Below are 115,343 nucleotides of genomic sequence, written 5' to 3'. Positions count from 1 at the left end.
GCGTCGGCGAACGAGTCGCCCAGCGCCACGACGTTCAGCACGCGGCCGCCGGTCGCAACCAGGCCACCGTCGCGCTCGAGCGTCGCGGCGTGCGCGAGGTGCACGCCCTCGACCTGCTCGGCGGCATCCAGCCCCGTGATCGCGCGGCCCGTGAGCGGCGCCTCGGGGTAGCCCTCGCTGGCCAGCACGACCGTGATCGCGGCGTCGTCGGTGAACACCGGCGCCGGTTCGTCCTCGAGCGTGCCGGCCGCAGCCGACAGCAGCAGACGCGACAGCGGGGATGCCAGCCGTGCCAGCACGACCTGCGTCTCAGGGTCGCCGAAGCGGGCGTTGAACTCGATGACCTTCACGCCCGTGTCGGTGAGGATGAGCCCCGCGTACAGCAGGCCGATGAAGGGGGTGCCCTCGGCATCCAGCTGACGGATGACGGGTTCGGCGACCGTGCGGGTGACCTCGTCGACGAAGGCCTGCTCGCTGCCGAAGTCGTCGGCGAGCCAGGGCAGCGGCGAGTACGCGCCCATGCCACCGGTGTTCGGACCGGCGTCGCCATCGAGGGCGCGCTTGAAGTCCTGCGCGGGGCTGAGCGCCCGCACGGTGTCACCGTCGGAGACGAAGAACAGTGAGACCTCGGGTCCGGCGAGGAATTCCTCGACGAGGACCGGGCCGGTGCCGAGGTACGCGTCGGCGTGGGCGAGGGCGGCGGCGCGGTCGTCGGTGACGATGACGCCCTTGCCCGCCGCCAGGCCGTCGGCCTTCACGACATGCGGGGCGCCGTACTCGTCGAGCGCAGCCTCGACCTCGGTGCGGCTGTGGGCGCGCACCGCGCGACCGGTGGGCACGCCCGCGGCATCCATGATCCGCTTCGCGAACGCCTTCGAACCCTCGAGCTGGGCGGCCGCCTTGCCGGGGCCGAACACCGGGATGCCGCGGGTGCGCAGCGCGTCGGCGACACCGGCGACCAGCGGCGCCTCGGGCCCGATGACGACCAGATCGATGCGCTGCGTGCCGGCGTATTCGGTGACGGCGGCGGGGTCGTTCGCGTCGAGGCCGGCGACGATGGTCGCATCGGCGCCGATTCCGGCGTTGCCGGGGGCTGCGAACACCTCGTGACCGGCGTTCTCCGCCTGCAGTGCGAGGACGATGGCGTGCTCGCGCGCGCCCGAACCGAGGACCAGGATTCTCACGACGCAAGCCTACCGACGACCCCGAGCGGCCACCGCCCCGTGACGAACTCCGCCCGTGCCCGCCACATCCCGCGCCGAACTCCTGAGTTTTCGACGCGAAGGGGCCCGGGGACCGGTCTCTTCGGCTGCAGGCGACAGAAACTGAGGAGTTGCGCACGGCGCGGGCGGCGTAGCGTGGACGCATGGCGCGCAGGATCGAGACGGGTGACGGCCGAGCGGCGCTGGATGCCGTGGCCGCCGGCACGGCGGGCCGACCCGATACGGCGACCGCTGTGCGGTACCTGTTGCAGCTGCTCGTCGAGAAGTCGCCGGGCAATTCGGTCGAAGTGCGGGTGCCGCCGTTCGGTGCGGTGCAGGTCGTCGAGGGCCCCCGGCACACGCGTGGCACGCCGCCGAACGTGGTCGAGCTCGATGCCGCCACGTGGATCGCCGTCGCCACCGGCGCCGAGTCATGGAACGATGCCGTCGCGGCCGGTCGCATCGCGGCATCCGGGGTGCGGGCCGACGTCTCGCACCTGCTGCCGCTGCGGCCGTGACACCCCACGCACGGTGAGAGAATGGATGCCATGAGCTCGCCCGACCAGCACGACGTGCCCCCGGCGCCGATCGAAGACGCGCAGGTTCGGCGCGTGCCCCGCTACGGCGTGTTCCTGGCGCTCGGTGCGGGCCTGGGCGTCGTGCTCGCGCTCGTGCTGACGTTCGTGTTCGACGGGACGGGCGAGAAGAGTCCGTTCACGAACCTGCAGTATTCGCAGGGGCAGGTGTTCGGATTCCTGCTGCTGTTCTGCATCCCGATCGGCATCGCGATCGGCGGTGCCGTGGCGCTCATCCTCGACCGCACGGTCGGCCGTCGCCGCCGCAGCGTGCGCATCAGCCACGAGCGCATCCGCACGCCCGACGACGAGTAGGCCTACGCCAGTTCGGCGATGACGGGGCCGATGGCCGCGTCGAAGGCGACGACGTCCCCGCGCAGCCCGTCGGTGACGGCGATCGTGAGCGCACCGATCCACCACACGCCGCGCTGCGTCAGCGGCAGCACCTGCACGTTCAGTTCGAAGGAGTGGGCTCGGCGTCCGACGGCGCGCTCGTGCTGGGCGATGGCGCTCGCGTACGCGCGATACGACGTTCCCGATCCGACTGCCGCGTGCGCCGTGTAGCGCTTGTGCGCATCGCGGGCGTAGGCGACCGCTTCGGCGCCGAAGGGGAGGATCGCGGCCTTCAGCTCGTCGTAGCCCTCGACGGGCAGCGCGACGAGCGTCTCGAAGCCGTCGACGAGGTCGAGGGGCACGGCCGACGGGTGGGCTTGCGGTTCGACCGAGATATCCCACAGCCCCAGCCATTGGCGTTCGAGCTCGTCCTGCTCGGCGCTGTCGCGCATGGATGCCGGGGGCAACCCGCGCAGGTGCGGCAGCTCTTCGGGTGCGCGGATGCCCAGCACCTGGCGCAGGAACAGCGCGACGATGACCGGCAGCCCGGCATCCTCACGCACGACCCACTCGGGTCCCCCTGACGCGGCCATGCCGCCATCCTAGGACGACACGCGCAGAAGGGGATCGGGTGGCAGGTGCTCGGCAGCCGTCATGGGGGCATCCGGGGGCGCGGCGGGCCGGTACGCTGGGGGTGTGGATTCGGACCCCCGCAACCCGTACACCGAAGCCGGCGTCGACACCGCAGCAGGCGACCTCGCTGTGGAGCTCATGAAGTCGGCCGTCCGCCGCACCCAGGGCCCTGAGGTCCTCGGCGGCGTCGGCGGCTTCGCCGGACTCTTCGACGCGAGCGCCCTGCTCGGCTACACCAAGCCGTTGCTGGCGACCTCGACCGACGGCGTCGGCACGAAGGTCGCGATCGCGCAGACGATCGACAAGCACGACACGATCGGCCGTGACCTGGTCGGCATGGTCGTCGACGACATCGTCGTGGTGGGCGCGAAGCCCCTGTTCATGACCGACTACATCGCGTGCGGCAAGGTTGTGCCCGAGCGCATCGCCGACATCGTCCGCGGCATCGCCGACGGCTGCGCCGAGACGGGCACCGCGCTCGTCGGCGGCGAGACGGCGGAGCACCCTGGCCTGCTGGGCGTCGACGACTACGACGTCGCGGGCGCTGCAACCGGCATCGTCGAAGCGGATGCCGTCCTCGGCGCCGACCGCGTCAGGCCCGGCGACGTCGTGCTGGCCCTGGCCTCCAGCGGTCCGCACTCGAACGGCTACTCGCTCATCCGTCACATCATCACCGGCGCGGGCATCGGCTACGGCGACCGGGCCGCCGACCTCGGCACGACGTGGGGCGAGGCGCTGCTCGAACCCACCCGCCTCTACACGCTGCCGCTGCTGCGCCTCGTCGAGGCTCTCGGCGACGGCGTGCACTCGCTCAGCCACGTCACCGGCGGTGGCATCGCGGCGAACCTCGCACGCGTGCTGCCGCAGGGCACCTGGGTCGACGTCGACCGCTCGACGTGGTCTCCTGCGCCCGTGTTCCGCACCCTCGCCGACATCGGCGGGCTGCAGCTCGAACAGACCGAGGGCACCTGGAACCTCGGCATCGGCTTCCTCGCCGTCGTCGCCGCCGACAAGGCGGCAGAAGCGGCATCCACCCTCACCGCAGAGGGCATCGCGACCTGGCAGGTCGGCGTCGTCGGAGACGGGGCACTGCCCGCCGGCGACTACGAGCAGGGCGCCAAGGGCGTCGACGGAGGCGCCGTGCGCCTGGTCGGCACCTATGCGGACTAGCACCACCCCCACCGGATAGGAACCCCCAGCAACCCATGTGCGGAATCGTCGGCGTCGTCGGCCAGGGCCCCGTCAACCAGGACGTCTATGACGCGCTCCTCCTGCTGCAGCACCGCGGGCAGGATTCCACCGGCATTGCCACAGCCGAAGCCAGCGGCACCTTCCACATCCACAAGGCCAAGGGGCAGGTGCGCGAAGCGTTCCGCACCCGCGACATGCGCGCCCTCATGGGCGAGATCGGCCTCGGGCACGTGCGCTACGCCACCCGGGGCGCCGCGTCGAGCGAAGAAGAGGCGCAGCCGTTCTACGTGAACGCGCCGTACGGCATCGTGCTCGTCCACAACGGCAACCTCACCAACACGCGCGAGCTCACCGAAGAGCTCTTCCGCAAGGATCGCCGTCATCTCAACACGACCTCCGACACCGAGCTGCTCGTCAACGTGCTCGCCAACGAACTGCAGGGCACGATCAACGGCGTCGACCTGAACCCCGACCAGGTGTTCCAGGCCGTCACCCGCGTGCACGAGCGCGTCGAGGGGTCATATGCCGCGATCGCGCTCATCGCCGGCTACGGGCTGCTCGCCTTCCGCGACCCGTTCGGTATCCGCCCGCTCATCCTCGGCACCCGCAAGGCGGAGAACGGCCGCTACGAGTGGACGGTGGCATCCGAGTCGCTCGTGCTCGAGAACGGCGGCTTCGAGGTCGTGCGCGACGTCGAACCCGGCGAGGCCGTGTACATCGACCTCAACGGCCACCTGCACACCAAGCAGTGCGCGACCAACCCGCAGCTCGTGCCGTGCTCGTTCGAATACGTGTACCTCGCGCGCCCCGACAGCGAGATGAACGGCATCTCGGTCTACGAGGCGCGCCTTCGCATGGGCGAGCGCCTCGCGGCGACGATCGCGAAGTACACGCCGAAGGGCTCGATCGACGTCGTCATGCCGATTCCCGACAGCTCGCGCCCCGCCGCGATGCAGGTGGCGCGCAAGCTCGGCATCGAATACCGCGAAGGCTTCTACAAGAACCGCTACGTCGGCCGCACGTTCATCATGCCGGGGCAGGCGGTGCGCAAGAAGAGCGTGCGCCAGAAGCTCAACGCCATGTCGAGCGAGTTCAAGGGCAAGAACGTGCTGCTGATCGACGACTCGATCGTGCGCGGCACGACGAGCAAAGAGATCATCCAGATGGCGCGGGATGCCGGTGCCACCAGCGTCACCTTCGCATCTGCTGCGCCGCCCGTGCGCTACCCGCACGTGTACGGCATCAACATGCCGTCGCGGCACGAACTCGTCGCCCACGGCCGCACGATCCCCGAGATCGCAGAAGAGCTCGGCGCCGACTACATGGTCTACCAAGAGATCGACGACCTGAAGGCGGCGATCCTCGAGGGCTCGCCCGACGTCGAAGACCTCGACATGAGCTGCTTCGACGGACGCTACATCACCGGCACGGTCTCGGAGGAGTACCTGGCCTGGCTCGAAGGCTCGCAGGAGTCGTGACCGGCGAGACGGGCGCTGCTGTCGCCCGTCCGTTGTGGCAGGGGCGGATGCTGGCGCTGCTCGTGGCGTTCTCGTTGCGGTCGGCCGTCGCCGCGCTGTCGCCGCTGCTCGCGCTGGGCGCCGTGCTGCTTATCGCGATCCCGGCAGGAGTCATCGTGGCGCGTCCGACGACGATCGAGGACGACTGGGAGCAGCGCCACGGTCGGTGGAGCTGAGCGTTACGCCTTCTCGAACGACGACGTGGAAGACGTCTCGTCTTCGTCGTCGTCGTACTCGTCGGCCCACTTGTCGACGTACTGTTCGTCGTCGGGGTGACCAAGTTCCTTTTCGAGCGCGCCGAAGTTCACGTTGTACGTGTCGTACTTGAGTTCGCGAGCAATCTTGGTGTGCTTGGCTTTCTGACGGCCACGCCCCATGCGAGACCCCCTCATTTCTGAGTCACGGGCCAATTTCGCTGAGCCCGGAGAATCCACATCCGGTTTGAGAACCGGGAAGAGTAGCATTCAGGATAACACGGTGCCCTCACCGTCAGCGCGGACCGGCGCCAGTCGCGGGGGCGAGAAGGGACTGACCGACATGGCCGATGACCCACTCACCAAGGCCGCTCCGGTTGAACCGGTGCCGCAGCAGGCAGTAATCGTGGGGGTGATCCCCGACCAGTCGCCGCGCGTGCTGAAAGAAGCGGCGCGGTACGCGAAGCTCTTCGGTGCGCCGCTCATCGTCGCGCACGTCGACGTCACCCGTTTCGTCACGTACGAAGACCCCGACGGGTACGTGCACTCGGCGCCCATCGATCTCGACATCGCGGCCGGCGAATCGCAGCTGGCCGAGGTGCGGGCCGCCGCCGAAGAGGTGCTGGGCGCCTCGGGGCTGGACTGGTCGGTGCGTCAGCTCGTGGGCGACCCGGCGATGGCCATGAAGCATCTTGCCGACAAGGCCGACGCCCGACTGATCGTCGTCGGCACCCGCAAGCGCGGGCTGGGGGAGTCGATCCGCGAGTTCTTCACGGGTTCGGTCGCCGCGCGCCTCGCGCACCGGCAGGCCCGGCCGCTGCTGGTCGTGCCGCTGGGCGAGCCCGCCGCCGACGACGAGGACCTCTGGCCCGAGGCCTGAGCGCCGTTTCGTCCGCGAGGCCGTGTCGACGCCGAACCCACACACATTGCGCGAGCCCTCACGCTTTGGTCGCACAAAACGTGGGGGCTCGCACAAATCGTGTGGGTTCGCGGAAGCCGTGAACGGCGTCAGCCGCGCAGCGCGCGGGTGACGGCGCGTTGGGCGGCGTCCAGCGCCGACGTCAGCTCGTCGATGACGGATGCCGACAGGCTTCCGCCCCGGGCGACGTGCGAGCGCAGGTCGGCGCGCACTTCACCGCGGAACGCCGTGAGGGCGGCATCCGCACGGCGCAGTTGCTCGCGGGACAGTCCGCGCGGGTCGTCGCCGTCTGACCCGTCGTCGCGCGCCGTCGTGCGTGGGGCGTCGCGCTCTGCCTGCGCGGCGGCGGCGAGGTCTGCCTGCAGACTGCGCATCGCTTCGCGCACGCTGCCGCGCACGCCGTCGGCGATGAGCCGAACGCTGTCGGCAAGGCCCGCTTCGATGCCCTCGAGGTCGCCGGATCGCGAGGCGACCTCGGCGCGGCCGGCGTCGGTGATCTCGTACACCGTCTTGCGACCGTCGGTCGTCTTGGTGACCAGGCCCTCTTCTTCGAGCTTCGCCAGGCGCGGGTAGATCGTGCCGGCGCTGGGGGTGTAGGTGCCGCCGGTGCGATCCGACAGCGCCTGCATGAGGTCGTACCCGTGGCGGGGCGACTCGTCGAGCAGGTTCAGCAGGTACAGGCGAAGGTCGCCGTGCGAGAAGACGGGTGCCATCCTCACCACTCCTCGGGGGCCGGGGCGTCGCCCTCGTCGCCGGCGGCCGGTGCCGCATCGGTGCGGCGCAGCACGGTGATGTCGCCCGAGACCGAATTGGCGCGCACGTCGACGAAGGTGCCGCTGAGCTCACCGCGAGAGCCCGTGTAGTTGGTGGTCGGTCCGGTGCCGCGACCCGAGTGCTTCTCGCCGTCGACGATCACGCGGCCCGAGACGCTGCGGACGACGTAGTTGGCGGGGAGTGTCTCGTCGATGCGCAGGGTCGCAGCGCCGCTGACGGTGTTGGTGCTGACCGATTGGATGCCGCCGGTCGAGTCGATCAGCACGGCACCCGACACGGTGTCGACCGAGGCCTTGCGCAGTGCACCGGTGGCTGCGATGTCGCCCGAGACCGAGTTGGCGCTGAGTGCGCCCTCGAGTGCGCGGATCTGCACGTCGCCGGAGACGGCGTTGACCGACAGGTCGCCGGTGAGTCCGTCGACGATGAGGTCGCCCGAGACCGTGCTCAGCTTGGCGCCGCGGGTCAGGCCCGACACCAGTGCACTGGCACTGACGACGCCGAGGTTCAGGTCGGTGCCGCGGGGCACCGCGACGCTGATCTCTGCCTGGGGTCCGCCGGCGCCGAAGTTGCGGAACACTTCGAGGAAGTTGTCCCACCGCAGTTGGGCGTGGTCGATTTCGATCTGGTCGCCGGTGGCTTCGATGCGCAGGTCTTTGACGCTGACGCTGTGGACTTCGATGCGGATGCCGGGTTCGTCGTGGGCGACGACGTCGATCTGGCCGCCGACGAGGCCGACCTTGAGCTTGCGGATGTCGTCGACGTCGATCACTCGGGTCTCGCCCGGGTGGATGAGCCACTTCTCGAGGGTCATGAGTTCTCCTGGGTGTGTGGGCGATCAAGATATATCGCGTTTGGTGAGGATAACACGATATATCTCGAGATTGTCAAGCACCCAGTCGTTGAGCGAGCGAAGCGAGACGAAACGCGCGCTTGACCTTGACGCAACGTCAACCTCTAGCGTGGTGGGCATGACACAGGAATGGTCCATTCAGCAGATCGCGAAGCTGGCCGGGACGACGAGCCGGACCCTCCGGCACTACGACGACCTCGGCCTGCTGCCGCCGTCGAGCATCGGTGCCAACGGCTACCGGTTCTACGACCAGGCGGCACTCGTGCGCCTGCAGCGCGTACTGCTGCTGCGCGAACTCGGGCTCGGCCTGCCGCAGATCGGCGAGATCCTCGACCGCGACACCGACGAGGTCCACGCGCTCACCGCGCACCTCGCGTGGCTGCGGGACGAGCAGGATCGCCTCGCGCGGCAGATCGCATCGGTGGAAACGACCATCACGGCTTTGAAAGGAGGTGAACGACTCATGGCAGCAGACATGTTCGACGGCTTCGACCACACCGCGTACAAAGACGAGGTGACCGAGCGCTGGGGCGCGAAGGCATACGCCGACAGCGACGCCTGGTGGCGCGGCATGAGCGCCGACGACAAGTCGGCGTGGCAGCAGCGCACGGCGCAGCTCGGTGCCGACTGGCAGGATGCCGCAGCCCGCGGCATCAGTCCCGATTCCGACGAGGCGCAGGCGCTCGCCGAGCGCCACGTCGCGTGGCTCACCGGCATCCCCGGTACCCCTGCGGCCGCGCCCGGCGGCGACGTGAAGGGCTACGTCACGGGACTCGGCGAGATGTATGTCGCAGACCCGCGCTTCGCGGCGAACTACGGCGGCATCGAGGGGGCGACCCTCGTGCGCGATGCCCTGCGCAGCTACGCCGACGCTCGTCTCTGATCGTGACGACGGCATGACGATGCCCCCGCCTCATCGGCGGGGGCATCGTTCGTTGTGACGGCGGAGGGCCTAGCGGCTGCCCCCGCGAACGACTCGCAGGAGGAAGGCGATCAACGCGATGACAGCGACGATCAGCGCCACCCACAGCAGCCAGTTCAGCGCGGTGTTGAGCCCGCCGACGATGGCGAGCACGATCGCGACGACGATGATGATGATGAGTGCAAGGTTCATGCGGCTCTCCGTTCTCGAACGTTCCATCCCGCGGGTCGCGGGAGGTCGTTGCATCGGCAGGCTAGCAAGATCCGACACTCCAACGGCAACCCCTTGACGCGGGTCTGCCGCAGATGCTAATTCGGATGCCAGAAGCGGCATATGCCACGAGGGCGGGCAGGGGAGGGTGCATGGTGGCGTTGAAACGGGTGCATCCGGGTGAAGACCTCGGGTTTCGTCGGTGGCGCGCCGGCAGCGGGTTCCGGTACGTCGACCCGGACGGCGCGAGCGTGCCAGACGAGGTCGCCGAACGCATCAGGGCGCTCGTGATCCCGCCTGCCTGGACAGACGTGTGGATCTGTGCCGACGAGAGCGGACACATCCAAGCGACCGGCGTCGACGAAGCCGGTCGCACGCAGTACCTCTACCACCCCGACTGGGCGCGACGCCGCGATCGCGGCAAGTTCGCCCGCGCGCTGCGACTGGCCGCGGCGCTGCCCGCAGCCCGCGCACGCGTGACGACCTCGCTGCGTCGCGACGGACTCGACCGTGAGCGGGTGCTCGCGGCGGCGTTCCGCATGCTCGACACCGTCGCACCCCGCGTCGGCTCGGAGCGCTACTTCGCGCGGCACGGCAGTCGGGGCCTGGCGACCCTGCTGCGAAGGGATGCCGCGGTCGACGGCAACACGGTGACCTTCCGCTTTCCCGGCAAGAGCGGCGCCGCGCAAGCGCTCAGCGTGGTCGATGTCGACCTGGCCGCGATCGTCGCCGAACTCGCCGTCGGTCGCGGACGCTCGCCCCTGTTGGCGTATCGCACGGGCAGACGGCGGGTGGCCCTCAGCACCCGCGAGATCAACGACTACGTCCGCTCGGTCACCGGCGGCCGGTTCACGGCCAAGGACTTCCGCACGTTGCGCGGCACGATCCTCGCTGCGGAGGCGCTCGCCCAGATCGGCCCGCAGGAGGATCCGGCCGATCGCACGCGGGCGATCGTCCTCGCCGTCAAGGCGACGGCTGCCGGGCTCGGCAACACGCCCACCGTCGCGCGCGGTTCGTACATCGACCCGCGCGTGCTGCGCCGCTACCGCGACGGCGAGGTGCTCGACACCTCGATCTCGGCGGAATCGGCGATCCGTGACCTGCTCGGCGCCTGATCGGGCCCTACCGTGAGCGTGTGGCATCCGCACGGTGGTTCACCCCGATCGGACTGCTGGCGGCGATGGCCGGCGGCGCGATCGGCGTCTCGGCGCGCGCCGCATTGACACTGCCGTTCTCCGCCGGTGCGCACCCCCTCGTGGTGCCGGCCATCACCCTCGTCGTCAACATCGTCGGATCGCTGCTGCTCGGGGTGGTCGTCGGGCTGCTCGGCGACCGGCATCCGGTGCTTCGAACGTTCGTCGGTACGGGCGTGCTCGGCGGATTCACGACCTACAGCGCGTTCGCGGTACACGTCGTGCAGACCTCGACCGCCGCGCCGCTGGTCGGGCTTGCCCTCATGGCCGTCTCGCTGTTCGGTGGGCTCGTCGCCGCAGGATTCGGACTCGCGCTCGGGCGGCGCGCCGCGGGGCGGCGGGCGCATCCCGGCCCCGCCGGGGTCGAACCGCTGGAGGCTGCCGAATGAACGGACTCGAACTGGTGGCGCTCATCGGCGGTGGGGCACTGGGCGCGGGTGCACGCTACGTGATCGACGGACTGCTGATGCGCGGCCGGCGCGAGGCCTTTCCCGTCGGCATCGTCGTCGTCAACGTGACCGGCTCGTTCCTGCTCGGACTGCTGACCGGCATGGGTGCGGTCGTGGGGGCGGTGTGGCTCGCGATCCTCGGCATCGGGCTGCTCGGCGGCTTCACGACGTTCAGCACCGTGTCGGTCGAGACGGTGCTGTTGGCACAGCGCGGCCGGCGCGACTGGGCGTGGGTCAACCTGCTCGGCACGCTCGCCGTCGCCGTCGTGGCCGCCGGTATCGGCATCATGCTCGGCGGTCTGCTGCCGCGCTGACCGGTCATCACGCCGTGCGAGAATGGCCCGGATACATCCGTGTATCGAGCCGTCCCGCACCGCATCGCAGTCCGCAGCAGCAAAGGTCTCCCGTGTCGAACCTCGCCGTTCTGAGCCTCAAGAACCGTGCCCTCATCGCCCTCGTCACGATCGTCGCCGCGATCTTCGGCGGGCTCGCGCTGAACAGCCTCAAGCAAGAGCTCATCCCCTCGATCGAGTTCCCGCAGCTGTCGGTGCTGACCACCTACCCCGGCGCCTCCCCTGACGTCGTCAACAACGACGTCTCGACACCGATCGAGACGGCGATCCAGGGCATCCCGGGCCTCGAATCCACGATCGCGACGAGCACCACGAACGCATCGATCATCCAGGTCTCGTTCACCTACGGCACTGACCTCGCGACGGCGGAGCAGAAGATCCTGCAGGCGATCAACCGCATTGAGTCTCAGCTGCCCGACAGCGTCGAGCCGAACGTCGTGTCGTTCTCGATCGACGACCTGCCCGTCATCGCCCTCGCCGTCACCGGCTACGACGACGAGCGCACGATCCAGTCGCAGCTCGAGGCGAGCGTGCTGCCCGACATCGAAGACCTCGACGGCGTCGCCGCGACCCAGATCATCGGCGGCCAGGGCGAACGCGTCACGATCGTGCCCGACCAGGCGGCGCTCGCCGCTGCCGGTTTCACCCAGACCGCGATCACCGACGCCCTCGACCAGAACGGCGTCCTGTTCCCCGGCGGCTCGGTCACCGAGGGCGACCAGACCCTCACCGTGCAGACCGGCGCGAAGCTCAGCTCGGCTGACGAGATCGCCGCGCTGCCGCTCGTGCCGGGCTCTGCCGAGCAGCTGACGGCAGACCTCGTGACGATCGGCGACGTGGCCGACGTCTCCATCGAGCAGGACCCCGTGGCATCCATCTCACGGGTCAACGGCGAGCCGGCACTGACGATCTCGATCACGAAGCTTCCCGCGGCGAACACCGTCGACGTGTCGCGCCTCGTGACCGCCGCGATCCCCGACCTGCAAGACGCCGTCGGCGACGACGTCGAGTTCACGGTCGTGTTTGACCAGGCCCCCTACATCGAGCAGTCCATCGAGGCGCTCGCGCAGGAGGGGCTGCTCGGCCTCGTCTTCGCCGTGCTCGTCATCCTCGTCTTCCTGCTGTCGGTGCGCTCGACGCTCGTCACCGCGATCTCCATCCCGACGAGCGTGCTCATCACCTTCGTCGGCATCCAGGCGTTCGGCTACTCCCTGAACATCCTCACCCTCGGCGCGCTCACGATCGCGATCGGCCGCGTCGTCGACGACTCGATCGTCGTGATCGAGAACATCAAGCGCCACTACGTCGGCGACGCCGACAAGGCGCAGTCGATCCTCCTCGCGGTGCGCGAAGTGGCCGCGGCGATCACGGCATCCACCATCACCACCGTCGCCGTCTTCTTGCCGATCGCGTTCGTCGGCGATGTGACCGGCGAGTTGTTCCGGCCCTTCGCGCTCACCGTCACGATCGCGATGACCGCCTCGCTGTTCGTGGCGCTCACGATCGTGCCGGTGCTCGCGTACTGGTTCTTGCGACCGGGCAAGCCGCTGCGGGGCGCCGACGGCAACGCGATCGACCCCGAGCACCCCGACGCCCCGCCGTCGCGCCTGCAGAAGGCGTACCTGCCGGTGCTGTCGTGGACCCTCAAACACTCCTGGATCACGCTCGGCCTGGCGGTGCTCGTGCTCGCCGGCACCGTCGCGCTCGCGCCTTTCATGAAGACGAACTTCCTCGGCGATTCGGGGCAGAACACCTTCACCGTGACGCAAGAAGTCGGGCAGGCCGCCAGCCTGGATGCCGAAGACGCGGCCGCCGCGATCGTGGAGGACGCGATCCTCGGCGTCGACGGCATCGAGACCGTGCAGACCTCGGTCGGCTCGAGCGGCTCGGCGATCGCCGACGCGTTCTCGGGCGGCGGCGCCGGCATCACCTACTCGATCACGACCGACTCCGACGCCGACCAGGTCGAGGTGCGCGAAGCCGTGCAGGAGGCGGTCGCCGACCTCGAAGACGTCGGCACGGTCACGGTCTCGGCGGGACAGGGCGGCTTCGGGTCGAGCGACATCGAGGTCGAGGTCTCAGCGCCCGACCGCGACACCCTGCAAGAGGCGACGGATGCCGTCGTCGCAGCCCTCGAAGACCCCGACGGCATCGGTCAGGTCACCAGCAACCTCGCCGCCTCACTGCCCTACGTCGCGGTGAGCGTCGACCGCGAGGCCGCCGCTGAACGCGGGCTGTCGGAGGTCGCCGTCGGCGGACTCGTCGCCAACACGATGCAGCCCCGCCAGGTCGGGTCGGTCGAGATCGACGGCACTGCGGTGACCGTCTACCTGCAGGCCGACGACATCCCGGCGACGATCGACGAGCTGCGCGACCTGCAGATCGCCTCTGCCGCCGGCCTCATCCGCCTCGACGAGGTCGCCGACGTCGAAGAGAGCCAGGGCCCCACCTCGATCACGACGCAGCGCGGACAGCGCACCGCGACTGTCACCGTGACACCGTCGACCGACGACCTCAACGCCGCATCGGCATCGGTCACCGAGGCCCTCGGCGACGTCGACCTGCCGACCGGTGCGGATGCCGAGATCGGCGGCGTGCTCTCGCAGCAGCAGGACGCGTTCGGGCAGCTCGGCCTCGCGATGCTCGCTGCGATCCTCATCGTCTACATCGTGATGGTCGCGACCTTCAAGTCGCTGCGCCAGCCCCTGCTGCTGCTCATCTCGGTGCCGTTCGCGGCGACCGGCGCCATCCTGCTGCAGATCGTCACCGGCGTTCCGCTGGGCGTCGCGTCGCTCATCGGCGTGCTCATGCTCATCGGCATCGTCGTCACCAACGCCATCGTGCTCGTCGACCTCGTCAACCAGTACCGCGAGAAGGGCCTGTCGGCGCACGATGCGACGATCGCCGGTGGCGCGAGACGTCTGCGGCCGATCCTCATGACGGCACTCGCGACGATCTTCGCGCTCACGCCGATGGCGCTCGGCATCACCGGCCACGGTGGGTTCATCTCGCAGCCGCTCGCGATCGTCGTGATCGGTGGACTCATCTCGTCGACCGTGCTGACGCTGCTCGTGCTGCCGACGCTCTACAACCTCGTCGAGGGCGCCAAGGAACGTCGCGTCGCCCGCCGCGGTGCACGCCCGGCATCCACCGCGCCCGTCGAGGCCGCCGACGACCACCCGCTCACCCGCCGCGAGCTGCGCGAGCACGCCGACTGACACGGCGACCCGTCACCGTCGCAGGAGAAATCACCGACGCAGGACGATCCCGGCCGGATCATCCTGCTTGCGGGAGTTCTCCTGCGCTCGTGCGGCCGCGGCGGCGGGCTGGATGCCGAGGCTCAGCGGTGCAGCCAGGGGCGCAGCAGGCGCGTGACCCACGGCAGCACGAGATAGACCATGAGCGGCGTGAAGATGGCCGTGCTGATCGCGACCCGCGCCACCAGCGGAAGCTCCGCGAACCCGGGGATCAGCCCGAGTCCCCACGTGCCGAGCGCGTTCGTCGGGAAGAAGCCCAGCCAGATCGCGACCGCCTGCTTCCAGCGCGGCGGGGCAGTCGGCGCCGTCGCGATGCTGCCGGTCGCCACCTGTGCCTGCACGAGCTCACCCAGCGGCGCGTCGAACCACCCCTCGATGCCGGTGCGTCGCTCGGTGCGCTCCTCGCGGGCGAACGCGCTGCCCGAGTCGAGCCACCACCGGCGCGGGCTCGACTGCTCCCACGCCTCGAGGGTGGAGATGTCGCGGAACCGGTACAGCATGTACCAGCGCTCGCTGTCTTCGCCGGCGCGCACCCACCCCGAGCCGAGGAAGCCCGGAAAGGTCGCTGCCAGATCGGTGCCCGCCTGCATCCAGCTTGTGGCCTCTGCGGTGCGGACCGGATCGATGCGTCGCTCGATCGCGACGGTGATGGGATCGGCCATCCCTCCATTGTGAGGCCGCCCGGCATGCTCTCAGCCGCGGACCGGTAGAGTGGTGCGGTCGGCTCTGGACACCGCGCCGTGCGCGGGTGGGTTTGTGAGTCCAAGGGGCCGATGGTGAGCGCCGATCGGCGCGCATGACCATCACTGTGAACGGCCCCGGCCGACGGATGTCCGGGTATGCCCGCGTGTGCGGGCGCTGTTGCTGTGCGAGAGAACCCAAAAGGACACACCCATGCCCAAGAACAAGAAGCCGGCCGGCGGCCGAGCCCAGAACTTCGAGCCGCGCTACGGCAAGAAGACCTCGTTCCAAGACGCCAAACGCCGCCCCGGCCAGTCGTCCGCCGGCAAGCCCGGCAGCAAGAGCCCCGGACACCGCGGCTTCAAGGCCGCCGATGCTGAGGCGCCCGCCCGCAAGCAGCGCTGGAGCGCGCAGGAGCGTGCCGGCCGCGACGAGGCCCGCGGCATCCGTTCGCACGCCCGCGGCGCCGACGTGCACCCCGACCGCAACGAGCGTGCCGTGCGCCGCTTCGAGCGCACCGACCGCGGTGACCGCCCCGCGCAGGGCGACCGGGGCTACGACCGTCCGCGTCGTGATGACCGTGACGAGCGTCGTTCGTTCGACCGCACCGACCGTGGCGAGCGCCGTTCGTTCGATCGTGACGACCGCCCGCGTCGTTCGTTCGACGACCGTCCGCGTCGCTTCGACCGCGACGACCGTGCGCCCCGTCGTGATGTCCGTGACGGCGCGCGCAACTCCGGAGATTTCCGTTCGGACCGGTCGGATCGGGGCGGTCAGCGCGATTCGGGTCGAAACTTCAGGAGTTACGACCGCGATGACCGCGCTCCGCGCCGCGCGTTTGAGGACCGTGCGCCGCGTCGTGATGACCGTGACGAGCGTCCGCGTCGTTCGTTTGAGGACCGTGCGCCGCGTCGTGATGACCGTGACGAGCGCCCCCGTCGTTCGTTTGAGGACCGTGCGCCGCGTCGTGATGACCGTGGCGACCGTCCGCGTCGTTCGTTCGACCGTGACGACCGCGGCCCCCGCCGTTCGTTCGACCGTGACGAGCGCCCCCGTCGTTCGTTCGACGACCGTCCCCGTCGCGACGAGCGCGCCAACCGAAGCGACTGGAACGCGGATGCCAAGGCCGCCGCGCACGAGGAGCACGTCGACGTCGTGCACGAGCGTCTGCAGGCGGATGCCGTCGACGCCGCGACCGTCGAGGCCGCTTCGTTCGCAGACCTGGGTCTCGGCGCCAACATCGTGAAGGCCCTCGCGGAGATGGGTGCGGCGTCGCCGTTCCCGATCCAGGCCGCCACCGTCCAGCCCATCCTCGAGGGCCGCGACGTGCTGGCCCGCGGTCGCACCGGCTCGGGCAAGACCATCGCGTTCGGCGCGCCCCTGGTCGAATCGATCCTCCGCTCGCAGGCCGGGCAGCGCCGCGAGTTCGGTCGCTCGCCGAAGGCGCTCATCCTCGCGCCGACGCGTGAGCTCGCCCTGCAGATCGACCGCACCGTGCAGGGCCTGGCCCGCAGCGTCGGCCTGTTCACCACCCAGGTGTACGGCGGCGTGCCGCAGGCCCGCCAGGTCGGCGCGCTCAAGAAGGGCGTCGACATCGTCATCGGCACTCCCGGCCGCATCGAAGACCTGCAGGAGCAGGGCAAGCTCGACCTCTCGCAGGTGCGCATCGTCGTGCTCGACGAGGCAGACCACATGAGCGAGCTCGGCTTCCTCGAGCCGATGCAGCGCATCCTCCGCCTCGTCGAAGAGGGCGCGCAGAAGCTGCTGTTCTCGGCCACGCTCGACCGTGAGGTCGCGGCGCTCGTCGACGAGTTCCTCGTCGACCCGGCCGTCTACGAAGTCGCCGGCGAGACGCAGGACACCGGCACCATCGACCACCGCGTGCTCGTCATCGACCACCGCGACAAGGCCGAGGTGCTCGCTTCGCTCGCCGACCGCGACGGCAAGACGCTCATCTTCACCCGCACCCGCGCGTTCGCCGAGATGGTCGCCGAAAACATGGAGGATGCCGGCATCCCCGCCGTCGCCCTCCACGGTGACCTGAACCAGGCCAAGCGCACCCGCAACCTGCAGCGCCTGACTGACGGCAAGGTGCGCGTTCTCGTCGCGACCGACGTCGCCGCCCGCGGCATCCACGTCGACGACATCGACCTGGTGATCCAGGCTGACCCCGCTGACGAGTACAAGACGTACCTGCATCGCTCCGGCCGCACCGGCCGTGCCGGTCGTGAGGGCACCGTCGTCACGCTGGTGACGCGTCAGCGCCGCCGCCGCATGACCGAGATGCTCCAGCGGGCCGAGATCGACGCACCGTTCGAAGACGTGCGCCCCGGCGACGACCTGCTCGAGGAGCTCTCGGGCCGCCAGCTCGCCGACGTCGACGCCTGATCCGCGCGGGTCGTCGAGCCCGCCGCATCACCTTGGACCGGCCCCTTCCGCATTGCGCGGGAAGGGGCCGGTTCGGCATTTCGGGGCGGGCGCGGCGCTACACTCGCGCCATGCGAGTTCCATGTGGTGGTCGCCGAACTCGATGACGCTGCCGCAACGTCGCTGCTGACTGCGCTGGCGCGCTGACAGTGCGCTGATCCCCGACACCGTCGCGCCGCCGGTTGAGTCAGAACAGCCGCTCGGGTTCGCGGGCAGCCGGCCTGGTCGTGAAGACCGGCGGCGTCCGCGAACCGCCGCGCCGTGGCATGTCGTCTTCTTCACGCCTGTCGAGCCGGTGCAGGCGCAGCAACGGCCGCACGCGTTTGCCCAGCCACGACCGGTACGCCTTCGGTGCCTGTACCGACGCTCCGGGGTAGAGGCCCCGGTATGACGACAGCAGTTCGGGGTGATGCTGCTCGAGCCACCCGAAGAACCACGGCTTGACGCCCGGGCGAAGGTGCATCGCGCCCCAGATCACCCGGTGTGCGCCGGCTTCGCGGATGCGGCGGAGCGCATCGTCGAGCACCTGCAGCGAGTCGGTCAGGTGCGGCACGATCGGCATGAGGAACACGGTCACTCTGAACCCGGCATCCGCCGCCGCGCGCACGGTGTCGAGCCGCGCCTGGAACGTCGGGGCTCCCGATTCGATCGCTGCGCGCAGCGGTTCGTCGGCGACGGCGATCGACATCGCGATCGACACGGGCACCTGTTCGGACGCCGACGCCAGCAGCGGCAGGTCTCGACGCAGGAGCGTGCCTTTCGTGAGCACCGAGAACGGGGTGCCGCTCCCCGCGAGGGCGTCGATGATGCCGGGCATGAGTCTGTAGCGACCCTCGGCGCGCTGGTACGGATCGGTGTTGGTGCCGAGTGCGACGGGCTCGCGCTGCCACGTCGACTTGGCCAACTCCCGTGCCAGCACCTCGGTGACGTTCACCTTGACGACGATCTGCGAATCGAAGTCACGGCCGGCATCGAGATCGAGATACGTGTGCGTGCCGCGTGCGAAGCAGTAGACGCATGCATGACTGCAGCCCCGATAGGGGTTGATGGTCCAGTCGAACGGCATCGCGGACGCCCCGGGTACGTGGTTGAGTGCCGACTTCGCGAGCACTTCGTGAAAGGTCATGCCCTGGAACTCGGGGGTCGTGACGGAGCGGATCAGTCCACCGGTTGCTTCGAGCCCGGGCAGGGCGGACGAGTCGATCGCACCCACCGTCTGCCCTTGCCACCGCATATCACTAGTAGAACAAAGAAACGAAGATGCGTCAAGACAAAGTCTCTCAAGTCAGAAGATAACGCCGAAGTCCGCCATCGATCACCGACCACGTGCGTCGCGCCTGGACCACCCGCACGGCAGAGGTTGCGACAATGGTGGGCATGCCCGACTCCCCGGTTCCGTCGACGCGCCGTGCGCGGCGGCAGGTGGAGCGCCGGCGCGCCGAGCGCGCGCGCCGCGTCGCCGCGTGGATCGTCGGGGGTGTGCTCGCGGTCGGCGGGTCGGTCGCCGTCAGCTCCGCGCTCGCCGGGGCGACGGTCGCGCCCGACGAGCGCATCGGCACGACGGATGCCGCAGAACCAGACGTCCAGGCAGCTGCCGAGCTGGGCATCACCGCGCTGCCGGCACCGGTCATGCAATCGGATGTCGCCGAGACCACGGCATCCGACGCGACGTGCGAACAGTCCGCCGTCACCGACGCGCTCGAGAGCGGGTCGGATGCCGACGTCATCGCAGCCTTCGGCGGCGCAGACGCGTTCCGCACCGCGGTGTCAGGCGGCGACGCGCCCTGCATCGACCTGGCCGAAGCCGGCCGCATCTGGGTCGTCGTCAACAAGCACCAGGCACTCGACCCGATCGACTACTGGCCCGTGCCGCAGGCGAGGGCGGACGGCGTGCAGCGCACGAGCGGCGGTCACATGCGCGCCGACGTCGCCGACGCGTTGGAGCAGCTGGCATCCGCCGCGGCGAACGAGGTGGGAGCGATCGGCGTGAACAGCGGGTTCCGTTCGTACGAGTTCCAGATCGGCACCTACAACGGCTACGTCGATTCGCTCGGCCGCGAATCCGCCGACCTCACGAGCGCGCGGCCCGGGCACAGCGAGCACCAGACCGGCCTCGCCGTCGACGTCATCGCATGCAGCAACGGATGCGGCGGCATCGAACGGTTCGGCTCCACCGCGCAGGCCGACTGGGTCGCCGAAAACGCCTGGCGGTTCGGTTTCATCGTGCGCTACGAGTCGGGGCAGACCGGCACCACCGGCTACGAGTGGGAACCGTGGCACCTGCGCTACATCGGCACCGACCTGGCCGCCGCCTACCACGACGGCGGATTCCACACCCTTGAGGACTTCTTCGGCCTCGACCCCGCCCCCGACTACCTCGACTGACGTGCCCGACGTCGTCTTCGTGAACGGGCTCGGGCAGCGGGCCGGGCTCGGGCAGCGGGCCGGGCCCGCCATGTCGGGAGGTTCCTGGCGCCCGGCGCTGCCGTCTGACGCGGTGTCGTTGGCGAGATGCCACAAACTGCGGCATCCGGTGCCGCACGTCGCGGCATCCGATCCCACAGACGCCTGTCGGCGGGGCGCGGTCCGCGCGTAGAGTCAAGCCGGATTCACCGAAACACACCGAGGAGGTCTGCGCATGGAGCGCGACATCTACGAAGAGGACCACGAAGCATTCCGCGACGTCGTCAAGGACTTCATGAAGCGCTACGTCAGCGAAGACAAGCGCAAGCAGTGGGAGGCCGACGGCCAGGTCGACCGTGCCACCATGCTCGCCGCGGGGGAGGCCGGCATCATCGGCCTGTCCGTTCCCGAAGAGTTCGGCGGCGCAGGCATGCTGCAGGACTACCGCTACCGCGCCATCGTGCTCGAAGAGGTCATCGGCGCCGGGCACGGCTCGCTCGCCGGCGCCCTCGGCATTCAGGACGACCTGGCCGTGCCCTACATCGCACACATGGGCACGCAGGAGCAGAAGGAGAAGTGGCTGCCGGGTATGGCGACCGGCGAGATCCTCGGCGCCCTCGCGATGACCGAGCCGGGTGCCGGCTCCGACCTGCGCGGCATCAAGACCACCGCCAAGAAGGTCGACGGTGGCTACATCGTCAACGGCGCGAAGACGTTCATCTCGTCGGGCAAGACCGCCGACATCGTCGTCACCTTCGTGAAGACCGGCGAGGGCAACCGTCCCGATGCGTTCAGCCTGCTGATCCTGGAAGACGGCATGGAGGGCTTCGACCACGGCAAGACCCTCGAGAAGATGGGCTTCCACGGTTGGGACACCGCCGAACTGTCGTTCACCGACGTGTTCGTGCCCGACGCGAACCTCATCGGCGGCAAGGAGGGCCTCGGCTTCATCCAGCTCATGATGAACCTGCCCCTCGAGCGCCTGTCGATCGGTGTCGCAGCGGCCGCCGCCGGAGAGGCCGCGTTCAACTGGACCCGCGACTACGTCATCAGCCGCGAGGCGTTCGGCGAGCGGATCGCCGACTTCCAGAACACCCGCTTCCAGCTGGCCGACATGGCCACCACCGTCGACGTCATGTGGGCCTACATCGACCGCGCGATGCTGCTCTACAAGGACGCGAAGCTGAGCGCCGAAGAGGCCGCGAAGGTGAAGTTCTGGGCCACCGACCGCGAGGCCGAACTGCTCGACGTGGGCGTGCAGCTGCACGGCGGCTACGGCTACATCACCGAGTACCCCATCGCCCGCGCCTACCTCGACGCCCGCGTGCACCGCATCTACGGCGGCACCAACGAGATCATGCGCGACCTCGTCGCGCGTCAGATCGTCGGCAAGCGCTGACCTGACACACCGGATGCCGGGACTCCGCCACAGGCGGGGCCCCGGCATCCGTCGTTTGTGGCGGAGGGTGTGCCCGTGGCCGCGGGTCTCTACCCGAGGCCGCGTGCACAACGTCGCCAATCCGTCCGGGTTGCGGGCCGTTGGGGCCGGTTCCGGGGTGCAGGGACGTGGATTGGCGACGTTGTGCACGGCTGGGCCGGAGCCCCTGCGATCAGGCGGGTTCGGCGACCGGTTCGACCTCGATGGCCGGGCGGCGGCGGGCGAGTTTCGCGACGCCGGCGCGGCGCAGGCGGTCGGCGATGAGGATGCCGAGGGCGACGGCGCCGAGGCCCGAGATGAACAGGCACGCGACGTAGAGCGCGAGCACCCAGGCGGGGAAGGCCTGCATGTCCGCGGCCATGACGGTCCACGCCGCGTACAGGACCGTCAGCACGGCGGCGCCGATGTAGTACAGCCAGCGCGACCAGCGACGGTACAGCGTCACGAGGAACGGCAGCTCGATGAACGCGGCGAACATGACGTTCGTGATAACGATCGCAGGCCCCGTGGTCGACAGCGGCGTGGCGACCAGGCCCGAGATGAGGCCGGTGAGCAGCGCGGCACCCGGGCGTTCGAGCAGTCGCATTGCGACGACGAAGCCGATGACCCAGGCGCCGGCGGCCAGGGCTGACAGCGGCGGCAGCGCCGCGTAGGTCAGGGTCGAGAACGCGGTCGCCGGAATGACGAGCAGGCCCGTGGCGACGCCGATCGCGGCGCAGGTGAGCAGGTAGACGGTCGAGACACGGCTCATGCGTGGGTTCCTTCGCGGGTCGTTGATACCTGGGGAAGCTGAGACTTGGGGGTCGGCGAGGCGGCGCCGGTGCGCCAGTAACCGACGAAGCTGATCGCGTCCTTCGACACACCCTGCGCGACGAGGTGGCGGCGGGCAGAGGTCGGCAGCGACTGCTCGCCGACGATGAACGCGTGGAACGGCTCGGTCGGCAGATCGAGCGCCGTCAGCGCGTCGAGGGCGAGGATGCCGGGCTTCTCATCGCCGCGCACGATCCAGCGCACTTCGACGCCGGCGGGGGCGTCGAAGGCGAGCGCGTCTTCCGCAGAGGGCGCTTCGATGATCGCGACACCGGATGCCGTGGCCGGCAGCGACGCGCAGATCGATGCGACCGCGGGGGCGCCGGTCTCGTCGGCGACCAGCACGACCCGGTCGACGCCGCGCTCGGGGTTGAAGCCGAGGCCCTCGTCGATGATGACGACGCTCTCGCCGGGGCGGCAGGACTGCGCCCACCGTGATGCGGGCCCGGCCGTCGGGCCGCTGCCGTGGATCACGAAGTCGACGTCGAGTTCGGCCCCACGGGCTTCAGTCGCGGGTCGGAACGCGCGCACCGAATAGTTGCGCATGACGGGACGCACGCCGTCGGGGATGCGCAGGTACTTCAGGTACCCGAAGATCTTGTTCGCCTTCGCCGGGATGCGCTCCAGCCCCTCATCTCCGCCGAGCGGCAAGAAGATGCGGAACCACTGGTCGAACCCGAGGGGCGTGAACTTCTCGATCTCGCCGCCGCCGAGGGTGATGCGCATCCAGTGGGGCGAGAGCTGCTGTGTCCGCAGCACCTCGAGGTGCAGCAGGTCTTGCGCGGGGGGCTTCACGAGCGCGCTTGCGCGAGCCATCGTGGGTCCTTTCGTCGGGCGGGCGGTCAGCCCAGGTCATCGACCCAGGTTGTCAACCCAGGGCATCAGTTCAGGGTCCAGGGGAAGCCGAGCCACATCACCACGACGGTGCCGATCCAGCAGACGCCGATGAACACGGCATCCACCGCGCCGAAGGTGACGATGTGCCGCTCGGTGCGGTCGGGGTGGGCGCCGAACGCGCGGGCATCCATCGCGAGGGCGACCCGTTCGGCGTGCCGGATCGCGCCCGCCAGCAGCGGCACGATGTAGCCCCACCACCGTGCGAGGGCCGCGAACGGACCACGCCCGCCGTGCGCACCGCGCACGCGGTGAGCCTGACGGATGACGTCGAGTTCGTGCGCGAAGCGCGGCACGAACCGGAAGGCCGCCAGCGCCGTGTAGCCGACGCGGTACGGCACCCGCAGCTGCTGCACCGTGGCCCGCACGATGTCGGGACCGCTGCTCGTGAGCCCGGCGACGAGCGCCAACGCGATGATCGCGCCGAGCCGCACACCGGTGGCGAGGCCCACCATGAGCGCGCCGCCGTACAGTCGCCACTCACCGATCTGCAGGAGCACGAAGGACTGGTCGACTCGCGACGCGTCGGCCCAGAGCGACATCCCGAGGGCGATCACGCCGATCGCTGCGGGGACGGCGAGCAGCAGCAGCGCCAGCATCCGCCACGACAGCCGTGCGCCGATGAGCAGCAGCGCATACGCGACCGCGATGAACACGAGCGGCGTCTGCAGGTCGCGCACGAACACGAGCGCGATCATCGCCGGGATCGGCGCGGCCATTTTCGCGAGCGGATTCAGGCGATACAGAAACCCCCGCGCGGGTCGGGTCGCGGCATACGGGTCGGGCGTCACCGTGTCCACGGTGGCGGTCACGGCGCTCATGCGTCTGCTCCCGTGGGCTCGACGCGCGGCGCGGGCAGGTCGGCGAGCCGGGTGCGCCCGGCCAGCAGCGGATGCGGCGCGTCGTGCAGTGCACGCGCGAGCGGCGGCAACCGCAGTCCCGCGCGCAGGATGAGCGCTTCCTCGGCGAACACCTCGTCGGTCGTGCCGTCGGCGACGATGCGGCCGTCACCCACGATCACCGTGCGGGTCGCGTACTCGGTCACGAGCTGCATGTCGTGGGTGACGACGACGATCGTCGTGCCGGCGGTGTTGAGCTCGCGCAGCAGGCCCAGCAGCTCGTCTGCGCGCGCACGGTCCTGCCCGAACGTCGGTTCGTCGAGCACGAGCACCGGCGCGCCGGCGACGAGCGCGGTGCCGACCGACAGGCGACGCTTCTGGCCGCCCGACAGCAGGAACGGATGCTGCTGCGCCTTCTGCTCGAGGCCGAACCGCGTCAGCAGGTCGGCCGTGCGCTCGGCCACCTCGGCATCCGGCAGCTTCTGCAGACGCAGGCCGTGCGCGATCTCGTCGGCGACGGTGTGCGCGATGAACTGGTGCTCGGGGTTCTGGAACACGAAGCCCACGCGGCGGGAGAGGGTGCGGCGGTCGGCGCGCGCGGCATCCACTCCGCCCACGCGCACGGTGCCCTTCGGCACCGGCACGACACCGGCGATCGCCTGCGCGAGGCTCGTCTTGCCCGCCCCGTTCGCGCCGACGACGGCGACGAACTCGCCCGCCGTGATCGTGAGGTCGACATCGCGGAGTACCGTCGCGCGGTGCCGTCCGCGTCCGCGCTGCAGCGTCAGTCCCCGCACCTCGACGACCGGTGCGCCGGTCACCGGATTCGGAGATTGCTCACGGATTCGGATGGAGGCGGCGGAATCATCCGAATCTGCGGCATCCGTCCGAATCTGCGACGCGGCGCCGGCGCCAGCACCAGGCGCGGATGCCGGGGCTGCGACCGCATCGCGCAGCTCGTCGGGCGTGAGCGGCAGGCGGTTGAAGCGCCACCCGGCACGCTGCAGGCGGAGGGCCGCGATGGTCGAGACCGGCAGCCACACGCCCATCTCGTGCAGTTCGGCGGCGCGGGCGCGCAGTACGTCGTCCACCGCGCCGTCGGCGACCGTCCGCCCCTGCGCGTCGAGCACGACGACACGGCGCGTGACGGTGATCGCGGCGTCGAGGTTGTGCTCGATCAGCAGCACGGCGCGGTTCGGGTCGGTGCGGACGAGCTCGTCGAGCGCCGCATAGACGTCTTCGATGCCGGCCGGATCAAGGTTGGCGGTCGGCTCGTCGAGTACCAGCAGCGGTGACCCCATCGCCAGCGCGCACGCGATCGCGAGTCGCTGGCGTCCGCCGCCCGACAGCCGGTCGGGATTCTCGGCGCGGCGCTCCCACAGGCCCACCCGCCGCAGCGCGGACTCGGCGCGGGCGAGCACCTCGTCCACGGGCATCCGCAGGTTCTCGGGGCCGAAGGCGACCTCGTCGAGCAGGGTGCCCGTCACGAGCTGTGCGTCGGGGTCTTGGAACACCATGCCGACGGTCGTGCTGAGCTGCGCGACGGTTTCGGTCGCGGCATCCCGCCCTGCGACCGTGACCGATCCGGCGAGGGTCGCGGGGATGGACTGCGGAATGAGGCCGTTCAGCGCCAGCGCGAGCGACGACTTGCCCGATCCGCTCGGGCCGAGCAGCAGCACGACTTCACCGGGGGCGATGTCGAAGGTCGCGGCCAGCGGTGTCGCGGTCGCTGCACCGTCGTGACGGATGCCGAGGTCCCGCACGCGCAGGAGCGGTGCGGGGGCGAATGCGGCGCGTGCGGCGGCCGCGTCGACGCCGGAGGCGGCGGTGGTCACGGGTGTGGTCCCAGCAGGAGAGGGGTGTCTTGCCTGCTTAGCCTAACCTAACTTCGGCTGCCGACCACAGGGCGGGCGACCCCGGCTTTGCGCAGCCCGCTGCCCAGTGCGAGGCCGATCGCCGTCCACGCGACGGGCGCCAGCACCGATAGCACGAGGTACGCGATCTGCGACCACAGGGGCAGCTTGCCGAGGTCGACGGCGAAGAAGACGACGACCGCGACGATCACCCCGACGATCGCTCCCGACAGCAGAAAGCGCCACGCGCCCCACGACCGGTAGCGGGTGAGGGCAGCGACGCCCTCCTGGATCGCGCCGAACAGCAGCGCCGTGCCGATGAACCGGGGTGCCCAGGCAGGGTTGAACGCGCTCGAGACGAGGGCCGCCAGCACGTGGGTCGTGAGCGCGACCAGCGGCAGTCGCAGCACCTCTTGCGCGATGATGCCCGGCAGCACGTGCGCGCCGAGCAACATGCCGTACGCGAACGGCGCGACGAGCAGTACGACGGGGGTCAGCAGGCCCGCGATGCCGCCGACGATGCCCGTTGCGACGCCGATCGCGGCGCACACGAGCAGCACGCGCGTCGACAACTGCGGGGTTCGGGCCACGCACTCAGCGTACCGGCGTGCGGTGAGGCGTCGGCCGTGAGAAATCGGTCAGATGCGGCGCCGTCTGCGGGTCAGGCGCACCCCCGGCATCGGCGGCGCGGGAATGCGTTCGTCGCCGTGCCCGACGACGTGCCCGAATCGGTCGGCATCCGCCTCCCACGCCTCGCGGGCTGCGACGATCTCGTCGTGGGAGCGGGCGACGAAGTTCCACCACATGACGATTTCGTCGTCGAACGGGGCGCCGCCGATGAGGAACAGCGTCGTGTCGCGCTCGGCCGTGATCTGGGCGGCGTCGCGGTGGATGCCGAGGTACAGCAGCGCCTGATCGGGCAGCGTCGTGTGTTCGACGAGCGGGTCACCGGCGACCGCGACGAGCGCGTGCTCCCAGTCCGGGTTCAGCGGCAGCGCGACTCGCGATCCGGCCGGCACGAACAGTTCGGCGCCCACGATCGGGGTGTGCATCGTCGCGGGAGAGGTCACGCCCGCGAACGAGCCGACGACGACGGTCGCGGTCGCGCCGTCGCCGAGATCGACGGTCGGCAGGTGCTCGTGGCGTTCGAAGTCGGGCGCGCCGTGGCGACGAGCTTCGGGCAGCGCCACCCACAGCTGCAGGGCGTCGAGGGGCACATCACCGTCGCCGAGCGAATACTCCGAGTGCGCGATGCCCGCGCCGCTGGTCATGAGGTTCAGTGCGCCGCGGCGCACGACGACGTCACTGCCGACGGTGTCGCGATGGCGCACCTCGCCTTCGAGCGGCCACGTGACCGTCTGCAGCCCGATGTGCGGATGCGGCTCGACGCGCATCGTCGTGGTCTGCGGGCCGAACCGGTCGAGAAAGCACCAGGCGCCGACCATCGGCAAGTCGCGCTGGGGAAGGCTGCGGTGCACCGCCATGCCGCGCACCCCGCCGAGGGGCACGTCTCGCGCCTCCAGCAGCAGCGCGCGCGGACCGTCGCAGTCGGCGGCGCCTTCGTGCTCGACCTCGCCCGCGTCGAGGCGGGTCATCAGTGTTCCGCGTCGTCGACGTCGTCGCTGCCCTGCTCGTCGGCGGTCGTACGCCAGTGCACGTCGAGCCCGGGCACCTCGTGCTCGCGCAGCCACTTCACGACATAGGGGCACACCGGCACGGCGGTCTCGCCGCGCGCGGCAACGTCGGCGAGCGCCTGCGCGACGAGCGTGCCGGCGAGGCCTCGGCCCGAGAACGCAGGGTCGATCTCGGTGTGCGGAAACACGACTCGGCCCTCTTCGTCGATGCGGATGAGGGTGAAGCCTGCCACGGTGCCGTCGTCGAGTTGGATCTCGTAGCGGCGCTTCTCGTCGTTGCGGGTCACGGTCGTCTCGGCTGCTTCGCTCATCGGCGACTCCTCTCGTGCCTGTGTCCTGGCTCCAACGTAGGCGGGCGGGGCGATGTTCCGCCATGGCCAGGGCGAGTCGCATTGGATCGAAGCACCGTTCGTCGCGGCATCCGCACCGCTCGTCGCACGCGTCGGCGCCGAGCGCGTCGGCCGTGCACCCGGCTCCCTAATCTGAACTGCGCGCAACGACGCCGCCCACACCAGGAGATCCGATGACTGCACCTTCGTCACGGTCCGAGTTCGTCGATGAACCGGACATCGCCACAGATCCGAACCTTCCTCCCGTCGCCCTCTCTGAGGAGGACGACGCGAAAGACCGCCGCTGGACCCCCCTGAAGATCGCGATCTGGGTCGCCATCGCCCTGCTCGGCGGCCTGGCCTGGGTCATGCTCGCCGTCGTGCGCGGCGAGACCGTCAACGCCATCTGGTTCGTCTTCGCCGCGGTCTGCACCTACCTGATCGGCTACCGCTTCTATTCGAAGGTCATCGAGCGCCACCTGCTGCGCCCGAACGACAAGCGCGCGACTCCCGCCGAAGTCCGGTCGGACGGCAAGGACTACGTGCCCACCGACCGCCGTGTGCTCTACGGGCACCACTTCGCCGCGATCGCCGGCGCCGGCCCCCTCGTCGGCCCGGTCCTCGCCGCACAGATGGGCTTCCTCCCCGGCACGATCTGGATCATCGTCGGCGTCGTGCTCGCCGGTGCCGTGCAGGACTACACCGTCCTGTTCTTCTCGATGCGCCGCGGCGGCCGCACGATCGGTCAGATGGCCCGGCAGGAACTCGGCCGCATCGGCGGCACCGCAGCCATCATCGCGTCGCTGCTGATCATGCTGATCATCGTCGCGATCCTCGCCCTCGTCGTCGTCAACGCGCTCGGCGAGAGCCCGTGGGGTGTCTTCTCGGTCGCGATGACCATTCCGATCGCCCTGTTCATGGGCGTCTACCTGCGCTTCCTGCGGCCCGGCAAGGTCACCGAGGTCTCGCTCATCGGCTTCGTGCTGCTCATGTTCGCGATCATCGGCGGCGGCTGGGTCGCCGGCACCGAGTGGGGCCAGGCGATCTTCCACCTCGACCGCACCGCGATCGCGATCGGCATCATCATCTACGGCTTCATCGCCGCCGTGCTGCCGGTGTGGCTGCTGCTCGCGCCCCGCGACTACCTGTCGACGTTCATGAAGATCGGCGTCATCGTCATGCTCGCCGGTGCCATCGTGCTGGTGCGCCCCGAGATCTCGGTGCCCGCCGTCACGATCTTCGGTGAGAACGGCCTCGGGCCGGTCTTCTCTGGTCCGCTGTTCCCGTTCCTGTTCGTCACGATCGCCTGCGGTGCGCTGTCGGGCTTCCACGCGCTCATCTCGTCGGGCACCACCCCCAAGCTCGTCGAGAAGGAGCGGCAGACCCGCTTCATCGGCTACGGCGGCATGCTCATGGAGTCGTTCGTCGCGATCATGGCGCTCGTCGCCGCGATCTCGATCGACCAGGGCATCTACTTCGCCATGAACGCCCCATCGGCGCTCACCGGCGGCACGGTCGAAGGTGCCGTCGCGTTCGTGAACTCGCTCGGATTGACGGGCGTGAACCTCACGCCCGAGATGCTCACCGGTACCGCGACCGACGTGGGCGAAGAGTCGATCGTCTCGCGCACCGGTGGGGCCCCGACGCTCGCGCTCGGCCTCGCGCACATCATGCAGCAGGCCCTCGGCGGTCAGGCGCTCATGTCGTTCTGGTACCACTTCGCGATCATGTTCGAGGCGCTGTTCATCCTCACCGCGGTGGATGCCGGTACCCGTGTGGCCCGCTTCATGCTGCAGGACTCGATCGGCGCCTGGTTCCCGAAGTTCCGCGACGTCTCGTGGCGCCCGGGCGTGTGGACCTGCACCGCGCTGATGGTCGCCGGCTGGGGAACGATCCTCATCCTCGGTGTCACCGACCCGCTGGGCGGCATCAACACCTTCTTCCCGCTGTTCGGCATCGCCAACCAGTTGCTCGCCGCGATCGCGCTCGCCGTCGTCATGGCGATCGTCGCCAAGCGGGGTCGCAGCTCGGTCAAGTGGCTGTGGATCGTCGCCGTGCCGCTCGCCTTCACCGCCGTCATCACGATCACCGCGTCGATGTACAAGATCTTCTCGCCGGTGCCCGCGATCGGATACTGGGCGAACCACTTCAAGTACCGCGCGGCGCTCGAATCGGGCGACGACAGCCTCGGCACCCCCGAGGTCATCGGCGCCGTTATGCGCAATACGGCGGTGCAGGGAACCCTGTCGATCATTTTCGTCGTGCTCGCGATCATCGTGATCATTGCGGCCGTCGTCTACACGATCCGTGCGATCGCTGCCGGTGGCGGCGAGAACACCGAAGACGAGGCCGTGCCGTCACGCCGCTACGCCCCGGCGGGGTTCATCCCGACCGCGTCGGAGCGCGCGCTCGAGAAGCAGTGGGAGCCGATCCTCGCCGACGAACGTCGCGAGACGGCACGCCGAGGACACTGACGTGATGACCACCACGGATGCCGCGGCTGCTCGCACCCGCCTGTCGACCCGCGCGGTCGCACAGGTGGTGCGGGTCGGCCGCGGCATCCGCTGGTACCTGACCTCGCTCATGGGCGACAACGCCTACGCGGTCTACGTCGCGCACCAGCGCCGCACCCACCCCGAGGCCGAGCCGCTGACCGAACGCCAGTTCTGGCGGCAGAAGATGGACGACCAGGACCGCAATCCCGGCGCCCGCTGCTGCTGAGCGGCGGTGTCTGCGACCGGCGCGTCACGGGATCGCGGCGTTGCCCAGATTGCCCGTCACGTAGAGCGCGATGAGTGCCACCCCGACGAGCCCGACGATCACGCACAGCACGATCGTCACGCGTCGGCTCATCGGATGCTCACTCTCGTCTCGGGATGCCGTGAGCGTATTGCCGGACGGGCACCACGGCAACGGCCACTCCCGCGATTTAGGCTGAGCGCATGACCGACGCGACCGTGCTGGCCGCCGTGCTCGGGGTGGCGGGCGGCGTCGCGCTGACGGTGCTGCTGCTGCTCGCGCGCCGGCTCGCGAAGGGTGCGTCCGACCTCGGCAGCGATGCCGAGCAGGCCGGATTCCGGGCGCTGCACGAGGCGAGCCTCGCCGCTCCCCACCTGCGCGGCGGGCTCGACGCCCCCGACGTCGAGCGGGCGGCCCGCCATCTGCGGTCACTGCTCGGCAGTGCGGCCGTGGCGATCGTCGGCTCGGACGGGGTCGTCGCCTTCGACGGGCACCCCGGTCAGGCGAGCCTCGACAGCGCCGCGTCGCGCATCGCGGCGCGCGTGCGGACGACGGGGCGGCGACAGGTGTTCCCCCGCGGCGAGGGCGGCGACGAGCTCGAGGCGGTCGGCGCGCCCATCGTCGTCGACGGCGACACGATCGGCGTCGTCGTCGCGTTCGCGGCGCCGGTGCGCGCGACGCTCGTGCGGGCAGCCGGTGAAGTCGCCGACTGGTGTGCGGCGCAGCTCGAACTCGGACAGCTGGATGCCTCGCGCACGGCGCTCGCCGAAGCCGAACTGCGCTCGCTGCGCGCCCAGATCTCGCCGCACTTCATCTACAACGCGCTGACCGCGATCGCCTCGTTCATCCACACCGATCCGCCACGTGCGCGTGAGCTCGTGCTCGAGTTCGCCGACTTCACCCGCTACTCGTTCCGCAGGCAGGGGGAGTTCACGACGCTCGCCGACGAACTGCGCAGCATCCACTCCTACCTCGAGCTCGAACGGGCCCGCTTCGGCGAGCGCCTGCAGGTGACGCTGACGGTCGCGCCCGAGACGCTCGCGACCGTCATCCCCTTCCTCTCGGTGCAGCCGATCGTCGAGAACGCCGTGCGCCACGGGCTCGAGCCGGGCGAGGGCGGCGGCACGATCCGCCTCGCCGCGCGCGACGACAACACCCACACCGAGATCACGGTCGAAGACGACGGGGTCGGCATGGACCCCGACGCACTGCGCACGCTGCTCACGACCGCCGCAGACGGTGCGCACGTCGGCATCCGCAACGTCGACACCAGGCTTCGACAGCTGTACGGCCCCGACGGGGGACTCATCGTCGAGACGGCGACCGGCGCCGGTACCCTGGTGAGGATGCGGATCCCCAAGTCGCAGCCCATGCATCACACCGATGCCGGCTGACGCGAGCGGCCTGAACGAACGCCGGAAAGGTGCCCCCGTGATCGACGTGCTCGTCGCCGACGACGAGCGCCCAGCGCTCGACGAACTGGTGCATCTGCTGCGCGCCGACGAGCGCATCGGCGAGATCCTCACCGCGACCTCCGGTGCCGACGCGCTGCGGCAGCTGTCGGAGCGGGCGGTCGCCGTCGCCTTCCTCGACATCCACATGCCCGGCCTCACCGGGCTCGAACTCGCCACCGCACTCGCCGGCCTCGCCACACCCCCGGCGGTCGTGTTCGTCACGGCGGACGATGCGCGCGCTGTCGACGCGTTCGATCTTCGGGCCGTGGATTACCTGCTGAAGCCGGTGCGCGCCGAGCGGCTGCGTCGCGCCGTCGACCGGGCGATCGACCTCGCCGCGACCGGCGGCGAACCGGCAGACCCCGACGACGTCGTGCCCGTGACGGTGGGCCAGACGGTGCGGTTCATCCGCCGCAGCGACGTGCGGTGGGTGCAGGCGCAGGGCGACTACTCCAGGCTGCACACCGATGGCGGGGATGCCGTCGGCCACCTCGTGCGCATCCCCATCTCCGAACTCGAACAGCGCTGGGAGGCGGTCGGGTTCGTGCGGGTGCACCGCTCCTACCTCGTGCACGCCGCGGCGGTCACCGAAGCCCGCCTCGGCGGCGGTGAGCCGACCGTGTCGGTCGGGGCGGTGTCGCTGCCGGTCAGCCGACGGCTGCTGCCCGCCGTGCGCGACGCCCTCGTCGGCGACCGAGGCAGCGACCGGGGCTCGGAGCGGGGCTCGGAGCGAGGCACCGGGCGATGACGGGTGAGGCGCCGAAGCGGGTGCGCGTCACCGGCGCCCCGGCACGCCCCGCGGGGTCGAGCAGGTCCGACCCGACGCGCGGCATCGCCCTCCCCGGCGCGCCCGCCGACGAAGCGGATGCCGTGTACAGCCGTGCATTGCGCCGAACCCAGCTGCGGCTGGCGCTCGGCACCGTCGCGGGGTTCGTCGTGGTGGTCGTCGCGATGACTGTTGCGCTGGTGTGGGTGCCTGAACTCGACGATGTCGCCATCGCCGGCATCCCACTGTCGTGGCTGCTCCACGCGTTCGCGTTCTATCCGGTCATCGCACTCTTCGCGCTGCTCTACGCGCGCGCCGCGACCCGCAACGAGCAGCGGTACCGCGCCCTGCAGGAGCGCCCGTGAACCCCGCGCTCGACCTCACCGCTGTCGCCGGCGTCGCACTCGTCACGGTGCTGATCGGCGTGTACGGCGTGCGGGTCTCACGCACGACGAGCGACTTCTTCGTCGCCTCGCGCACGGTGCGGCCGGTGTGGAACGCGTCGGCCATCAGCGGCGAATACCTCTCGGCCGGCACGTTCCTGGGGCTCTCGGGCGCCGTGCTCCTCGGCGGTGCGCAGGGCTTCTGGTTTCCGATCGGGTACGCTGCCGGCTACCTGTTGGTGCTCGTGTTCGTCGCGGCCCCGCTGCGCCGAAGCGGTGCCTACACGATCCCCGACTTCATCGAGGCGCGGCTGCAGTCACAGCTCGCGCGGCGGGTGACGAGCATCATGGTGCTCGTCATCGGATGGCTCTACATCGTGCCGCAGCTGCACGGCGCCGGCATCACGCTCGCCGTCGTCGCCGGCCTGCCCACCTGGGTCGGGGCCGTCCTCATCGCGGTGCTGGTCGCCGGGGCGGTCGCGGCGGGTGGGATGCGGGCGATCACGTTCGTGCAGGCGTTCCAGTACTGGCTGAAGCTCACCGCGCTGCTCGTGCCGGTCGTGTGCATCGCGTTCGTGTTCACCGGCGGCCCGCAGCCGGTCGACGTCGCCGAGCTGTTCCCGCCCGCGGCGGGGCCGGCCGGGCTCGACGCGTACGCCTCGGCATCCCTCATGCTGGCGCTGCTGCTGGGCACCATGGGCCTGCCGCACGTGCTGGTGCGGTTCTACACGAGCCCCGACGGCGTCGCCGCGCGCCGCACGACGGTGCTCGTGATCGTCATGGTGAGCGTCTTCTACGCCGTCTCGAGCGCTATGGGGCTGCTCGCCCGCGCGCTCGCCCCCGACCTCGCCGAACCGGGCATCGCCGACACGGTCGCCCTGCTGCTGCCGTCGCGCGTCTTTCCCGGGCTGCTGGGCGAACTGCTGACGGCGCTCGTCGTCGCCGGCGCCTTCGCCGCGTTCCTCGCGACCTCGGCCGGGCTCGTCGTGTCGCTGGCGGGTGTCGTCAGCCAGGACGTGTTCTCGGGGTCGGTCCGCTCGTTCCGCCTCGCTGCCGTCGTCTGCGCGCTCGTGCCGCTCGTCGTGGCGCTCGTCACTGCACCGGCCGGACTCGTCTCGAGCGTCGGCGCGGTGTTCGTGTTCGCGGCATCCACCCTCTCGCCCGTCCTGCTGCTCGGGGTGTGGTGGCGCGGACTCACCGCGCGCGGTGCCGTCGCCGGGATCGTCACCGGGGCCGTCGCCTGCACGCTCTCGCTCGTCGTGCACGCCGCCGTCGACGGCGTCGGCGTCGCGGCCCCGCTGCTCGCCCAACCCGCCGCCTGGACGATCCCGCTCGCCACCGCCGTCACCGTCGCCGTCTCACTGCTTGACCGACGCGACCCGCCGCCGCACACCGACCGGTATCTCGCCCGCCTGCACCGGCCCGAGCGGGCCTGACGCGCCGCGGCGCGCGAGCGTGGGGCAGACTCGTGTGGTGACCGATCCGACGCCGCTGATGGACCGCATCCCCGCCGGATCCGAACCCGACGACGTCTACGACGCGTTCGCGGGCTGGGCGGGCGACCGCGGCTTCGCGCTGTACCCGGCACAGGACGAAGCGATCATCGAACTCGTCTCGGGCGCGAACGTGGTGCTCGCGACGCCCACCGGCACCGGCAAGTCGCTCGTCGCCGTCGCAGCACACGCGGCGTGCCTGGCTCGCGGCGGCCGCACCTACTACACCGCGCCGATCAAGGCGCTTGTGAGCGAGAAGTTCTTCGCACTCGTCGAGATCTTCGGCGCCGAGCGGGTCGGCATGGTCACCGGCGATTCGTCGGTCAACCCCGACGCGCCGATCGTGTGCTGCACGGCAGAGATCCTCGCGAACCTCGCCCTCCGCCAAGGAGCGGATGCCGTCCCCACGCCCCCTCCAGGCGTCGCTACCGCGCCGCCCGGAGCCTCCGGGCGCGTGGGCCCAGTCGATCAGGTCGTGATGGACGAGTTCCACTACTACGGCGACCCCGAGCGCGGCTGGGCGTGGCAGGTACCGCTGCTCACCCTGCCCCGGGCACAGTTCCTGCTGATGTCGGCGACCCTCGGCGACGTCACCGACATCGCCGATGACCTCACCCGCCGCACCGGCCGCGCCACGGCGCTCGTCACCGGCGTCGAACGCCCTGTGCCGCTGCACTTTTCCTACGAACGCCGCCCGGTGCACGATGTCGTCGCATCGCTGCTCGAAGAGCACGAGACCCCCGTCTACATCGTCCACTTCTCGCAGGCCGCCGCCGTCGAGCGCGCCCAGGCACTCTCCAGCGTCAAGGTCGCCGACCGGGCCCAGCGCGATGCCATCGCCGAGGCGATCGGCGGATTCCGGTTCACCACGGCATTCGGCAAGACGCTGTCGCGGCTCGTGCGGGCGGGCATCGGCATCCACCACGCTGGCATGCTGCCCCGCTACCGGCGCCTCGTCGAAACCCTCGCCCAGCGTGGCCTGCTGCGGGTGATCTGCGGGACCGACACGCTCGGCGTCGGCATCAACGTACCCATCCGCACGGTGCTGATCACGGCGCTCAGCAAGTACGACGGCACCCGGATGCGGCAGCTCACCGCCCGTGAGTTCCACCAGATCGCGGGGCGTGCGGGCAGGGCCGGCTACGACACGTACGGCAACGTCGCCGTCATGGCGCCGGAGTGGGAGATCGAGAACGCCGTCGCGCTCGCGAAGGCCGGCGACGACCCCGCCAAACGCAAGAAGATCGTTCGGAAGAAGGCGCCCACCGGCATCGTCAACTGGGGCGAGGGGTCGTTCGAACGGCTCGTCGCCGCCCAGCCCGAACCGCTCGTGCCGCAGCTGCAGCTCACGGCCGCGATGCTCATCAACGTCATCGGCCGAGGCGGTGACGTGTTCGGCGCGGTCCGTTCGCTCGTGTTCGACAACCACGAGCCGCCCGCGCGCCGGTACGAGCTGGCCCGCCGCGCCCTCGCGATCTTCCGCACCCTGCGCGCCGCCGAGATCGTGGAGGTGGATGACGCCGGCATCCACCTCACCGTCGATCTGCAGCCGAACTTCGCCCTCAACCAGCCGCTGTCGCCGTTCGCGCTCGCCGCCCTCGACCTCCTCGATCCCGAGTCGGACACCCTCCCCGTGCCGAACTCCGGAGAATCCACGCCGGTGGGCCCGGGGGAGCCGGATTCGGCCGATCCCACGCCGAATCTCAGGAGTTCGGCACGTACCTCGACCGGCACCGGCCACTACGCGCTCGACGTCGTGAGCGTGATCGAGGCGACGCTCGACGACCCGCGCGCGATCCTGGGGCAGCAGGAGTACAAGGCGCGCGGCGAGGCGGTCGCGGCGATGAAGCGAGACGGCATCGAGTACGACGAGCGGATGGCGCTGCTCGAAGAGATCACCTACCCGAAGCCGCTCGATGAGCTGCTGGCGCAGTCCTTTGAGGTGTTCGCGTCGAGCCAGCCGTGGGTGCGCGACTTCGAACTGCACCCCAAGTCGGTCGTGCGCGACATGTTCGAACGGGCGATGTCGTTCGGCGAGTTCGTGTCGTTCTACCAACTCGGCCGCAGTGAGGGCCTGGTGCTGCGCTACCTCAGTGACGCGTACCGGGCGATCCGGCAGACCGTTCCGGCCGACGCTCGCACCGACGACCTGATGGATGTCATCGAGTGGCTGGGTGAACTCGTCCGCCAGGTCGATTCGAGCCTCATGGACGAGTGGGAGGCCCTCGCCAATCCCGCCGACGACCCGGATGCCCCCGTCGTGCCGCCCGCGCCCCCGTCGGTCATCGCGAACCGCCGCGCGTTCACGGTGCTCGTGCGCAACGAGCTGTTCCGCCGGGTGCAGCTCGCCGCGCTGCAGGACGACGACGCGCTCACCGAACTCGACCCCGACGTGGACTGGCCGGCGGCGCTCGATGACTACTACGACGAGCACGCCGAACTGCTCACCGGCGGCCCCGCCCGCTCGCCCCGGCTCGTGCAGATCGTCGAGGAGCCTGAGCGCTGGCTCGTGGAGCAGACGCTCGATGACCCCGAGGGGCATCACGACTGGCGCATCCGCGGCACCGTGGACCTCGCGGCATCCGTCGAGGCCGGCACTGCCGTGCTCACCGTGACCGAGGTCCTGCGACTCTGACACGGGCGACCCTGGCCGGGTGTCGCCGGCACGGGCCATGATGGGGCGATGGCCACGCACCTCGCGTTCCTGCGCGCGATCAACCTCGGGTCCAAGCGCATCTTCCCGAAGGCCGACATCCAGCGCGTCGTCACGGATGCCGGCTTCGAAGACGTCGCGACCCACCTCAATACCGGCAATGTGCGCTTCGACACCCGGATGCGGTCGACCGAGCGCATCGCCGAGCGGCTCGAGCAGGCGTTCGCCGCCGACCGCGGGTTCGATGTGCCGACGATCGTGTTCTCGGCGTCGGAGTTCGCCGATCTCGCCGCCGCATCCGACGCGCTCGACGAGGCGCACCCGGGGCTCGCACGGCACTATGTCTACCTCTTGAAGGCGCCGCTGCCGGCGGCCCGCGCGAAGCAGGTCGAAGCGACCTCCCGCACGGATGTCGGTCGGATGCTGGTGCGCGGACGCGCCGTGCACGCCCTGTTGCTGCCCGGCTATCAGGACGGTCAGGTCGATCCGCTCGGCGCCGCGAAGCTGCTCGACGAGGGCACGAACCGCAACGCGAATGTCGTCCGCACCCTCGCGTCGAAGTGGTGCTGAGCACACAATGGATGGCGGGGGATGAGCGCACCATGGATGAGAAGTCAGACCGCGTCACAGCGGAGGCCGAGAAACTCGGCGGCGCCAAGGATGCTGGGGCCACCGACGCGCGGGCGATGAGACTCCGCGCAACCATCACCGACGCCCAGGCTGCGTTCTCGGGCGTGGATCTGGGGGCCGCTGCCGAGGACCTCTTCGACCCCGCAACCGGCCTTCCGCGCTCGGCCTCCGAGTGAGCGCGTGGGGATGACCGGCACCGGGTGTCGGCGGCCCGGGCTATCGTTGGGCGGGTGAGTGGAGCAGGCGGCTGGAGCGATGACCCGTACGCCGACCTCGACTGGAATCCCGACGACCTCGTTCCGCCAGACGACCACGACGCCCCGCCACCGCCGGAGTATGACGGATACGCGGGTGCGCTGTCACGGGCGACACGCGACACCCCGGCATCCACCCCGCCGCGGCAGCCTGCGCAGCGGCCCGCATCAGCCCCGCGTCCGGCAGCGATCGCTCCTGCCGTGCTGCAGCTCGACGCGCGCGACCATGTCGGCGCCGACCCCGTCGCCGTGCTCAAAGAGGTCTTCGGGTACGACGCGTTCCGCGGCGACCAGGGCGAGATCGTCCGCCACGTCATCGACGGTGGGGATGCCGTCGTGCTCATGCCCACCGGCGGCGGCAAGTCGATCACCTACCAGGTGCCCGCACTCGTGCGACCCGGCACCGGGCTGGTCGTCTCGCCCCTGATCGCCCTCATGCACGATCAGGTCGATGCGCTCACCGCCAATGGTGTGCGCGCCGCCTACCTCAACTCGACGCAGAGCCCGGGGGAGCGTGCCGGCGTCGAGCAGGCATATCTCGCCGGTGACCTCGACCTGCTCTACGTCGCCCCCGAGCGTCTCAGCGTGCCCGCGACCACGGCGCTGCTGCAGCGGGGGGCGCTCAGTGTCATCGCGATCGACGAGGCGCACTGCGTGTCGCAATGGGGTCACGACTTCCGTCCCGACTACCTCGCGCTCGGTGACCTCGACGAGCGGTTCCCGGGTGTTCCGCGCATGGCTCTCACTGCCACCGCGACCCGCGCCACCCACAAGGAGCTCACCGAGCGCCTGCGGCTGCCGGACGCGAAGCACTTCGTCGCCAGCTTCGACCGGCCCAACATCCAGTACCGCATCGAGGCGAAGGCCGAGGTGCGCCGCCAACTGCTCGCGTTCATCCGCGGTTTCGATACACCGGGCCAGGGGCCCGGCACTCAACCACCGGGTTCACGCGCATCTGGCATCGTCTACGCGCTCAGCCGCAAGTCGGTCGAGCAGACGGCCGAGCACCTGCGCACGCAGGGCGTCGACGCGCTGCCGTACCACGCGGGCCTCCCGGCCGAGGTGCGCGCGGCGAACCAGGCCCGGTTCCTGCGCGACGAGGGTGTCGTCATGGTCGCGACGATCGCGTTCGGCATGGGCATCGACAAGCCCGACGTGCGCTTCGTCGCGCACATCGACCTGCCGAAATCGGTCGAGGGGTACTACCAAGAGACCGGTCGTGCCGGCCGCGACGGCGAACCGGCCGTCGCATGGATGGCGTACGGTCTCGCCGACGTCGTTCAGCAGCGGCGCCTCATCGACCAGAGTCCCGGCGACCGCACCTACAAGATGCGCATGGGGCAGCACCTCGACGCGATGCTCGCCCTGTGCGAGACGGTCTCGTGCCGCCGCGTGAACCTGCTCGGCTACTTCGGGCAATCCTCCGACCCGTGCGGCAACTGCGACACGTGCCTCACCGAACCCGACACGTGGGACGGCCTGGTCCCCGCACAGAAGCTGCTGTCGACAATCGTCCGGTTGCAGCGGGAGCGCAACCAGGCGTTCGGCGCCGGGCACCTCATCGACATCCTCCGCGGCGGCTCGACCGAACGCATCCGCCAGCAGGGCCACGACAAGCTCGCGACCTACGGCCTCGGCGCCGACCTGTCGGAGCAGGACTGGCGCTCGGTCGTGCGGCAGCTGCTGGCCCGCGGCATCCTCGTCGCCCGCGGCGAGTACGGCGTGCTCGCGCTCGGCGACCCGGCTGCCGCTGTGCTACGCGGTGATGAGCCGGTGCCGTTGCGTCGCGATGTGCTCGGTCGCACCGGCGGTGGGTCGCGGGCACGCAAGGCGTCGGCGGCGGATGCGGTGGCCGACGGAGACCGCGACCTGTTCGAGGCGCTGCGCACCTGGCGCGCCGGTGTCGCGAAGGAGCAGGGCGTGCCCGCCTACATCGTCTTCGGCGACGCGACGCTGCGCGCTCTCGCCGAGCATCGACCCCGCACGACCGCCGACCTCGAGGGCATCACCGGCATCGGCGCGAAGAAGCGCGAGGCGTACGGCGAAGCCGTGGTCGCTGTGATCGCCGCCGACTGACCGTAGGCTGACCGCGGACGACGAGGTCCGAGGAGGCACCCGCATGACCGCGAGCAGCATCGAAATCGCCCAGGCCGCTGAGCTGCGGCCCATCACCCGCATCGCCGAATCCCTCGGCATCCCCGAAGACGCGGTCGAGCAGTACGGGCGGTACAAGGCGAAGGTGTCGCTCGGCCACCTCGCCGGTCTCGCCGATCGCTCCGGACAGGCCCAGGGCAAGCTCGTGCTCGTCACCGCCGTCTCGCCGACGCCGGCAGGTGAGGGCAAGACCACGACGACCGTCGGGCTCGGCGACGCGCTGACCCGCATCGGCGAACGGGCGATGATCTGCCTGCGCGAGCCCGCGCTCGGCCCCGTCTTCGGCATGAAGGGTGGCGCGACCGGCGGCGGCTACGCGCAGATCGTGCCGATGGAAGACATCAACCTGCACTTCACGGGCGACTTCTCGGCGATCGGGGTCGCCACGAACCTGCTCGCCGCGCTCATCGACAACCACATCCACCAGGGCAATGCCCTCGGTATCGACCTTCGCCGCATCACGTGGCGGCGGGTGCTCGACGTGAACGACCGCGCCCTGCGCGACATCGTCGTCGGGCTCGGCGGGACCGGCAACGGGTACCCGCGCGAGGCCGGTTTTGACATCGTCGTCGCCTCCGAGGTGATGGCGATCTTCTGTCTCGCGACGAGCATCGCCGACCTCAAACAGCGTCTCGGCGAGATCGTCGTCGCCTACAGGCACGACCGCACGCCAGTGCGCGCCCGCGACCTCGACGCGCACGGTGCGATGACCGCGATCCTGCGCGACGCGCTCGCGCCGAACCTCGTGCAGACCCTCGAGCACACGCCCGCGTTCGTGCATGGGGGGCCGTTCGCGAACATCGCCCACGGGTGCAATTCGGTGCTCGCGACGCAGTCGGCGCTGAAGCTCGCCGACTACGTCGTGACCGAGGCCGGGTTCGGTGCGGACCTCGGGGCTGAGAAGTTCGTCGACATCCTCTGCCGCACGTCGGGGCTGCGCCCCGCAGCGGCCGTCATCGTCGCGACGGTCCGGGCGCTGAAATACCACGGCGGGGTGGAGGTCGCCGACCTCGCAACCGAAGACGTGGATGCCGTGCGCCGCGGCGCCGTGAACCTTCGCCGCCATCTGTCGACGGTGCGCGATGTGTTCGGACTGCCCGCCGTCGTCGCCATCAACCACCGCGCCGAAGACACCCCTGCAGAACTTGCCGCCGTCGAAGAGGCCGCCCGCGCCGAGGGCGTGGAGGCGGTCGTCGCGCGCCACTTCGCCGAGGGCGGTGCCGGCGCCGAAGCCCTCGCGCGGGTGGTCGTGGAGCTGTGCGCCGAACCGAGCACGCTGCGGTTCACCTACCCCGATGATGCGTCGCTGTGGGACAAGATGACCGCCATCGCGACCCGGATCTACGGCGCCGGCGAGATCACGGCATCCTCCGCGGTGCGCGCTCAGATCCGTCGACTGCAGGACGATGGCTACGGCACGCTGCCGGTGTGCGTCGCGAAGACGCAGTACTCGTTCTCGACCGACGCGAATCTGCGCGGGGCGCCGACGGGGCACAGCGTCGATATCCGCGAGGTGCGTCTGGCTGCCGGCGCCGGGTTCGTGATCATGGTGTGCGGCGGCATCATGACCATGCCGGGGTTGCCCGCGACGCCCGCGGCGGCCTCGATCGACGTGGATGCCGAGGGCCGCATCGTCGGGCTGTTCTGACGCTCGCGCGGCCGGGTGAGCGCCGCGATGTCGGGAGGTCACAACCGTCCGCGGCGTCGCCCCCGACGCGGATTGTGTAGACCACCCAACAAGGTTGATGCACAGTTGTGGAAGTCCTACGGTCAGAGTCGACTTCCCATGTATGCATCGGCACCGAAAGGTGAGGCCATGACCGACACAGTCGTCCGCCCCAACAAGCCCGCGACCAGCAAGCGCACGCCCGCCGGTGGCGCCCCCACCACCGCGCACTCCGCCGCCGAGGCGCATGAGCCGCGCATCGACGTCGCGGCCGTCACCGACCTGCTGTTCGGCACCTGGGCCGAGACGCGCCGCGAAGCGCGCGAAATGATCAAGGATTCCGCGTTCTGGCGCATCGAGGGCCAACCCATGCCCGAGCACCGCGAGCGCGTGCTCGGCCAGCTCAAGCTGCTCGTCGACCACGGTGCCTCGGGCCGCGCCTACCCCGTCGAGTACGGCGGCAAGGGCAGCAACGGGTCGAACCTCGCCGGTTTCGAAGAGCTCGTCTTGGCCGACCCGAGTCTGCAGATCAAGGGCGGTGTGCAGTGGGGGCTGTTCGGCTCCGCCATCCACCAGCTCGGCACGAAGCAGCACCACGACGCCTGGCTGCGTGACGTGATGAACATGGAGCTGCCCGGCGCGTTCGCGATGACCGAGACGGGACACGGTTCCGACGTCGCCGCGATCGGCACGACGGCGACCTATGACCCTGCCACCGAGGAGTTCGTGATCCACACGCCGTTCCGCGGCGCCTGGAAGGACTACCTCGGCAACGCAGCCCTGCACGGCAAGGCGGCGACGGTGTTCGCACAGCTGATCACGGGTGGCGTCAACTACGGCGTGCACTGCTTCTTCGTGCCGCTCCGCGACGACGAGGGCGCCTTCCTGCCCGGTGTCGGCGGTGAGGATGACGGGGTCAAGGGTGGCCTGAACGGCATCGACAACGGGCGTCTGCACTTCGACCAGGTGCGCATCCCCCGGTTCAACCTGCTCAACCGCTACGGCGAGGTCGCCGCCGACGGGTCGTACTCGAGCGAGATCCCGAGCCCCGGCCGTCGCTTCTTCACGATGCTCGGCGCGCTCGTGCAGGGACGTGTCTCGCTCGACGGCGCCGCGACCGTCGGTGCCGCGCTCGCTGAGTACATCGCCGTCACGTACGCGAACCAGCGCCGTCAGTTCGACTCGGGCGCCGGCACCGAAGAGGTGGTGCTGCTCGACTACGGCAAGCACCAGCGGCGCCTGCTGCCCCGCATCGCCCAGACGTACGCCCAGTACTTCTCCCACGACGAGCTGCTGCGCAAGTTCGACGGCGTCTTCGGCGGCACCGCCGACACCCCCGAAGAGCGCGAAGACCTCGAGACCCTCGCCGCAGCGCTGAAGCCGCTGTCGACGTGGAACGCGCTCGACACGATTCAGGACTGCCGCGAGGCGTGCGGCGGTTCGGGCTTCCTCGCCGAGAACCGCATGGTGGGCCTCCACCAGGACCTCGACGTGTACGTCACCTTCGAGGGCGACAACAACATCCTGCTGCAGCTGGTGGGCAAGCGTCTGCTGTCGGATTACGCGAAGCAGTTCAAGGGCGCCGACGCTGCGGCACTGGCGAAGTACGCGGTCGGCCAGACGGCTGGCAAGGTCTTCCACGGTGCCGGGCTGCGCCGGTTCGGTCAGGCCGTCGCCGACTTCGGTTCGACCGCGCGTTCGGTCGAGCTGGGGCTTCGCGCCGAGCAGCAGCATGAGCTGCTCACCGATCGTGTCGAGCAGATGATCTCCGACATCGCCACCCGCCTGCGCCCGGCGGCGAAGGCGTCGCAGGCCGAGGCGGCCGCGATGTTCAACGCAGTGCAGGCGGAGCTCATCGAGGCCGCTCGCGCGCACGGCGAGCTGCTGCAGTGGGAGGCGTTCACCGACGCTGTCAACAAGATCGAGGACGAGGGCACCCGCCAGGTGCTCACGTGGCTGCGCGACCTGTTCGGGCTGTCGATCATCGAGAAGCACCTCGCCTGGCACATCATCAACGGGCGCCTGTCGACCCAGCGTGCCGCGTCGGTCGGCCGCTACATCGACCGCCTCGCGCTGCGCCTGCGCCCGCACGCGCAGGACCTCGTCGACGCTTTCGGGTTCGAGCCCGAGCATGTGCGCGCACCGATCGCGTCGGGCGCCGAGCAGGCCCGCCAGGACGAGGCCCGCGCGTACTACGCCGACCTCGCCGCCTCGGGCAGCGCCCCTGTCTCGGAAAAGTCGCTCAAGAAGAAGTGACAGAGCACTCCGGGGCGCGTGGGGAAGCGCCCCGGGGTCCCGACCCGACGTTCGCGGGTCACACCCGGGCGGCGCGGGCGTGGCGCAGGTGCTGCACTGCGCTGATGACGACGATTGCGGCGAGCACGACGTAGAGGACGATCGTCAGCGGCGACGCGACGAGGATGCCGGGGTCCCCCTCCGACACGGCGAGCGCTCGGCGCAGCTGGGTCTCGGCGAGCGGACCGAGGATCGCGGCGATCAGCACCGGCGCGAGCGGAATGTCGAAGCGTCGCATCGCGAAGCCGACCACGCCGATGCCGAGCGCCATCCACAGGTCCACGGTGCGCGAGGCGAGCGCGTAGACGCCGAGCATGGCGAGCACCGTGATCGTCGCGTACAGGTAGTGGCGGGGGATCAGCAGGAGCTTGGCCCAGACCGCCGCGAACGGCAGATTGATGATCAGCAGGATGATCAGCCCCAAGAACAGGCTCGCCAGCAACGGCCATACGAGGTCGCCGCTGCGCTCGAACAGCAGGGGGCCGGGCTGCATGCCGTACTGCTGGAACGCGGCGATCATCATCGCGGCGGTCGCCGATGTCGGGATGCCGAGGCCCAACAGCGCGCCCATCGCCGAGCCTGCGGTGGCGTTGCCGGCTGCCTCCGGGGCGGCGACACCGCGCAGCGATCCGGTCGTGCCGAATTCGGTGTCGCTGCGGCGCCTGGCCAGCCGCTTCTCGGTGCCGTAGGCGAGGAAGGTGGGCACCTCCGAGCCGCCCACGGGGATCGCGCCGAACGGAAGGCCGAACGCGGTGCCGCGCAGGAACGGGAGACCGACGGTGCGCCACTCCCGCAGGCTCAGGAACGGCGAGCCCTTCGGGGCGATGAGCTTTCCGGCGCCGCCGTCGCGACGGATGTGGCCTGACACGTGCAGCACCTCACCGATCGCGAGCAGTCCCACGGTGATGACGATGATCGAGATGCCGTCGAACAGCACCGGGCTGCCCATCGTGAACCGTTCCGCGCCGCTCATGCCGTCGATGCCGACGAGCGCCAGCGCGAAGCCGAGCCCGAGGGCGACGAGGCCGCGAACGATCGATTCGGAGACGACGGCCGAGATCGCGACGAACGCGAAGACGGCGAGCGCGAAGTACTCGGCGGGGCCGAACACCTTCGCCAGTTCGACGATCGCGGGCGCGAAGAAGACGACGAGCACGCACGCGATGAACCCGCCGATGAAGGCCCCGATGGCGGCGGTGCCGAGGGCTTTGGCCGCCATGCCGTTCTTCGCGAGCCGGTGCCCTTCGAACGTGGTCGCGATCGCCGACGAGTTGCCGGGCGTGTTCAGCAGGATGCCGGCGGTCGAGTCGCCGAACAGGCCGCCGAAGTAGATCGAAGCGAACATGATGAACGCGCCGGTCGGGTCGAGGCTGAACGTCACCGGCAGCAGCAGAGCCACCGCCATCGCGGAGCCGAGTCCGGGGAGCACCCCGACGGCGGTGCCGAGGATGGCGCCGATGACGAGGAACAGCAGGTTCTGTAGGGTGAAGGCGACCTGGAAGCCCTCGGCCAGGTGGGTCAGCTGATCCACGGGAACGCTCCTTCGAGGATGCCGGCCGGCAGCGAGAGCCCGAGCCCCGCGCCGAACGCCAGCTGGATGATGGATGCCACGATCGCCGCGACCGCGATGTCGAACAGCGGCCGTTTGCTGCCGAAGTTCCAGGCGAGCACCCAGAACAGTGCGGCGGCGCTGATGAGCCACCCAAGGATCGGCAGCAGCACGATGAAGCCCGCAAGTGCCGCGACGGCGATGCCGAGCGTGCGCCAGTCGGTGCCGGCGGGCGTGGCCTCGACATCCGTCCCTGCATCCGCTCCGTCACCGCGTGCTGCGGCGATCTGCTCCGGGGTGAGCACCCGGATCTCGCTGGTCGCGTCGAGGTCGCCGAGGTCTTCGAGCATGTCGGTCGAGATCTCGGTCGGCTCGCCGGCGGCGTGGGCCCGGCGCGGCGACCGCACGACCGTGATGCCGTGCGCGATGCCGACGCCGTACAGCAGCACGGTGACGATGATCGGGAAGAACTGCGGACCGGGAAACGCGGTGCCCTCCGGCACGGCCATCGTGACGGTGCCGACGGTCAGCGCGATCGCGAGCGTCAACACGGCCGCCGTCACGACGAGCTCGCCGTATCCGGTGTACCAACGCGGCATCCGCTGCACCCGCAGCGTGCCGGTCGTCTGCGGCCCGGTCACAGTCCCAGCTCCGTCATGATCTGCGTGGTCCTCTCGGTCTCGGTGCCGATGAACGCATCGAGTTCGGCACCCGTCATGAAGCTGTCGACCCAGCTGTTGCGGGCGAGGGTCTCTTGCCAGTCGGAGGTCTCACGCATCTCGGTGACCATCGCGATCAGTTCGTCGCGCACCTCGTCGCTGATGCCGGGCGGGGCGACGTAGCCGCGCCAGTTCGCCATCGCGACGTCGTAGCCCTGCTCGACGAAGGTCGGCACGTCGATGCCGTCGACGGGTTCGGCGGCCGAGATCGCGAGGGCGCGCAGGTTGCCCGACTCGATCTGGTCGCGGAACTCGTTGTACCCCGACAGGCCCGCTTCGGCCGTGTGTGACAGCAGGGAGGTGACGACCTCGCCGCCGCCCGGATAGGCGAGGTAGTTCGCGTCGCTCGGGTCGACGCCGGCGGCCGAGGCGAGCATGCCCGACAGCAGGTGGTCGATGCCGCCCAGCGAGCCGCCCGCGATCGCGGTGCCGCCCGGGTTCTCGGCGACGGCCGCGACGAAGTCGTCGAGGGTCTCGTAGGGGGAGTCGGCCGGCACGACGAGCACGTTGAAGTCGTCGGCCAGTCGCGCGATCGGGGTGACGTCCTCGAGGGTCACGGCCGAGCCGTTGACGACGATGCCGCCGAGCATGACGCCGCCGGTCACCATCATCACGTCGTGGCGGTCGCCCATGCCGGCGAGCTGCCCGAGGCCGATCGTGCCCGAGGCGCCGGGGATGTTGACGACCTGGATGCCGCCGGCGATCGTGTTGTCGCGCATGACGCGCTGGCTCTCTCGCGCGAAGGTATCCCAGCCGCCGCCCGGTGAGGCGGGGGCGACGATGGTGAGTTTGGTTCGCGGGCTCGCTGCCGAACCGGCCGTGCTCGCACTGACGGCGGCGACGGCGAACAGGGCCGCTGCGGCGACACCGACGACGGTGGAGATGATCCTCTGGCGCACGGGCTCCTCCTCTGCACTGCGCTGTGCGTGTGGTCAGCGCCCCATCCGGGGATCGGACGCGCACCTAGACTGGACGATGCGGCGCCGACCCGGCACTCCACCGGGTGGTTGTGCTCATTGATGATCACGACGCGGAGGTGTGCCACGGAGAAGGTCGCGGACTCCCCGATGCGCGGCAGGATGCTGACGATCCTGCTGATGCAGTGCCTCGTCGTGCTCGTGTGCGTCGGCGCCACGACGGCGGTCGCCGTCGCCGTGCAGGAGCGGAGCCTGCGCGACGCGACCCGGGAGCGGGTGCTCGATGTGGCGACGAGTCTGGCCGCGCTCGAGCAGGTGCAGCAGGCGATGGGGCTCCCCGTCGAGGAGGCGGCCGCGTCGCTGCAGCCGCTGGCCGATCTCGTCCAGGAATCCGCGGGCGTCGACTATGTCGTGATCCACGATGACGACGGCATCCGCATCACCCACCCCACTCCCGCCGAACGCGGGAAGCGGGTCTCCACCGACCCGACAGCGACCCTCGCCGGTGAGACCTCCATCGGCTCGGAGGAGGGCACCGTGGGCATGACCCTTCGGGCGAAGGTGCCGATCGTCGTCGACGACGACGTGGTCGGGGGCGCCTCGGTCGGCATTCTGGAGAGCAGGCTCGCCGCCGACGTCGGCGACGCGATGTGGGGGCTGCTGCCCTGGGTCGTGGGATCGGCGATCGTGGGATGCCTGCTGAGCGGCGTGCTGACCTGGTTCATCCGGCGGCGGGTGCGTCGCCTCGAAGACGCGGCTCGTGAGTTGCAGGCGCAGCGCCGGGTCTCGGCGGCGCTGCGCGATCAGTCGCACGAGTTCCACACCCGGCTGCACGTCATCCGCGGCCTCATCGCCGAGGGATTCGACGACGACGCACTCGACTACATCGGCGGCATCGTGCCGGTGACCGGGGCGTCCGCCGGTCCCGACGTCGGCGGCATCGACGACCCCGTGGTCCGCACCGTGTTGGAGTCTGCAGCCGAGCCGCTGCACGCCCGAGGCGGGATGCTGGTGCTCGACCCGGCGTCGACGGTGGAGTCCGGTTCGTTCGACGACGACGCACTGCTCGTGCTCTCGAACCTCGCCCGCAACGCGGTCGAAGCGGCGCGCGACCGCGTGGAGGTTCGGGTCGTGGCGGCGGGAGACGGCATCCACCTGCGCGTCGACGACGACGGCGACGGGATCGCCGAATCCGATGTGCCGCGCGTGTTCGAACGCGGCTACTCGACGAAAACCGACGCCGAGGGACACGGTGTGGGCCTCGACCTGGTCCGCCGCACCGTCGTCCGTCGCGGCGGCACGATCGAGGTGGGTCGGGCAGATGGCGGCGGTGCGCGGTTCACGGTGGACCTGCCGTCGGCGCGCGTCGGAGACCTCGCATGAGCGGCGACATCCGCACCGTCATCGTCGACGACGACCCGGCCGTGCAGCGCCTGCACGCCGCGTACCTCGCCGATGCGCCCGGGTTCGTCCAGGTCGGTTCGGCACGAACCGGTGCGACCGCCGCCGACCTCGTCACGCGCGCCGATGTCGACTTCGTCCTGCTCGACATGAACCTGCCCGACTTCAGCGGCATCGAAGTGCTGCATCGGCTGCGCATCGTACGCGACTGGTCGGTCGACGTGCTCGTGATCAGCTCGGCCCGCGACACCACCACGGTGCGCCAAGCGCTGTCGGCGCAGGTCGTCGGCTACCTGACGAAGCCCTTCACGAAGGAGGCGTTCCTGCAGCGCCTCGCCGACTACCGGGCCCGCCGCGTCGACCCGGCCGGTGAAGCGCGGCTGCCACTCGGCCAGGGCGAGATCGACGCGCTCGCCGCCGGGCGCTCGACGCTCGCGGGCGAGACATCGGACGACCAGGCGCCACTGCCGAAAGGGCTGTCGCCCGCCACGATGCAGCTCATCGTCGACGCCCTCGACCCCGTCGTCGCGGCCAGTGCGCGCGAGGTCGCAGGCCGCACCGGCGCGGCGGTCGTGACGGTGCGCCGCTACCTCGACCACCTCTCACGGACTGGCGCGGTCACCGTCTCGCACCGGTTCGGCGCCCGCGGGCGCCCCGAAGTGCTCTACCGGCGCACCGTCGGCTGATCGGCGGTGTCGGAGGCGGGGTTTAGGCTGACGCCGTGACCGACACCCGAACCGGCCCGGACGGGCGGGAGCGCTGCGCCTGGGTGGGGGATGACGCCGAGTACCGCCGCTACCACGACGAGGAGTGGGGGCGCCCGCTGCACGGCGATCGGGCACTGCTCGAGAAGATGAGCCTCGAGGGGTTCCAGGCTGGCCTGTCGTGGATCACGATCCTGCGCAAGCGCCCGCGGTTCCGTGAGGTGTTCGCAGGCTTCGACCCCGACGTCGTCGCCGCGTTCGACGAGGCCGACGTCGAGCGGCTGATGACGGATGCCGGCATCGTCCGCAACCGCGCGAAGATTCTCGCGACGATCGGCAACGCCGCCCTCGTGCGCGACATGGCGCCGGGTGAACTCGACGCGCTCATGTGGTCGTTCGCCCCCGCGCCGAAGCCGAGGCCGCGCGACTTCAGCGAGGTGCCCGCGACGACCCCGGCATCCGATGCCATGAGCAAGACCCTGCGCAAGGCGGGGTTCCGGTTCGTCGGCTCCACCACGATGTACGCCCTCATGCAGTCCAGCGGCATGGTCGACGACCACGTCGTGGGATGCTGGCGGGCGGACGCCACCCGAGAGGACATCCCTTGACTGAGCACATCGCCGATTCGCACGAGGTCATCCGGGTGATCGGGGCGCGCGAGAACAACCTGAAAGACGTCTCGGTCGACATCCCCAAGCGTCGCCTCAGCGTCTTCACCGGGGTGAGCGGCTCGGGCAAGTCGTCGCTCGTGTTCGGCACGATCGCCAACGAGTCGCAGCGGCTCATCAACGAGACCTACCCCACGTTCGTGCAGCAGTTCATGGGCCAGCTCAGCCGACCCGAGGTCGACGGGCTCGAGAACGTGAGCCCCGCGATCATCGTCGACCAGGAGCGGATGGGCTCCAACGCGCGCTCCACCGTCGGTACCGCGACCGACGTGCACGCCATGCTGCGGCTGCTGTTCAGCCGCATCGGCGCCCCGCACGTCGGGTCGCCGCAGGCGTTCAGCTTCAACGTGCCGTCGGTCAAGGGCGCGGGCGCCGTCACGCTGCAGGTCGGCAAAGACAAGGGCAAGAAGGAGCGGCGCTCGTTCGAGATCACCGGCGGCATGTGCCCGAACTGCGAGGGGCTCGGCCAGGTCAGCGACATCGACCTCGACGAACTGCTCGACCGTTCGATCTCGCTCGCCGACGGCGCGATCAAGGTGCCCGGCTACACGGCCGACGGCTGGATGGTGAAGGGCTACACCGAATCGGGGTTCGTCGACCCGGCCAAGCCCATCGTCGACTACACCGAGCAAGAGCTGCACGACTTCCTCTACAAGGAGCAGACGAAGGTCAAGATCGCGGGCATCAACATGACCTACGAGGGTCTCGTGCCCAAGGTCACCAAGTCGATGCTGCAGAAGGACCGCGACGCGCTGCAGCCCCACATCCGCGCCTTCGTCGACCGGGCCGTCAAGTTCATGCCGTGTCCGGAATGCGACGGCACGCGCCTGAACGAGGGCGCCCGCTCGTCGAAGATCGGCGACGTGAACATCGCGGATGCCGCCGCGATGCAGATCACCGATCTCGCCGCCTGGCTCGCGACGATCGACGACCCGTCCGTCGCGCCGCTCATGGCGGGCCTGCGCCAGACCGTCGACTCGTTCCTGCGCATCGGACTGGGCTACCTGTCGCTCGATCGCTCGTCCGGCACCCTGTCGGGCGGCGAGGCGCAGCGCATCAAGATGATCCGGCACCTGGGGTCCGCCCTCACCGACATCACCTACGTGTTCGACGAGCCGACCGCGGGGCTGCACCCGCACGACATCCAGCGCATGAACGCGCTGCTGCAGCAGTTGCGCGACAAGGGCAACACAGTGCTCGTCGTCGAGCACAAGCCCGAAGTCATCGAAATCGCCGACAACATCGTCGACCTCGGTCCCGGCGCCGGCCGCGCCGGCGGACAGATCCAGTACATCGGCGACGTCGCGGGCCTGCGCGCCAGCGACACCCTGACCGGTCGCCACCTCGACCACCGCGCACAGCTGAAAGGCAGCGTGCGCACCCCCACCGGTGCGCTCGAGATCCGCGGGGCCACGCAGCACAATCTGCAGGGCGTCGATGTCGACATTCCCCTCGGCGTGCTGACGGTCGTCACGGGCGTCGCCGGGTCGGGCAAGTCGTCGCTCATCCACGGCAACGTGCCGGGCTTCGCTGATGTGGTCGTCGTCGACCAGGCGCCCATCAAGGGGTCGCGTAGGTCGAGCCCGGCCACCTACACCGGCATCCTCGACGCGATCCGCTCTGCGTTCGCGAAGGCCAACGGGGTCAAGCCCGGTCTGTTCAGTGCGAACTCCGAAGGCGCCTGCCCCGCGTGCAAGGGGCTCGGCGTGATCATCACGAACCTCGGCTACACGCAGTCGGTCGAGACCCTGTGCGAACTGTGCGAGGGCAGCGGCTTCGGCGACGCCGTGCTCGAATACGAACTCGACGGCAAGAACATCGCAGAAGTGCTGGCGATGTCGGCGGCCGAGGCGGCGGACTTCTTCACGAAGGGCCCGGCGGCAACGACGCTCGACCGCATGATCGACGTCGGCCTCGGCTACATCACGCTCGGCCAGGCCCTGAACACCCTCTCCGGCGGTGAGCGGCAGCGCCTCAAGCTCGCGATCTCGATGGCGAAGAAGGGCGCGATCTACGTGCTCGACGAGCCGACCACGGGGCTCCACCTCGCCGACGTCGACAACATGCTCGGCATGCTCGACCGACTCGTGGATGCCGGTAACAGCGTCATCGTGATCGAGCACCACCAGGCCGTCATGGCCCACGCCGACTGGATCATCGACCTCGGCCCCGGCGCCGGCCACGACGGCGGGCGGATCGTGTTCGAAGGCACGCCGACAGACCTGGCCGCGCAGCGCACGACCCTCACCGGCGAGCACCTCGCCGCCTACGTCGGCGCCTGAGTCCGGTACGTTTCGTCTCGGCCCTGCGGGCCTCGCTCAACGACCGGATACCTGCCCGCCCCGGTCGTTGAGCGAGCGCAGCGAGACGAAACGCGTCAGGCCCCCGACAGAGGCGGCAGTGCCGCCGCGACCCCACCCACCCCGCCAGCAGTGCCAGCAGGAACAAGAAGAACTCGTCGCCTCCGCAAGTGAGATCGCCACGGCGCCCGCCGCGCACGCGGCCGCCCACGCCAGAGGGCTGCGCAGCAGGCGCCACCCACCCGACCCCGATCTCCGACTTCTGGGGGATGCGCCCGCCGCGGGTGTCGGCGAGGCTGAAGGCATGACCACTGCAGCGCAGCCTCCCGCACCGAGCACCCGCGCCATCGCGCCCGACGTCGCCCGCGGCCTCATGCTGCTGATGATCGCGCTTGCAAACGCGCCATGGCTGGCGTTCGACGTGACCCGCGGGTTCACGCTCAGCCACGCGAAGGACGCCGAGGGACTCGACCTCGCCTGGCAGGTCATCTCGATCATCGCGATCGACGGGCGCAGCTATCCGCTGTTCGCGTTCCTGTTCGGCTACGGCATCTGGCAGCTCTACCGACGTCAATACCAGTCGGGCATCGACGAGCGATCGGCCCGCCGACTGCTGCAGCGCCGGCACCTGTGGATGCTGGCATTCGGGGCCCTGCATGCCCTGCTGCTCTGGTACGGCGACATCATCGGCGCATACGGGTTGACGGGTCTCATCATCGTCGCCGCGCTGCTCGGCCGCAGCGACAAGGCATTGAAGATCACGGCGTGGATCCTCGCCGGCCTCATCGCGATGGGCGCCGTGTTCAGCGTCGTCTCGGCGATCGTGCTGCAGTTCCTGCTCGATGGCGGCATCGTCGACAGAGCCATGTTCGAGACCGGCGGCTTCGACCCGTTCGCGCTGCTCGCCATCGACGATTACGGGCTGTCGATGGTCGTGCGGCTCGGTGTGTGGGTGGCCATGACGATCGGGCAGGTGCTGTTCATGACGGTGCCGCTCGCCGTGATCCTCGGCATCCTCGCCGCGCGCCGCGGACTGCTCGACAGCCCGGCCGACCACGTGCGGGCGCTCCGCCGGCTCGCGGTGGCGGGCATCGCGATCGGCTGGATCGGCGGCGCCCTCACCGCCCTGCAGTTCGTCGGTGTGCTGCCGCTCGACGACGTGCTCGACTGGGGGCTGCAGGGCGTGCACTCGCTGACCGGTGTCGCGTGCGGTGTCGGGTACGCCGCGGCGTTCGGACTGCTCGCGATCCGGATGCAGCGGCGCCCCGGCCCGGTCGGCTTCGCCTTGCAGGCGGTCGGCAAGCGGTCGATGACCAGCTACCTCCTGCAGTCCGTCGTCATGGCGCCGCTCCTGTCGCCGTGGGGATTCGGCGTGGGCGAGCGCATCACGCCGCTCGCCCTTGTCGCGGTCGCGGTCGGCACATGGTTGGCGACGGTCGCCGTGGCGGTGCTGCTCGAGCGGGCGGGGCGCCGCGGACCGGCCGAATGGTTGCTCCGTCGCCTCGCCTACGGCCACCGCGCCGTCGCCGCGCCGACCCCCGTGACAGCCAGCGACCACCGCCCCGCGGCCGCTACCGAAAGTCGCACATGATCTGCGAAAAGTGATCGCGACGGATGGGGAGTACTCCCCACCGGTCCGAATCGCGTGATCGCGGGCCCTCACGTAGGCTGTCAGGGTCGTCGCCCGGGGGGAGCAGTGCCGGAATGAGAGCCTTTGCGTGGCTACGTGCGCGTCCGCGCGCGGTCGCATCCGTCAGCGTCGTGAGTGCTGCCGTCGTCGCCATCGGCGCGATGGCCTTCGCCTACGAGGGCAAGCCGACGACCGAAGTCGACTTGCACGACGGCGGCGTCTGGGTCACGAAGCAGTCCTCGCTGCTGATCGGACACCTCAACAACGAGTCGGGCGTGCTCGACGGCGGTCTGCGCACCTCCTCGAACCAGTACGACGTGCAGCAGAACGGCGCGCGCGTCCTCGTCGTCGACCCCGTCGCCTCCACCGCCACCTCGATCGACCCGGCGCGCGTGCAGCTCAGCGAGAACGCCGAACTGCCCGCCGGGTCGCAGGTCACCCTCGGCGGCGGCACCGTCGCCGTGGCAGAGCCGAAGGGCCCCGTCTGGGCCGCTGAGTTCAGCGGACTGGCCGGCATTGCGCAGCAGGGCTCGGAGCCCATCGCCGACCTCGGCAAGAACACCGTCGCGACGGTCGGCACCGACGGCACCGTGTACGCCGCGTCGGGCGAGTCGGGAAAGATCGTGACGCTCGCACCGGTCGGCGGGGGCGTCATCGAGCAGAAGGCCGAACGCGAGGTGGAGGGGCTCAAGGAATCCTCTGAACTGACCATGACCTCCGTCGGGCAGACCGGCTATCTGCTCGACGCAGCGACCGACACCCTTCTCGGCTCCGACGGCACGACGATCGAGATGCCGTCCGACCTCGTGCTGCAGCGGCCGTCCGAAGCCTCCGACACGCTTGCCGCCGCCTCGTCGACCGCGCTGCTGCGCGTCAACGCCGACGGTGAGATCGACACCGTCGAGTCCGGTGGCGCCGAGGGCACGCCGGCAGCGCCGGTCTTCGTCGACGGCTGCACCTACGCGGCATGGTCGGGCAGTGCCCGGTTCATCCGCGACTGCCCCGGTGAAGCCGACGACGTCGTGCAGGAGATCGAGGGACTGCCCGCGACCGCGCAGCTGAAGTTCCGTGTCAACCGCGACGTCGTCGTCCTCAACGACATCTTCGGCGGCACCGCGTGGCTCGCGAGCGACGCCATGCAGCGCGTCGACAACTGGGACGACCTCACCCCGCCCGAGGGCGAGGGTGAGGAGGAGGAGGAGACCACCGAAGAGACGGTGGAGACGACCCTCCCCGAGCGCACCGAGAAGAACACCGACCCGATCGCCAACGACGACAAGTTCGGTGTGCGACCGGGCCGCACGACCGTGCTGCCCGTGCTCGAGAACGACACCGATGCCGACGGCGACGTGCTTGTCGCAACGCTCGAGAGCGATCCGGCCTTCGGCGAGATCGAACAGGTCCACAACGGGCAGGCGCTGCAGATCACCGTGCCAGAAGACGCGACCGGCACCATGACGTTCCGCTACAAGGCCGACGACGGCCGCACCGGCACCGACGAGGCGAAGGTCACCGTCAGCGTGCACGGGTGGGAGGTCAATGCGCCCCCGGTGCAGAAGCGCACCACGCCCGTCACGGTCGAAGCCGGTGGCACCGCCTCCTACAACGTGCTGCCCGACTGGATCGATCCTGACGGCGACGACATCTTCCTGCAGAGCGTCACGACCGAAGGCGGCGATGAGGCCGACTTCACCTCGGACGGGCAGATCACCTTCCGGGCGATCGGTGGCACGCAGGGTCGGATCGACGTGCCCGTCGTCGTCTCGGACGGCGACGAGGGCGGCAGCGGTGTCGCCCGCTACGAAGTGCGCCCGCTCGGCACGACGGTGCCGGTCACCAATGCCGACCACGTCGTCACCCGCGCCGGACGCAGCGTCACCGTCTCGCCCCTCGTCAACGACACGAGCACGGGTCGCGAACCACTCCGCCTCACCCGCGTCGAGCCGGTCGACGGTACCGAGATCGTGCCGGACTACGCGGACAAGACCTTCTCGTTCTCCGCCGACGCCGTCGGAACCTACTACGTCGAGTACCTCGTCTCGTCGGGCCCGAACTCGGTCGCGGGCATCGTTCGCGTCGATGTGCTCCCTGAATCCGAGAAGGACCTGCCGCCCATCGCCGTCCGCGACGTCGCGCTGCTGCCCTCGGGCGATGACGTGCTGGTCAACGTGTTGTCCAACGACACCGACCCGGGCGGCGGCATCCTCGTCGTGCAGTCGGTGACCGCCGAGCCGGGGTCGGGCGTCGCGGCGGCTGTGCTCGGCCACGAGACCATTCGCATCAGCGATCTCGGCAACCTGTCCGACCAGGTGCGTGTGGGCTACACCGTCTCGAACGGCACCCAATCGGCCGAAGGCGAGATCGTCGTCATCCCGGTGCCGGCGCCCGAGAGGCTGCGCCCGCCGGTCGCCAACGACGACGAGGCCGTCGTGCGTGCAGGCGATGTCGTGACCATTCCGGTGCTCGACAACGACTACCACCCGAACAACGACAAGATCACGGTCTCGAGCGAGCTCATCCCGCCGCTCGTCGAGCCTGAAGACGGTGAGGCGTTCGTCGCCGAAGACACCGTCCGGTTCCGCGCGAGCGACGAGCCGGGCACGTCTTACGTCACGTACGAGGTCGTCGACTCCACGGGTCAACGCGACGCAGGCTACGTCACGATCCAGGTGCTGCCCCGCGACGACGAGGGCAACGCTGCGCCCCGTCCGCGCGATCTGACGGCGCGCACGCTGAGCGGCTCGTCCGTGCCGATTCCGGTGCCGCTGGACGGCATCGACGAAGACGGCGACTCGGTCGAACTCATCGGGCTCGCGTCCTCGCCGAGCAAGGGACGTATCGAGGCCACGGACGACGACTCCTTCGAATACACGGCGTTCGACGACTCGGTCGGCGTCGACACCTTCACGTATCGCGTGCGCGACCGTCTCGGCAAAGAGGGAACGGCGACGATCCAGGTCGGCATCGCCCCCGCGGGCTCGGTCAACCAGGCACCGTACGCCGTGCGCGACTCGGTCGTCATGCGACCGGACCGCGAGGTGGCGCTGCCCGTCCTCGAGAACGACTCCGACCCCGACGGTGAGCTGTTCGGGTTCGCCGAGAACGCCGTCAAGGTGCCGGATGTCGCCGGCCTCGACGCCAAGGTGTCGGGCAAGCACCTGATCATCACGTCGCCCGGCGCCGCGATGCAGACCTCGGTGCAGTACACGATCGCCGACGCCAGGGGACTGACCTCCACGACGAGCGTGCAGATCACGGTCGACCCCGAGGTGCCGCTGCTCGACCCGATCGCGCGCGACGACCGCGTGCGACCCGAAGACGTCAGCGAAGAGGGCACGGCCGACATCGCCGTGCTCGAGAACGATGACGACCCCGACGGCACGCGTGAACAGCTGTCGGTGGAACTCGGCGAAGGCGGCGAGACCGCGCGGGTCGCCGCCGACGGCACGGTTCGCGTGACGCTCACCGACGAACGCCAACTCATCACCTACACGATCACCGATGCCGACGACCAGACCGCCACTGCGTTCTTGCACGTTCCCGCGGTCGATGACCTTCCGCCGAGCCTGATCGACGCAACGACGGCCGTCGAGGTCAAGAGCGGCGAGACGATCGAACTGCCCCTCGCCGACTACGTGCAGGCGGCTGGCGGCAAGGACGTCGTCGTCACCGAGGCGGCGAAGGTGACCGCCGCCCACAGCAACGGCGCCAGCCTCGTGCAGGATCAGCACACGCTCGTCTACACGTCCGCCGACCGCTACTTCGGTCAGGACGCGCTGACGTTCGAAGTGACCGACGGCACCGGGCCGGATGACCCGAAGGGCCGCAAGGCGACGCTGACGATCCCGATCACGGTGCTGCCGCCCGACAACGTCGCTCCCGAGATGGTCGGCGCGAGCATGAACGTCGCGCCCGGTGAAGACGCCTCGACGCTCAACCTCGCCGAACTCGCGAACGACCCCGACCCCGACGACACCTTGAGCTTCACGCTCGAAGGCGGCGTGCCGGACGGCACGAGCGCGTCGGTCGACGGCACGGTGCTCTCGGTCAGTGCCGACACGAACACGCCGAAGGGCACGACCGCATCGATCATGGTGAGCGTCACCGACGGCGAGGCGGCGGCCGTGCAGGCGCCGATCACCGTGACGGTGACCGCTTCCACACGTGAACTCGCCAGCGCCAACGACGACATCATCGAAGAGGCCGACCAGGGCGAGACGCTCAGCATCCCCGTGCTGCGCAACGACGTGAACCCGTTCCCCGACACCCCGCTGAAGGTCGTCGAGGTCGCGACCGAGACCGGTGACGCAGTTCCCGTGATCAACGGCGACAGCGTCGAGGTCACCAGCGGCGCCGACTTCGTCGGCACCGTCGTGGTCCGCTACCGCGTGCTCGACGCCACCGAAGACGTCGACCGCGCCGTCGACGGTCGCATCCGCATCACGGTGCAGGGTCGCCCCGACGCGCCCGGCAAGCCGACCGTCTCGAGCGTGCAGAGCCGCACCGTCGTGCTGTCGTGGACACCGCCGATCGACAACGGCACGCCGATCACGGGCTACACCGTGCGCTCGACGTCGGGCGCCGTCACGCAGGACTGCGCCTCGACGACCTGCACCATCACGGGCCTGACCAACAACGTGGAGTACAACTTCACGGTCACGGCGACCAACCGTGTCGGCGAGTCGGAGCCGTCGATCCCGTCGGAGACGGCGCGCCCCGATCAGCGCCCCGAGACCCCGGCACCGCCGACGCTCGCCTTCGCCGATCAGGCGCTGAAGGTCGCGTGGACGACGCCGCCGACCGAGGGCTCGCCCGTCGAGACCTTCACGCTCGAGATCTCGCCCGCGCCGGCATCCGGTGTGTCGCAGAAGACGGGCGTCCCCGGCAACACCATCACGTGGGACGGCCTGCAGAACGGCACGTCGTACAAGGTGCGCGTGCGTGCCCACAACCGCGCGCCCGAGCCGTCCGGCTGGAGCGCCTGGTCTGCCGGCGAGATCCCCGCACGTCAGCCCGACGCACCCGCGGCGCCGACCACCGAGCGCATCGACTCGGTCGGCACCCAGAACCAGATGCGGGTCACGTGGAACCAGCCTGCGAACAACGGTGACGCGATCGCCGGGTACCAGTTGAACGTGCTGCAGGGTGGGTCCGTCGTGCGTACCGTCGCCGTCGCGGCCGGCCAGACGAGCCAGGCCGTCACGGTCGACAACTCGACCACCAGCTACACCTTCCAGGTGCGGGCGCAGAACAAGGCCGGCTGGGGGCAGTGGAGCGCGCAGTCCGCGCCGCGACAGTCCTTCGGTCAGCCGGGCGCGCCGACGAACGTCTCGGCCCAGCCGGGAGACAACCGCGTCACCGTGTCGTGGACGCCCGGTTCCGCCAACGGCGCCGCGGCAGGCCAGATCAGCTACCAGTACTCCGTCAACGGCGGAGGCTGGCGCGGCGACTGGGTCTCGGGCGGCAACGGTCAGGGCGTGATCGGCAACGGGCTCGTCAACAACAACGGCGCCTACAGCGTTCGCATCCGCGCGATCGCGACCGTCGACGGCGCGTCCGAGCAGGGCCAGCCCTCGGCGGAGTCGAACCAGGTCCGCCCGTACGGCGCGATCGGCAACCCGACGGCGAAGGCCACCGCCAGCGGCACGAAGATCACGTTCTCGTGGTCGGCGCCGGCGCGCAATGGCCGCGATGTCACGACCGAGATCCGCACCGAGAACGGTCAGGGCTGGCGGGTCGTGGGCCGGAACGGCAGCGAGAGCGGTTCGGAGACGGTTGACGTCGGCTACAGCACGAGCAAGACGATCTACGTGCGCAGCACCGCCGCGGGCCAGACCACGACGGCGCAGGACTCCGCGCGCACCCAAGACGAACCGCCGCGGGCATCCGCGTCTGCGTCGAAGAGTTCGACTTCGGCGCAGGGCCAACCCGGATGCGGTAGCAGCCGGTGCCGGTACGTCGTGGTGAACACGAGCAACTTCCCCGCCGGCCGGTACCAGGTCGACTGCTACGTCGACGGTCGCCGATTCGACACGACGAACGACAGCTTCAACCTCCCCGCCAACGGCTCGACGCGCCTCGGCTGCTACTACGGCGGCTACGGCAACGTCTACGCGAAGATCATCGGCTGGGGCGACACCTCCGGCGTCAATTGGTGACCCCCGCATCCCTCCACCCCCACACGAAGGACACTCCGGCATGAGCATGACCCCCGAGCAGGCGGCCTGGTTCCGCGACACGTTCACCAAGCTCGTCGACAACGTCGACATCGCCCTCATGGGCAAGCGCGACGTCGTCGGCCTCGTGCTGTCGGCGATGCTTGCTGAAGGCCACGTGCTGCTGGAGGACGCACCCGGCACGGGCAAGACGAGCCTCGCGAAGGCGATCGCGGCCAGCGTGCAGGGCACGAGCACCCGCATCCAGTTCACGCCCGACCTGCTGCCCTCCGACGTGACCGGTGTCACGATCTACGACCAGCAGAACCACAAGTTCGAGTTCCACCGCGGCCCCGTCTTCGCCTCGATCGTGCTGGCCGACGAGATCAACCGTGCTTCGCCGAAGACGCAGTCGGCGCTGCTGGAGGTCATGGAAGAGTCCCGCGTCACGGTCGACGGTGTCGCGCACGAGGTGGGTCGCCCGTTCCTCGTGCTCGCGACCCAGAACCCGATCGAGCAGGCCGGTACCTATAAGCTGCCCGAGGCGCAGCTGGACCGCTTCATGATCAAGACGTCGATCGGCTACCCGTCGCTCGCCGTCGCCGAGCGCATCCTCGTCGGCACGGTCGACCGCAACCCGTCGGCCAAGCTCAGCCCGGTCATCACGACCGGTGCGGTCGCAGACATGGCGGACCTGGCCGCCACCGTGCACGTCGACCCCGCTGTCGCACGCTACGCCGCGCAGCTCGTCGAGGCCACGCGCGACGCCGAAGCCACCCGGCTGGGCGTCTCGGTGCGCGGTGCCATCTCGATGATCCGCATCGCCAAGGTGCACGCCGCCTCGCAGGGTCGTCACTACGTCGTGCCCGACGACATCAAGCTGCTGGCGGCGCCTGTGTGGACACACCGTCTCGTGCTCGACCCCGAGGCCGAGTTCTCGGGCATCTCGGCTGACACCGTCATCCAGCGCGCCCTCGCCGACGTCGAGGCGCCGCTGTCGCGGGCCACGGCCTGATGACCGCGACGCGCGACGCCGAGCAGTCCACGCGAGCTTCGCGTCGGGCTGCCGCTGCGCGCGCCGGCGAGGCCGAGGCGGCTGTCGTCGCGTCGGATGCCGAGGTGGACGAGTCCGCCGAGTCCGGAGCATCCGCGGAGCCGGCCACGTCGACCGATCACCGCTGGGATCGCGTGCGCGAGTGGGTCGAGGTGTGGGGCCCGAAGATCACGACGCGCATCCGCGACATCGCGGCGGTCATCCGCCCCGTCGCGTGGGTGGTGATCGCGGTCGCGGTCGTGCTGTGGGTCGTCACGTTCTGGCTCGGCTGGCAGGAGGCGATGATCGCCGCCGCGGTCATCACGGCCGTGCTGCTGCTGTGCCTCGTGTTCCTGTTCGGGCGTACCTCGTACGACGTCGACCTCGACCTCACGCGCAGCCACGTCGTCGTCGGCGAACGGGCCGTGGGGGCCCTGACCCTGACGAACGCCACCTCGCGGGCGATTCTGCCGTCCGAAGTGGTTCTGCCGGTCGGTGCCGGTCGCGGCATCTTCCAGATTCCACGACTGGCCGCTGGGGCGAGCCATGAAGAACTGTTCGCGATCCCGACCACGCACCGCGGCGTGCTCGCGGTCGGCCCGGTGAGCGTGCTGCGCGGTGACCCACTCGGACTCTTCGAGCGCACGCACGACCGGCGACAGGCCGTCGACCTGTATGTGCATCCACGCACGACGAATCTCGAGGGGCTCTCGCTCGGTCACCTGCGCGATCTCGAGGGGCTGCCGGTGCAGCAGCTCGAGCGAGACGACGTGTCGTTCCATGCGTTGCGTGAGTACCAGCCCGGCGACGACCTGCGCCACGTGCACTGGAAGTCGACGGCGCGCGTCGGCGACGTCATGGTGCGACAGTACGAACAGACGCGACGTTCGCATTTCGTCGTCGGCCTGTCGACCCACCCCGATGAGTACCGCACCGCCGACGAGTTCGAACTCGCCATCTCGGTCGCGGGCTCCGTGGGTCTGCGGGCGCTCCGCGACTCGCGGGTGCTCGATGCTCGCGTGCAGAAGGGTGCGCTGCGGGCGCAGTCGGGTCGCCGGTTCCTCGACGAACTGTCGGCGCTCGAGCATTCGCGTCCACGCGAAGGCGGCATCGTCGAACTCGCCGGCGCGCTGGCTGCCCACTCGCCGCAGGCTGCTGTCGTCGTGCTCGTCACCGGCAGCCGGGTCGACAGCGCGCGGTTGCGGCTCGCGTGCTCTCGGCTGCCCTATGGGGTGCGGGTGCTCGCGATCGTCGCCGACCGTATCGAGGCGCCCGAACTGCGCCGCATCGGTGATGCCGACGTGGTAGCCCTGGGTGCACTCGACCAGCTTCCCCGTGCGGTGCGGAAGGTGCTCTCGTGAACCGTCGCGTCACCCTCGATCTGGTCGCCGTCACCCTGCTGCTGATGGTCGGCGTCGTCGGCTTCGGGCCGACGTTCGACAGTCCGATGTACCTGGTCGCTGCGCTCGGTGGGCTCGCGCTGGGCTTGGGCATCGCATGGGTGGGGCTGTGGCGACGCTTCGGCGTGCTGATCCTCACCGGTCTCACCGCCGGCGCGTATTTCCTGTTCGGCGGTGCGCTGGCGCTGCCGCACACGGCGATCTTCGGTGTCATCCCGACGCTGGAGACGTGGCGGCAGCTGGCGGTCGGCACCGTGACGTCGTGGAAGCAGCTGCTGACGACCGTGCCCCCGGTGGCCGTGTACGACGGCCACCTCATCGTGCCGTTCCTGATGACGCTCGTCGCCGCGGTGCTCACCGGTTCGCTCGCGATGCGCGTCACTCCGGCGGCGTGGAGCCTCATTCCTGCGGCCGTCTACCTGGGTGTGCAGATCCTGTTCGGCGTCGCACAGCCGGCGGCGCCGCTCGTGCAGGGCGTCGTCTTCGGTGTCGTGTCGGTGGTGTGGCTGTCGCTGCGGCAGGCGTGGGACCCGGCGCGCGGCGCCGTCCGCGTCGAATCCGCCGACGCACCCTCCGGTGCCAAGCGTGCCGCCCGTTCGCGTCGGTTGATCGCCGGTGCCGCGGTGCTGGTCATCGCTGCCGGTGCCGGCATCGCCACCGCGGCGGTCGCAAGCCCGCCGACGCAACGGTACGTGCTGCGCGACTTCATCATTCCGCCGTTCGACGTCCACCAGTACGCGAGCCCGCTCCAGTCGTTCCGTGCCTACGTGCGCGACTTCAAGGAGGAGTCGCTGTTCACGGTGACGGGCCTGCCCGAAGACGAACGCATCCGGCTCGCGACGATGGATGCCTACAACGGTGTCGTCTACAACGTCGCCGACGACGGTGCCGGCTCATCGAGCGCCTTCACGGCGATCCGTTCGAACATGTCGCCCGAAGCGGTCGGTACCGAGGCGCAGCTGCAGTTCGAGATCGAAGCGCTCGAAGGCGTGTGGCTGCCCGACGCGGGCGCTGTGCGCGAGTTCGACTTCGCCGGCGCCCGTGCCGAAGAACTGCGACGCTCCGCGCACTACAACGACGCGACCGGCACCGCAGTGACCACAGCCGGCGTCGCGCGCGGCGACGCGTACACGATCGACACCGTCTTCAGTCGCGTCCCGAGTGATGAGACGCTCGCCGACGTGCGGTTCGCACCGTTGAAGATGCCCGCCCAGCGCGGCGTGCCCGAGGGCATCGTCGAAGATGCTTCGGCCGCCATCGAAGAGGCCGAGACCCCGATCGAGCGCGCACGGGCGCTGGAGGCGTGGTTCAACACCGACGGCTACTTCAGCCACGGGCTCGAAGGCGACGTGCTCTCGCCGTCCGGGCACGGCTCGGCGCGCATCAACCAGCTCTTCACGGGCGATCAGATGATCGGCGACGACGAGCAGTATGCAGTCGCGATGGCGCTCGTCGCGGGGCAACTCGGCATGCCGGCGCGCGTCGTGATGGGGTGGCACCCCGCAGAGGACGACGAAGTCACGGGCACCTTCACAGCGACCGGCGACAACCTGCACGCGTGGGTCGAGATCGCCTTCACCGGTCACGGCTGGGTGCCGTTCGACCCGACACCCGACGAGGACAACGAGCCGAGCGAGCAGAACACCAAGCCGCGCGCGAACCCGAAGCCGCAGGTGCTGCAGCCGCCGCCGCCCGCTCAGGAGCCGGCCGAGCTTCCGCCGACGATCGCCGAAGAGCGCGAGCAGGAAGAAGAGGAAGAGGCCAATCTCGATTGGCTCGGTCCCGTGCTGCTCGTGGGTGGACTCGGGCTCGGCATCATCGCCCTCATCATCACGCCCTTCCTGGTCGTCGGTGCGATCAAGGCGAGCCGCCGACTCAAGCGGCGCCGTGCGGAGCGCAGCGCCGACCGCATCTCGGGCGGCTGGGACGAGTTGGTCGACAACGCGATCGACTTCAGGACTCCCATCGTCGCGGGCGCCACACGTGCTGAGAGCGCGGCGGTCGTGGGCGAGAGCTTCGAAGGGCCTCGCGTGGTCGCCCTCGCGGGGCGTGCGGATGCCGATGTCTACGGCCCCGGCGAGCCCACGAGCGAAGACGTCGACGCATTCTGGCGTGAGGTGGACGATATCGTCGGGGGGATGAAGGGATCGGCGACGGTCTGGAAGCGCCTGCGCGCGCGCCTGAGCCTGCGGTCGTTCCGACGTGGAGGAGTGAAATGAGCGGCGCGAGAGTTCCCGCCGAACTGCTGCGGCGGGTCATCGCCTACGTCATCGACGGCGCCATCGGCGGTGCGCTCGTCGGTGCCATCGGCGGGATTCTGATCGGCATCGCCATCAGCACGCAGGGCGGCTTCCCGGTGATCGCAGCTGTGCTGATCACCAACTTGCTGGCACTGATGTGGTTCGGCGTGTACTCGGTCATGCAGGGCGGCGACGGGTCGATCGGCATGCGCATCATGAGCCTGCGGCTCGCTGTGCTCGCCGACGATCAGCCGCTTGGGTTCGGGCGCGCGCTCGGTCGCAACCTCATCTGGGGCTTCGGGTCCGCGATCATCGTCGGTGTCTTCTCGCCGCTGTTCGACCGATCGCCGTGGCACCGAGGCTGGCACGACTTGGCGACCGGGGCGGTCATGACCGACATCCGCGTGGGTCATGAGCCTGTGCCGTTCGCCACGGTCCCGCCGATCGCGTCCGCATCGCCGCCGCCCCCGCCCGTTCATGCCCTGCCCGAGGATCTCGAGCACACTGTCATCTCCGAGCAGGCCGCGCCGACCGCCGAGCACGCGCTTCCGAGCGACGTCGAGGCGACGATGCTCGGATCGGGTCACCCTGCACCGGCATCCTCGCCCGTGGCGCCCGCGCCGGTGCAGCCGCAGGTGGCGCCCACTCCCGCCGAAGGTGTCATCGCGTTCGTTCCCGGCATCACCGGTCCGCCGCCTCGCCGCCCCGCCGCGCCGACACCCGAGACGATGGGCCCCGACGCGGTGCCCGTCGACGAGGCCCGGCTGACGCAGGGCGGCCCGAAGGCGATCGCCGCCGTGGTGTGGGATGACGGCAGCCGCCAGGCGCTCTACGGCCGGACGATCTTCGGACGCAACCCCTCGTCGGAGGCGGGCGCGAACGTCGTGGCGGTCCGTGACGAGACGCTTTCGCTGTCGAAGACCCACTTCGAGATCGGGTCCGATGACGACGGATTGTTCGTCATCGACCGCCATTCGACGAACGGGGTGCTCCTGCGCCGCGGTGATGACCGACGCAAGGCGGCTCCCGGCGAGCGCACGAGCGTGCGGGCCGGTGACATCCTCGAGTTCGGCGACCGTCACGTGACGCTGGAGGTCGCTCGATGAAGCCCATCGACGTCGCCTGCGGCACCGCGACCCACGAGGGTCGGCGGCGCACCGTCAACGAGGACTCTCTGTTGGCCAGCGCGCCGCTGTTCCTCGTGGCCGACGGCATGGGCGGACACGATGCCGGCGATCGGGCCAGCGCGGCCGTCGTGGAGGAGTTCGCAGCACTCGTGGGCCGCGACAGCATCGGCATCGACGACATGCGCGCCGCTCTGCGCCGTGCCCGGGTCCGTGTCGGCGCGATCGCGAGCGGTGCACGTGCGGCCGGCACGACGCTGACCGGCGTCGCCGTCAGCGAGGTCGGCGGCGTCGGCTACTGGCTCACGATCAACGTCGGCGATTCGCGCACGTACCGATTCGCGCGCGGTGTGCTCGAACAGATCAGCGTCGACCACTCCGTCGTGCAGGAGCTCATCGACGCGGGCGCGCTCGACGGGGTCTCTGCTGCCGCTGATCGTCGCCGCAACGAGATCACGCGCGCCATCGGCGCCGGCAGCGACGGCGAAGCCGACTACTGGATGGTGCCGGCCGAGCGCGGCGACCGCATCCTCGTCTGCTCCGACGGGCTCTCGGGTGAGCTCGACGCAGCGCGGCTCGCCGAGATCCTCGCCGACGAGCACGATCCGCAGGGTGCGGCGACTCGTCTCGTGCACGAGGCGCTCGTGCGCGGCGGACGTGACAACATCACCGCGATCGTCCTCGACGCCATCGGCGTCGGCGGCGAGGAAGATGTCTTCGACACCGCTCCGGCAGGTGGTCGCAGAGCTGATCTCGACGAGGACACGCGTCCGCGGTCGGGAACAAGGGGGGAACGCTGATGGTCGAGGTCAGGTATGTGCCGTCGCCGGCGACCGATCGCTGGCGCGCGGTCGTCGCGGGCGACAGCGTCGCTGTGCTGTCGCCCGACGTGAGCCCGCTCACCGCTGAGGCGGTGTTCACCCGCCTCGGATCCGGTGGTCTGGGTGCGCTGCTCGATGCGCTCACCGGTGCGTTCGGCACATCGTTGACGGTGCTGCCGTCGTTCGCGCTCGTGTCGGTCGAGGGCGGCGGCATCCGCGTTGCAGTGCGCGGCCCGCTCGAGCTGGTCGTCGAGGGAACGGATGCCGCTGAAGCGGTCTCGGGCGAGGGCGTGTCGACCTGGACCGAACGGTTCCTGCCGGGTGCCGCGCGAGTGACGCTGGAACTCGACGGCGACCTCGATGCGGCTGCGACCCTGCCGCTGACGGCGGGTGTTGTCGTGGCATCTGCGCTGACGGTGACCGCGGGGGATGCGGGTGCGGTTTCGACGTCGGTCGCCGCCGCTCCCGTCGAGTTCGGGATGACGCACGTGCCCGCCGAGCCCGAGTCCGCGCCGGAACCGGAACCGGAACCCGAGTCTGAGCCGGAGCCCGCGCCCGAGCCGGTGCCGGATCTCGGAGCCGACGACGAAACCGACGTGGAAGTCGCGCCGACTGCGGAGCTCGAAGCGTCCGCAGCGGAGGTGCCCGCCGACACCTGGCTGACCGCGGCGCCGTCGGAGGACGACATCCTGTGGGGCGAGACGATCGCCCGCCCGGCGCCGCCCGTCCCGCCGCCGCCGGCGCCCGAATCACTTGGCGACCACGACGGAGAGACGATTGCGGTCGCCGACCTGCGCGCACTCAAGGCGCGGGAGGCCGACTACCACTCGACCGACAACGTGCCGCCCCGCCAACCCTCGAGAGGGCGCATCACACTGTCGACCGGTCGAGTCGTCGAACTGGAGCGCACCGTCGTCATCGGGCGCCGCCCCAAGTCGACACGTACGTCGGGCGCGGATTTGCCCGTGCTCGTGGCCGTCGACAGCCCGCAGCAGGACATCTCGCGCAGTCACGTCGAAATCCGCAGCGAGGGTGAACACGTGCTCGTGACCGACCTCAACACCACGAACGGCAGCGTGCTGCTGCGTGGTGGGCAGGAGCCCGTCCGGCTGCATCCGGGCGAGGCGACCATGGTCGTCAGCGGCGACGTGCTCGACATCGGCGACGGTGTCACGGTGACGTTCGAGGATCTTCCGTGAACAGTAAGCGTCAACCGGCGCCGCCGCCCCAACTTCCGGGCTTCACGTTCGTCGAGGTGCTGGGGTCCGGCGGCTTCGCCGATGTGTATCTGTACCAGCAGCAGATGCCGCGGCGACGCGTCGCGGTCAAGGTGCTCCTGCCCGACCGCATGGCAGGAGGCTCCGCCGAGCAATTCGCCGCCGAGGCGAACGTCATGGCACTGCTGTCGACGCATCCCGCGATCGTCACCATCTACCAGGCCGGTGTCTCGGGCGACGGCCGGCCGTACCTCGTCATGGAGTACTGCCCCCGCCCCAACCTGCAGGTGCGCTCTCGGGCCTCGGCGTTCTCGGTCGCCGAGGCGCTGCGGGTCGGCGTACAGGTGGCGGCTGCCGTCGAGACCGCGCACCGTGCCGGCATCCTGCACCGCGACATCAAGCCCGCCAACATCCTCGTCACCGAGTACAACCGTCCTGCCCTGACCGACTTCGGCATCGCCACCGAGACCGGTGCAGAAGCCGACTCGTCGGGCATGTCGATCCCGTGGTCGCCGCCCGAGTCGTTCGCCGACGTCCCCGAGTCGGGCGTGCGCTCCGACGTCTGGGCGCTCGGCGCCACGGTCTACACGCTGCTCGCGGGGCGGTCGCCGTTCGAGGTGCCCGGCGGGCGTAACGGCGGCGCGGAACTGATCGAGCGCATCGAGACGCAGCCGCTGCAGCGCATCGACCGCGCCGACGTGCCCGAGTCGTTGCAGGTCGTGCTCGATCGAGCCATGTCGAAGCGCCCGGGTGACCGCTACGACAGTGCAGTCGCCTTCGCGCGCGCCCTGCAGAAGGTGCAGATCGAACTCGCCCACTCGGTCACGCCCATTGACATCCTCGACGACGCACCGCCCGAAGAGCTCGAAGATGACGAAGACGACGAACTGACGCGCGTGCGCGGCATCGTCAGCATCGAACCGCAGACCAACCCCGCTGCCGGCAACACCCGCCAACGTCCGCAGTTCGAGCCCGTCGTCGAATCGGTGCCCGACCACACCGTCGTTCGCCATGCGACGCCGGTCGCGACGCCCGACCAGGACGACGCCACCGTGCTCCGCGGCCCCGCGACGATCCCCCCGAGTGCGCCGACCGCACAGCACGCGCCCGCAGCGCCCGCGCAGGGGCCCGTCGCGCCGACGGCGGAAGCGCCGGCCCCGGCGCCCGCAGCGCCGCGTTCGCGGCGCGGCCTGTGGATCGGGCTCGCGGTGGGCGGCGGCATCCTGCTCATCGTGATCGTCGTCGCGCTGTTCAGCGTGTTCGGGCCCACGCCCGAGCCGCAGCCGACCGACACCGGCACCCCCGAGCCGCAGGACCCGCTCGGCGGCTTCATCGCACCTCCGGGTGAGCTGACCGGCACGGTGTCATCGGGGCAGGCGACGTTCACCTGGACGAACCCCGACCCGCAGGACGGCGACGTCTACGTCTGGTATCCCTACACACTCGACACGCAGGGCGATTCGCAGACCACCGAAGAGGCGACCGTCACGGTGCCTGTCGATGCGGGTGGCGTGTGCATCGCGGTGCAGGTCGTGCGAGACGGGGGCCGTTACAGCGACCCGGCGAAGGAGTGCGTCACCCCATGAGCAGCGTCGAACCCGAGCAGACCGGCACGGTCACGATCGAGTACGCCGGCGAGTACTTCACGGTCTCGCCCGGGCAGCAATTCCTGATCGGCCGCGAGGGCGACCTCGAACTCGACGACAACCGGTTCCTCCACAGGCTGTTCCTGTCGGTCGAAGAGGCCGGCGGCATGTGGTGGCTCGTCAACATCGGCTCACGCCTGTCGGCGACCGTCACCGACACCGAAGGCCGCGTGCAGGCGCAACTGGCGCCCGGGGCGCGGCTGCCGATCGTGTTCGCGTCGACCACCGTCGTCTTCAGTGCCGGGCCCACGACGTACGAGCTGTCGATTACGACGGCGCAGCCCGCGTTCCGTGAGACCCTGCCCGAAGTCGACGCCGACGGCGATTCGACGATCGGGGCGGTGCCGCTGACGGTGAGCCAGAAGCTGCTCATCGTGGCACTCGCCGAGCCGGTGCTGCGTCGCGAGGGCACCGGCATGAGCGAACTGCCGAGCTCTGCGGGTGCTGCGGAGCGCCTGGGGTGGGCGCTCACACGGTTCAACCGCAAGCTCGACAACGTATGCGACAAGCTCGACCGACAGGGCGTGCCGGGGCTGCGCGGCGGGGTCACCTCATCGGCGACCAACCGTCGCGTGCGCCTCGTCGAGCACGCCGTCGCGTCGCGGCTCATCACCCGGGCCGACCTGGCGATGCTCGACGACCCCGAACTGCTCGAATCCGCGCGCTGACCGTCGTCCGCCCGTGCTCAGGCGCGGGCGTGCCCCAGCACCTTGACGATGACGCCACGGCGACCCAGCTCGGCGAGGGTGCGGGTCTCTTCGTCGACGTCGCGTCCGAGGGCGTGCTTGTCGGCGACGACGAGCACTTCACCGGCCGTGAGCCGACCGAACAGGCGCGTCAGGCGTTCCTGCCAGCTCTCGCCCGTCTCGGGGGCCGGGTGGCGAAAGCCGGCGATGGGCACGCCGAACGCCGCGAGCGCGTCGCGCTGGGCGAGGATGCTGGGCATGTCGTCGCGCGCCACGACGAGTCCGACCAGTCGCGAGCCCTGCGGGCGGGCTGCCCACCAGTCGGGGCCGGGCAGGATGGCGGCGACCTCGGCGGGCAGTTCGTCGTGGTCGACCGGCAGCGCGATCGATTCGGCGTAGTCGGCGGGCGCGCGGTGCTCGTCGGTCATGAGGCTCCTTCGTCGCCGACCATCATCCCAGACCCGATACGGATGGATCACGGTCGATGTGGCGGGCCGCATTTCACTGAGAAATGGCTGTACGGTGTGGCCATGACGTTCAACAGGGATGCCGACGTCAGCGGCAGCACCGCCCGCAAGCGCGGCCGCGGCGGCCTCATCGCCGGCGGCGCAGGGGTTGCGGGGCTCGGCGGCATCGCCATCCTGCTGCTGCAGATGTTCACCGGTGCCGACCTCAGCGGTCTCCTCGGCGGAGGCGGTCTCGGCGGTGGGCAGCAGGCAGAAGAGACCGTGATCGCGAACTGCGACACCGGTGCCGACGCCAACACGAACGACGAATGCCGTCTCGCGGCGGCGCAGCTCGTGCTCGACGACTTCTGGGGCACACAGCTCGACCGCTACCGTGCGCCCGAACTGATCATCGTCGACGGCGCGACCTCCAGCGCCTGTGGCACGGCATCCAATGCGACCGGCCCCTTCTACTGCCCGCCCGAGGAAGCCGTCTACATCGACCCCACCTTCTTCGAGGTGCTGCGTCAGCAGTTCGGTGACGAGGCGGGGCCGCTCGCCCAGCTGTACGTGCTCGCGCACGAGTGGGGGCACCACATCCAGCAGATCACCGGCATCATGGAGCGCTACCCCAACAACGGGTCGGGCCCGGAGAGCAACGGGGTGCGCATCGAGCTGCAGGCTGACTGCTTCGCGGGTGCGTGGGTCGCGGACGCCGCGAAATCGAAGGACGCGAGCGGCACAGCGTATTTGAAGGAGCCCACCGAGGCGCAGATCCGTGACGCGCTCGAGGCTGCCGCGACCGTCGGCGACGACAACATCCAGTCCCAGTCCGGCCAGGTGAACCCCGAGAGCTGGACGCACGGCTCGAGCGAGCAGCGGCAGCGCTGGTTCGCGACCGGGTACCAGAACGGTGTCGGCGCGTGCGACACGTTCGCCGGGACGCCGTGATGGGAACGGCGCACCTCGACGACATCCTCTATCCCCCCATCGAGCCGTACGAGACCGGCTTCCTGGTCGCGGGTGAGGGGCAGCGGGTCTACTGGGAGCAGTCCGGCAACCCCGAGGGCAAGCCGGTCGTGTTCCTGCACGGCGGCCCCGGCGGTGGCACGTCCGACTGGCATCGGCGGTTCTTCGACCCCGAGCGCTACCGCATCATCCTGCTCGACCAGCGTGGCTGCGGCCGGTCGACGCCCCACGTGAGCGAACCGGATGCCGACCTGCGCCACAACACGACGTGGCACCTGGTCGCCGACATCGACCTGCTGCGGCGCAACCTCGGCATCGAACGGTGGATGGTCTTCGGCGGTTCGTGGGGCAGTACCCTCGCGCTCGCTTACGCGCAGTGCCACCCCGACGCGGTCAGCGAGTTGGTGCTGCGCGGCATCTTCACGCTGCGCCGCCACGAATTGGAGTGGTTCTACGAGGGCGGCGCGTCGGCCCTGTTCCCCGACCTGTGGGAGCAGTACCTCGCGCCGATCCCGGTGCTCGAGCGGTCGCGGCTCATCGAGGCGTACCACCGCAGGCTCAGTGACCCAGACCCCGCCGTGCACGGCGCGGCGGCGCTCGCCTGGACACGGTGGGAGGCCTCGACCGTGACCCTTCGCCCCGACCCCGAACTCGTCGAGGCGATGACCGACCCGGTCGCAGCGCTCGCGTTCGCCCGCATCGAGAACCACTACTTCCTCAACGGCGGGTGGATGCGGGAGGGGCAGCTGATCGAGGACGTCGCCCGCATCCGGCACATCCCGGCGGTCATTGTGCAGGGACGCTACGACGTGTGCACCCCGATGATGACCGCATGGGACCTGCACCGGGCGTGGCCGGAGGCCGAGTTCGTCGTCGTCGACGACGCCGGGCACTCCGCCGCCGAATCCGGCATCGCTGCCGCCCTGCGCGACGCGACCGACCTGTTCGCTCTCGACTGATAGACTCAGTCGTTCGGTGCGCGATTCCGTGCGCCGAGGCGTCGTTCAACGCTTCCCTCGCCGCCAGGGCCCCGATCCTGAAGCCGGCTGACATTCTTCGTACGGCGAACCTGTGTGCGCATCCGCATGCAGGCCACCGACCGGGCACCGTCTGCGTGCCCAGAGACTTCTCCATGACTGACATCACCTTCGGCGCGCTCGGCGTGCCCGCCCCACTCGTGAACGCGCTCCGCGCCGACGGCAAGACCACTGCTTTCCCGATCCAGGTCGACACCCTGCCCGACACGCTCGCCGGCCGCGACGTGCTCGGCCGCGGCCGCACGGGCTCGGGCAAGACCCTCGCCTTCTCGATCCCGATGGCCGCGCGCCTCGGCGACGGCCGTAGCAGCCGCATCCGCGGGCTTGTCCTCGCCCCGACGCGTGAGCTCGCGACCCAGATCGACGCGACCCTCGCGCCGCTCGCTGCCGCGTACGGCCTGACGACCACGACGATCTTCGGCGGCATCAGCCAGAACCGTCAGGTGCAGGCGCTGCAGCGCGGCGTCGACATCGTCGTCGCGTGCCCCGGCCGTCTCGAAGACCTCATGGGCCAGGGCTTCGTCAAGCTGGATGCCGTCGAGATGACCGTCATCGACGAGGCCGACCACATGGCCGACCTCGGCTTCTTGCCGGTCGTCACCCGCATCCTCGACAAGACCCCGCGCGGTGGGCAGCGCCTACTGTTCAGCGCGACCCTCGACAACGGGGTCGACAAGCTGGTGCGCAAGTTCCTGCAGAACGAGGTCATGCACTCGGTCGACGAGGCCACCTCGCCTGTCGACGCGATGACCCACCACGTGTTCCACCTGGCCGACACCGACGCCAAGAAGCACGTCGTGCGGGCCCTCGCCTCCGGCATGGGCCGCCGCATCCTCTTCACCCGCACCAAGCACGCCGCGAAGAAGCTCGCCAAGCAGCTCACCGGCGAGGGCATTCCCGCCGTCGACCTGCACGGCAACCTGTCGCAGCCGCAGCGTGACCGCAACCTCGCCGCGTTCTCGTCGGGTGCCGCGAAGGTGCTCGTTGCGACCGACGTCGCCGCGCGCGGTGTGCACGTCGACGACGTTGAGCTCGTCGTGCACGTCGACCCGCCGATGGAGCACAAGGCGTACCTGCACCGCTCGGGCCGCACCGCCCGCGCCGGCGCCGCCGGTTCGGTCGTCACGGTCGTGCTGCCCGGTCAGGAGAAGGACGTGAAGGATCTGCTGCGCAAGGCGGCGATCACCGTCACGCCCGAGAAGGTCGACGCATCCAGCGCAGCCGTCACCGACCTCGTCGGCGAGGTCGCCCCCTTCGTCGCCCCCGCGCCGAAGGAGCAGCAGCAGCCCGGCCGCAGCCAGGGCGCCAACGCACAGCGCAAGCGCGCCGCGCGCGATGCCCGCGGCGGCCAGCCCGCCGGTGGGCAGAACGGCCAGGGCGGTGGCAGACGTCGCCGCGGTCGTGGCGGCCAGGGCGGCCAGAACGCCGGCCAGGCCGCGCAGGGCGCCGGCCGCGGCCAGGGCCAGGCAAGCCGCGGTCAGGGCGGTCGCGGGCAGTCGGCGACGCATGCCGCGGCGACCGAGCGTCAGCACGCGCGTCCCGCGCAGCAGGCACCGGCCGGCAACCCGCGCACGAAGGGCCGTCGCGCCTCGCACGACGGCGGCAAGCTGATGGTCGGCTCGGTCGTCCGTCAGAACGGCGCCGGACGCCGCGGTCGCTGACCCTCGACCGGCACGAGTTCGGGGCAGTACTTGTCGCTCGCAGCTGAGTCCGGCGACAACGACTGCCACGAACTCGGCGACGTCAGCGGCGCAGCAGGTCGGCGGCGACCTCGCCGATGACGATCGCGGGGGCATTGGTGTGTCCCCGGATGATCGTCGGGATGACCGACGCGTCGGCCACCCGCAGTCCGTGCACACCCCGCACGCGCAGTTCCGGATCGACGACGGATGCCGCATCCGCGCCCATCCGGGCCGTGCCGACCGGGTGGTACAGCGTGTGCGAGTACTGCCGCAGTGACGCTTCGATCCGCTCCTCGGCGCTCATCCGCTCGCCGCCTTCGGGCTGCACCCAACCGCCCGTGGTCACCGCACTGAGGGCGTCGGTCGCGATGAGCCGTTCGCATTCGCCGAGGCCCGCCGTCATCGCCGCGACGTCGCGCGGGTCGGACAGGTACCGCGGGTCGATGAGCGGATGCTGCGTCGGGTCGGCCGATGCCAGCCGGATGCTGCCGCGGCTGTGCGGCCGCAGCAGAATCGCACCGACCGTGATGCCTTCGGCCGGCAGCGGTACGAGCCCCTCGCCGACGTACGGCGCCGGGGCGAAGATGATCTCGATGTCGGGCAATCCCTCGGGAACCCCGGCATCCTCGGCCGCTGACGTGCGCACGAACCCGTACGCCTCGGCGACGTTCGACGTCAGCATGCCGCGCTTGCGCGTCAGGTAGTCCATGAGCTGCCGGGGCGACTCGGCGCCGAACAGGGTGCCGCCCTCGGCGGCCGGCGCGAGGCCTGCGACGAGGTGGTCCTGCAGGTTCTCACCCACCTCGGAAGCATCGACGAGCACGTCGACGCCGACCTCGCGCAGGTGGTCGGCAGCCCCGATGCCGCTCAGCATGAGCAACTGCGGGGTGTTGATCGCGCCGCCGCTGAGCACGACCTCGCGCCTGGCCGTCGCGTGGCGGGGGATGCCGTCGATCTCGACGTACACGCCGGTGGCGCGTTTGTCGGCGTCGAACGTGACCCGGCGCACGAGCGCGTCGGTGATGACCGTCAGGTTCGGGCGCCGCCGCGCCGGCCGCAGGTACGCGTCCGCCGTCGAGGCGCGGGCGCCGCGGGACTGGGTCACCATCGTCTGCGAGAAGCCCTGCCCCCTCGGGGCGTTGGCGGCGGTGACGGGATGCCCGAGTTCGCGGGCGGCGTCGAGGAATGCCGCCGTGTGCGGCCGCGGGTCGCGCTGCACCGTGACCGCCTGCGCCCCGTCGGTGCCCTGCGAGGGGTCGGTCGTCGACTCGGTCGCCTCGACGCGGTGGAAGTACGGCTGCAGGGCATCCCACGACCAGTCGGAGCCGGCGGCATCCGCCCATTCGTCGTAGTCGGCGGCGAAGCCGCGGATCCACATCATCGCGTTCAGCGAGGAGGATCCGCCGAGCGTCTTGCCGCGCGGCCAGTACACGGTGCGGCCGTTCAGATGCGGCTGCGGCACGGTGTCGTACGACCAGTCGTGCGGGCCGCGGAACAGCTTCGAGAACGCGGCGGGCACGTGCAGTTCGATGGCGCGGTCGACGGGGCCGGCCTCCAGCAGCAGCACCTGCACGGTCGGGTCCTCGCTGAGCCGCGCCGCCAGCGCGGCGCCCGCAGATCCGGCGCCGACGACGATGTAGTCGGCATCCAGCCGTTCGCCGGCGCTCACGCCCCGAACGCCTTCACGAGCGTGACGAGCAGGCGCGGGATGTTGCCGTCCATGCGGAACCGCGTGAATCCTTCGCTGACGGCGGCGCCGGTGCGCGACGTGACGAACCACGGTGGCTTCGGCAGCACCGACAGCAGACCGAGGTCGCGCCGTTCGAACACGGTGCGCAGTGCGCGGGGGAAGGGCCGGAACGGGCCGCGGACGACGGTGCGTTCGACGTCGTCGAGCAGCAGCGCGTTGTGCACGATGCCGAGTCCGCTGGGCGCGTCGGCGAGCGTGCCGCCAGGGTAGGCGCCCCACGTCGCGGTGGGGGTGAGGAAGCCGAACGCCGTCCACGCGTTGACGGCGACCGTGCCGTAGCGCAGGTCTGCGATCGCCCGTTCGAACCCGTCGCCGAGGGCCGCTTGCGTCACCGGGTCGATGAGCAGGTTCGCACCGAGCGTGCCGTGCAGGTGCTCGTTGGCGTGCGCGACGGCGGTGTCGACGAACTCCTGCCCGAGCCCGCGGAGCGTGACGACGCCCAGCACGGGGGAGAAGTACTCGGTGCTCTGCAGCGCCTCGGCCGCATCCGGGGTCGTCTCGATGAGCGCGCGGCGGCCGTCGGGGCTCCACGTCGCGTCAGGGTAGGCCTCGCGCGCCGCGTCGAGCTTCGCGTCGGCGTGCGGATACCAGACCGATCGCCGCGGGGCGCGGGCGTACGCGGCGCGCAGTTCGCGCAAGAACGCGTCGCGCTGCGGCCAGTCCTCGCTCAGCAGCACGACCTGCCCGGCGATGCAGTTGTGCCCGCTGTTCTGCAGACGCATCGTCACGACGTGCTCGGCCTGATAGCGCAGGTCGGCGGTCGACCAGATGCCGGGCACGACGATGATCGGCGAGACGCCGCCGAGCTCTGCCGAGATCGGCACGGTCAGCTTCGGGTCGCCCTCGCCCGGGGTGCCGCCGGGGCCCCATACGATCGCGCGGAACGTCGCGTCCGACCCGGTGATGTGCACATGGTCCATGCCGGGATGCCGCGTGAGATACGCGCCGACCGCGCCGTCGCCGCGGACGATGCGCAGGTAGCCGGGCTCGATGAGCGGGGCCAGCGCGCGCTCGAACACGGGCACCATCGCGTCCTGCGTGGGGTTGACCTTGAGCACGACGACCCGGTTGAAGGCGAGCAGTTCGTAGAGCACGTCGAGGAACGGGATCGACGTGATGTTGCCGGCACCGAGCACGAGGCCGACCCCGCCGCCGTCGCGAGGCGTCCGCTGCGCCAGCCCAGCGCGCTCACGGGCCTGCGACTCGGTGACACCGGGCTGCAGCCACACCTCGGTCGAGTAGCCCGACAGCAGCAGCGCGTCCGCGGCATCCAACGGTGACGTCGACAGTGCGATCCGGCCACCCGGCGCCGCACGCGCCCCGATATCGTGCGCCGGGCTCTGGCCGCGCGCCAGCCGCGAGAGAGAGCCGGCGTACGCGTCGAGCGCGGTGAGCGCTGCATACGGTCCCGACAGCCACTCCTCGCCCCGCAGCGGATGCCCGGGCTCCAGGCCCTTCGACGTCGCGGCGACGTCGGCCCAGTCCGTGGCGGCCGCGACGACGGCGGCGCGGATGCGGCGTAGCAGCGTCACCCGCTGCCGTAGCGTCAACAGCGGCCACGAGCGCGCGCCGGCGGTCACCGCCTCGACGGCGCGGTCGGCCTCGGTGAGGCCCTGCGCGATCGGGGTGGGTTCGATGTCAGCAGTCGAAGGCACGGAGGTCTTCTCAGTCGATGTCACGTCGGTCGACGTCCCCTCTCTCGATATCACTGCGGCGCAGCCGGTAGCGGGAGAGCGGAATCAGGCTCAACGCGATCAGTGCGGCGGGCGCGATGCTGAAGCTCAGCACGATCGCCGACAGTGCGGCATCCGGCTGGCTGACGCTCTCGCCCGCCGTGCGCGAGACGTAGCCCGCGAACTGCAGCACGAGCACCAGCACCGCAGCACCCAGTGCGAACCCGGTCGTCTCACCCGCCGTCCACACGCCGCCGAACGCGCCCGCCCGGCCCGCGCCGTACCGCCTCGCATCGTGGGCGATCACGTCTGGCAGCATCGCCATCGGCAGCGACTGCATGCCGGCGTACGCGATTCCTGCGAACGCGACCGGGATGTAGATCCAGTCGCCCGGAGCCCACAGCGCGAGCACGATGCTCGTCGCGGCGACGGCGAACAGCGCGCTCGCCATCACGAACGCCGCCTCCTTGCCGATGCGCCGGGCCAACCCGCCCCACGCGGGCGTCGCGAGCAGGGCCGGAGCGATGAGCGCGACGAACAGCAGCGTCACCGCATCCTCCGACCGCATGATCCACGTCGCGAGGTATTGCGCGCCCGCGAGCATGAGGCCGGTCGCGAGCGCCTGCAGCACAAACGTCGCCAGCAGTGCGCGGAACGGCTGGCTGCGTGTGAGTGCCTCCCACGCCGAACGGAAATTGTCGCGGATGCCGCCGCCCGACGTCGACGCATCGCGCGCTGCGTTGTGCTCGGGGCGGCCCGACACCTGGCCTGCCACCAGTTCGGCGTACTCGGCAGAGCTCGTCGCCGCCGCCGTCATCGCCGAACGGGTGCGGGCGGTGCGCCCGGCGACACCGGTCGACACCAGCATCCCGACGCCGATCACGACGCCGGCGACGACCCCCATCAGCAGGTAGCCGCTCGTCGAATCGCCCGTGATCCCGCGCAGCACGGGCCCGCCTGCGCCGAACAGCAGGATCGCGAAGGTCAGCACGACCACCCGCCACGTGAGCAGCGTCGTGCGGGTGTCGTATCGGGTCGCGAGCTCTGCCGGCAACGCGATGTACGGCACCTGGAACAGGCTGAATGCGGTCGCCGTCAACAGGAACGCGATCAGCACCCAGATCGCGCCGACCACCGGTCCGAGCGTGGGCGGCACCGCGAACGTCAGCGCGAAGAAGACCGGAATCGTGAGCGCACCGACGAGCATGAGGCGTCGTCGTGTGCCGTGACGCGCGAGGTCGCGGTCGGTCAGGGCACCGACGACGGGGTCGATCACGACATCCCACACCTTCGCGACCGTCATGATCACGCCCGCCAGCGCAGCCGTCACACCGAGGTTGTCCGTCAGGTAGTACAGCAGCACGAGCCCCGGCAGGGTGCCGAACCCGCCCGTGCCGATCGAGCCGACCGCGTAGCGCGCGACCGTGCCGCGCGTCAGCTCGCGCGGCGGTGCATCGTTGCCCATCTGGCCAGGCTATCCGCCCGCGGGGGCCGCGCCGAGCAAGGCCCGTGCAGCGGATGCGGCGTCAGATGAGGGAGAGTTCGCGCAGCTTGGCGGCGACGTCGTCGTTCGACGGTTCGACGTGATGCGTCGCGTCGGGGTAGACCACGACGGGGATGTTCGTGCGTCCCGAGATGTCACGCGCCACATCGGCGGCCGCGGGATCGGCCTCGAGATCGACGTACGTGTACGCCACGCCCAGGCTGTCGAGCTGCGCCTTCGTGCGACGGCAGTCGCGGCACCAGTCGGCACCGAACATCGTGATGGTCTCGGTGGGGGATGTCATGCATCCAGCGTACGTCGACCCGACGACGCTGAGGCCGCAGGCTCCTTGCGGGCGGTCGCCGCAGAGACCGCGCCGCGTTTGGGGGCGTAGACCACGAGCGCGTGGAACACGAAACGCACGACGAACGCGGCGACCAGCGTGAGTCCGGCCGCCAGCACGCTCGGGATGTGCGCGCCTTCGACCAGCACCGACATCACCGGGATGCGCACGACGGCTTCGAGGTTGTTGAAGGTGAACGACTTCACGAAGCGGTGCGTCACCCTGCCCGACTCGGCACGCATGTCGGCGAAGACGAGGTATTCGAGCAGCAGGAAGTTGCCGATGATCGTGACCTCGCTCGCGATGATCGCCGCCGGCACGTAGTCGAGGCCGAGCCGAATCAGCCCCCACATGATCACGAGATTCGCGATCGCCCCGGCGCCGCCCACGAGCGCGAAGGCCGACATGCGCCCGAACCGCAGCATCGCCAACTGCGTCAAGAAGCGCACGCCCTGCGTGAAGCTCGCCTTCGACTGGCCCGCGAACCGCTGCGCGAACGAGAAGGGCACCTCACCGATGCGCAACTGGCGGCGCGCCAGGATCTCGAGCAGGATCTTGAACCCGCGAGGACGCAGCGCCTCGAGGTCGACCGCCTCCCGATCGACGAGGAAGAAGCCCGTCATCGGGTCGGAGCACCCCGACAGCTTGCGGGGGAACATCGACTTCGTGAGCAGGGTCGACGCGCGGGAGACCGTCGTGCGCGTCGCATCGGCCAATCCCTTCGAATCACCGCCGGATGCATACCGTGAGGCCACGACGATGTCGACGTCACCTGCCTCGGCGCGTTCGAGCATGCGGGGGATGTCTTCGGGCGGATGCTGCAGATCGCCGTCCATCACGAGGCACCACCGTGCGGCGGCCAGGTGGAACCCCTCCACGACCGCGCCGCCGAGCCCCGCTGTCGCCGACTCACGGTGGAGCAGCCGCACCGGAAAGGGGGAGCGCTCGGCCGCCGCCAGCACACGTTCCGGGGTGTCATCGGTCGAGTCATCGACGAAGATCACCTCGAAGCGGCGATCGCCCAGCGTCTCGCCGATGCGGCGCAACAGCTCATCGACGTTCGGACCTTCGTTGAAGGTCGGGACGATGATGGACAGGTCCATGTGCTGCTCGCGAGTCTTCGGGCGGGCCGGGTCGTCTCACCTTACCCGCGCTCGCCGATGAGCAGGCTGGGGATGTGCGAGGACTGTGGAAGGCCCTCATCGGCTCCCGGCGGCAGCGATCAATTCTCTGTGATGAAGCCGGCCCCCACGGTGCGATTGGTCGCCTCGTCGATGACGATGAACGATCCGGTCTGCCTGTTGCGGCGATACGGGTCGGATAGCAGCGGCAATGTCGTGCGCAGATTGACGCGACCGATCGCGTTCAGCCCGAGCTCGGTCGGCGATTGCGAACGATGCAGACTGTTGATGTCGAGTTCGTACTGCACGTGCTTCACAAGCGCGCGTACGGTCCGCGTCGTGTGCTTGATCACATACTTGGCGCCCACGCGCATCGGTTCGGGGTCCATCCAGCAGATCATCGCGTCGATGTCCTGAGTGATCTCGGGCTGATTGTTGGGGCGGCAGATCATGTCACCGCGCGAGATGTCGACCTCATCCTCCAGTTGGATCGTCACCGACATCGGTGGGTACGCGGCCTGCAGTTCGCCGTCTGCCGTGCTGACGGTTCGGACCCGGGTGGGGAGCCCACTCGGCAGAGCGATCACCTCGTCACCAGGGCGCACCACGCCGCTGACCAACTGTCCGGCGAAGCCTCGGTAGTCGCCGCGGCCGTTCTGGGGGCGGATGACGTACTGCACCGGGAACCTGACATCGACGAGGTTGCGGTCGCTCGCGATGTAGACGTGCTCGAGGTGATGGAGCAACGCTGGTCCCTCGTACCAGTCCATGTGCTCCGAGCGACTGACGACGTTGTCGCCGGTGAGTGCCGAGATCGGGATGGCCGTGACATCGGCGAAATCGAGGCGCGCCGCGAAGTCGCGGAACGCGCCGCTGATCTCTTCGTAGACGTCCTGCGACCAGTCGACGAGGTCCATCTTGTTGATCGCCAGGACGACGTGCGGTACGCGCAACAGCGACACGATGGTCGCGTGCCGTCTGCTCTGCTCGACCAGGCCCTTGCGCGCATCGATGAGGATGATCGCAAGGTCTGCGGTCGAGGCGCCGGTCACCATGTTGCGGGTGTACTGGATGTGCCCAGGGGTGTCGGCGATGATGAACTTTCGCAGCGGTGTCGAGAAGTACCGGTACGCGACGTCGATCGTGATCCCCTGCTCGCGTTCGGCGCGCAGCCCGTCGGTCAGCAGGGCGAGGTCCGTGTAGGCGTCGCCGCGCTGCTGACTCGCGCGCTCAACGGCATCGAGCTGGTCGGAGAAGATCGACTTGGAGTCGTACAGCAGACGCCCGATGAGCGTGCTCTTGCCGTCGTCGACCGACCCCGCGGTCGCGAATCTCATGATGTCCATCAGAAGTACCCCTCCTTCTTCCGATCCTCCATGGCGGCCTCGCTCACCTTGTCGTCGCCGCGAGTGGCGCCGCGTTCGGTCACACGGGTCGCGGCGACCTCGGCGATGACCTCCTCGGCGGTGCGCGCGTCGGACAGGACAGCCGCGGTCAGCGTCGCATCGCCGACGGTTCGGTAGCGCACCGTCTCGGTGAACACCTCCTCGCCGTCTCGCGGCGTGCAGTGCTGATTCACGGCGAAGTACATGCCGCCGCGGAGGAAGACCTCACGTTCGGCCGCGTAATAGATGGAGGGCACTTCGATGCCCTCCCGGGCGATGTACTCCCAGATGTCCAGCTCGGTCCAGTTCGACAACGGGAAGCAGCGGATACTCTCGCCCTGGTGGATGCGCCCGTTGTACAGCGACCACAGTTCCGGTCGCTGGTTCTTCGGATCCCACTGCCCGAAGTCGTCGCGGAATGAGAACACCCGCTCCTTCGCGCGGGCCTTCTCTTCGTCCCGGCGGGCGCCGCCCATCAGGGCTGACAGCCCGTGGTCTTCTGCAGTCTTCAGCAGGACCGGCGTCTGGATGCGGTTGCGAGAGCCGTTCGGTTCCTCGCGCACGAGGCCCGCATCGATCGCGGCCTGCACGGACCCGACGATGAGTCGGGCGCCGAGTTCGGCGACGCGTCGATCGCGGTACTCGAGCACCTCGTCGAAGTTGTGACCCGTATCGATGTGCACGACCGGGAACGGCAGAGATGCCGGGGCAAACGCCTTGGTCGCGAGATGCAGCATGACGATCGAGTCCTTGCCACCCGAGAACAGCATGCCGGGGCTCTCGTTCTCGGCGACGATCTCGCGAATGATGAAGATCGCCTCGGCCTCCAGGTAATCGAGTTGCGTCATTCCGTAGCCGACGTCGTCAGCAGTTTCCGCCATTATTCCCCCTCAACTGTGTTGGCGCGTACTCGACGGAGGAGCTCGTCCGCGAGTGACGGGTTGCAGATCATGAGATCCGGAAGATATGGGTTCTCGCGGTTGTATTCCAACGGAGACCCGTCGATCCGCGCCGTGAACAATCCCGCCGCCCGAGCCACTGCGACCGGCGCGGCAGAGTCCCACTCGTACTGGCCACCGGTGTGCAGGTATGCGTCGACCTCACCGCGCACGACGGCCGACGCTTTGAACCCCGCCGAGCCCATCGGGACGAGTTCGGCACCCATTTCTTGTGCGACGGCCACGACGAGTGCCGTCGGGCGCGTGCGCGAGACGGCGATGCGTACGGGGTAGGGAGTCGGCCAGCTGCGGACCGGGTCGTCGGCGCCGAGCGTGATGCCGAGGCCCGGTAGTGCGACCGCGCCGGCGATGAGGTCGCCCGCCGACCACAGAGCGACATGGACTGCCCAGTCCTCTCGCCCTTCCGAGAATTCGCGGGTCCCGTCGAGCGGATCGATGATCCAGACGCGTTCGGCTGTGTGTCGTGCCGGGTCGTCCTTGGCCTCCTCGGACAGAATCGCGTCAGCCGGTCGATGCTCGGCGAGGGCGGCCGCCAACAGGTCTTGGCTGGTGCGGTCGCCGAGATCCTTCAATTCACGTGTGCCGAGCAATCCAGGCTCGCTCGAGCGCTGAAGCGCCTTCAGTGCCGCCCCGGCGTGCTCAGCGAGCATCCTCGCGAGTGCGCTGTCGTCCATGCATCCCCCATCCGATCTCAATCGGTGCGGGGGGCCGGGCGTACGCAGACGCCCGGTACCGGCGGTGCACGCACCACCTGTATGACGCGACTCCCCAGTTGCGTCCTCCCCCAGAAGGCTCACCCTACAAGAAGGGGCCACCGCACCGCCAGATGAGAGTTTGATCATCTTTTGGGTGGGCAAGGCGGTGGATGCTATGCCACAATGCCGCCATGGACTGGGGGATGGTTCTGGGGGCCTTCGCCGTAGGCATCATCGTCGGCTTGACCGGCATGGGCGGAGGGGCGTTGATGACGCCGATGCTTGTGCTGTTCTTCGGCGTGCCGCCGTTGACGGCCGTGTCGAGTGATCTTGCAGCGAGTGCGGTGATGAAGCCGGTCGGGTCATTCGTCCACCTCCGGCGCGGCACCGTGAATCTGCGCCTGGTCGGGTATTTGTGTATCGGATCCGTGCCCGCCGCCTTTGCCGGGGTCTTCGTGTTGAAGGCGATGGGAACGGCCGAAGCAGTGCAGAGCGGCGTCAAGATCGCCCTCGGCATTGCCATCCTCTTCACCGCCTCGATGCTCATGGTCCGGGCCTATTTGCGGCTTGTCGAGCGCGCCCGATCACGCGACGGTCGCGGGCAGCCGCTCCCGCAGGATCGGCCTCATGTGGTGGTCAAGCCGATCCCGACGATCCTTCTCGGTGTCGTGGGCGGGCTCATCGTGGGAATGACGTCGGTCGGTTCCGGGTCGCTCATCATCATCGGGCTCATGCTGCTGTACCCGGGGCTCAAGGCGAGCCAGCTCGTCGGAACCGACCTGGTACAGGCGGTTCCACTCGTGATCTCAGCCGCGATCGGTCACGCACTGTACGGGGATCTCGATCTGGGCATCTCCGTGCCGCTGATCATCGGCAGTGTCCCCGGTGCCTTCATCGGTGCGCAACTGTCGGCCAGACTGCCCGGCGGCATCGTGCGTCGCGCGCTCGCGTTCGTATTGCTCGCGTCCGGTCTGAAGCTGCTCAACGTGAGCAACGAGGTCACCGGCATCGTGCTCGTGGCTGTCGCGGCACTCGGTCCCATCGTCTGGATGTTGATTCGCCGGTCGATGGGCTTTCCAGCGTTGGCGAGCGTCGAGGCGCGCCGAAAACGAGCCTCTCGCGCCGTCGCTGACGAAGCCGGCCCCGGGAGGTCGGAATGACCATCGGCACTCTTGCGCTGGAGGGATCGAGATTGGAGGGTCTCGAGCTCATCCTGAGCGGGCTGGTGCATCCGGTCGCCGAATACGTCCTGCCGGAGCACGGCGGCGCGACGGCAGCCCCGATGCTGCGCGTGCCGCCAGACCTCGTCGATAGCGTCGAGCGAGGCGGCGAGCTGACCCTGACTGATCGCGACAACACGCCGCTGGCCGTCCTGACCGTGACCGGCGCGAGCTTGGGTGTTGACAGTGCATGGCTCGCCGGGCCGCTGCGAGGGGTTCGCGCTGCCGAGCACGGTATCGGTCGGCATCGCCGGATGCGACGCGAGACGGATCTGGAGGGTCGCGTGGCCGTCATCGTGTCGGAGGCGTGTGCTGCCGATGTCCTACGCGCGGTCGCGTTCGCGGAGGGTCGCCCGATCGATTTCGTCCTTGCCGGAGGCCCCGACGCGGTCGTATCGGGCAAGGCGCTCGCAGACTTGGAGGCGTGCATCGAGCAGTTGCCCGACGCACGCGTCTGGTTCGTTCCCGATACCGATCTCGGGACCCCCGAGATCGATGCCGTCTCGCTGCTGACCGACAGTCGCCGTCCCGCCGAGGTCGTCGATCTGCGCCGCCCCGTCTCGTCACCGTCTCGAGGGGCGGTCCTGTTGTTCACTGGCTTGTCCGGGGCGGGAAAATCGACCATCGCGCGGGCTGTGTCGCAGCATTTGGCGGCTCGTGGGTTGCACCGCCCGGTGCTCCTCGACGGCGACAATGTTCGCCACGAATTGTCTTCTGAACTGGGGTTCAGTCGCGAAGATCGAGACAAGAACGTGCAACGGATCGCGTGGGTCGCTGCACGCGTGGCCGAGGGCGGCGGGCTGGCGATCTGTGCGCCGATCGCACCCTTCGCGGCGTCGCGCGAGGCGATGCGGACGAAGGTCGAGCCGAACGCGCCCTTCCTCGTGATCCACGTCGCGACACCTCTTCACATCGCCGAGGGGCGGGATCGGAAGGGGCTCTACGCGAAGGCGCGCGCGGGGTTGCTGACCGACTTCACCGGCATCGATTCGCCCTATGAAGCGCCGGTCGACCCGGCCCTTCGGATCGACACTTCGACGCTGTCGGTCGAGGAGTGTGTGGAGCGGGTAGAACGCATGCTGCGGGAGAAGTCCCTCGTCAGCGGTTCATGAACCAGCTCTCATGTGCTCAGTTAATTAGCTCTCATGGGTTTTGTCGCGCTCGGACGCAAAGGGTACCCTTCCCCAGACAACAATTTCATATCAGTTTTCCATGAGGCCACCCGGGGGGGGAGGGGCCGACTCCTACCCGAAAGCGTCTATGACTTCGCATACTGCCCAGTCACCCGTCCGAAAACCATTGCGTCGCCTCGCGCGAGCCACGATCGCCGGCGCCGCATCCATCGCCCTCGTCTTGGGGGCCGCTCAAGCGGTGTCGGCCGCCGAAACCGAACTCGTCACCAACGGTGACTTCAGCCAGGGCCTGACCGGCTGGCACGTCGCCCCCGGGTCGCCGGAGAAGCTCGTCCTCCGTGAAGGCTCCCGCAGCGCCTACGCCACACTCTGGCGATCTGGCGGCGGTGCGCTCCGCATGGGCGATGTCACCTCGACCGTCCCCAGCGCCAAAGCCGGCGTGACCTACGAACTGACCGCCAAGGTCCGCACGCAGAACGGTTCGCTCACCGGCGATGTGCGCGTCGACGAGGTTTCAACGGCCGGAAAACTGCACCACACCGCCCCCTTCACGCTCACCGACTCGACGTGGAAGACGGTCTCGACGACCTTCACCACGACCCGTGCCGGCGCCCAGCTCAACATCGCGATGGTCGCCTCCGACGCAAAGGCCTACCAGCCGTTGCAGGTCGACGACGTCTCGCTTCGGGTCGTTTCAGGTGGTGGTGCGACGTCGCCCACCACGCCTGCTCCTGTCGAGAATCCCGTGAGCGGGGCATGCGCCCCCTCGTCCTTCGGCTCCGAAACGGACTTCGGGTACGCCCTCGACATTCCGGGGGGGAAGCCACTCCGCGAGGCCTGGGCATACGCGAAGTCGACGTACGGTGCAGCTGATGTCGTTCGAATCTTCCATCCCGGCGTTCCGAATTGGAACGCGGCATCAGTCGTCGAAGGGGCGGACTTGTCGGTGTCCTTCAAGCTTGCTCCCAAGGCAGTCCTGTCCGGTCAGTACGACGCGACGCTTCGCAGTTGGTTCCGTGCCGCGCCACAATCTGTCGACGTGTACTGGACGTACTTCCACGAACCCGAAGACAACATCGAGGCCGGAGAGTTCACTGCGGCCGACTACCGCGCGGCATGGAAGCGCATCGCTGCGATTGCCGATGAGACCTGCCAGCCCAAGTTGCACTCGATGCTGGTGCTGATGGACTGGACCGTCGACTCGCGCTCCGGGCGAACGTTCTCGGACTATTATCCGGGATCCGCCTCGATCGACGTTCTCGGCTGGGACCCGTACAACCCGTGGACCAACAACACCGAGTACCGGACGCCCGCGTCCATCTACGACAAGGTGATCGCGACCTCGAAGGCACAGGGCAAGCCCTTCGCCATCGCAGAGACCGGATCGATGCTGATGGGCGGTGACACGGGAGCGAAGCGAGCTTCGTGGTTGCGCGATATCGCGAGCTACCTCGACAGCCAAGGCGCGCTGTTCGTGACCTACTTCGACACCATCGCCAAGCGTGACTTCCGCCTCGCGGACGCGCCATCAAAGGCGGCGTGGCGCGAGGTGGTCACCGGTTGACACCGATCGTGGGGCTCTCGGATCCGGGAGCCCCACGATCCGATCCGTCGCGAATCAAGACCGAGCGCCACCTCGAGACCGCAGCATCCCGGCTATCCCGAGTTCTCGTCGAAGTCGCCACAGCACGGGGAGGTAGAGCGCGACGCCAGATGCAAACGAGATTGTCGCACCGATCACACCGCCGCCGAGTAGCCCTACGACCCACGGCGCGAGCCCGAAGAGCAGGAGGGGGATGGCAGCGGCAAGCACTGTCAGCCGTCCGAGCGGGTGCACGCCGAGCCCGGCCCGAACCTGCACCAACGGAACCAGATTGTTGACGAGGATCGCCGCGATCCACGCGATCGTCGCACCCAGGATGCCGAGCTCCGGGATCAACCACACATTCAGACCGACGTTGACGATCAGCGCCACCCAGGCGTTGATCATGGTCCACGTCGAACGGCCCGCCATCAGGAGCACGGCATCGACGGCGCCGCAGGCAGTCGCCACGAGCATGGCGGCCGCGAGCAACTGCAGAACCGGTGCGCCGCGTGCATAGTCGGCACCGAACACCATCATGAGCCACTCTGCCTGCACGATGAACGTCAGATACAGGGGCCATGTCGCGAACATGACCCACGCCGTCGACGTTCGATACAGGTGTTGCAGGGGGCCCATCTCATTGCGCGCCGCCAACGCGCTGAATCGCGGCTGCACTGCTGTCCCGATGGCATTGGCAGCGAGCTGGCCGAAGATCAGGAAGCGGCTCGCGGCTGCGTAGACCGCAGCCTCGACCGGGCCCACCCACAGTGCGATCAAGATGATGTCCACCCGCTGGATGCCCACCTGTGCGAATTGTCCGATGGCGCGCGGCCCGCTGAACCGCCAGAACTCGCCCACCGTCTCGCGTCGCGGCATCCACCGATCACGCGCGGGTGCGCCTTCGGGGGAAGGATGGCGGCGGAGCAGGCGCGAGAGCCACGGAGCGGCGACGATCACGACGGCCGCGAACCCGACGACGCGCGTCCACACCAGGTCGGCGCCCCCGGTCCAGCCCGCCAGCGCGAGCAACAGGAGGGCAGTCAGTTGCACCGTCGGATTGACGAACTTGTCGGCGACGACCGTCGGCCGCATCACACCGAACCCGCGCGTTGCCCCCAACAACGAGTCCGCGACGATCGCGGCCAACAATCCACAACACAAGACGGCCACGATCGTCGCGTGCGCCTCGACATCGGCGCCTATCAGAGCCGCACCGAGGGGCTCGCGGAAGATCAGGGCCAGCGAGACCACGAGGACGCCGAGCCCCAGGACGGGAACCGCGCCTGTCGTCAGCACCGATCGAAGCAGTGCTGTCCGTCCGGTGCTGCGGTACCGCGCGAGCAGGTACACGTAACCGACCGGCACCCCGACCTCGACGAGCGCGACGGCGATGAGGAGGATGGAGATCGCGGAGAAGTAGACGCCTGCATCCGCCGGCTGTGCAATGCGGGTGACGATTGCCGTGATTGCGAAGGTCGCCAGTCCCGAGTACGCGGCGCCGGCGAGGTTCGCGATCCCGCCGCGCGCGACGGAGCGAGTGCCCGCTTCGTCGTGTGCAGCGGAATGCCGACTCGCCGTCACTCGCGCCATGACAACGGTCGTCCCCACCAGCGCGCCAGGCGTGCATCCGTCTCATCGAACTTCGCGAGCAGACGCTGTTGCATATCGGACTTCATCGGGTTGCGATCGCGAGCGTTGTGCCGCTCGAACGTGATGCCGTCATGCGGCGGTAGCCCCAGGAAGTCGAGCACGCCCGCGAAGGTCTCCTCCGGTCGGGTGAAGAACTCCTGTGAGTCGACCACGTGCAGTCTGCCCGGCCCGACGGCCGCCTCGAGCGCCTCGATCTGCTCGATGTAGCGTCCGCGGGCGAGATAGGCGTGGTGCTGCAGGTGGAAGCTGACGTACGTCGGGTCCGCGAGCATCTTCTCGCGTTCACCGTGGGTACGCTCCTCTTCGAGCTCGAGGGCGCGCTCGAACGTCTCGGTCTCGAACCCGCGTGCGCGCTCGTGGCTGTGGGCCGAGTACGCGCGCTCGACCGGATCGCGAAGCAGCATGAGAAGACGCACGCCGGGCAGTTCTGCAGCGATGCGCTGCGGCGCGAGTGGATGGAAGCCGTAGAACGGGCTGGACTCGCCCGTGATGGGCCCTCGGCGCCCGAGGCGCTTCAGCTGCGACGTGATGCGGATCGGAAAGTGCCCGCGGTACCACCCGAACGAGCGGTCATGGTGCATGTCGAAGTAGTGGACGCCCTTGAACGCGAACGGACGCGCGACCTCCGGGTGCTGCGCGAGGGTCTTGAACAACGAGGTCGTGCCGCAGCGTTGTCCGCCGACGATGAGGAAGTCGGGCCGCATCCGCAGCCGTGACGTCGCCGTGGCCGTCGCGCCGATCACGGAGCGGGCCAGCGGCTGCAGCGGGCGTAGCAGGTCCTTGGTCGTCGTCATCGGTGCTCCTGTTCGCGATACCAGTCCATGATGGCGGGAAAGATCCAATTCTCGACAGCGCCGAGGCGAGAGCCCGCCTCGTCCTGCCCGTCTTCGACATACCGCGCGGCCAGTCGGATGAGGTAGTCCGCCGCGACCACCGGGGCCAGGGGAGCAGTGATGCCGAGAGGTTCGAGGATGGCGGGCGCCGTGCGCAGGAGGCGATCCGCCGCCTGTCGCGGTGCGAGCCCGTCGGCCGTGACCCAGCGCTGCACGTCGTGATGCAGCAGGTCGAATCCCACCGGCAGACCGCTGCGCCAACGTTCCCAGTCCCACAACACCGGCATCCCGTCGCGGGCGACGCCGAGATTGCCGGCGTGGAGGTCGCCGTGTGACGAACCGTGCACGACGGCCGAGGTCCTGGCGTCGATGTGTCGGGCGGCGGTGACGAGAGGAGCCATCCGGTCGTGCCCCACATCCAACGGCGCGCGAACCACCTGCGCACCCGCGACCCGCCGCACCGTGTCGACCAAGACCGACCGCTCCACGGCGCGCGTCCGATCGAGCCTGGGCAGCGGCGCCATCATCATGGCCTCGACCGCCCCCCACTGCGTCGTCGCGACCAATCGGGGCACGTGCACCTTCGAACCGACGGCGCGTTCGACCTCCGCCAGGGCGGTTGCTTCTTGTCGCACGAGCGGGGCGGTGACGGCATCCCAACCGACTTTCACGACGGCGACGAGCTCACCGCGACGGTCCGTCAGCAGGACGACCGGCTTGCGGTTCGCGCGTGGAGGGCCGATGAGCACCGCGCCGACACGAACGTCACGGCTCAGCACGCCCCGAACCCAGTCGTGGAAGACGCGGGCGTCGGGCGCCCGCCAGTCGGAAACCCGCCAGGGCGAGACGCGCGCCGCGATGCCGCTCGCGGCAAGGCCGGTGAGCACGCCGGTCTGCAGGCGTCGCTTGAGTGACCCGCCGCCGTACTGGTGCCGCACGAGTCGGGTCGCTGCGAGGGCCGGGGCGGCTGAGACGTAGGCGCGCGGCGCCTTGGCGCGGGGGACCGCGAGGACCCGGACCGGCCCCGTCGGGGGCACCATGATGTCGGCGAGGCACTGCCGGAGCGCGTCATCCATGCATGCCGCTTCCAACGACCTCGCGACGGGAATGGGCGCGCTTGGCCGACGGGTCGGTGCCCGTCTGCTGGTTGCGCCACAACACGGCGAGCGACAGCATCGCGAGTGCCAACGGCACGCCGACCGCGGCGTAGAAGTACAGGTAGAACAGCGAAAGGATCACCACCGCAGACGCGGCGATACCGCTCGGTGAATGGTCCCGTCTGAACGTCCAGAGCGACCACAGGAAGAAACCGACGTACAGGATCGTGCCGAGCCAGCCCTGCGCCACCAGCAGCAGCCACAGGTGCCCCGTGCTGCCGATGACCCGTTCGCCGCACTGCTCACAGTCCGCGGACGGTCCGATCGCGATCGACTCGTACGATCCTTGCGTCTTGCGGGTCGAGCCGAACCCCAGGATCGGTGATTCGTTCGCGAGGCGGATGGCGTCGGCGGCGAGGTTCTCGCGGATCTGATCGGAGTGCCCTGCCTCGATGCGTGATTCGACGAGTTCGCTCGCGGGCGTGAAGGTGATCAGGCCTGCTCCGAGGACGACTGCGGCGGTGATGGCGGCGACCGGCGCGAAGTGCAGGCGCATCGCGAGGCGCACTGCGACGTAGACGATCGCGAGGATGGTGCCGACCCAGACGCCTCGATTCAACGAGGCGAGAATCGGGATGGCTGTCACGGCGACGATGAGCGCGATCCATGGACGAAGCCGGCGCGAGACCACTGCATAGACCACGAGCCAGATGAGCGCCATCGAGACGACTTCGCCCCAGGTGTTCGTGTACTCGAACGGTGCGGAGGGGCGCGGTGCGTCTTCGCCGAGGATGTCCTGCACCTGTGCGAGCCGGACGGTGCCGTCTCCGACGAGGATGCTGGGCAGCACGTAGCTCGCGGGGGCGCGGAAGGAGAAGTCCGGTGCCACCAGGCCGGCGAGCCCGAGCAGGCCGGATGCCGCGGCCATGACCGAGATCGCGGCGACCACGCTGCGCACCGGGAGCGACCGGTCGGTGTGGTTGCCGACGTACAGCAGAAGGAAGGTGAATGCGAGGTAGCTCATGAGGCGAAGCGCGTAGGCGCCATACGGCCCGATGCCGCCCTGTACCGCTGTCTGCGGCGCATCGACACCGAGCATGACCGCGCTCATCACCACGACCACGAGGAACATCACCCACAGCAGCCACGCCGGCGGGAGCCGCAGCGGCCGCATCCGCATGAGGTAGAGGCCGAGCACGACCGCCAACACCGGGTACACGAGCGTCGTGACGCCGAGTGCCCACCACAGCGGGTAGGCGGCCGTCGCAGCCCACACTGGCCACGACGGCGGCAATGACACACGTCCGAACGCGGACGAGACCGGAGACTCGCCGCGCATCTAGATGCCGCCCGTCGTCCTCGCAAGGATGGGGCCCACCGCGGTGTCGTCGAAGCGCATTTCGGTGTCGGCTTCGGTTGCTTGCGCGGGGGATTCGGCGGGGACGGCGTCGCGGTGTCGCGCCCGTCGAGGTCTGCGATCCGGCGCGACGAGCGCGACGACGATCGTTCCGGTGAACTGGGAGCGCTCGATCGACTCGAGTGTCCGGGCGAGATCCCGGTCATCGACCCCACCTGCGCGACCGATGACCACGACGCGGTCCATCGTCCGAAGCATCGCCTGCGCGCCGGCGGAGTCATGCACGGACGGCGTCGCGGCCACGAGCACGGTATCGGTGAGACCGAGGATGCGGGTGACCGAGCGCGGCCGCTGGAGCAGCCTGCCGAGTTGCTGGGGTGAACTTCCCGGACCGATCGCCATCAGCCCGGTCGCGTCCACCTCGATCGCGGTGGCGTCCGCGCCATTGATGAGATCGGTGATGCCGGGACCGTCGATGCCCAGCTCGCGCGGCACGTCGGACGTCGGATCGATGACCGCGTACACCGCGGAGCCCAGGCGCCGGGCGTACGCGCGGCCGAGTGACAATGCGATCCAGTCGCTCCCCGAATTCGATCCGACAGGGGTGACCAGCACACGGTCGGGGTCGCCCGCCGCCGACGAGTCGATCGCGATCCTCAGCTGATCGACCTCCTCTTCGAGACCGGGGTCGTGATCATCCGACCCGCCCGTGCTGGAGAGCAGCTCGTCGTGCGTCCGGAGGCGACGTCGCGGGTGCACGTCTCGAGGGCTCCTGATGCGGTGATCGAACTGCCCCAGGATCACCGCCAACGACAGTGCCGCCAGAATGCCCACGACCATGCCGATCGCGGTGTTCACCACGAAGCTCGGCGATGTCGCGTCGCGGGGGAGGTCGGCTGCGCTCAGCACATGGCCGGGGTTGACCGCCGAGCGCGTGAGCGCAGACAGGTTGGCGTTCAGCGCGGCGATCTGATCGACGAGTGTCTCGCGCTGACTGGACGCGATCGCACGGTCGACGTCGCTCAGGTCCTCGTCACGGCTGCGTGTCGTCTGTTCGGCGAACTCCTCCTGCAGGGTCTCGAGTTGCGCCTCGATGCCCGCCTTGGCCTCGGCGATCGCCTCTTCGCTCCCGGCGCGGCGTTGTGCGAGGTAGGCGCTCGCATACCCTTCAGCGCCTCGCTGCGCGGCCTCCGCAGAGTCGGCCTCGAACGTGATGTTGAGGACCTGGCTGTTCGCGGGGACCGTGACCGAGACCGCAGCCGCGATCTCTCGGGCTGTGAGATCTGTGCCGATGTCGGCGGCCACCTGGTCGGCGAGGGTGACCGATCGCACGATCTGCGCCTCGGTGTCGAGGTTGATCTCGCCGTTGGTGCGGCCGTTGGCGACCGACGCATTCGTGTTGCTGGTGACAGGCGCGACCAGCACGCTCGTCGTCGATGCGTATGTCTTGGGCAGGAAGTACGTCGCGGCAGCCCCGGCCGCAGCGAACAGCAGCGTGATCACGACGATCAGCAACCACCGTCGCCTGATCGCGTCCATCTGGCGCGATGCATCGACTCTTCCCACATCGGTTCTCAATGCGTCCACAAACGTCCCGCTTCCCCCAGCGAACGACCCACTCCCCAGTGGTGACGTACACCCTAATATGGCGGGCATGTCGATGAGCGCGCAAGCTTCTGGTTGGTGTGAATACGGACAGGATGCTCCATGACCGCGCCGACCGTCCTGTATGTCGGGGGCTTCGGGCGCTCCGGATCGACCCTGGTGGAACGAGTCGTCGAGGCTGCTCCGCAGGCTGTTTCGCTCGGTGAGGTCGTCCACTTGTGGCGTCGCGGCGTCGTCGAGAACGAGCTCTGCGGGTGCGGCGAGCCGTTCGACCGTTGTCCGTTCTGGACAGCAGTCGGAGAGCGGGCGTTCGGTGGATGGTCGATGCTCGACGTCGATCGCGTACTCGCGTTGCAGCGCGAGGTGGACCGGCAGCGTCATGTTCCGCGAACGCTCCGGCCGTTCTCCAGGCGTACGCGAGCCGCGATGCGTCAGTACACCGGGTACTACCGGGCGGTATACGAGGCTGCCGCCTCGGTCTCCGGGGCGGAAATCGTCGTGGACTCTTCGAAGCACGCCTCGACCGCCGCCGTGCTCGCGAACGACACCGGGATCGATCTGCGCGTGCTGCACCTCATACGCGACAGCGTCGCCGTCGCCTACTCCTGGTCAAAGGAGGTCAGCCGGCCCGAGACCGCAGAGCGCGGTGAAGGGATGACCCGCTACTCCTCGTCTCGCGCGTCACTGCTGTGGTCCTCCAACAATCTCCTCGTGGCACTCGTGCGACTGGCGCGCAGGCCTGTGCGCCGTTTGCGATACGAGGACTTCGTGCGGAACCCGTCGGAAGCATTGCGGCAGGTGTGGCGGGGCCTCGCGCTGCCAGGCGATTTCACGCCTCGCATCGAGCAGGGCGTGGGCGTGGAGCTCGAGCGCGGTCATTCGATCGGCGGCAATCCGATGCGCTTTCGAGAGGGGCCGGTCGTCATACGCGAGGACAATGCGTGGCGCACCTCGATGCCCCGGAGGCGGCGATACCTGGTCGCGTTGCTGACAGCACCGCTGCGACTGTGGATGGGGTATCCGCGACGCTGACAGACGAACGGCTGTTGCCTCAACCCGGTCGGGCGCCTAGCATGGGCGCGATCCGGCGCGTGCGTAATGGGGATGTCGCGGCCGGCTGGAAGACTGGGGGAGCAGGTGGAGAAGTCACACTCCACCACGGGGGAGCAGAGTGCGCACTTGAGCGATCTGCCCGACGTGGATGTCATCATTGCGACGCACAACCGGCCTGAACTGCTGAAAGTAGCGCTCGAAGCGGTCCTTCGGCAGTCCTACGCCGGGAGGATAACGATCTATCTCGTGTTCGATCAAAGTGATCCTGATCTGTCATTGGCGCGCGAAGGCGATGATCGGCGTGTCATTGTTGTCGCCAACGACGAACGGACGCCGGGGCTTGCAGGGGCGCGCAATACCGGTATCACTGCTGGATCCGCACCGTTCGTTGCGTTCTGCGACGATGATGACGAGTGGTTGCCGTCCAAAGTCGCGAGCCAGATCGATGAGCTGATTCGGTCCGGACATCCGACCTCGGTGACGGGCATCATCATCGATTACGGCGAGCATCAGAACGTTCGAATCCCTACGCCGTCTCGGATGAACTTCGCGGAGTTGATCCGTGACCGTGTCATGGAAGCGCACCCATCGACGGTGATGGTTCGGCGGTCGGCGCTTGAGGGTCCGATTGGCCTCGTCGATGAAGCGCTGCCAGGCAGTTACGCGGAGGACTACGACTGGATTCTTCGGGCCGCAAAAGTGGGTGGCTTCGCCGTCGTCCCTGAGGCGCTCGTGCGCGTCCGGTGGGGCCAGTCGCTGTTCTCAACCCGATGGCAGATCATCGCTGACGCGATGGATTACATGCTCACCAAGCACCCCGAGTTCCTGGAGAGCCCCAAGGGCTGTGCGCTGCTGTACGGCCGCAAGGCATTCGCTTTGGCTGCCGTCGGGCGGCGCCGAGAAGCGTTGAGCACGGCGTACGCGGCGTGGCGTCGGAACCCGCGTGAGCGTCGTGCGTACCTCGGAGCAGCCGTCGCTCTGAGGCTTGTCTCGGCACCGCGGCTGATGGACATGGCACACAAGCGAGGGCGCGGCATCTGAAGACCGTTACAAGTCGGGGCTTGTTCGCGTCGACCTGAAGGGACTAGTGTGTGGCGCACGCGCCGGGTTGGGGAACCCTGCGTACAACTGGGGAATCTGGAGCAGCTATGCGCCGCTGGGGAATACTTGTCGCGTCCGTCGTTGTCGCCGCACTCACCGTGCCGCTCAGCGCACCACCGGCCACGGCCGCAGAAATACCGCATACGCGGGTCGTCAGCGACAATCCTGCGAACAACACGCCGCACGTTCTCGACGGTGACGTCAACACCATCGCCCAGGTCGGTGAGCTCATCATCCTCGGCGGCAGCTTCTCCCAAGTGAGCAACGCCGCGCGCACGCAGACGTACAACCGTCAGAACGTGGTCGCGTTCAATGCGAGCACGGGCGCGATCACGCCGTTCAATCCGGCACCGGACTCGACGGTCGAGGCGATCATCCCTGCGGCCGACGGAACGAGTGTGTACTTCGGCGGCAACTTCAACAACATCGCGGGCCAGACCCGACGCAAGGTCGCTCGCATCGATATCGCGACGGCCACGAACGTCGCGGGATTCCGGAACGTCGCGGGCAACGGCAACGTGCGCGACCTGCGTCTTGTCGACGGCCGACTGTGGGTCGCCGGTTCATTCACCAGCATGTCCGGCTCGACCCAGGGCAAGCTCATCACGCTGAATGCCGAAACAGGCAACGCGGACGCGTTCATGGCGCTGCCGGTCGAAGGCCAGCACAACGGCGGCACGACCCAGGTCACGAAGATCGACGTGTCGGCCGACGGTGATCGCCTGGTCGGCATCGGGAACTTCACAACGGTCGCGGGGGAGAGCCGTCGCCAGATCTTCATGCTCGACACGTCCGCGGCCTCCGCGGCCGTCGCGAACTGGCAGACGACATTCTACGAGCACCAGTGCGCGTCGGTCTTCAACACGTACATGCGTGACCTCGATTTCGCACCGGACGGCAGCTTCTTCGTCGTGACGACGACCGGTGCGCACGGTGGGCCGACGGCACCCTGCGACACCCAGGCGCGGTTCGACACCGATCGCACCGGTGCCGCCATCCGGCCGGAATGGATCAACACGACCGGTGGTGACACGACGTACGCCGTCGAGGTGACGGGTGCGGCGGTGTATGTCGGCGGTCACATGCGCTGGGAGAACAACCCGTTCGCCGGCGACCAGGCGGGTGCGGGGGCCGTAGCACGCGAGGGCATTGCGGCGCTCGACCCGGCCAATGGTCTGCCGCTGTCTTGGAACCCGGGGCGAACGCGTGGCGTAGGCGTCTTCGACATGCTCGCGACCGAAACCGGGCTGTGGATCGGATCCGATACAGAGTGGGTCAACGGCGAGTTCCACGGACGGGTCGCCTACTTCCCGCTGGCCGGCGGCACCGATCTGCCCGAGACGGCCGCGCCAGACCTGCCGGCGAACATCGTCCTGCTCGCGCCGAAGGCGGACGCGTCGAACTCGCCGGTGCTGTACCGCATCAACGCCGCCGGACCCGCCGTCGTCAGCGCGGACTCCGGCCCGGACTGGGCCGCTGACACCGATGCGACGAGTCCCTACCGGGAAGGTGGGTCCAACATCGCGACCTACTCGCCGAGCGTGACCTTCGACGGCACGGTGCCCGCCGGTACCCCGGCAAGCATCTTCGATCAGGAGCGCTGGGACGACGGCGGCGCACCTGAGATGCAGTGGAGCTTCCCGGTGACAGCGGGCACGCCGATCGAGGTGCGCCTGTACTTCGCGAACCGGTACGCCGGCACTGCAACGCCGGGGACGCGTGTGACCGATATCCGCCTCGACGGCGCATTGGTGCTCGACGACTTCGACATCATCGACGCCGCCGGCGCAACCAACGTGGGCACGATGCGCGCCTTCGAAATCGTCAGTGACGGCACCGTGAACATCGACTTCGGCCACGTCGTGGAGAACCCGCTGATCAACGCCATCGAGATCGTCCGCACGGATGTCGAGGCCGTCGACACTGCAGACCTCGTCCGCACAATCGCGTTCTCCGGCACGGATGTCGGCGCGACGACGGAGTCCGGCGGCGTCATCGATTGGACCGGCACGCGCGGAGCGTTCATGCTCAACGGGGTCGTGTACCTCGTGCAGGGCGACGGCAGCTTTGTGCGGCGCACGTTCGATGGAGCGACATGGGGCCAGCCCGTCGCGGTCGATACGCACGACGCACTCGTGCCTTTGACGGCCTGGCGAACGAACGCATCGCGCATCACCGGCGTGTTCTACGACAACGGGCGCATGTACTACACGCAGACCGGTGACACGGCTCTCAAGATGCGGTACTTCACGGCCGAGAACGATGTCGTCGGCGCGGCGGAGTACACCGCCTCGGGGTCGATCGCAGGTCTCGACCTCGCATCCGTCAGAGGCATGTTCCTCGCCGGGGACTGGGTCTTCGCCGTGCAATCGGATGGTTCGCTCGTCCGCGTTGAATGGGCGGATGGCGGATTCGTGCCCGGCACCGCGACCACGGTCTCGGGCCCCGATGAAGACGGAACCAACTGGCTCGCCGCTGCACCATTCGCGTTCCAGTCCGAGGACGGCTCGGCGCCGAACTTCCCGCCCACCGCGCAGGCTGCGGTGGAATGCGACAACCAGGTCTGCGAGTTCTCGTCCGCCGGATCGAGCGATGTCGGCGGGACGATCACCGACTATCTATGGGACTTCGGCGACGGCGAGAGCAGTGAGGCCGCGAACCCCACGCACACCTACGCCGCCGCGGGGCTGTATGACATCACGCTCACCGTCACCGACGATGCCGGTGCGACGGACTCGGTCACCGTTCCGACGCAGGTGGAGTTCTTCGACGCAGAGCCGGAGGCGGCGTTCGAGGTGTCGTGCGACGGGCGGGTCTGCTCGTTCGACGGGTCCGGATCAGCAGATGCGGAAGGGCCGATCGCTGAGTACGCGTGGGCATTCGGCGACGGCGAGACCGACGACAGCGGCCCGCAGGTGGAGCACACCTTCGCCGCAGACGGGACCTATGAGATCACCCTCACTGTGACCGACTCGGCCGGGCAGACGTCCGAGGCCGAAGAGTCCATCGACGTCGAGCACGTGTTCTCGGCGCCGGAGGCTTCGTTCACTCTCGAGTGCGAGCAGCTGGCGTGTTCGTTCGATGGGTCGGGGTCGAATGATGCTGATGGTCCGTTGACGGCGTGGGAGTGGGACTTCGGGGGTGATGGGACGGCTTCGGGTGAGACTGCGGAGCATGTGTTCTCTGCGCCGGGTACGTATGAGGTGACGTTGACGGTGACGGATGGTCAGGGGCAGTCGGCTGCGGTGTCGGAGTCGGTGTCTGTTGCGGAGCTGGCGGAGCAGATCACGTTCGTCGGCGAGGAGTCGAGCAACCGGAACTCGCTGACGCATCCGACCGCGGTGCCGGCGGACACCGAGGTCGGTGACCTGATGGTGCTGGTGTACACGAGCAACTCGACTTCGGCGACGGTGACGGCGCCTGCGGGGTGGACGGAGCAGGCTGCGGGGCAGTCGGGCAATGGTGTGTTGGGTCGGGTGTGGACTCGGGTCGCGACGGCGGCTGATCTGGGGTCGACGGTGACGCCCACGGCGTCGGCGTATGTGAAGGCGTCGTCTTCGCTGTTGGTCTACCGGGGGGTGGATGCTGCTGATCCGGTCGCGGCTGTGGAGTCGGCGTTCCAGTCGACGACGACGACCTCGTTCGTCACGCCGGAGGTTGCGGGCGTGCAGAACGGGATGCTGGTGTCGTACTGGGGTGTGAAGGGGAACACGACGAACACGTTGACGGCCCCCGCGGGTACGCAGGAGCGGCACGCGACGACCGGTTCGTCGAACGGGCATGTCGATGCGTTGGCTGCCGATTCGGGACCGATCGCTGCCGGTGATGCGGGTGGACTGACCGCGACCGCATCGGTGGCGAGCAACAAGGCATTCCTCCTCTCCCTCGTCCTCCAACCGGCAGGGCCACAACCGGAGATGCCACCCACCGCTGCGTTCGAGGTCTCGTGTTCGAGTCTGGCGTGTTCGTTCGATGGGTCGGGGTCGAATGATGCTGATGGTCCGTTGACGGCGTGGGAGTGGGACTTCGGGGGTGATGGGACGGCTTCGGGTGAGACTGCGGAGCATGTGTTCTCTGCGCCAGGTACGTATGAGGTGACGTTGACGGTGACGGATGGTCAGGGGCAGTCGGCTGCGGTGTCGGAGTCGGTGTCTGTTGCGGAGCTGGCGGAGCAGATCACGTTCGTCGGCGAGGAGTCGAGCAACCGGAACTCGCTGACGCATCCGACCGCGGTGCCGGCGGACACCGAGGTCGGTGACCTGATGGTGCTGGTGTACACGAGCAACTCGACTTCGGCGACGGTGACGGCGCCTGCGGGGTGGACGGAGCAGGCTGCGGGGCAGTCGGGCAATGGTGTGTTGGGTCGGGTGTGGACTCGGGTCGCGACGGCGGCTGATCTGGGGTCGACGGTGACGCCCACGGCGTCGGCGTATGTGAAGGCGTCGTCTTCGCTGTTGGTCTACCGGGGGGTGGATGCTGCTGATCCGGTCGCGGCTGTGGAGTCGGCGTTCCAGTCGACGACGACGACCTCGTTCGTCACGCCGGAGGTTGCGGGCGTGCAGAACGGGATGCTGGTGTCGTACTGGGGTGTGAAGGGGAACACGACGAACACGTTGACGGCCCCCGCGGGTACGCAGGAGCGGCACGCGACGACCGGTTCGTCGAACGGGCATGTCGATGCGTTGGCTGCCGATTCGGGACCGATCGCTGCCGGTGATGCGGGTGGACTGACCGCGACCGCATCGGTGGCGAGCAACAAGGCATTCCTCCTCTCCCTCGTCCTCCAACCGGCAGCGTGACGCTGAGCGCTCAGGGGGAGAGCATGCCAGATCATCTGCACCGAAGGGTCTGCGGCATCGGCGCGCTGGGCATCGTGCTCGTCGGGGTGTTGCTCACCGGATGCGTCGGCACGCCCGGTGCGACGCCGCGCGCTGACGAGACAGGGACGACCGCACCGGCGGCTTCACCCGAGCCTTCGCCGTCGATGGTCGAGATCACGCCGGCGCCCTCGCTGTCGCCGGCCGCGCCGCAGGAGGACAGCGTCGCGCCTCGCACAGAGGACAGCGATGTCGAGGGTCGGCTGCGCGCGGTGACGGCGCGGAGCGGGGGCGACCGCGACACGCTCACCTTCACCTTCGAGGACGGGGCGGTCCCGGGGTACGACATTCGCTTCGTCGACCGGGTCGAACGGGACAACGGCGACGCGCTCATGCTCGAAGGCTCGGCGGCACTCACCGTCACGCTGACGCGTTCGACACCAAGCGTCGACGGTGCGATCGCTGATGACGTGGTGACGAACGAGGCCTACGACCTCCCGGTGATCCGACAGGTGCTGCTCGCCACGAACGTCGCCGGCACCGTGGTATTCGGCATCGGCACGTCCTGGCAAGGACCGTTTACGGTCAGCGTCGACGGGTCCGACTTGGTCGTCTCATTCCAGCACGAGCAATAGCGGCCTCAGGCCGACTGACGATCAGCGGGTGCGGCCGAGGCGCAGTACCGATCGCCGTCTGCGACGCATCGCCGGAATCTCGCCGATCCGAATGCCGAGCGTGGTCACACTCTCGCGCACTTGCGCGGTGGGATCAACGTTGCCGGTCGCGCTGACGTCGCCAGCCGCCTCGAGCGCACTCCCCAGCTGTGCGGCATCCCATACGACCCTTCCCAGGCCGTGTTCTGCGGCCCACGCTGCGAATCGCATCTGGTGCCCATCGACGTGTTCGCCGCGTTCGGGGTCTCTCGGCAGGATGATCGGGTACTTCCCGGCTGCGCGGACGGCGGAGATGGTGCCAGGGCCGCCGTGGGTGACGACGAGCTGTGCGCCGCCCAGGACGACGCCCAACTGCTGTGGGGCGAGGATCTCAACCCCCCGCGCCACGTGCGGCGCATTCGTGAAGCCGTGCTGGACCAGCACATCGTGATCCGGATTCGACGAGGCCCACTCATCGGCCCACTCGCAGGCGCGCGCAAACGGGTGCCGATCGGTGCCGACGATGACCAGCAGCGTGCGCTTCCCCTCGGCCCATGTGGGACAGGAGTCCGGCGTCACAGCAGCGGTCCGATCACGACGGCGCCTCGGAACAGTGGCCGTTGCTCCGGCCACTGCACGGCGAAGAGGTCGGTGAACGGGCGGCAGAGGCGCGCGGTCAATGTCGCGCTGTCGACCCGGTCGTACACCTCGATGTAGATCGTGCGGGCTCCGAACAGCCTGCTCAGCACGAAGTAGGGCAACGCGATGGCCGCACCTGTCGAAACGACATAGTCGGGCCGCACCCGACGCATGACCCGCCAGGCCTGTGCCGCGTTGCGCAGCAGATTGGGGATGTTGCGGGTCGTAGGGTGGTGGCCCCACACCACGTCGCCTTCCTCAGCGAGCGCACCGACGGCATCCGGGGTCTGGAAGGTCACCCACGTCCGGTGATCGGGAGCGAAGAGATCGCGAAGCGGCAACAACTGGGCCAAGTGCCCGCCAGACGATCCGGCGAGCACGACGCGGTCACTCGGATTCGGGTGGATCGCGGTGTCATGGGCAAGCGTTTCGGCAGCCTTGCGCGCAAGTCGCGTGGCGCGACGTTCGCGAGCGGGAGGGTTCGACCTGGACATGGTCAGTACGCTCCTTGCGGCCGGATCATGATCTTGGCGGTACGCCACATCAGGACGAGATCAGACAGGACGGACCAGTTCTCGACGTAGCGGAGGTCGAGGCGGACGCTCTCCTCCCACGACAGGTCACTGCGTCCGCCGACCTGCCAGGGGCCGGTGATGCCCGGCTTGATGTACAGCCGACGAAAGACGGTGCCGTCGTACGTGAGGGCTTCTTGCGGGAGAGGAGGGCGCGGGCCGACGACACTCATGTCGCCCCTCAGGACGTTCCAGAACTGCGGTACTTCGTCGAGTGAGTACTTCCGCAGAATCCGTCCGATCCGGGTGACTCGCGGGTCGTTCTGTATCTTGAACAGCGGGCCCGCGCCCTCGTTGGCCGACATCAGCGCCTCACGCTGCTGCTCGGCATCGACCGTCATCGAACGGAACTTCAGCATCCGGAAGTGACGACCGTCCCGCCCGACCCGTGCCTGGGGGAAGAACACCGGGCCGGGCGAGTCGAGTTTGATGGCGATCGCGATGATCGCCGCGAATGGCGCGAACAACACCAGCGCGCAGACGGCAGCAACCACATCGAGTGCGCGCTTCGCGACGTGCGCCCCGCCCTCGAAGGTCGGGATCTGCACGTGGAGCAGCGGGAGCCCTTCGACCGGGCGCAGCGACATGCGCGGTCCGGCGACGTCGGTGATCCGGCTCGAGACGACGAGCTCAGCCGCCGTCCGTTCGAGCTCCCACGTGAGGCGCTTGATGTAGTCGGGGTCATCAGCGGGTCGGTTGGCGACGATGATGGTGTCGGCATCCAGCACGTTGGCCGACTCGGCGATCGTGTGTGACCGCAAGACGGGGTAGATCGCGGCGTCGACCCGGAGGGCGTCGACCTCCTCGCCCTCGATGAACGCACCGATCACCTGGTATCCGAGGTGACTCCCGCTGAGTATGCGGATGACGTACTCGATGTCGCTGCGACTCCCGACCACCAGGGCACGTGACGTGCAGGCCCCCCTCGCGCGTTGTCCCACGAGCCACCGTCGCGCCAGCCAGCGACCCGCGAGGAGCGCGACCAGTCCGACCGGCAACGCGAACAGGAGCTGCGTCCGGATCCCGTCCCACTCGAAGGCGATGAATGCGATTGCAAGCAATCCGAACGACATTCCCGTGGCCTGCGCGACGCGCCAGTACTCCGTCGCCCCAGAGCCGATGACACCTGTCGCACGGGTGAGGAAGAACGACAGCATCGCGAGCCAGCACGCGGCCGTGGCCAACGCCGTGACTACCGCGATGCCGGCCGCTGTCCACGTCGCGAAACCCGCGGACTGGACAGCGACGAACACTGCGAGCAGACACGTGGCGATGACCACGGCCGCGTCCGTGGTGCGCAACGTCCAACGGAATCGGCGTTCCCACCGATGCCGTCGCTCCAGCGCGCGCGAGATTCGCGGCGCGGACGCCGTCGCCGCTGAAGCGAACGGTGGCGCAAGCACCCCGGTCGTCAGCGCTCCAGACGCGTCGTCGAGCGCGGTCATCGGGGACTCACCCCGTCAAACGCAGTCACCACTACCGTCGGCATCATGCTCCCCAGCAACAGACCGACAGACGGAGCACGCTCCGTCTGATCCCCAGATATTTCCCCAGTACGTGCCGAACCCCAGTTCTTCGGTGCCGACCCCCCGGTCTGCACCTGCACGTGGCCCCGACTCTATACCCATGTTCCGCGATATTGGAAGGGCTTTGTACCGCGTGTGTTCAGCGGATGTTCAAAGCGAGGTGCGATCGGCTCGCGACGCGGTCGACGAGGGCGTCGAAATTCGTTCTTGCGCAGGCGGTGGTGCGCGCGCATAATTCCCTCGGGACAGTGGTCTGGGGCCACTGCGTTTGGATCTGGGGAGATCGCCGTCTTTCGTTCGGCGATCGTACGCATCGAGAGCGTGTGCGCGGAGCGGCGAAGTCGGCGCTCCGGCCTCGCCGTCGATACGCCCCACCTCCCGCGCATCCCTTGGCTGATGGGAATCTGGGGGACTGTTCATGCGCACGACACTCACCGGGCGGGTACGTCCGCCGGTCATCGCCCTCGTCGTGGGCGCATTGCTCGCATCGCTGTTCACGTTCGTCGCGGCACCCGCGGCGCACGCGGCCGACGGCGAGCTGTCGTCGGCCGGCGCTGCCAGTACCTCTGGCGCGCGGACACAACACACGGTCCGCATCCCGACGTCCATCGCATCGGGTGACCTGCTCGTGCTGGCGTTCACCGTCAACAGCACGACCGGCACGGTTGCCGCGCCCACTGGTTGGACCGAGGTCGAATCGGTCGAAGGAAACGGTGTGCGGGGGTACGTATGGTCGAAGTCGGCGAGCGCCGGTGACGCGAACTCGAACGTCACGGTGGTCACGAGCTCGACCCTGAAGGGCGTCGTCAGTGTCGCCGCGTACCGCAGCTCGATCGGGACCGCATCCATTTCGGCGTCCGAGAGCACGGTCGTCAACACCAGCGCCACGACGCACACCGCGCCCGCCGTCGAGATCGCCGGCGCGAATTCCTGGCTCGTGAACATCTGGGGGGAGAAGTCGTCCACCGAGACGACGTGGACGCTCCCCGGGGGCACGACCGAGCGGACCGCCGGGGCGGCGACTGGCAGCGGCAAGGTCAGCCACGTCATCGCCGACTCGAACGGTGTCGTCGCGGGCCCGATCTCGGCCGCGCTCGAATCCACAACCAGTGTCGCCGTCGGACGCGGGGTGCAGTTCTCCCTCGCCGTCGCGCCTGGAGCCGAAGCAGAACCCGGCAACTCGGCACCTACTGCATCGTTCGTCGCCGACTGCGACGGCATGGACTGTGCGTTCGACGCGAGCGCCAGCAGCGATGCCGACGGAGACACGCTCACGTACACCTGGGACTTCGGGGACGGTGAATCGGCGACCGGCGTGACAGCCGCACGGACCTACACCGCGGCCGGCGGGTTCACCGTCACGCTCACGGTCAGCGACGGTGTCGACACCGCGCAGACCACTCGAAACGTGAGTCCGGCGCCGCTCGACGCCACCGTCGGACAGCTGTCGTCGTCGGGGGCGGCCAGCACATCGGGTGCGCGGACGCAACACACGGTGCGTATGCCGTCGACGATCGGCGTCGGTGACGCGCTCGTGCTCGCCATCACGGTCAACAGCACGACGGGAACCATCTCCGGCCCCAACGGCTGGACCGAGATCGAAGCGGTAAACGGCGACGGCATCCGCACTCGCGTCTGGACCCGGACAGCGGGCGCCGGCGACGCGAACACCAACGTCACCGTGTCGACGTCGTCGATGCTGAAGTCGGTGGTCAGTGTGCTCGGCTACCGCTCCACGATCGGCATCCCGTCGATCACCGCCGCTGAAGGCAAGGCCGTCGGCTCGTCGGCGAGCACCCACACCGCCCCTGCCGTGGCGATCGAAGGAACCGCCTCATGGCTTGTGAACCTGTGGGCCGAGAAGACCTCGCAGACGATCACGTGGGATCTGCCGAGCTCCGTCACCGAACGCACCGCGGGTGCAGCGACCGGATCCGGCAAGGTGAGTCAGATCATCGGCGACTCCGACGCTCCGGTCGCCGGACCGACGTCGGGAACGCCGCAGGCGTCGACGAGCCCATCGGCCAGCCGAGGTGTGCAGGTCGCCATCGCAGTTCTGCCGGGCAGTGAGGCAACGCCCGGAAACACCCCGCCGACGCCCGCATTCACGGCAACCTGCTCGGGTCTGGCTTGCTCGTTCGACGCGAGCGGGACCACGGATGCGGAAGACGACGACCTGACGTACACGTGGGCCTTCGGGGACGGTGGCACCGCGGACGGGGTGACTGCTCAACGCACCTACGCGCAAGGCGGCACGTATTCGGTGGTGCTGGTGGTCTCGGACGGGGTCAACACTGCACAGGCGACGCGCCAGGTCAGTCCTGCGCCGACCACCACCGGCCCCGGACACACCACGGAGGTGTCGGACACGGTTCTCACCAACATGCCGCGCATCACCTCCGGTGAGATCTGGGACCTCGAGATCATCGGCGAGCGTGTGTTCGTCGTCGGCGGCTTCACCAGCATCCGCAACAACGCCGGCGGAAACACCACGAACTACACCCAGCGCTACCTTGCGGCGTTCAACGTGCGCACGGGGCTGGTCGACCCGAACTTCCGGCCGACCTTCGACAGCACCGTGCAGGATGTCGAGGCCTCCCCGGACGGGACGAAGCTGTTCATCGCCGGCAGGTTCAACACCGTCAACGGCATCACCAAGCGTAAGTTCGCGTCCATCGACCCGTCGACGGGTGCGACGGTGACCGGCTGGACCGCAAACGCGAACGGCGCCGGCACCGAACTCGAGGCGACGAACACGACGGTCTATCTCGGCGGGCAGTTCACGCAGATCAACGCGGCCGACAAGCGCGGCCTCGCCGCAGTCAGCGCCACGACCGGCGCGCTCGTCGGTCGCAGCGGCCAAAATCCGCGAGGCACCTGGAACAACGACATCAGCGGCGGCATCGGTGTCAACGGCCAGCTCAACGTGCAGGAGCTCAAACTCTCGCCTGACTTCTCGACACTGATGGTCGTGCACACGGGCCGGCAGATTGCCGGACAGGACCGCTACGGCGTTGGCCTCATCAACGTCGTCACCGGCGAGTTGCTGCCCTGGCGGACGCGACTGTGGGAGGACAACCTCACCTATGTGGGCGGCATCCAACGTGCGTACGGCGGTGATATCTCGCCCGACGGTTCGTTCATGATCGTGACGAGCGGATCGGGTGGCGACCGGCCGCCGATCAACGACACCGCGGTCGCGCTCCCGATGACAGGTGGCGACTTCGTGGAGCCGCTCTGGATCTCGCGGGCGTTCGACAGCATCTACTCCGTCGCGATCTCCGAGGTCTCGGTGTACATGGGCGGACACTTCAGCTGGATCGAATCGCAGGAGTCCCGTGATCCGTGGCCGGGTCTGGACGACCAGGGCTATGGGACGGGTCAGGGGCTGTCCGGATACGGCCTCGGAGACGAGGTGCTGCGCCGCGATCACGTGGGGTCGATCTCGCCGACCAACGGCAAGGCGCTGCACTGGAACCCCGGTTCGAACTCGTTCGAGGGCAACAAGGCGATGCTCCTGACGCCGTGGGGGCTCGTGACCGGAGGTGACGCGACCACGCAGGGGGCGCAGAATGTGGGACGGCTCGCCGTCTACAACCTGCCGTCCACCGCACCGCAGGCGAACGACACCGACATCACGCATCCGATCGAAGGCCGAGTCGTCGTCACCGGTCAGGAGTTCACGATGACGGGCACGGCGAAGGCGACGAGCGGCGTCAATCGCGTCCAGATCGAGGTGCGTGACCGCGACGCGAACCGGTACCTGCAGGACGACCTCGTCACGTGGGGCGGAGCGAACACGATCAACGCCGTCCTCGCGAACCAGGGCGCCACCGAGACCGACTGGTCGTTGGCGCTCACCGTCGCCACCAACCGCAACCTCGAAGTCATGGCGCGCACGGTTGCACTCAACGGCAGCCAGGATGCGAGCAAGGCGGTCAACAAGTTCGAGTCCTTCAGCAACGAGGACGAGGCCCCGCGCGCGTCGTTCTCGACGCCGTCGCCGGGCATCGTGCCCACGACCACCTTCACCGTCACCGGGTCTGCCACCGACGACGAGGGCGTGCAGTCGATCAGCTACACGATTCGCGATGAGTCGAACCGCTACCTGCAGGATGACGGCACGGCCAGCTCGACGTACAACTCGTTCAACATCACGCCTGACGTCGTCGGTGCCACCAGTACAACGTGGTCCACCGAGGTGACGGTGCCCTACGAGGGGTTGTGGCGGATGCAGCTCGTCCCGCGCGATGTCGCCGGGCAGTCCTCGCTGGACACGTTCGACCGCACGTGGACGGTCACCGCGTCTGCGGTGGCACCGCAGGTTGTGATCAGCGCGCCTGTCGCAATGACTCCGCCGACAGCCGTTCCAGCCGTCACGATCACACCTGGATCGCCGATCACGTTCAGCGGCACCGCATCCGACGACGACACGGTGCGGGTGATCCAGATCCAGCTGCGGAACACGAGCACCCGTGAGGCGCTCGCATCGGACGGAACCTGGGCGGTCGACAACTCGGCGGGCTGGTACCGCGTCTCGCCGGCGAACCTGAGTGCGCAGAACGCGAACTGGTCGTACACGACCAACTTCACGGTGCGCCCTGGCACCTACACGTTCAGCGTGCGCGCAACGGACGACCTCGGCATCTCCACATCCAGCGCGAACCAGGGCAAGCTGACGCTGAACGCGCAGATTCCGGGCGACGCGCCGCCGGAAACGGTGCTCGATGTCACGGGCACCCAGACGGGCGGACAGACCCTCGCGCTGAACCTCACCGGCTCGGCGACGGACGATCTGGGAGTGCAGGGCGTGCGGGTGGCGTTCCGCGACCGTGACACCGACCGGTACCTGCAGCCCAACGGGACCGTCTCGGCAGCCTACGCAGATCTGCCGGCCTCGCTGGCGACCGGCGGTGCCACGACGACCAATTGGTCGTTGGCGCTCACGCTGCCGACCGAGGGGAGCTGGGACGTCACCGCGTTCGCCGTCGACACGGCCGGGCAGCAGGACCCCTCGACGTCGGGGGCGACGGCACGCTACGTGCTCTACCCGGGGGACCAACCGCCGAGCGTCGTGCTCGCGTTGCTGCAGCCGACCGATGGAGCGGTCTTCAACGACGGCCGGATTCAGGTCACCGGACGTGTGGAAGATGATCGACAGATCGATGCCGCGCAGGTGGCGATCCGCAACGAGGCCGGCCTGTACATGGGCAGCAACGGAACGTTCACCAGCGCGAACGAGAGTTGGCGGACGGCGTTCCTGAACTCGCCCGGGTCTCCCGGATCCAACTACAACTACACGTCCCCCGTTGTGCCGGCGGGTGTGTACACGGTCCGGGTTCGGGGCGTCGACCACCACGGGTTCGCGACGAACCCGACGGTGGATGTGACGGTGACGGTGAACCAACCGCCGAACGAGCCGCCGGTCGCCGTGGCGAACGTCACGTGCCAGACCGGCAACCAGACGGCGAACCAGGAGGCCAAGGCTCCGGTGTGCTCGCTCGACGGACGGTCCTCGACCGACGAGAACACGACCGGGCTGACGTACACGTGGGCCGTCGGGGTCGGGACCACGACCCGCACGGGTGCACAGGTCAGCTACACCTATACGACCCCGGGAACCTTCACGGTGACGCTGACGGTCCGTGACGAGTACGGGCTCACCGCGACCGCGACGCAGGATGTCACGATCGTCGAGCCTGTCGGCAACGATGCGCCGGTGCCTATCATCGGGAACGTGACGGTGCCGAACAACGGATTGAGCTGCTCGGGGCTCGTGTGCACCGGGTTCACGAGTTCGCAGACCACCGACCCGAACGTTGGCGATGTGGTCACTCGGCTCTGGGACTGGGGCGACGGCACGGCGACGAGCACGTCGACCTCACCGAACAGCCACACCTTCCCGGCCGCAGGAACCTACACGGTCACGCTGACCGCGACGGACGGGTGGGGCAAGGTCGGAACGATCACGCGCGAGGTGGTCGTCACGGGCTGACGCGAAGCTTGGGGGCAGCCGTGAGATCCGGCTGCCCCCGCCAAGGTCACGCGTCAGGGGGCGACGGTCTCCCCGACCCACACCGCGTCGAGCGATCCGTTGAACTGGTCCGGCTGCTTCAAGATGCCGACGCCATCCGCGCCGGCCTTCCGCCCGATCGCCAGCGGCACGTTCTCATCGAACGTCACTGCGCCGACGGTCCCGGGCTCGGTGAATTCACCGCGTTCGCCGGTGTCGAGGTCGGTCACCGTGAGGGTCATGCCGGTGGCGTCGAGGCGGCACGCGACTCGGTACCAGGTCTGGTCGACGAGGGCATCGCCCTTCACGAGCACACGTCCCGCAGATCCGGTTGCGCTGCAGGACGGTCGACCGTTGTCCACCTGCAGCTTGTACTGGGCGAGGTCGGCCGCCAGCCCGCGCTGGATCACATTGTCACCGTTATCGGCGGCAGAGGACTGTGCCCCACCTTCGATCCTGACATCGGCGCCGAACCCGAACGCGGTTGCCGCCGGATCAGGTTCCGGGACCCCGGGGCCGAGCACCGTGATGCCGACGCCGGGTTCCTCCTCGCCGTCGGCGAACGGTGGGAACGCCAAGGCGGTCCCGATGCCGTCGGCGGCGGTCACGGTCGCGAGCCCACCACCGAAGAACTCCTCCTGTGAGACGACGACGTCGGCATCCGCGGTCGCTGCCAGCGTGTCCGTCGTGTCGAACTCCATCGCGAACAGCACCGTCATGCCTTCTCGCGATTCGGTGGTCTGCGTGGGCGAGGCGGTCGGCGACGGGGGTGGTTTCGGTGGCGGCGTACCCGACGTACAGGACGAGAGCGTGAGCGCGCCAACGAGCGCAGATGCCGCACCCCATGCGATGGTGTTCGGCCGTCGGAAGATCTGCCCCATGTCGCTCCCCGTCTCAGCGATGATGGGAGTCTAGCGCTCGCGCGCCAGGCCAAAGCCATGCGGGATACGCTGACGCCATGGCATACGACGAAGCGCTTGCCGATCGCATCCGGGTCCACATTCCGTGCGGCGATCACGTTGCTGAGATCAAGATGTTCGGCGGGCTGTGCTGGACCTTCAACGGCCACATGATCGTCGGCCTCGGGCAGACCGAGCTCATGATCCCGGTCGGGCGGGACGGGATGCCGGATGCCATCGCCCGCGGCGCGCACGAGATGAGGATGGGCGAGCGCACGATGACCGGGTTCGCCGGGGTCGTCGACCCGACCGACGAGCAGATCGACGAATGGGTCGCCGAGTCGCTGGCCCGCGTGTCGGACCTACCGCCGAAGATCAAGAAGCCCCGCACCTCCACGAAAGGGAGATGACATGCGAACCGTCAACGCCTACGCCGCACCGTCCGCGACTGAACCGCTCGTTCCCGTCACGATCGAGCGTCGTGACGTCGGCCCGACAGACGTGCTCATCGCGATCCGCTACGCCGGCATCTGCCACTCCGACATCCACACCGTGCGTGGGGAGTGGGGCGAGATCGCCTACCCGCAGGTGGTGGGGCACGAGATCGTCGGCGAGGTGCTCGAGGTCGGCGCCGACGTCACCCGCTACGCGGTGGGTGACCGGGTCGGGGTCGGCTGCATGGTCAACTCGTGCCGCGAGTGCGAGAACTGTCTCGCCGGCATGGAGAACTACTGCCTCAACGGCATGACCGGCACCTATGCGGCCGTCGACCGTGACGGCACGATCACACAGGGCGGGTATTCGACCCACATCGTCGTCGACGAGGACTTCGTGCTGCGCGTGCCCGAATCGATCCCGTATGAGGCGGCCGCGCCGTTGCTGTGCGCAGGCATCACGACGTACTCGCCCCTCGCCCACTGGGGTGCCGGGCCGGGCAAGCGCGTGGCCGTCGTCGGCATGGGCGGCCTCGGACACATGGCCGTGAAGATCGCAGCCGCGATGGGCGCCGAAGTCACCGTCCTGTCGCAGTCGACGTCGAAGGAGGTCGACAGCCTCGCCTTCGGTGCGACGCGGCACCTGGCAACCGCCGACGGCAGCGTCTTCCGCGAACTGCGCAACACGTTCGATCTGATCATCAACACCGTCAGCGCGCCGATCAACATCGAGGCGCACCTGCGCATGCTGCGGCTGGACGGAACCCTCGTCAACGTCGGCGCGCCGCCCGAGCCGCTGCCCGTGCGCGTGTTCACGCTGTTCAGCAACCGCCGCTCGTTCGCGGGATCGAGCATCGGCTCGATCGGCGAGACCCAGGAGATGCTCGACTTCTGTGCCGAGAAGGGCATCGCGCCCGCCGTCGAGGTGATCGCCGCGGATCGTGTGAACGAGGCGTATGAGCGGGTGCTGGCATCCGATGTGCGCTACCGCTTCGTCATCGACACCGCGACGCTCGCGGGCTGAGGGCGGCCGCGCGACCTGTGCAAGGCTGGTCCAAACGCGTCGTAGGGGGGTACGGCATGAATGAGATCTGGGGCGACATGCCCACATGGATCACAACGTTCGCCCGGCCAGTTCATCGTGGGGCAGAACGCGCCCGGCGACGAATACACCTGGTCGTTCCCGCAGCACCCGTCTGAGCAGCGGCGCACGCTTCGTCCATATATGAACAGCGATCGTTACGCGGTGCTGTCGGTGGAGTTCGCCGACAACCTGGATCAGCGGTGGCGCACCGATGGGCACGCTGTGCTCACGAGGGTCGCGGCCTGACCAGGGAAAAGCAAAACCCCCGCCATGTAGAAGCTAGGCGAGGGTTTCTGGGACCGTTGTAACGACGGTCCGTGTGGCTCCGACGGGCGTCGATCCCGTGACCTCACGATTTTCAGTTGTATGCGCGAGGCTTACGGGTGCTCACGAGTGCTCGTTCGCCGCGTGATTCCGCGGAAGTCGTCCTCGTTGGTGGCGGTTGGTTTCGGGTGGTTTCAGCCGAGTTCCCGGCCCGGGACCGGCCCGAGCTGGTAGGGAAGGGGATCCTCGAGCGGCATGCGGATCAGGCTCACGTGAGATGTACGGAGCTATCCATAGACTCGTGCCATGCCAGAGACGAGCGCCGATCGCATCGACGTTACGTCTTGGGAGGCGGTCAGGGTAGAGACCCGTGGAGCATCAGCGAAGACGTGGATCCGAGAGCCCGGTGGCTCGTCGTCGCGCTTTGACTCGGACTGGCTATTCAAACCCGCTACGGAGCAAGCCAACGGAGTGCGCCAGATCGGTGATTGGACTGAGTGCGTCGGATCGGAGCTGGCTCGCGTTCTCGAGATTCCTTCGGCAGAGTCACGCCTGGCTGTGCGTGCCGGCAGTGCGGGGGTAATCGTCCGAAACGTACGTGTCAGCGGGTACGACATGGTCACGGGTCGCCTGGCGATGCTCCACGAGATCGGCGTCGCCACACGCGATTCTGCTCGCGACAAGACAGCATCGCTGGGTCACTCGGTGGACAACATCCTCCGCACGCTTTCAGGCTACGGTCCGCCCCCGGTCGGGAGGAGTGGTCAGGCGCATCCGCTGTTGAGGTGATGGTGAGCTACTTTGTCCTGGACGCGCTGATTGGCAATGGGGATCGTCATGAGCAGAACTGGTCGGTTCTCCGCGCTCAATCGAGTCTCGATGGTCTACCTGACGCGCTCGCACCGTCCTACGACCTTGAGGCTTCGCTCGGCTTCCAGCTCAGCGATGACCAGCGAGTCGCGCGACTCAACGACCCGCGCGCGATGGAGGACTTCGCCAAGAAGGGGCGTGCCCGCCGCTTTGACGGCGACCGAACGACAAGCCTGGTGGATCTTGCGGCGAATGCCGCGAGCTACTGCAGCGCCGAGGGACGAGCGCGGCTCGAAACGCTCGCAACGCGGATCTCTGCGCTCGATTTCGAGGAGCTTCTTGATGGCATCGGCGGAGTGTCTGAGGTAGCGCGTAGATTTGCAAGCAACGTTCTTGAGATCAATGGAAGGAGGATCTGCGATGTTGACTGGAACGCTTCCGGAGCGCGTGACTGAGCTCGTTGTTCTGTGGCAGCAACCGACGACGCGCGCGATGATCCCCGTTGGACTGCTCGGGTACGACGGCGTCAAATATCGGTTCGAGTACCTCCAGGCGGCGACGTCCGCCGAAGGCTTCAGACCGTTGCTCGGCTTCAAGGATCTGGGCGCGCACTACGAAAGTGACGAACTGTTCCCGCTGTTCCATGAGCGGATCATGGATCCCTCAAGAGACGACTTCGATCATGTGCTTGAAGGACTTCAGCTTGACCCGAGGACAGCAACCCCGTGGGAGCAACTCGTGTTCTCCGGTGGTGGGTCCGAGGGCGACACTCTTCAGGTGACTCCACTGCCTTGTGAGGAAGAGCACGGATGGTCGTGCACAGCGCTTGCGTCCGGTCTTCGCTACCTCCAGATCAAGTCGGTCCGCACTGCACTAGG

Annotated in this window: 92 protein-coding genes (1 of these 92 running past the window's edge); 56 read left to right on the top strand and 36 right to left on the bottom strand. The window is 69.1% G+C overall.

Annotated features, from left to right (window positions below):
* A protein-coding gene (gene purD / locus AC3ENX_RS08590; RefSeq protein WP_434811453.1) for a phosphoribosylamine--glycine ligase crosses the window boundary here: on the bottom strand, positions 1-1,184 show its 5' portion. Its footprint begins 91 nt before the window's first position; the window shows 1,184 of its 1,275 coding nt (coding positions 1-1,184); its start codon is at positions 1,182-1,184; the stop codon falls past the left edge of the window.
* Positions 1,185-1,366: 182 nt separating this feature from the next.
* Between purD and AC3ENX_RS08585 the strand changes: the two genes are divergently transcribed.
* Together AC3ENX_RS08585 and AC3ENX_RS08580 are read left to right on the top strand one after the other, a co-directional pair.
* Positions 1,367-1,720 carry a sterol carrier family protein gene (locus tag AC3ENX_RS08585; protein ID WP_434811452.1) on the top strand — a complete coding sequence of 118 codons (354 nt, stop codon included), beginning with the start codon at positions 1,367-1,369 and terminating at the stop codon, positions 1,718-1,720.
* Between the two features lie 30 nt (positions 1,721-1,750).
* Entirely contained in the window at positions 1,751-2,092 is a 342-nt protein-coding gene (locus tag AC3ENX_RS08580) for a potassium transporter Trk (RefSeq protein ID WP_434811451.1), read from the top strand.
* Between the two features lie 2 nt (positions 2,093-2,094).
* Here the strand turns inward: AC3ENX_RS08580 and AC3ENX_RS08575 are convergent, their stop codons facing one another.
* Positions 2,095-2,703, bottom strand: coding sequence for a zinc-binding alcohol dehydrogenase (locus AC3ENX_RS08575; RefSeq protein ID WP_434811450.1), 609 nt, complete (start codon positions 2,701-2,703; stop codon positions 2,095-2,097).
* A 61-nt stretch (positions 2,704-2,764) separates the two neighbouring features.
* Between AC3ENX_RS08575 and purM the strand changes: the two genes are divergently transcribed.
* The 3 genes from purM to AC3ENX_RS08560 are packed head-to-tail and all read left to right on the top strand — an operon-like array spanning position 2,765 to position 5,627.
* Positions 2,765-3,913, top strand: a complete 1,149-nt coding sequence (gene purM / locus AC3ENX_RS08570; protein WP_434811449.1) for a phosphoribosylformylglycinamidine cyclo-ligase — start codon at positions 2,765-2,767, stop codon at positions 3,911-3,913.
* 35 nt (positions 3,914-3,948) lie between these two features.
* Positions 3,949-5,412 (top strand): amidophosphoribosyltransferase, encoded by a 1,464-nt coding sequence (gene purF, locus AC3ENX_RS08565; RefSeq protein ID WP_434811448.1) that lies wholly within the window; start codon positions 3,949-3,951, stop codon positions 5,410-5,412.
* A complete protein-coding gene (locus AC3ENX_RS08560) occupies positions 5,409-5,627 on the top strand; it encodes a hypothetical protein (RefSeq protein WP_434811447.1) in 219 nt (72 codons plus the stop codon). The genes purF and AC3ENX_RS08560 overlap by 4 nt, the downstream gene beginning before the upstream one ends.
* Positions 5,628-5,630: 3 nt before the next feature.
* Here AC3ENX_RS08560 and AC3ENX_RS08555 read toward each other — a convergent pair whose 3' ends face one another.
* On the bottom strand, positions 5,631-5,828 hold the full coding sequence (locus AC3ENX_RS08555; protein WP_434811446.1) for a DUF3073 family protein: 198 nt from the start codon (positions 5,826-5,828) through the stop codon (positions 5,631-5,633).
* Between the two features lie 160 nt (positions 5,829-5,988).
* Here AC3ENX_RS08555 and AC3ENX_RS08550 point away from each other — a divergent pair, with 160 nt between their 5' ends.
* A complete protein-coding gene (locus AC3ENX_RS08550) occupies positions 5,989-6,525 on the top strand; it encodes a universal stress protein (protein ID WP_434811531.1) in 537 nt (178 codons plus the stop codon).
* Positions 6,526-6,653: 128 nt separating this feature from the next.
* Here AC3ENX_RS08550 and AC3ENX_RS08545 read toward each other — a convergent pair whose 3' ends face one another.
* Together AC3ENX_RS08545 and AC3ENX_RS08540 are read right to left on the bottom strand one after the other, a co-directional pair.
* The gene (locus tag AC3ENX_RS08545) at positions 6,654-7,277 is read right to left on the bottom strand and encodes a PadR family transcriptional regulator (RefSeq protein ID WP_434811445.1); all 624 of its coding nucleotides are present in this window, start codon (positions 7,275-7,277) and stop codon (positions 6,654-6,656) included.
* Between the two features lie 2 nt (positions 7,278-7,279).
* Positions 7,280-8,149, bottom strand: a complete 870-nt coding sequence (locus tag AC3ENX_RS08540) for a DUF4097 family beta strand repeat-containing protein (protein WP_434811444.1) — start codon at positions 8,147-8,149, stop codon at positions 7,280-7,282.
* 157 nt (positions 8,150-8,306) lie between these two features.
* On the opposite strand from AC3ENX_RS08540, the gene AC3ENX_RS08535 reads away from it, so the two are divergent.
* Positions 8,307-9,071: a MerR family transcriptional regulator gene (locus AC3ENX_RS08535; protein WP_434811443.1), complete on the top strand. Its 765-nt coding sequence runs from the start codon at positions 8,307-8,309 to the stop codon at positions 9,069-9,071.
* 69 nt (positions 9,072-9,140) lie between these two features.
* On the opposite strand, the gene AC3ENX_RS08530 is transcribed toward AC3ENX_RS08535, so the two are convergent.
* Entirely contained in the window at positions 9,141-9,302 is a 162-nt protein-coding gene (locus AC3ENX_RS08530) for a hypothetical protein (RefSeq protein ID WP_434811442.1), read from the bottom strand.
* Positions 9,303-9,472: 170 nt separating this feature from the next.
* On the opposite strand from AC3ENX_RS08530, the gene AC3ENX_RS08525 reads away from it, so the two are divergent.
* From AC3ENX_RS08525 to AC3ENX_RS08510, 4 genes are all read left to right on the top strand, one after another.
* Complete coding sequence (locus AC3ENX_RS08525; RefSeq protein WP_434811441.1) at positions 9,473-10,435, top strand: DNA topoisomerase IB; 963 nt, start codon at positions 9,473-9,475, stop codon at positions 10,433-10,435.
* Between the two features lie 20 nt (positions 10,436-10,455).
* Positions 10,456-10,902, top strand: coding sequence for a fluoride efflux transporter FluC (locus tag AC3ENX_RS08520; RefSeq protein ID WP_434811440.1), 447 nt, complete (start codon positions 10,456-10,458; stop codon positions 10,900-10,902).
* Positions 10,899-11,276 (top strand): fluoride efflux transporter FluC, encoded by a 378-nt coding sequence (locus tag AC3ENX_RS08515; protein ID WP_434811439.1) that lies wholly within the window; start codon positions 10,899-10,901, stop codon positions 11,274-11,276. Before AC3ENX_RS08520 ends, AC3ENX_RS08515 begins: the two co-directional genes overlap by 4 nt.
* A 92-nt stretch (positions 11,277-11,368) precedes the next feature.
* Complete coding sequence (locus AC3ENX_RS08510; protein ID WP_434811438.1) at positions 11,369-14,533, top strand: efflux RND transporter permease subunit; 3,165 nt, start codon at positions 11,369-11,371, stop codon at positions 14,531-14,533.
* 122 nt (positions 14,534-14,655) lie between these two features.
* Here AC3ENX_RS08510 and AC3ENX_RS08505 read toward each other — a convergent pair whose 3' ends face one another.
* Positions 14,656-15,234 (bottom strand): antibiotic biosynthesis monooxygenase, encoded by a 579-nt coding sequence (locus AC3ENX_RS08505; RefSeq protein ID WP_434811437.1) that lies wholly within the window; start codon positions 15,232-15,234, stop codon positions 14,656-14,658.
* A 232-nt stretch (positions 15,235-15,466) separates the two neighbouring features.
* On the opposite strand from AC3ENX_RS08505, the gene AC3ENX_RS08500 reads away from it, so the two are divergent.
* On the top strand, positions 15,467-17,641 hold the full coding sequence (locus AC3ENX_RS08500) for a DEAD/DEAH box helicase (protein ID WP_434811436.1): 2,175 nt from the start codon (positions 15,467-15,469) through the stop codon (positions 17,639-17,641).
* 226 nt (positions 17,642-17,867) lie between these two features.
* Here the strand turns inward: AC3ENX_RS08500 and AC3ENX_RS08495 are convergent, their stop codons facing one another.
* Positions 17,868-18,914 carry an Rv2578c family radical SAM protein gene (locus tag AC3ENX_RS08495; protein WP_434811435.1) on the bottom strand — a complete coding sequence of 349 codons (1,047 nt, stop codon included), beginning with the start codon at positions 18,912-18,914 and terminating at the stop codon, positions 17,868-17,870.
* Positions 18,915-19,057: 143 nt separating this feature from the next.
* Between AC3ENX_RS08495 and AC3ENX_RS08490 the strand changes: the two genes are divergently transcribed.
* The gene (locus tag AC3ENX_RS08490; RefSeq protein WP_434811434.1) at positions 19,058-20,065 is read left to right on the top strand and encodes a M15 family metallopeptidase; all 1,008 of its coding nucleotides are present in this window, start codon (positions 19,058-19,060) and stop codon (positions 20,063-20,065) included.
* A gap of 253 nt (positions 20,066-20,318) precedes the next feature.
* Positions 20,319-21,482 (top strand): acyl-CoA dehydrogenase family protein, encoded by a 1,164-nt coding sequence (locus AC3ENX_RS08485; RefSeq protein WP_434811433.1) that lies wholly within the window; start codon positions 20,319-20,321, stop codon positions 21,480-21,482.
* A 211-nt stretch (positions 21,483-21,693) separates the two neighbouring features.
* Here the strand turns inward: AC3ENX_RS08485 and AC3ENX_RS08480 are convergent, their stop codons facing one another.
* The 7 genes from AC3ENX_RS08480 to AC3ENX_RS08450 all read right to left on the bottom strand — a co-directional run bounded on the left by AC3ENX_RS08480 (position 21,694) and on the right by AC3ENX_RS08450 (position 27,862).
* Positions 21,694-22,272: an ECF transporter S component gene (locus AC3ENX_RS08480; protein ID WP_434811432.1), complete on the bottom strand. Its 579-nt coding sequence runs from the start codon at positions 22,270-22,272 to the stop codon at positions 21,694-21,696.
* The gene (locus AC3ENX_RS08475; RefSeq protein ID WP_434811431.1) at positions 22,269-23,147 is read right to left on the bottom strand and encodes a siderophore-interacting protein; all 879 of its coding nucleotides are present in this window, start codon (positions 23,145-23,147) and stop codon (positions 22,269-22,271) included. The genes AC3ENX_RS08480 and AC3ENX_RS08475 overlap by 4 nt, the downstream gene beginning before the upstream one ends.
* A gap of 65 nt (positions 23,148-23,212) precedes the next feature.
* Positions 23,213-24,046 (bottom strand): energy-coupling factor transporter transmembrane component T family protein, encoded by an 834-nt coding sequence (locus AC3ENX_RS08470; RefSeq protein WP_434811430.1) that lies wholly within the window; start codon positions 24,044-24,046, stop codon positions 23,213-23,215.
* Positions 24,043-25,899 (bottom strand): ABC transporter ATP-binding protein, encoded by a 1,857-nt coding sequence (locus AC3ENX_RS08465; protein ID WP_434811429.1) that lies wholly within the window; start codon positions 25,897-25,899, stop codon positions 24,043-24,045. The genes AC3ENX_RS08470 and AC3ENX_RS08465 overlap by 4 nt, the downstream gene beginning before the upstream one ends.
* 47 nt (positions 25,900-25,946) lie before the next feature.
* Positions 25,947-26,507, bottom strand: coding sequence for an ECF transporter S component (locus AC3ENX_RS08460; RefSeq protein ID WP_434811428.1), 561 nt, complete (start codon positions 26,505-26,507; stop codon positions 25,947-25,949).
* A gap of 48 nt (positions 26,508-26,555) precedes the next feature.
* Positions 26,556-27,512 (bottom strand): pirin family protein, encoded by a 957-nt coding sequence (locus AC3ENX_RS08455; protein WP_434811427.1) that lies wholly within the window; start codon positions 27,510-27,512, stop codon positions 26,556-26,558.
* Complete coding sequence (locus tag AC3ENX_RS08450; RefSeq protein ID WP_434811426.1) at positions 27,512-27,862, bottom strand: GNAT family N-acetyltransferase; 351 nt, start codon at positions 27,860-27,862, stop codon at positions 27,512-27,514. The genes AC3ENX_RS08455 and AC3ENX_RS08450 overlap by 1 nt, the downstream gene beginning before the upstream one ends.
* A 52-nt stretch (positions 27,863-27,914) precedes the next feature.
* Between AC3ENX_RS08450 and AC3ENX_RS08445 the strand changes: the two genes are divergently transcribed.
* The 13 genes from AC3ENX_RS08445 (at position 27,915) to AC3ENX_RS08385 (ending at position 44,328) form a co-directional block, all read left to right on the top strand.
* Positions 27,915-28,037, top strand: coding sequence for a hypothetical protein (locus tag AC3ENX_RS08445; RefSeq protein WP_434811425.1), 123 nt, complete (start codon positions 27,915-27,917; stop codon positions 28,035-28,037).
* Positions 28,038-28,074: 37 nt separating this feature from the next.
* On the top strand, positions 28,075-30,354 hold the full coding sequence (locus AC3ENX_RS08440) for a carbon starvation CstA family protein (protein WP_434811424.1): 2,280 nt from the start codon (positions 28,075-28,077) through the stop codon (positions 30,352-30,354).
* Between the two features lie 4 nt (positions 30,355-30,358).
* Positions 30,359-30,601 (top strand): YbdD/YjiX family protein, encoded by a 243-nt coding sequence (locus AC3ENX_RS08435; RefSeq protein WP_434811423.1) that lies wholly within the window; start codon positions 30,359-30,361, stop codon positions 30,599-30,601.
* Positions 30,602-30,822: 221 nt separating this feature from the next.
* Positions 30,823-32,013 (top strand): sensor histidine kinase, encoded by a 1,191-nt coding sequence (locus AC3ENX_RS08430; RefSeq protein WP_434811422.1) that lies wholly within the window; start codon positions 30,823-30,825, stop codon positions 32,011-32,013.
* Between the two features lie 37 nt (positions 32,014-32,050).
* Positions 32,051-32,821 (top strand): LytR/AlgR family response regulator transcription factor, encoded by a 771-nt coding sequence (locus AC3ENX_RS08425; protein ID WP_434811421.1) that lies wholly within the window; start codon positions 32,051-32,053, stop codon positions 32,819-32,821.
* Positions 32,818-33,204 carry a heavy metal transporter gene (locus tag AC3ENX_RS08420; protein WP_434811420.1) on the top strand — a complete coding sequence of 129 codons (387 nt, stop codon included), beginning with the start codon at positions 32,818-32,820 and terminating at the stop codon, positions 33,202-33,204. Before AC3ENX_RS08425 ends, AC3ENX_RS08420 begins: the two co-directional genes overlap by 4 nt.
* Positions 33,201-34,658, top strand: a complete 1,458-nt coding sequence (locus tag AC3ENX_RS08415) for a sodium/solute symporter (RefSeq protein WP_434811419.1) — start codon at positions 33,201-33,203, stop codon at positions 34,656-34,658. The genes AC3ENX_RS08420 and AC3ENX_RS08415 overlap by 4 nt, the downstream gene beginning before the upstream one ends.
* 58 nt (positions 34,659-34,716) lie before the next feature.
* Positions 34,717-37,350: a DEAD/DEAH box helicase gene (locus tag AC3ENX_RS08410; protein WP_434811530.1), complete on the top strand. Its 2,634-nt coding sequence runs from the start codon at positions 34,717-34,719 to the stop codon at positions 37,348-37,350.
* A gap of 48 nt (positions 37,351-37,398) precedes the next feature.
* Entirely contained in the window at positions 37,399-37,938 is a 540-nt protein-coding gene (locus AC3ENX_RS08405) for a DUF1697 domain-containing protein (RefSeq protein WP_434811418.1), read from the top strand.
* Positions 37,939-37,970: 32 nt separating this feature from the next.
* Positions 37,971-38,174: a hypothetical protein gene (locus AC3ENX_RS08400; RefSeq protein ID WP_434811417.1), complete on the top strand. Its 204-nt coding sequence runs from the start codon at positions 37,971-37,973 to the stop codon at positions 38,172-38,174.
* Positions 38,175-38,228: 54 nt separating this feature from the next.
* A complete protein-coding gene (gene recQ, locus AC3ENX_RS08395; protein ID WP_434811416.1) occupies positions 38,229-40,328 on the top strand; it encodes a DNA helicase RecQ in 2,100 nt (699 codons plus the stop codon).
* 43 nt (positions 40,329-40,371) lie between these two features.
* A complete protein-coding gene (locus tag AC3ENX_RS08390; protein WP_434811415.1) occupies positions 40,372-42,054 on the top strand; it encodes a formate--tetrahydrofolate ligase in 1,683 nt (560 codons plus the stop codon).
* 168 nt (positions 42,055-42,222) lie between these two features.
* A complete protein-coding gene (locus AC3ENX_RS08385; RefSeq protein WP_434811414.1) occupies positions 42,223-44,328 on the top strand; it encodes an acyl-CoA dehydrogenase family protein in 2,106 nt (701 codons plus the stop codon).
* A 58-nt stretch (positions 44,329-44,386) separates the two neighbouring features.
* Here AC3ENX_RS08385 and AC3ENX_RS08380 read toward each other — a convergent pair whose 3' ends face one another.
* Genes AC3ENX_RS08380 through AC3ENX_RS08370 form a run of 3 tightly spaced genes read right to left on the bottom strand, consistent with a single transcriptional unit; the run spans position 44,387 to position 47,534 of the window.
* On the bottom strand, positions 44,387-45,898 hold the full coding sequence (locus tag AC3ENX_RS08380) for a tripartite tricarboxylate transporter permease (protein WP_434811413.1): 1,512 nt from the start codon (positions 45,896-45,898) through the stop codon (positions 44,387-44,389).
* Complete coding sequence (locus AC3ENX_RS08375; protein WP_434811412.1) at positions 45,886-46,557, bottom strand: tripartite tricarboxylate transporter TctB family protein; 672 nt, start codon at positions 46,555-46,557, stop codon at positions 45,886-45,888. The genes AC3ENX_RS08380 and AC3ENX_RS08375 overlap by 13 nt, the downstream gene beginning before the upstream one ends.
* Positions 46,554-47,534 (bottom strand): Bug family tripartite tricarboxylate transporter substrate binding protein, encoded by a 981-nt coding sequence (locus AC3ENX_RS08370; protein ID WP_434811411.1) that lies wholly within the window; start codon positions 47,532-47,534, stop codon positions 46,554-46,556. The genes AC3ENX_RS08375 and AC3ENX_RS08370 overlap by 4 nt, the downstream gene beginning before the upstream one ends.
* Positions 47,535-47,714: 180 nt before the next feature.
* Between AC3ENX_RS08370 and AC3ENX_RS08365 the strand changes: the two genes are divergently transcribed.
* The 14 genes from AC3ENX_RS08365 to AC3ENX_RS08300 all read left to right on the top strand — a co-directional run bounded on the left by AC3ENX_RS08365 (position 47,715) and on the right by AC3ENX_RS08300 (position 70,559).
* Positions 47,715-48,935, top strand: a complete 1,221-nt coding sequence (locus AC3ENX_RS08365; protein WP_434811410.1) for a sensor histidine kinase — start codon at positions 47,715-47,717, stop codon at positions 48,933-48,935.
* A complete protein-coding gene (locus AC3ENX_RS08360; protein WP_434811409.1) occupies positions 48,932-49,639 on the top strand; it encodes a response regulator in 708 nt (235 codons plus the stop codon). The genes AC3ENX_RS08365 and AC3ENX_RS08360 overlap by 4 nt, the downstream gene beginning before the upstream one ends.
* 35 nt (positions 49,640-49,674) lie before the next feature.
* Positions 49,675-50,265, top strand: a complete 591-nt coding sequence (locus AC3ENX_RS08355) for a DNA-3-methyladenine glycosylase I (RefSeq protein WP_434811408.1) — start codon at positions 49,675-49,677, stop codon at positions 50,263-50,265.
* Complete coding sequence (locus AC3ENX_RS08350; protein WP_434811407.1) at positions 50,226-52,607, top strand: ATP-binding cassette domain-containing protein; 2,382 nt, start codon at positions 50,226-50,228, stop codon at positions 52,605-52,607. Before AC3ENX_RS08355 ends, AC3ENX_RS08350 begins: the two co-directional genes overlap by 40 nt.
* Positions 52,608-52,929: 322 nt before the next feature.
* Positions 52,930-54,216, top strand: coding sequence for a DUF418 domain-containing protein (locus AC3ENX_RS08345; RefSeq protein WP_434811406.1), 1,287 nt, complete (start codon positions 52,930-52,932; stop codon positions 54,214-54,216).
* Between the two features lie 170 nt (positions 54,217-54,386).
* Positions 54,387-60,413, top strand: coding sequence for an Ig-like domain-containing protein (locus AC3ENX_RS08340; RefSeq protein WP_434811405.1), 6,027 nt, complete (start codon positions 54,387-54,389; stop codon positions 60,411-60,413).
* Positions 60,414-60,453: 40 nt separating this feature from the next.
* Positions 60,454-61,425, top strand: a complete 972-nt coding sequence (locus AC3ENX_RS08335; protein WP_434811404.1) for an AAA family ATPase — start codon at positions 60,454-60,456, stop codon at positions 61,423-61,425.
* Positions 61,425-62,804: a DUF58 domain-containing protein gene (locus tag AC3ENX_RS08330; protein ID WP_434811403.1), complete on the top strand. Its 1,380-nt coding sequence runs from the start codon at positions 61,425-61,427 to the stop codon at positions 62,802-62,804. Before AC3ENX_RS08335 ends, AC3ENX_RS08330 begins: the two co-directional genes overlap by 1 nt.
* A complete protein-coding gene (locus AC3ENX_RS08325; protein ID WP_434811402.1) occupies positions 62,801-65,062 on the top strand; it encodes a transglutaminase-like domain-containing protein in 2,262 nt (753 codons plus the stop codon). The genes AC3ENX_RS08330 and AC3ENX_RS08325 overlap by 4 nt, the downstream gene beginning before the upstream one ends.
* Complete coding sequence (locus AC3ENX_RS08320; protein ID WP_434811401.1) at positions 65,059-66,189, top strand: RDD family protein; 1,131 nt, start codon at positions 65,059-65,061, stop codon at positions 66,187-66,189. Before AC3ENX_RS08325 ends, AC3ENX_RS08320 begins: the two co-directional genes overlap by 4 nt.
* Positions 66,186-67,007 carry a PP2C family protein-serine/threonine phosphatase gene (locus AC3ENX_RS08315; RefSeq protein WP_434811400.1) on the top strand — a complete coding sequence of 274 codons (822 nt, stop codon included), beginning with the start codon at positions 66,186-66,188 and terminating at the stop codon, positions 67,005-67,007. The genes AC3ENX_RS08320 and AC3ENX_RS08315 overlap by 4 nt, the downstream gene beginning before the upstream one ends.
* Entirely contained in the window at positions 67,007-68,227 is a 1,221-nt protein-coding gene (locus AC3ENX_RS08310; protein WP_434811399.1) for an FHA domain-containing protein, read from the top strand. Before AC3ENX_RS08315 ends, AC3ENX_RS08310 begins: the two co-directional genes overlap by 1 nt.
* The gene (locus tag AC3ENX_RS08305) at positions 68,224-69,831 is read left to right on the top strand and encodes a serine/threonine-protein kinase (protein WP_434811398.1); all 1,608 of its coding nucleotides are present in this window, start codon (positions 68,224-68,226) and stop codon (positions 69,829-69,831) included. The genes AC3ENX_RS08310 and AC3ENX_RS08305 overlap by 4 nt, the downstream gene beginning before the upstream one ends.
* A complete protein-coding gene (locus AC3ENX_RS08300; RefSeq protein ID WP_434811397.1) occupies positions 69,828-70,559 on the top strand; it encodes an FHA domain-containing protein in 732 nt (243 codons plus the stop codon). Before AC3ENX_RS08305 ends, AC3ENX_RS08300 begins: the two co-directional genes overlap by 4 nt.
* A gap of 17 nt (positions 70,560-70,576) precedes the next feature.
* Here the strand turns inward: AC3ENX_RS08300 and AC3ENX_RS08295 are convergent, their stop codons facing one another.
* A complete protein-coding gene (locus AC3ENX_RS08295; RefSeq protein ID WP_434811396.1) occupies positions 70,577-71,005 on the bottom strand; it encodes a recombinase family protein in 429 nt (142 codons plus the stop codon).
* Positions 71,006-71,107: 102 nt separating this feature from the next.
* Between AC3ENX_RS08295 and ypfJ the strand changes: the two genes are divergently transcribed.
* From ypfJ to AC3ENX_RS08280, 3 genes are all read left to right on the top strand, one after another.
* Complete coding sequence (ypfJ, locus tag AC3ENX_RS08290) at positions 71,108-71,974, top strand: KPN_02809 family neutral zinc metallopeptidase (protein WP_434811395.1); 867 nt, start codon at positions 71,108-71,110, stop codon at positions 71,972-71,974.
* Positions 71,974-72,951 carry a prolyl aminopeptidase gene (gene pip, locus AC3ENX_RS08285; protein WP_434811394.1) on the top strand — a complete coding sequence of 326 codons (978 nt, stop codon included), beginning with the start codon at positions 71,974-71,976 and terminating at the stop codon, positions 72,949-72,951. Before ypfJ ends, pip begins: the two co-directional genes overlap by 1 nt.
* Positions 72,952-73,124: 173 nt before the next feature.
* Complete coding sequence (locus AC3ENX_RS08280; RefSeq protein WP_434811393.1) at positions 73,125-74,690, top strand: DEAD/DEAH box helicase; 1,566 nt, start codon at positions 73,125-73,127, stop codon at positions 74,688-74,690.
* 82 nt (positions 74,691-74,772) lie between these two features.
* On the opposite strand, the gene AC3ENX_RS08275 is transcribed toward AC3ENX_RS08280, so the two are convergent.
* From AC3ENX_RS08275 to AC3ENX_RS08240, 8 genes are all read right to left on the bottom strand, one after another.
* Positions 74,773-76,380: a GMC family oxidoreductase gene (locus AC3ENX_RS08275; RefSeq protein WP_434811392.1), complete on the bottom strand. Its 1,608-nt coding sequence runs from the start codon at positions 76,378-76,380 to the stop codon at positions 74,773-74,775.
* The gene (locus AC3ENX_RS08270; RefSeq protein WP_434811391.1) at positions 76,377-78,116 is read right to left on the bottom strand and encodes an aldehyde dehydrogenase family protein; all 1,740 of its coding nucleotides are present in this window, start codon (positions 78,114-78,116) and stop codon (positions 76,377-76,379) included. The genes AC3ENX_RS08275 and AC3ENX_RS08270 overlap by 4 nt, the downstream gene beginning before the upstream one ends.
* A gap of 10 nt (positions 78,117-78,126) precedes the next feature.
* On the bottom strand, positions 78,127-79,599 hold the full coding sequence (locus tag AC3ENX_RS08265; protein WP_434811390.1) for an MFS transporter: 1,473 nt from the start codon (positions 79,597-79,599) through the stop codon (positions 78,127-78,129).
* 61 nt (positions 79,600-79,660) lie between these two features.
* Positions 79,661-79,921: a glutaredoxin family protein gene (locus AC3ENX_RS08260; RefSeq protein WP_434811389.1), complete on the bottom strand. Its 261-nt coding sequence runs from the start codon at positions 79,919-79,921 to the stop codon at positions 79,661-79,663.
* Positions 79,918-81,063, bottom strand: a complete 1,146-nt coding sequence (locus AC3ENX_RS08255; RefSeq protein WP_434811388.1) for a glycosyltransferase — start codon at positions 81,061-81,063, stop codon at positions 79,918-79,920. Before AC3ENX_RS08255 ends, AC3ENX_RS08260 begins: the two co-directional genes overlap by 4 nt.
* Positions 81,064-81,182: 119 nt before the next feature.
* On the bottom strand, positions 81,183-82,427 hold the full coding sequence (locus tag AC3ENX_RS08250) for a sulfate adenylyltransferase subunit 1 (RefSeq protein ID WP_434811387.1): 1,245 nt from the start codon (positions 82,425-82,427) through the stop codon (positions 81,183-81,185).
* Complete coding sequence (gene cysD, locus AC3ENX_RS08245) at positions 82,427-83,347, bottom strand: sulfate adenylyltransferase subunit CysD (RefSeq protein ID WP_434811386.1); 921 nt, start codon at positions 83,345-83,347, stop codon at positions 82,427-82,429. Before cysD ends, AC3ENX_RS08250 begins: the two co-directional genes overlap by 1 nt.
* Positions 83,347-84,099, bottom strand: a complete 753-nt coding sequence (locus AC3ENX_RS08240) for a 3'(2'),5'-bisphosphate nucleotidase CysQ (protein WP_434811385.1) — start codon at positions 84,097-84,099, stop codon at positions 83,347-83,349. Before AC3ENX_RS08240 ends, cysD begins: the two co-directional genes overlap by 1 nt.
* Positions 84,100-84,311: 212 nt before the next feature.
* Between AC3ENX_RS08240 and AC3ENX_RS08235 the strand changes: the two genes are divergently transcribed.
* The 3 genes from AC3ENX_RS08235 to AC3ENX_RS08225 all read left to right on the top strand — a co-directional run bounded on the left by AC3ENX_RS08235 (position 84,312) and on the right by AC3ENX_RS08225 (position 88,037).
* Positions 84,312-85,280, top strand: a complete 969-nt coding sequence (locus AC3ENX_RS08235) for a sulfite exporter TauE/SafE family protein (RefSeq protein WP_434811384.1) — start codon at positions 84,312-84,314, stop codon at positions 85,278-85,280.
* Positions 85,277-86,452, top strand: coding sequence for an adenylyl-sulfate kinase (gene cysC / locus AC3ENX_RS08230; protein ID WP_434811383.1), 1,176 nt, complete (start codon positions 85,277-85,279; stop codon positions 86,450-86,452). The genes AC3ENX_RS08235 and cysC overlap by 4 nt, the downstream gene beginning before the upstream one ends.
* A 259-nt stretch (positions 86,453-86,711) precedes the next feature.
* On the top strand, positions 86,712-88,037 hold the full coding sequence (locus AC3ENX_RS08225; RefSeq protein ID WP_434811382.1) for a carbohydrate binding domain-containing protein: 1,326 nt from the start codon (positions 86,712-86,714) through the stop codon (positions 88,035-88,037).
* Between the two features lie 54 nt (positions 88,038-88,091).
* Here the strand turns inward: AC3ENX_RS08225 and AC3ENX_RS08220 are convergent, their stop codons facing one another.
* From AC3ENX_RS08220 to AC3ENX_RS08200, 5 genes are all read right to left on the bottom strand, one after another.
* The gene (locus AC3ENX_RS08220) at positions 88,092-89,648 is read right to left on the bottom strand and encodes a lipopolysaccharide biosynthesis protein (protein WP_434811381.1); all 1,557 of its coding nucleotides are present in this window, start codon (positions 89,646-89,648) and stop codon (positions 88,092-88,094) included.
* Entirely contained in the window at positions 89,636-90,502 is an 867-nt protein-coding gene (locus AC3ENX_RS08215) for a sulfotransferase family protein (protein ID WP_434811380.1), read from the bottom strand. Before AC3ENX_RS08215 ends, AC3ENX_RS08220 begins: the two co-directional genes overlap by 13 nt.
* Positions 90,499-91,617 carry a hypothetical protein gene (locus tag AC3ENX_RS08210; protein WP_434811379.1) on the bottom strand — a complete coding sequence of 373 codons (1,119 nt, stop codon included), beginning with the start codon at positions 91,615-91,617 and terminating at the stop codon, positions 90,499-90,501. Before AC3ENX_RS08210 ends, AC3ENX_RS08215 begins: the two co-directional genes overlap by 4 nt.
* The gene (locus AC3ENX_RS08205; protein WP_434811378.1) at positions 91,610-92,914 is read right to left on the bottom strand and encodes an O-antigen ligase family protein; all 1,305 of its coding nucleotides are present in this window, start codon (positions 92,912-92,914) and stop codon (positions 91,610-91,612) included. Before AC3ENX_RS08205 ends, AC3ENX_RS08210 begins: the two co-directional genes overlap by 8 nt.
* Positions 92,915-92,977: 63 nt before the next feature.
* Entirely contained in the window at positions 92,978-94,534 is a 1,557-nt protein-coding gene (locus AC3ENX_RS08200; protein ID WP_434811377.1) for a Wzz/FepE/Etk N-terminal domain-containing protein, read from the bottom strand.
* 168 nt (positions 94,535-94,702) lie between these two features.
* On the opposite strand from AC3ENX_RS08200, the gene AC3ENX_RS08195 reads away from it, so the two are divergent.
* The 4 genes from AC3ENX_RS08195 (at position 94,703) to AC3ENX_RS08180 (ending at position 102,206) form a co-directional block, all read left to right on the top strand.
* Positions 94,703-95,632 carry a sulfotransferase gene (locus tag AC3ENX_RS08195; RefSeq protein ID WP_434811376.1) on the top strand — a complete coding sequence of 310 codons (930 nt, stop codon included), beginning with the start codon at positions 94,703-94,705 and terminating at the stop codon, positions 95,630-95,632.
* A gap of 147 nt (positions 95,633-95,779) precedes the next feature.
* Complete coding sequence (locus AC3ENX_RS08190) at positions 95,780-96,694, top strand: glycosyltransferase family 2 protein (protein WP_434811375.1); 915 nt, start codon at positions 95,780-95,782, stop codon at positions 96,692-96,694.
* Between the two features lie 107 nt (positions 96,695-96,801).
* Positions 96,802-101,553: a PKD domain-containing protein gene (locus AC3ENX_RS08185; RefSeq protein ID WP_434811374.1), complete on the top strand. Its 4,752-nt coding sequence runs from the start codon at positions 96,802-96,804 to the stop codon at positions 101,551-101,553.
* 23 nt (positions 101,554-101,576) lie between these two features.
* Entirely contained in the window at positions 101,577-102,206 is a 630-nt protein-coding gene (locus AC3ENX_RS08180; RefSeq protein ID WP_434811373.1) for an AMIN-like domain-containing (lipo)protein, read from the top strand.
* A gap of 21 nt (positions 102,207-102,227) precedes the next feature.
* Here AC3ENX_RS08180 and AC3ENX_RS08175 read toward each other — a convergent pair whose 3' ends face one another.
* The 3 genes from AC3ENX_RS08175 to AC3ENX_RS08165 are packed head-to-tail and all read right to left on the bottom strand — an operon-like array spanning position 102,228 to position 104,880.
* The gene (locus tag AC3ENX_RS08175; RefSeq protein WP_434811372.1) at positions 102,228-102,803 is read right to left on the bottom strand and encodes a glycosyltransferase; all 576 of its coding nucleotides are present in this window, start codon (positions 102,801-102,803) and stop codon (positions 102,228-102,230) included.
* The gene (locus AC3ENX_RS08170; protein WP_434811371.1) at positions 102,800-103,357 is read right to left on the bottom strand and encodes a UDP-N-acetylglucosamine--LPS N-acetylglucosamine transferase; all 558 of its coding nucleotides are present in this window, start codon (positions 103,355-103,357) and stop codon (positions 102,800-102,802) included. Before AC3ENX_RS08170 ends, AC3ENX_RS08175 begins: the two co-directional genes overlap by 4 nt.
* A 2-nt stretch (positions 103,358-103,359) precedes the next feature.
* The gene (locus AC3ENX_RS08165; protein WP_434811370.1) at positions 103,360-104,880 is read right to left on the bottom strand and encodes a sugar transferase; all 1,521 of its coding nucleotides are present in this window, start codon (positions 104,878-104,880) and stop codon (positions 103,360-103,362) included.
* 499 nt (positions 104,881-105,379) lie between these two features.
* Between AC3ENX_RS08165 and AC3ENX_RS08160 the strand changes: the two genes are divergently transcribed.
* Positions 105,380-110,956, top strand: coding sequence for a PKD domain-containing protein (locus AC3ENX_RS08160; RefSeq protein ID WP_434811369.1), 5,577 nt, complete (start codon positions 105,380-105,382; stop codon positions 110,954-110,956).
* Between the two features lie 53 nt (positions 110,957-111,009).
* Here AC3ENX_RS08160 and AC3ENX_RS08155 read toward each other — a convergent pair whose 3' ends face one another.
* On the bottom strand, positions 111,010-111,693 hold the full coding sequence (locus AC3ENX_RS08155) for a hypothetical protein (protein WP_434811368.1): 684 nt from the start codon (positions 111,691-111,693) through the stop codon (positions 111,010-111,012).
* 239 nt (positions 111,694-111,932) lie between these two features.
* On the opposite strand from AC3ENX_RS08155, the gene AC3ENX_RS08150 reads away from it, so the two are divergent.
* The 4 genes from AC3ENX_RS08150 to AC3ENX_RS08135 all read left to right on the top strand — a co-directional run.
* Entirely contained in the window at positions 111,933-112,283 is a 351-nt protein-coding gene (locus AC3ENX_RS08150; protein WP_434811367.1) for a TfoX/Sxy family protein, read from the top strand.
* A 1-nt stretch (position 112,284) separates the two neighbouring features.
* On the top strand, positions 112,285-113,331 hold the full coding sequence (locus AC3ENX_RS08145; RefSeq protein ID WP_434811366.1) for an NAD(P)-dependent alcohol dehydrogenase: 1,047 nt from the start codon (positions 112,285-112,287) through the stop codon (positions 113,329-113,331).
* Between the two features lie 1,109 nt (positions 113,332-114,440).
* Complete coding sequence (locus AC3ENX_RS08140) at positions 114,441-114,920, top strand: HipA domain-containing protein (RefSeq protein WP_434811365.1); 480 nt, start codon at positions 114,441-114,443, stop codon at positions 114,918-114,920.
* On the top strand, positions 114,913-115,343 hold a 431-nt coding region (locus tag AC3ENX_RS08135; RefSeq protein WP_434811364.1), incomplete at its 3' end, for a hypothetical protein. The genes AC3ENX_RS08140 and AC3ENX_RS08135, both read left to right, overlap by 8 nt.

It is taken from the genome of Microbacterium sp. bgisy189 (genome assembly GCF_057707225.1).
This window is presented reverse-complemented; position numbering and strand designations above follow the sequence as displayed.

Bases quoted from the DNA above. Each gene is read 5' to 3' on its own strand.
- AC3ENX_RS08585 (WP_434811452.1), top strand. From the start codon at position 1,367: ATGGCGCGCAGGATCGAGACGGGTGACGGCCGAGCGGCGCTGGATGCC.
- AC3ENX_RS08580 (WP_434811451.1), top strand. From the start codon at position 1,751: ATGAGCTCGCCCGACCAGCACGACGTGCCCCCGGCGCCGATCGAAGAC.
- AC3ENX_RS08575 (WP_434811450.1), bottom strand. From the start codon at position 2,703: ATGGCCGCGTCAGGGGGACCCGAGTGGGTCGTGCGTGAGGATGCCGGG.
- purM (WP_434811449.1), top strand. From the start codon at position 2,765: ATGGGGGCATCCGGGGGCGCGGCGGGCCGGTACGCTGGGGGTGTGGAT.
- purF (WP_434811448.1), top strand. From the start codon at position 3,949: ATGTGCGGAATCGTCGGCGTCGTCGGCCAGGGCCCCGTCAACCAGGAC.
- AC3ENX_RS08555 (WP_434811446.1), bottom strand. From the start codon at position 5,828: ATGGGGCGTGGCCGTCAGAAAGCCAAGCACACCAAGATTGCTCGCGAA.
- AC3ENX_RS08550 (WP_434811531.1), top strand. From the start codon at position 5,989: ATGGCCGATGACCCACTCACCAAGGCCGCTCCGGTTGAACCGGTGCCG.
- AC3ENX_RS08545 (WP_434811445.1), bottom strand. From the start codon at position 7,277: ATGGCACCCGTCTTCTCGCACGGCGACCTTCGCCTGTACCTGCTGAAC.
- AC3ENX_RS08540 (WP_434811444.1), bottom strand. From the start codon at position 8,149: ATGACCCTCGAGAAGTGGCTCATCCACCCGGGCGAGACCCGAGTGATC.
- AC3ENX_RS08535 (WP_434811443.1), top strand. From the start codon at position 8,307: ATGACACAGGAATGGTCCATTCAGCAGATCGCGAAGCTGGCCGGGACG.
- AC3ENX_RS08530 (WP_434811442.1), bottom strand. From the start codon at position 9,302: ATGAACCTTGCACTCATCATCATCATCGTCGTCGCGATCGTGCTCGCC.
- AC3ENX_RS08525 (WP_434811441.1), top strand. From the start codon at position 9,473: ATGGTGGCGTTGAAACGGGTGCATCCGGGTGAAGACCTCGGGTTTCGT.
- AC3ENX_RS08515 (WP_434811439.1), top strand. From the start codon at position 10,899: ATGAACGGACTCGAACTGGTGGCGCTCATCGGCGGTGGGGCACTGGGC.
- AC3ENX_RS08505 (WP_434811437.1), bottom strand. From the start codon at position 15,234: ATGGCCGATCCCATCACCGTCGCGATCGAGCGACGCATCGATCCGGTC.
- AC3ENX_RS08500 (WP_434811436.1), top strand. From the start codon at position 15,467: ATGCCCAAGAACAAGAAGCCGGCCGGCGGCCGAGCCCAGAACTTCGAG.
- AC3ENX_RS08495 (WP_434811435.1), bottom strand. From the start codon at position 18,914: ATGCGGTGGCAAGGGCAGACGGTGGGTGCGATCGACTCGTCCGCCCTG.
- AC3ENX_RS08490 (WP_434811434.1), top strand. From the start codon at position 19,058: ATGCCCGACTCCCCGGTTCCGTCGACGCGCCGTGCGCGGCGGCAGGTG.
- AC3ENX_RS08485 (WP_434811433.1), top strand. From the start codon at position 20,319: ATGGAGCGCGACATCTACGAAGAGGACCACGAAGCATTCCGCGACGTC.
- AC3ENX_RS08480 (WP_434811432.1), bottom strand. From the start codon at position 22,272: ATGAGCCGTGTCTCGACCGTCTACCTGCTCACCTGCGCCGCGATCGGC.
- AC3ENX_RS08475 (WP_434811431.1), bottom strand. From the start codon at position 23,147: ATGGCTCGCGCAAGCGCGCTCGTGAAGCCCCCCGCGCAAGACCTGCTG.
- AC3ENX_RS08470 (WP_434811430.1), bottom strand. From the start codon at position 24,046: ATGAGCGCCGTGACCGCCACCGTGGACACGGTGACGCCCGACCCGTAT.
- AC3ENX_RS08455 (WP_434811427.1), bottom strand. From the start codon at position 27,512: ATGACCCGCCTCGACGCGGGCGAGGTCGAGCACGAAGGCGCCGCCGAC.
- AC3ENX_RS08450 (WP_434811426.1), bottom strand. From the start codon at position 27,862: ATGAGCGAAGCAGCCGAGACGACCGTGACCCGCAACGACGAGAAGCGC.
- AC3ENX_RS08445 (WP_434811425.1), top strand. From the start codon at position 27,915: ATGTTCCGCCATGGCCAGGGCGAGTCGCATTGGATCGAAGCACCGTTC.
- AC3ENX_RS08440 (WP_434811424.1), top strand. From the start codon at position 28,075: ATGACTGCACCTTCGTCACGGTCCGAGTTCGTCGATGAACCGGACATC.
- AC3ENX_RS08435 (WP_434811423.1), top strand. From the start codon at position 30,359: ATGACCACCACGGATGCCGCGGCTGCTCGCACCCGCCTGTCGACCCGC.
- AC3ENX_RS08430 (WP_434811422.1), top strand. From the start codon at position 30,823: ATGACCGACGCGACCGTGCTGGCCGCCGTGCTCGGGGTGGCGGGCGGC.
- AC3ENX_RS08420 (WP_434811420.1), top strand. From the start codon at position 32,818: ATGACGGGTGAGGCGCCGAAGCGGGTGCGCGTCACCGGCGCCCCGGCA.
- AC3ENX_RS08410 (WP_434811530.1), top strand. From the start codon at position 34,717: ATGGACCGCATCCCCGCCGGATCCGAACCCGACGACGTCTACGACGCG.
- AC3ENX_RS08405 (WP_434811418.1), top strand. From the start codon at position 37,399: ATGGCCACGCACCTCGCGTTCCTGCGCGCGATCAACCTCGGGTCCAAG.
- AC3ENX_RS08400 (WP_434811417.1), top strand. From the start codon at position 37,971: ATGGATGAGAAGTCAGACCGCGTCACAGCGGAGGCCGAGAAACTCGGC.
- AC3ENX_RS08390 (WP_434811415.1), top strand. From the start codon at position 40,372: ATGACCGCGAGCAGCATCGAAATCGCCCAGGCCGCTGAGCTGCGGCCC.
- AC3ENX_RS08385 (WP_434811414.1), top strand. From the start codon at position 42,223: ATGACCGACACAGTCGTCCGCCCCAACAAGCCCGCGACCAGCAAGCGC.
- AC3ENX_RS08365 (WP_434811410.1), top strand. From the start codon at position 47,715: ATGCTGACGATCCTGCTGATGCAGTGCCTCGTCGTGCTCGTGTGCGTC.
- AC3ENX_RS08360 (WP_434811409.1), top strand. From the start codon at position 48,932: ATGAGCGGCGACATCCGCACCGTCATCGTCGACGACGACCCGGCCGTG.
- AC3ENX_RS08350 (WP_434811407.1), top strand. From the start codon at position 50,226: ATGCTGGCGGGCGGACGCCACCCGAGAGGACATCCCTTGACTGAGCAC.
- AC3ENX_RS08345 (WP_434811406.1), top strand. From the start codon at position 52,930: ATGACCACTGCAGCGCAGCCTCCCGCACCGAGCACCCGCGCCATCGCG.
- AC3ENX_RS08335 (WP_434811404.1), top strand. From the start codon at position 60,454: ATGAGCATGACCCCCGAGCAGGCGGCCTGGTTCCGCGACACGTTCACC.
- AC3ENX_RS08330 (WP_434811403.1), top strand. From the start codon at position 61,425: ATGACCGCGACGCGCGACGCCGAGCAGTCCACGCGAGCTTCGCGTCGG.
- AC3ENX_RS08320 (WP_434811401.1), top strand. From the start codon at position 65,059: ATGAGCGGCGCGAGAGTTCCCGCCGAACTGCTGCGGCGGGTCATCGCC.
- AC3ENX_RS08315 (WP_434811400.1), top strand. From the start codon at position 66,186: ATGAAGCCCATCGACGTCGCCTGCGGCACCGCGACCCACGAGGGTCGG.
- AC3ENX_RS08310 (WP_434811399.1), top strand. From the start codon at position 67,007: ATGGTCGAGGTCAGGTATGTGCCGTCGCCGGCGACCGATCGCTGGCGC.
- AC3ENX_RS08300 (WP_434811397.1), top strand. From the start codon at position 69,828: ATGAGCAGCGTCGAACCCGAGCAGACCGGCACGGTCACGATCGAGTAC.
- AC3ENX_RS08295 (WP_434811396.1), bottom strand. From the start codon at position 71,005: ATGACCGACGAGCACCGCGCGCCCGCCGACTACGCCGAATCGATCGCG.
- ypfJ (WP_434811395.1), top strand. From the start codon at position 71,108: ATGACGTTCAACAGGGATGCCGACGTCAGCGGCAGCACCGCCCGCAAG.
- pip (WP_434811394.1), top strand. From the start codon at position 71,974: ATGGGAACGGCGCACCTCGACGACATCCTCTATCCCCCCATCGAGCCG.
- AC3ENX_RS08280 (WP_434811393.1), top strand. From the start codon at position 73,125: ATGACTGACATCACCTTCGGCGCGCTCGGCGTGCCCGCCCCACTCGTG.
- AC3ENX_RS08265 (WP_434811390.1), bottom strand. From the start codon at position 79,599: ATGGGCAACGATGCACCGCCGCGCGAGCTGACGCGCGGCACGGTCGCG.
- AC3ENX_RS08260 (WP_434811389.1), bottom strand. From the start codon at position 79,921: ATGACATCCCCCACCGAGACCATCACGATGTTCGGTGCCGACTGGTGC.
- AC3ENX_RS08255 (WP_434811388.1), bottom strand. From the start codon at position 81,063: ATGGACCTGTCCATCATCGTCCCGACCTTCAACGAAGGTCCGAACGTC.
- AC3ENX_RS08250 (WP_434811387.1), bottom strand. From the start codon at position 82,427: ATGGACATCATGAGATTCGCGACCGCGGGGTCGGTCGACGACGGCAAG.
- cysD (WP_434811386.1), bottom strand. From the start codon at position 83,347: ATGGCGGAAACTGCTGACGACGTCGGCTACGGAATGACGCAACTCGAT.
- AC3ENX_RS08240 (WP_434811385.1), bottom strand. From the start codon at position 84,099: ATGGACGACAGCGCACTCGCGAGGATGCTCGCTGAGCACGCCGGGGCG.
- AC3ENX_RS08235 (WP_434811384.1), top strand. From the start codon at position 84,312: ATGGACTGGGGGATGGTTCTGGGGGCCTTCGCCGTAGGCATCATCGTC.
- cysC (WP_434811383.1), top strand. From the start codon at position 85,277: ATGACCATCGGCACTCTTGCGCTGGAGGGATCGAGATTGGAGGGTCTC.
- AC3ENX_RS08220 (WP_434811381.1), bottom strand. From the start codon at position 89,648: ATGGCGCGAGTGACGGCGAGTCGGCATTCCGCTGCACACGACGAAGCG.
- AC3ENX_RS08215 (WP_434811380.1), bottom strand. From the start codon at position 90,502: ATGACGACGACCAAGGACCTGCTACGCCCGCTGCAGCCGCTGGCCCGC.
- AC3ENX_RS08210 (WP_434811379.1), bottom strand. From the start codon at position 91,617: ATGGATGACGCGCTCCGGCAGTGCCTCGCCGACATCATGGTGCCCCCG.
- AC3ENX_RS08200 (WP_434811377.1), bottom strand. From the start codon at position 94,534: ATGGACGCGATCAGGCGACGGTGGTTGCTGATCGTCGTGATCACGCTG.
- AC3ENX_RS08195 (WP_434811376.1), top strand. From the start codon at position 94,703: ATGACCGCGCCGACCGTCCTGTATGTCGGGGGCTTCGGGCGCTCCGGA.
- AC3ENX_RS08185 (WP_434811374.1), top strand. From the start codon at position 96,802: ATGCGCCGCTGGGGAATACTTGTCGCGTCCGTCGTTGTCGCCGCACTC.
- AC3ENX_RS08180 (WP_434811373.1), top strand. From the start codon at position 101,577: ATGCCAGATCATCTGCACCGAAGGGTCTGCGGCATCGGCGCGCTGGGC.
- AC3ENX_RS08170 (WP_434811371.1), bottom strand. From the start codon at position 103,357: ATGTCCAGGTCGAACCCTCCCGCTCGCGAACGTCGCGCCACGCGACTT.
- AC3ENX_RS08165 (WP_434811370.1), bottom strand. From the start codon at position 104,880: ATGACCGCGCTCGACGACGCGTCTGGAGCGCTGACGACCGGGGTGCTT.
- AC3ENX_RS08160 (WP_434811369.1), top strand. From the start codon at position 105,380: ATGCGCACGACACTCACCGGGCGGGTACGTCCGCCGGTCATCGCCCTC.
- AC3ENX_RS08155 (WP_434811368.1), bottom strand. From the start codon at position 111,693: ATGACGGTGCTGTTCGCGATGGAGTTCGACACGACGGACACGCTGGCA.
- AC3ENX_RS08150 (WP_434811367.1), top strand. From the start codon at position 111,933: ATGGCATACGACGAAGCGCTTGCCGATCGCATCCGGGTCCACATTCCG.
- AC3ENX_RS08145 (WP_434811366.1), top strand. From the start codon at position 112,285: ATGCGAACCGTCAACGCCTACGCCGCACCGTCCGCGACTGAACCGCTC.